Annotated in this window: 106 protein-coding genes and 1 pseudogene (2 of these 107 cut by a window edge); 57 read left to right on the top strand and 50 right to left on the bottom strand. The window is 68.7% G+C overall.

Features of this window, described 5'->3' with window-relative positions:
* A protein-coding gene (locus ED92_RS37430; protein ID WP_037346863.1) for a substrate-binding domain-containing protein crosses the window boundary here: on the top strand, positions 1–1,091 show its 3' portion. Its footprint begins 445 nt before the window's first position; 1,091 of the gene's 1,536 nt are visible here — the last part of the coding sequence; its start codon lies beyond the left edge, outside the window; the stop codon is at positions 1,089–1,091.
* Positions 1,092–1,350: 259 nt separating this feature from the next.
* On the opposite strand, the gene ED92_RS37425 is transcribed toward ED92_RS37430, so the two are convergent.
* Positions 1,351–2,604 (bottom strand): HNH endonuclease signature motif containing protein, encoded by a 1,254-nt coding sequence (locus ED92_RS37425; protein WP_037347037.1) that lies wholly within the window; start codon positions 2,602–2,604, stop codon positions 1,351–1,353.
* Positions 2,605–2,866: 262 nt separating this feature from the next.
* Between ED92_RS37425 and ED92_RS41500 the strand changes: the two genes are divergently transcribed.
* A complete protein-coding gene (locus ED92_RS41500) occupies positions 2,867–3,361 on the top strand; it encodes a hypothetical protein (protein WP_052121109.1) in 495 nt (164 codons plus the stop codon).
* A 14-nt stretch (positions 3,362–3,375) separates the two neighbouring features.
* Here ED92_RS41500 and ED92_RS37415 read toward each other — a convergent pair whose 3' ends face one another.
* Complete coding sequence (locus ED92_RS37415) at positions 3,376–4,287, bottom strand: NADP-dependent oxidoreductase (RefSeq protein ID WP_037346861.1); 912 nt, start codon at positions 4,285–4,287, stop codon at positions 3,376–3,378.
* A gap of 99 nt (positions 4,288–4,386) precedes the next feature.
* Here ED92_RS37415 and ED92_RS37410 point away from each other — a divergent pair, with 99 nt between their 5' ends.
* On the top strand, positions 4,387–4,848 hold the full coding sequence (locus ED92_RS37410) for a GNAT family N-acetyltransferase (protein WP_037346859.1): 462 nt from the start codon (positions 4,387–4,389) through the stop codon (positions 4,846–4,848).
* Here ED92_RS37410 and ED92_RS37405 read toward each other — a convergent pair.
* Entirely contained in the window at positions 4,826–5,779 is a 954-nt protein-coding gene (locus ED92_RS37405) for a YafY family protein (RefSeq protein WP_037346857.1), read from the bottom strand. The two genes, ED92_RS37410 and ED92_RS37405, sit on opposite strands and share 23 nt — an antisense overlap.
* A 62-nt stretch (positions 5,780–5,841) precedes the next feature.
* Between ED92_RS37405 and ED92_RS37400 the strand changes: the two genes are divergently transcribed.
* The 3 genes from ED92_RS37400 to ED92_RS37390 all read left to right on the top strand — a co-directional run bounded on the left by ED92_RS37400 (position 5,842) and on the right by ED92_RS37390 (position 8,434).
* Complete coding sequence (locus tag ED92_RS37400; RefSeq protein ID WP_037346855.1) at positions 5,842–6,978, top strand: epoxide hydrolase family protein; 1,137 nt, start codon at positions 5,842–5,844, stop codon at positions 6,976–6,978.
* A 3-nt stretch (positions 6,979–6,981) separates the two neighbouring features.
* Positions 6,982–8,061 (top strand): winged helix DNA-binding domain-containing protein, encoded by a 1,080-nt coding sequence (locus ED92_RS37395; protein WP_037346854.1) that lies wholly within the window; start codon positions 6,982–6,984, stop codon positions 8,059–8,061.
* A 97-nt stretch (positions 8,062–8,158) separates the two neighbouring features.
* A complete protein-coding gene (locus tag ED92_RS37390; protein ID WP_235213474.1) occupies positions 8,159–8,434 on the top strand; it encodes a hypothetical protein in 276 nt (91 codons plus the stop codon).
* A 17-nt stretch (positions 8,435–8,451) separates the two neighbouring features.
* Here the strand turns inward: ED92_RS37390 and ED92_RS37385 are convergent, their stop codons facing one another.
* Positions 8,452–9,222 (bottom strand): hypothetical protein, encoded by a 771-nt coding sequence (locus tag ED92_RS37385; protein ID WP_037346852.1) that lies wholly within the window; start codon positions 9,220–9,222, stop codon positions 8,452–8,454.
* Positions 9,223–9,320: 98 nt separating this feature from the next.
* On the opposite strand from ED92_RS37385, the gene ED92_RS37380 reads away from it, so the two are divergent.
* From ED92_RS37380 to ED92_RS42195, 3 genes are all read left to right on the top strand, one after another.
* Positions 9,321–9,692, top strand: coding sequence for a PH domain-containing protein (locus ED92_RS37380; protein WP_037346850.1), 372 nt, complete (start codon positions 9,321–9,323; stop codon positions 9,690–9,692).
* 932 nt (positions 9,693–10,624) lie between these two features.
* Complete coding sequence (locus ED92_RS42615; RefSeq protein ID WP_152611105.1) at positions 10,625–11,044, top strand: hypothetical protein; 420 nt, start codon at positions 10,625–10,627, stop codon at positions 11,042–11,044.
* Between the two features lie 269 nt (positions 11,045–11,313).
* Positions 11,314–12,039, top strand: coding sequence for a Kiwa anti-phage protein KwaB-like domain-containing protein (locus ED92_RS42195; RefSeq protein WP_161791133.1), 726 nt, complete (start codon positions 11,314–11,316; stop codon positions 12,037–12,039).
* A 14-nt stretch (positions 12,040–12,053) separates the two neighbouring features.
* On the opposite strand, the gene ED92_RS37370 is transcribed toward ED92_RS42195, so the two are convergent.
* From ED92_RS37370 to pip, 5 genes and pseudogenes are all read right to left on the bottom strand, one after another.
* Entirely contained in the window at positions 12,054–12,524 is a 471-nt protein-coding gene (locus tag ED92_RS37370; protein ID WP_037346847.1) for an NUDIX hydrolase, read from the bottom strand.
* 10 nt (positions 12,525–12,534) lie between these two features.
* Positions 12,535–13,114, bottom strand: a pseudogene (locus ED92_RS37365) (XRE family transcriptional regulator); the annotation flags it as partial.
* Between the two features lie 42 nt (positions 13,115–13,156).
* Positions 13,157–14,542, bottom strand: a complete 1,386-nt coding sequence (lpdA, locus tag ED92_RS37360) for a dihydrolipoyl dehydrogenase (protein WP_037346846.1) — start codon at positions 14,540–14,542, stop codon at positions 13,157–13,159.
* A gap of 47 nt (positions 14,543–14,589) precedes the next feature.
* Positions 14,590–15,360: a 1-acyl-sn-glycerol-3-phosphate acyltransferase gene (locus ED92_RS37355; RefSeq protein WP_037346845.1), complete on the bottom strand. Its 771-nt coding sequence runs from the start codon at positions 15,358–15,360 to the stop codon at positions 14,590–14,592.
* A 63-nt stretch (positions 15,361–15,423) separates the two neighbouring features.
* On the bottom strand, positions 15,424–16,833 hold the full coding sequence (pip, locus tag ED92_RS37350) for a prolyl aminopeptidase (RefSeq protein ID WP_037346843.1): 1,410 nt from the start codon (positions 16,831–16,833) through the stop codon (positions 15,424–15,426).
* Positions 16,834–16,871: 38 nt separating this feature from the next.
* On the opposite strand from pip, the gene ED92_RS37345 reads away from it, so the two are divergent.
* From ED92_RS37345 to ED92_RS37330, 4 genes are all read left to right on the top strand, one after another.
* Positions 16,872–17,912, top strand: a complete 1,041-nt coding sequence (locus ED92_RS37345; RefSeq protein WP_037346841.1) for a LacI family DNA-binding transcriptional regulator — start codon at positions 16,872–16,874, stop codon at positions 17,910–17,912.
* A gap of 79 nt (positions 17,913–17,991) precedes the next feature.
* Complete coding sequence (locus ED92_RS37340) at positions 17,992–19,143, top strand: dihydrodipicolinate synthase family protein (protein ID WP_037346839.1); 1,152 nt, start codon at positions 17,992–17,994, stop codon at positions 19,141–19,143.
* Complete coding sequence (locus tag ED92_RS37335) at positions 19,143–19,949, top strand: sugar phosphate isomerase/epimerase (protein WP_037346836.1); 807 nt, start codon at positions 19,143–19,145, stop codon at positions 19,947–19,949. Before ED92_RS37340 ends, ED92_RS37335 begins: the two co-directional genes overlap by 1 nt.
* A gap of 222 nt (positions 19,950–20,171) precedes the next feature.
* Complete coding sequence (locus tag ED92_RS37330) at positions 20,172–20,876, top strand: response regulator transcription factor (protein ID WP_037346833.1); 705 nt, start codon at positions 20,172–20,174, stop codon at positions 20,874–20,876.
* On the opposite strand, the gene ED92_RS37325 is transcribed toward ED92_RS37330, so the two are convergent.
* Genes ED92_RS37325 through ED92_RS37315 form a run of 3 tightly spaced genes read right to left on the bottom strand, consistent with a single transcriptional unit; the run spans position 20,870 to position 23,144 of the window.
* Positions 20,870–21,985, bottom strand: coding sequence for an FtsX-like permease family protein (locus ED92_RS37325; RefSeq protein WP_037346830.1), 1,116 nt, complete (start codon positions 21,983–21,985; stop codon positions 20,870–20,872). The two genes, ED92_RS37330 and ED92_RS37325, sit on opposite strands and share 7 nt — an antisense overlap.
* Complete coding sequence (locus ED92_RS37320; protein WP_037346827.1) at positions 21,982–22,641, bottom strand: ATP-binding cassette domain-containing protein; 660 nt, start codon at positions 22,639–22,641, stop codon at positions 21,982–21,984. The genes ED92_RS37325 and ED92_RS37320 overlap by 4 nt, the downstream gene beginning before the upstream one ends.
* Positions 22,638–23,144 (bottom strand): lipoprotein ABC transporter ATP-binding protein, encoded by a 507-nt coding sequence (locus ED92_RS37315; protein WP_037346824.1) that lies wholly within the window; start codon positions 23,142–23,144, stop codon positions 22,638–22,640. Before ED92_RS37315 ends, ED92_RS37320 begins: the two co-directional genes overlap by 4 nt.
* Positions 23,145–23,221: 77 nt before the next feature.
* Between ED92_RS37315 and ED92_RS37310 the strand changes: the two genes are divergently transcribed.
* Together ED92_RS37310 and ED92_RS37305 are read left to right on the top strand one after the other, a co-directional pair.
* Positions 23,222–24,586 carry a HAMP domain-containing sensor histidine kinase gene (locus ED92_RS37310; protein ID WP_037346821.1) on the top strand — a complete coding sequence of 455 codons (1,365 nt, stop codon included), beginning with the start codon at positions 23,222–23,224 and terminating at the stop codon, positions 24,584–24,586.
* Positions 24,587–24,787: 201 nt separating this feature from the next.
* Positions 24,788–25,408 (top strand): TetR/AcrR family transcriptional regulator, encoded by a 621-nt coding sequence (locus ED92_RS37305; RefSeq protein WP_037346818.1) that lies wholly within the window; start codon positions 24,788–24,790, stop codon positions 25,406–25,408.
* A 102-nt stretch (positions 25,409–25,510) separates the two neighbouring features.
* Here ED92_RS37305 and ED92_RS37300 read toward each other — a convergent pair whose 3' ends face one another.
* Entirely contained in the window at positions 25,511–26,248 is a 738-nt protein-coding gene (locus tag ED92_RS37300; protein ID WP_037346815.1) for a TetR/AcrR family transcriptional regulator, read from the bottom strand.
* A 61-nt stretch (positions 26,249–26,309) separates the two neighbouring features.
* Between ED92_RS37300 and ED92_RS37295 the strand changes: the two genes are divergently transcribed.
* Positions 26,310–27,179, top strand: coding sequence for an alpha/beta fold hydrolase (locus ED92_RS37295; protein ID WP_037347031.1), 870 nt, complete (start codon positions 26,310–26,312; stop codon positions 27,177–27,179).
* Positions 27,180–27,272: 93 nt separating this feature from the next.
* Positions 27,273–27,746 carry a hypothetical protein gene (locus ED92_RS41495; RefSeq protein ID WP_052121105.1) on the top strand — a complete coding sequence of 158 codons (474 nt, stop codon included), beginning with the start codon at positions 27,273–27,275 and terminating at the stop codon, positions 27,744–27,746.
* On the opposite strand, the gene ED92_RS37285 is transcribed toward ED92_RS41495, so the two are convergent.
* Positions 27,695–29,170, bottom strand: a complete 1,476-nt coding sequence (locus ED92_RS37285; RefSeq protein ID WP_037346812.1) for a carotenoid oxygenase family protein — start codon at positions 29,168–29,170, stop codon at positions 27,695–27,697. The genes ED92_RS41495 and ED92_RS37285 overlap by 52 nt on opposite strands.
* Before the next feature lie 130 nt (positions 29,171–29,300).
* On the opposite strand from ED92_RS37285, the gene ED92_RS37280 reads away from it, so the two are divergent.
* Positions 29,301–30,266: a helix-turn-helix domain-containing protein gene (locus ED92_RS37280; protein WP_037346810.1), complete on the top strand. Its 966-nt coding sequence runs from the start codon at positions 29,301–29,303 to the stop codon at positions 30,264–30,266.
* Between the two features lie 74 nt (positions 30,267–30,340).
* Complete coding sequence (locus ED92_RS37275) at positions 30,341–30,529, top strand: DUF5302 domain-containing protein (RefSeq protein WP_005162443.1); 189 nt, start codon at positions 30,341–30,343, stop codon at positions 30,527–30,529.
* Positions 30,530–30,612: 83 nt separating this feature from the next.
* On the opposite strand, the gene ED92_RS37270 is transcribed toward ED92_RS37275, so the two are convergent.
* The 4 genes from ED92_RS37270 to ED92_RS37255 form a co-directional block, all read right to left on the bottom strand.
* Positions 30,613–31,683, bottom strand: a complete 1,071-nt coding sequence (locus ED92_RS37270) for a Glu/Leu/Phe/Val dehydrogenase (RefSeq protein WP_037346807.1) — start codon at positions 31,681–31,683, stop codon at positions 30,613–30,615.
* A 159-nt stretch (positions 31,684–31,842) separates the two neighbouring features.
* Positions 31,843–33,036, bottom strand: coding sequence for a kynureninase (locus tag ED92_RS37265; RefSeq protein ID WP_037346804.1), 1,194 nt, complete (start codon positions 33,034–33,036; stop codon positions 31,843–31,845).
* Positions 33,033–33,818, bottom strand: a complete 786-nt coding sequence (locus ED92_RS37260) for a tryptophan 2,3-dioxygenase (protein WP_037346802.1) — start codon at positions 33,816–33,818, stop codon at positions 33,033–33,035. Before ED92_RS37260 ends, ED92_RS37265 begins: the two co-directional genes overlap by 4 nt.
* A 169-nt stretch (positions 33,819–33,987) precedes the next feature.
* Positions 33,988–34,809, bottom strand: a complete 822-nt coding sequence (locus ED92_RS37255; protein ID WP_037346800.1) for a PaaX family transcriptional regulator C-terminal domain-containing protein — start codon at positions 34,807–34,809, stop codon at positions 33,988–33,990.
* Positions 34,810–34,857: 48 nt separating this feature from the next.
* On the opposite strand from ED92_RS37255, the gene ED92_RS37250 reads away from it, so the two are divergent.
* The 4 genes from ED92_RS37250 to ED92_RS37235 are packed head-to-tail and all read left to right on the top strand — an operon-like array spanning position 34,858 to position 38,595.
* On the top strand, positions 34,858–35,583 hold the full coding sequence (locus ED92_RS37250; protein ID WP_037346798.1) for a creatininase family protein: 726 nt from the start codon (positions 34,858–34,860) through the stop codon (positions 35,581–35,583).
* On the top strand, positions 35,580–37,082 hold the full coding sequence (locus tag ED92_RS37245) for a benzoate-CoA ligase family protein (RefSeq protein WP_037346795.1): 1,503 nt from the start codon (positions 35,580–35,582) through the stop codon (positions 37,080–37,082). Before ED92_RS37250 ends, ED92_RS37245 begins: the two co-directional genes overlap by 4 nt.
* Positions 37,079–37,771, top strand: coding sequence for an SDR family NAD(P)-dependent oxidoreductase (locus ED92_RS37240; protein ID WP_037346793.1), 693 nt, complete (start codon positions 37,079–37,081; stop codon positions 37,769–37,771). Before ED92_RS37245 ends, ED92_RS37240 begins: the two co-directional genes overlap by 4 nt.
* Entirely contained in the window at positions 37,768–38,595 is an 828-nt protein-coding gene (locus ED92_RS37235) for an enoyl-CoA hydratase family protein (protein ID WP_037346791.1), read from the top strand. Before ED92_RS37240 ends, ED92_RS37235 begins: the two co-directional genes overlap by 4 nt.
* 514 nt (positions 38,596–39,109) lie before the next feature.
* On the opposite strand, the gene ED92_RS37230 is transcribed toward ED92_RS37235, so the two are convergent.
* Both ED92_RS37230 and ED92_RS37225 read right to left on the bottom strand, forming a co-directional pair.
* On the bottom strand, positions 39,110–40,363 hold the full coding sequence (locus ED92_RS37230; RefSeq protein ID WP_037347025.1) for an HNH endonuclease signature motif containing protein: 1,254 nt from the start codon (positions 40,361–40,363) through the stop codon (positions 39,110–39,112).
* Positions 40,364–40,518: 155 nt separating this feature from the next.
* Positions 40,519–41,478, bottom strand: a complete 960-nt coding sequence (locus ED92_RS37225; protein WP_037346789.1) for a YafY family protein — start codon at positions 41,476–41,478, stop codon at positions 40,519–40,521.
* A 62-nt stretch (positions 41,479–41,540) separates the two neighbouring features.
* Here ED92_RS37225 and ED92_RS37220 point away from each other — a divergent pair, with 62 nt between their 5' ends.
* Positions 41,541–42,011 carry a VOC family protein gene (locus ED92_RS37220; RefSeq protein ID WP_037346786.1) on the top strand — a complete coding sequence of 157 codons (471 nt, stop codon included), beginning with the start codon at positions 41,541–41,543 and terminating at the stop codon, positions 42,009–42,011.
* On the opposite strand, the gene ED92_RS37215 is transcribed toward ED92_RS37220, so the two are convergent.
* From ED92_RS37215 to ED92_RS37195, 5 genes are all read right to left on the bottom strand, one after another.
* Positions 42,003–42,920, bottom strand: a complete 918-nt coding sequence (locus ED92_RS37215) for an SMP-30/gluconolactonase/LRE family protein (RefSeq protein ID WP_037346783.1) — start codon at positions 42,918–42,920, stop codon at positions 42,003–42,005. The two genes, ED92_RS37220 and ED92_RS37215, sit on opposite strands and share 9 nt — an antisense overlap.
* 12 nt (positions 42,921–42,932) lie before the next feature.
* A complete protein-coding gene (locus ED92_RS37210) occupies positions 42,933–43,589 on the bottom strand; it encodes a histidine phosphatase family protein (protein ID WP_037346781.1) in 657 nt (218 codons plus the stop codon).
* Positions 43,590–44,651: a phosphotransferase family protein gene (locus tag ED92_RS37205; protein ID WP_037346778.1), complete on the bottom strand. Its 1,062-nt coding sequence runs from the start codon at positions 44,649–44,651 to the stop codon at positions 43,590–43,592. It lies immediately after the preceding gene.
* A complete protein-coding gene (locus ED92_RS37200; RefSeq protein WP_037346776.1) occupies positions 44,648–45,400 on the bottom strand; it encodes an SDR family oxidoreductase in 753 nt (250 codons plus the stop codon). The genes ED92_RS37205 and ED92_RS37200 overlap by 4 nt, the downstream gene beginning before the upstream one ends.
* A 101-nt stretch (positions 45,401–45,501) precedes the next feature.
* Positions 45,502–46,752, bottom strand: a complete 1,251-nt coding sequence (locus ED92_RS37195; RefSeq protein ID WP_037346775.1) for a S8 family peptidase — start codon at positions 46,750–46,752, stop codon at positions 45,502–45,504.
* A gap of 261 nt (positions 46,753–47,013) precedes the next feature.
* Between ED92_RS37195 and ED92_RS37190 the strand changes: the two genes are divergently transcribed.
* Entirely contained in the window at positions 47,014–47,964 is a 951-nt protein-coding gene (locus ED92_RS37190; protein ID WP_152611104.1) for a hypothetical protein, read from the top strand.
* On the opposite strand, the gene ED92_RS37185 is transcribed toward ED92_RS37190, so the two are convergent.
* A complete protein-coding gene (locus ED92_RS37185) occupies positions 47,961–49,595 on the bottom strand; it encodes an acyl-CoA synthetase (RefSeq protein ID WP_037346774.1) in 1,635 nt (544 codons plus the stop codon). The two genes, ED92_RS37190 and ED92_RS37185, sit on opposite strands and share 4 nt — an antisense overlap.
* A gap of 150 nt (positions 49,596–49,745) precedes the next feature.
* On the opposite strand from ED92_RS37185, the gene ED92_RS37180 reads away from it, so the two are divergent.
* A complete protein-coding gene (locus ED92_RS37180) occupies positions 49,746–51,452 on the top strand; it encodes a bifunctional 3'-5' exonuclease/DNA polymerase (RefSeq protein WP_037346772.1) in 1,707 nt (568 codons plus the stop codon).
* Positions 51,453–51,492: 40 nt separating this feature from the next.
* Here ED92_RS37180 and hrpA read toward each other — a convergent pair whose 3' ends face one another.
* From hrpA to ED92_RS37155, 5 genes are all read right to left on the bottom strand, one after another.
* A complete protein-coding gene (gene hrpA / locus ED92_RS37175) occupies positions 51,493–55,377 on the bottom strand; it encodes an ATP-dependent RNA helicase HrpA (RefSeq protein ID WP_037346771.1) in 3,885 nt (1,294 codons plus the stop codon).
* Between the two features lie 125 nt (positions 55,378–55,502).
* Positions 55,503–56,666: a lactate 2-monooxygenase gene (locus ED92_RS37170; RefSeq protein WP_037346769.1), complete on the bottom strand. Its 1,164-nt coding sequence runs from the start codon at positions 56,664–56,666 to the stop codon at positions 55,503–55,505.
* 13 nt (positions 56,667–56,679) lie between these two features.
* Positions 56,680–57,888 (bottom strand): cation:proton antiporter, encoded by a 1,209-nt coding sequence (locus tag ED92_RS37165; RefSeq protein WP_037346768.1) that lies wholly within the window; start codon positions 57,886–57,888, stop codon positions 56,680–56,682.
* Positions 57,889–57,930: 42 nt separating this feature from the next.
* Positions 57,931–58,242, bottom strand: a complete 312-nt coding sequence (locus tag ED92_RS37160) for a hypothetical protein (protein ID WP_037346766.1) — start codon at positions 58,240–58,242, stop codon at positions 57,931–57,933.
* A gap of 62 nt (positions 58,243–58,304) precedes the next feature.
* Complete coding sequence (locus ED92_RS37155) at positions 58,305–59,771, bottom strand: APC family permease (protein WP_037346764.1); 1,467 nt, start codon at positions 59,769–59,771, stop codon at positions 58,305–58,307.
* A gap of 189 nt (positions 59,772–59,960) precedes the next feature.
* On the opposite strand from ED92_RS37155, the gene ED92_RS37150 reads away from it, so the two are divergent.
* Positions 59,961–60,602 (top strand): GPP34 family phosphoprotein, encoded by a 642-nt coding sequence (locus ED92_RS37150; RefSeq protein WP_037346761.1) that lies wholly within the window; start codon positions 59,961–59,963, stop codon positions 60,600–60,602.
* 120 nt (positions 60,603–60,722) lie between these two features.
* The gene (locus ED92_RS37145) at positions 60,723–61,574 is read left to right on the top strand and encodes a chitosanase (RefSeq protein ID WP_037346759.1); all 852 of its coding nucleotides are present in this window, start codon (positions 60,723–60,725) and stop codon (positions 61,572–61,574) included.
* An 85-nt stretch (positions 61,575–61,659) separates the two neighbouring features.
* Here ED92_RS37145 and ED92_RS37140 read toward each other — a convergent pair whose 3' ends face one another.
* The 3 genes from ED92_RS37140 to ED92_RS37130 are packed head-to-tail and all read right to left on the bottom strand — an operon-like array spanning position 61,660 to position 63,833.
* Positions 61,660–62,652, bottom strand: a complete 993-nt coding sequence (locus tag ED92_RS37140) for a PHP domain-containing protein (RefSeq protein ID WP_037346756.1) — start codon at positions 62,650–62,652, stop codon at positions 61,660–61,662.
* A gap of 18 nt (positions 62,653–62,670) precedes the next feature.
* Positions 62,671–63,174, bottom strand: coding sequence for a metallophosphoesterase (locus tag ED92_RS37135; protein ID WP_037346753.1), 504 nt, complete (start codon positions 63,172–63,174; stop codon positions 62,671–62,673).
* Positions 63,174–63,833, bottom strand: a complete 660-nt coding sequence (locus ED92_RS37130) for a GntR family transcriptional regulator (RefSeq protein WP_037346750.1) — start codon at positions 63,831–63,833, stop codon at positions 63,174–63,176. Before ED92_RS37130 ends, ED92_RS37135 begins: the two co-directional genes overlap by 1 nt.
* A 35-nt stretch (positions 63,834–63,868) precedes the next feature.
* On the opposite strand from ED92_RS37130, the gene araD reads away from it, so the two are divergent.
* The 4 genes from araD (at position 63,869) to ED92_RS37110 (ending at position 70,190) form a co-directional block, all read left to right on the top strand.
* Complete coding sequence (araD, locus tag ED92_RS37125; protein WP_037346748.1) at positions 63,869–65,587, top strand: L-arabinonate dehydratase; 1,719 nt, start codon at positions 63,869–63,871, stop codon at positions 65,585–65,587.
* Between the two features lie 149 nt (positions 65,588–65,736).
* Positions 65,737–67,539, top strand: coding sequence for a VanW family protein (locus ED92_RS37120; protein WP_037347020.1), 1,803 nt, complete (start codon positions 65,737–65,739; stop codon positions 67,537–67,539).
* Positions 67,540–67,623: 84 nt separating this feature from the next.
* Complete coding sequence (locus ED92_RS37115) at positions 67,624–68,835, top strand: MFS transporter (protein WP_037346745.1); 1,212 nt, start codon at positions 67,624–67,626, stop codon at positions 68,833–68,835.
* Between the two features lie 140 nt (positions 68,836–68,975).
* Positions 68,976–70,190 carry a GGDEF domain-containing protein gene (locus ED92_RS37110; RefSeq protein WP_235213473.1) on the top strand — a complete coding sequence of 405 codons (1,215 nt, stop codon included), beginning with the start codon at positions 68,976–68,978 and terminating at the stop codon, positions 70,188–70,190.
* Between the two features lie 69 nt (positions 70,191–70,259).
* Here the strand turns inward: ED92_RS37110 and ED92_RS37105 are convergent, their stop codons facing one another.
* Positions 70,260–71,612, bottom strand: coding sequence for a TrpB-like pyridoxal phosphate-dependent enzyme (locus tag ED92_RS37105; protein WP_037346739.1), 1,353 nt, complete (start codon positions 71,610–71,612; stop codon positions 70,260–70,262).
* A gap of 76 nt (positions 71,613–71,688) precedes the next feature.
* Here ED92_RS37105 and ED92_RS37100 point away from each other — a divergent pair, with 76 nt between their 5' ends.
* From ED92_RS37100 to ED92_RS42835, 3 genes are all read left to right on the top strand, one after another.
* Complete coding sequence (locus tag ED92_RS37100) at positions 71,689–72,573, top strand: arginase family protein (RefSeq protein WP_037346736.1); 885 nt, start codon at positions 71,689–71,691, stop codon at positions 72,571–72,573.
* On the top strand, positions 72,570–73,259 hold the full coding sequence (locus ED92_RS37095) for a dienelactone hydrolase family protein (RefSeq protein ID WP_037346733.1): 690 nt from the start codon (positions 72,570–72,572) through the stop codon (positions 73,257–73,259). Before ED92_RS37100 ends, ED92_RS37095 begins: the two co-directional genes overlap by 4 nt.
* A 527-nt stretch (positions 73,260–73,786) precedes the next feature.
* Positions 73,787–73,927, top strand: coding sequence for a hypothetical protein (locus ED92_RS42835; protein ID WP_161791132.1), 141 nt, complete (start codon positions 73,787–73,789; stop codon positions 73,925–73,927).
* A 51-nt stretch (positions 73,928–73,978) separates the two neighbouring features.
* On the opposite strand, the gene ED92_RS37090 is transcribed toward ED92_RS42835, so the two are convergent.
* The 4 genes from ED92_RS37090 to ED92_RS37075 all read right to left on the bottom strand — a co-directional run bounded on the left by ED92_RS37090 (position 73,979) and on the right by ED92_RS37075 (position 78,182).
* Positions 73,979–74,671, bottom strand: coding sequence for a lasso peptide biosynthesis B2 protein (locus ED92_RS37090; RefSeq protein ID WP_052121103.1), 693 nt, complete (start codon positions 74,669–74,671; stop codon positions 73,979–73,981).
* Complete coding sequence (locus ED92_RS37085; protein ID WP_037346731.1) at positions 74,668–76,494, bottom strand: albusnodin/ikarugamycin family macrolactam cyclase; 1,827 nt, start codon at positions 76,492–76,494, stop codon at positions 74,668–74,670. The genes ED92_RS37090 and ED92_RS37085 overlap by 4 nt, the downstream gene beginning before the upstream one ends.
* A 6-nt stretch (positions 76,495–76,500) precedes the next feature.
* Positions 76,501–76,686 carry a lasso RiPP family leader peptide-containing protein gene (locus ED92_RS42610; protein WP_199755083.1) on the bottom strand — a complete coding sequence of 62 codons (186 nt, stop codon included), beginning with the start codon at positions 76,684–76,686 and terminating at the stop codon, positions 76,501–76,503.
* Positions 76,687–76,964: 278 nt separating this feature from the next.
* Positions 76,965–78,182 carry an ROK family transcriptional regulator gene (locus ED92_RS37075; protein ID WP_052121101.1) on the bottom strand — a complete coding sequence of 406 codons (1,218 nt, stop codon included), beginning with the start codon at positions 78,180–78,182 and terminating at the stop codon, positions 76,965–76,967.
* 372 nt (positions 78,183–78,554) lie between these two features.
* Here ED92_RS37075 and ED92_RS37070 point away from each other — a divergent pair, with 372 nt between their 5' ends.
* Entirely contained in the window at positions 78,555–79,349 is a 795-nt protein-coding gene (locus tag ED92_RS37070) for a PIG-L family deacetylase (protein ID WP_037346726.1), read from the top strand.
* A 3-nt stretch (positions 79,350–79,352) separates the two neighbouring features.
* Positions 79,353–79,817, top strand: a complete 465-nt coding sequence (locus tag ED92_RS37065) for a YfbM family protein (protein WP_037346723.1) — start codon at positions 79,353–79,355, stop codon at positions 79,815–79,817.
* Positions 79,818–79,906: 89 nt separating this feature from the next.
* On the opposite strand, the gene ED92_RS37060 is transcribed toward ED92_RS37065, so the two are convergent.
* Positions 79,907–80,314, bottom strand: a complete 408-nt coding sequence (locus ED92_RS37060) for a RidA family protein (protein ID WP_207897536.1) — start codon at positions 80,312–80,314, stop codon at positions 79,907–79,909.
* 48 nt (positions 80,315–80,362) lie between these two features.
* Between ED92_RS37060 and mtnA the strand changes: the two genes are divergently transcribed.
* Positions 80,363–81,328 (top strand): S-methyl-5-thioribose-1-phosphate isomerase, encoded by a 966-nt coding sequence (mtnA, locus tag ED92_RS37055; RefSeq protein ID WP_037346720.1) that lies wholly within the window; start codon positions 80,363–80,365, stop codon positions 81,326–81,328.
* On the opposite strand, the gene ED92_RS37050 is transcribed toward mtnA, so the two are convergent.
* The 3 genes from ED92_RS37050 to ED92_RS37040 all read right to left on the bottom strand — a co-directional run bounded on the left by ED92_RS37050 (position 81,325) and on the right by ED92_RS37040 (position 84,024).
* Positions 81,325–82,530 carry a GNAT family N-acetyltransferase gene (locus ED92_RS37050; protein ID WP_235213472.1) on the bottom strand — a complete coding sequence of 402 codons (1,206 nt, stop codon included), beginning with the start codon at positions 82,528–82,530 and terminating at the stop codon, positions 81,325–81,327. The two genes, mtnA and ED92_RS37050, sit on opposite strands and share 4 nt — an antisense overlap.
* Positions 82,531–82,615: 85 nt before the next feature.
* Entirely contained in the window at positions 82,616–82,831 is a 216-nt protein-coding gene (locus ED92_RS37045) for a ferredoxin (RefSeq protein WP_081976019.1), read from the bottom strand.
* 2 nt (positions 82,832–82,833) lie between these two features.
* A complete protein-coding gene (locus ED92_RS37040; RefSeq protein ID WP_037346714.1) occupies positions 82,834–84,024 on the bottom strand; it encodes a cytochrome P450 in 1,191 nt (396 codons plus the stop codon).
* A gap of 112 nt (positions 84,025–84,136) precedes the next feature.
* Between ED92_RS37040 and ED92_RS37035 the strand changes: the two genes are divergently transcribed.
* Complete coding sequence (locus ED92_RS37035) at positions 84,137–84,703, top strand: TetR/AcrR family transcriptional regulator (RefSeq protein WP_037346711.1); 567 nt, start codon at positions 84,137–84,139, stop codon at positions 84,701–84,703.
* A 40-nt stretch (positions 84,704–84,743) separates the two neighbouring features.
* A complete protein-coding gene (locus tag ED92_RS37030) occupies positions 84,744–85,646 on the top strand; it encodes a phosphotransferase (RefSeq protein WP_037346709.1) in 903 nt (300 codons plus the stop codon).
* On the opposite strand, the gene ED92_RS37025 is transcribed toward ED92_RS37030, so the two are convergent.
* Positions 85,627–86,829, bottom strand: coding sequence for a cytochrome P450 (locus ED92_RS37025; RefSeq protein WP_037346706.1), 1,203 nt, complete (start codon positions 86,827–86,829; stop codon positions 85,627–85,629). The genes ED92_RS37030 and ED92_RS37025 overlap by 20 nt on opposite strands.
* A gap of 45 nt (positions 86,830–86,874) precedes the next feature.
* Entirely contained in the window at positions 86,875–87,426 is a 552-nt protein-coding gene (locus tag ED92_RS37020) for a TetR/AcrR family transcriptional regulator (RefSeq protein ID WP_037346703.1), read from the bottom strand.
* A 52-nt stretch (positions 87,427–87,478) separates the two neighbouring features.
* Between ED92_RS37020 and ED92_RS37015 the strand changes: the two genes are divergently transcribed.
* Complete coding sequence (locus ED92_RS37015; RefSeq protein ID WP_037346701.1) at positions 87,479–88,024, top strand: hypothetical protein; 546 nt, start codon at positions 87,479–87,481, stop codon at positions 88,022–88,024.
* A 166-nt stretch (positions 88,025–88,190) separates the two neighbouring features.
* Here ED92_RS37015 and ED92_RS37010 read toward each other — a convergent pair whose 3' ends face one another.
* Positions 88,191–90,965: an FAD-binding and (Fe-S)-binding domain-containing protein gene (locus tag ED92_RS37010; protein WP_235213471.1), complete on the bottom strand. Its 2,775-nt coding sequence runs from the start codon at positions 90,963–90,965 to the stop codon at positions 88,191–88,193.
* Positions 90,966–91,051: 86 nt separating this feature from the next.
* Here ED92_RS37010 and ED92_RS37005 point away from each other — a divergent pair, with 86 nt between their 5' ends.
* The 7 genes from ED92_RS37005 to ED92_RS36975 all read left to right on the top strand — a co-directional run bounded on the left by ED92_RS37005 (position 91,052) and on the right by ED92_RS36975 (position 97,875).
* Positions 91,052–92,230 (top strand): GAF domain-containing protein, encoded by a 1,179-nt coding sequence (locus tag ED92_RS37005; protein ID WP_037346698.1) that lies wholly within the window; start codon positions 91,052–91,054, stop codon positions 92,228–92,230.
* Complete coding sequence (locus ED92_RS37000; protein WP_037346695.1) at positions 92,215–92,841, top strand: response regulator transcription factor; 627 nt, start codon at positions 92,215–92,217, stop codon at positions 92,839–92,841. The genes ED92_RS37005 and ED92_RS37000 overlap by 16 nt, the downstream gene beginning before the upstream one ends.
* A gap of 179 nt (positions 92,842–93,020) precedes the next feature.
* The gene (locus tag ED92_RS36995) at positions 93,021–93,827 is read left to right on the top strand and encodes an ABC transporter ATP-binding protein (RefSeq protein WP_037347010.1); all 807 of its coding nucleotides are present in this window, start codon (positions 93,021–93,023) and stop codon (positions 93,825–93,827) included.
* A complete protein-coding gene (locus tag ED92_RS36990; protein ID WP_037347008.1) occupies positions 93,827–94,603 on the top strand; it encodes an ABC transporter ATP-binding protein in 777 nt (258 codons plus the stop codon). The genes ED92_RS36995 and ED92_RS36990 overlap by 1 nt, the downstream gene beginning before the upstream one ends.
* Positions 94,600–95,478: a branched-chain amino acid ABC transporter permease gene (locus tag ED92_RS36985; protein WP_037346692.1), complete on the top strand. Its 879-nt coding sequence runs from the start codon at positions 94,600–94,602 to the stop codon at positions 95,476–95,478. The genes ED92_RS36990 and ED92_RS36985 overlap by 4 nt, the downstream gene beginning before the upstream one ends.
* Entirely contained in the window at positions 95,471–96,628 is a 1,158-nt protein-coding gene (locus ED92_RS36980) for a branched-chain amino acid ABC transporter permease (protein WP_081976018.1), read from the top strand. Before ED92_RS36985 ends, ED92_RS36980 begins: the two co-directional genes overlap by 8 nt.
* The gene (locus ED92_RS36975; protein ID WP_037346690.1) at positions 96,625–97,875 is read left to right on the top strand and encodes an ABC transporter substrate-binding protein; all 1,251 of its coding nucleotides are present in this window, start codon (positions 96,625–96,627) and stop codon (positions 97,873–97,875) included. The genes ED92_RS36980 and ED92_RS36975 overlap by 4 nt, the downstream gene beginning before the upstream one ends.
* Here ED92_RS36975 and ED92_RS36970 read toward each other — a convergent pair.
* Entirely contained in the window at positions 97,817–98,875 is a 1,059-nt protein-coding gene (locus ED92_RS36970) for a Glu/Leu/Phe/Val dehydrogenase dimerization domain-containing protein (RefSeq protein WP_037346687.1), read from the bottom strand. The genes ED92_RS36975 and ED92_RS36970 overlap by 59 nt on opposite strands.
* 112 nt (positions 98,876–98,987) lie before the next feature.
* On the opposite strand from ED92_RS36970, the gene ED92_RS36965 reads away from it, so the two are divergent.
* The 3 genes from ED92_RS36965 (at position 98,988) to ED92_RS36955 (ending at position 100,489) form a co-directional block, all read left to right on the top strand.
* Complete coding sequence (locus tag ED92_RS36965) at positions 98,988–99,467, top strand: Lrp/AsnC family transcriptional regulator (RefSeq protein ID WP_016332097.1); 480 nt, start codon at positions 98,988–98,990, stop codon at positions 99,465–99,467.
* Positions 99,468–99,599: 132 nt separating this feature from the next.
* Entirely contained in the window at positions 99,600–99,869 is a 270-nt protein-coding gene (locus ED92_RS36960) for a hypothetical protein (protein ID WP_037346685.1), read from the top strand.
* Between the two features lie 41 nt (positions 99,870–99,910).
* Positions 99,911–100,489: a GNAT family N-acetyltransferase gene (locus tag ED92_RS36955; protein ID WP_037346683.1), complete on the top strand. Its 579-nt coding sequence runs from the start codon at positions 99,911–99,913 to the stop codon at positions 100,487–100,489.
* Here the strand turns inward: ED92_RS36955 and ED92_RS36950 are convergent.
* Positions 100,486–101,121 carry a YigZ family protein gene (locus tag ED92_RS36950; protein ID WP_037346681.1) on the bottom strand — a complete coding sequence of 212 codons (636 nt, stop codon included), beginning with the start codon at positions 101,119–101,121 and terminating at the stop codon, positions 100,486–100,488. The genes ED92_RS36955 and ED92_RS36950 overlap by 4 nt on opposite strands.
* A 551-nt stretch (positions 101,122–101,672) precedes the next feature.
* Here ED92_RS36950 and gltB point away from each other — a divergent pair.
* The 4 genes from gltB (at position 101,673) to ED92_RS36930 (ending at position 110,300) form a co-directional block, all read left to right on the top strand.
* Positions 101,673–106,211, top strand: a complete 4,539-nt coding sequence (gltB, locus tag ED92_RS36945; RefSeq protein WP_037346680.1) for a glutamate synthase large subunit — start codon at positions 101,673–101,675, stop codon at positions 106,209–106,211.
* Complete coding sequence (locus ED92_RS36940; protein WP_037346678.1) at positions 106,204–107,655, top strand: glutamate synthase subunit beta; 1,452 nt, start codon at positions 106,204–106,206, stop codon at positions 107,653–107,655. The genes gltB and ED92_RS36940 overlap by 8 nt, the downstream gene beginning before the upstream one ends.
* 318 nt (positions 107,656–107,973) lie before the next feature.
* On the top strand, positions 107,974–109,386 hold the full coding sequence (locus ED92_RS36935) for a Dyp-type peroxidase (protein ID WP_037346677.1): 1,413 nt from the start codon (positions 107,974–107,976) through the stop codon (positions 109,384–109,386).
* A gap of 128 nt (positions 109,387–109,514) precedes the next feature.
* A complete protein-coding gene (locus tag ED92_RS36930; protein WP_037346676.1) occupies positions 109,515–110,300 on the top strand; it encodes a DeoR/GlpR family DNA-binding transcription regulator in 786 nt (261 codons plus the stop codon).
* Here the strand turns inward: ED92_RS36930 and ED92_RS36925 are convergent.
* On the bottom strand, positions 110,290–111,183 hold the full coding sequence (locus ED92_RS36925) for an ROK family protein (RefSeq protein WP_081976017.1): 894 nt from the start codon (positions 111,181–111,183) through the stop codon (positions 110,290–110,292). The two genes, ED92_RS36930 and ED92_RS36925, sit on opposite strands and share 11 nt — an antisense overlap.
* A 202-nt stretch (positions 111,184–111,385) precedes the next feature.
* Between ED92_RS36925 and ED92_RS36920 the strand changes: the two genes are divergently transcribed.
* Positions 111,386–111,592, top strand: a complete 207-nt coding sequence (locus ED92_RS36920) for a CbtB-domain containing protein (RefSeq protein ID WP_034312940.1) — start codon at positions 111,386–111,388, stop codon at positions 111,590–111,592.
* A gap of 15 nt (positions 111,593–111,607) precedes the next feature.
* On the top strand, positions 111,608–112,372 hold the full coding sequence (locus ED92_RS36915) for a CbtA family protein (RefSeq protein ID WP_037346672.1): 765 nt from the start codon (positions 111,608–111,610) through the stop codon (positions 112,370–112,372).
* A 62-nt stretch (positions 112,373–112,434) separates the two neighbouring features.
* Here the strand turns inward: ED92_RS36915 and ED92_RS36910 are convergent, their stop codons facing one another.
* Positions 112,435–113,141, bottom strand: the end of a protein-coding gene (locus tag ED92_RS36910) for a cobyric acid synthase (protein WP_037346670.1). The gene runs 754 nt beyond the window's last position; only the last 707 of its 1,461 coding nucleotides appear in the window; its start codon lies off the right edge, out of view; the stop codon is at positions 112,435–112,437.

Genomic DNA, 113,141 nt, shown 5'->3' with positions numbered 1-113,141 from the left:
CCGCCATCACCGCGACCAACGGCGGGAAGTCCTTGCCCGATCAGCCCATCACCCTGGTCGGCCGGACCGGGCAATCGGGGACGACGGCGCTGTTCTACGACTTCATCGCGCACGCGGCACCCGATGCCTACAACCGGTTCGTCTCCCGCAACGTCGGGAACGGGATGGGGAACCTGCCCGCGGGCGTCCGCCCCATCCAGCTTCCCGGGCAGGGCCCGGACGCCGAGTGGTACCGGCTGCTCGCGGATTCCGACCAGATCGCGACGGCCATGGACAACGCGACCATCCCCTTCTCCATCGGCTACGACGAATTCGCCTACGCCCAGCGGTATCAGGTACCCGCGGCCTGGGTGCAGAACGGCGCGGGCCAGTACACGCAGCCCTACGCGGAGAACATCGCGGCCGCGTTGAAACACGCGGAACTGCGGCCGGACCTGAGCCAGAAACTGGACAAGGTCTACTCGAACACCGATCCGAAGTCGTATCCGATCTCGGCGTACTCGTACGTGATGATGCCGTGCACCAACGGCCGTGACACCTGCCGCGGCGGCTACGGCGACCAGGGCAAGACCGACACGATCACCGCCTTCCTCGAACACGTCGCCTGCGACGGCCAGATCAACATGGCCCGGATCGGCTACTCGCCGCTGCCGCCCAACCTGTCGCAGGAGATCATGAACTCCAACGCGCGGCTCACCGGGCAACCGGCGAAACAGCTGAACGCGGGCAACTGCGGCAACCCGACCTTCCACGGCAGCCTCGGCACCGGCGCGGCCAGCCCGCCCGATCCGCTGGTGACCGCCGGGATCATCGCCCCGGACGGCAAACCCAAAGCCGCCACCTCGGGCCCCAAGCCCTCCGCCGGTCCCGGCGCTGGTCCGGCCGTCGGCGACAAGACCGCGACCGCGACGGCGAACGCCGACGAGGAGTCGGCGGGCGGCGGCTCGAAGAACTGGCGGGAAGCCGCCCCGGCGTCCTACGACGAGGGCGGGTTCGGGGGCTTCGGCGGCTGGGCGGCGCTGGTGCTCTTCGTGGCGATCGTGACTCCTTTGGTGGTGCGCGGGGTGGTGAGGAAGGTGCGAGGGGCGTGAGTGGCCAGTCCCGGCCGCGCCGGGAATGCCGAGGGGCCCGTCGCCTGGGTGGCTGGCGGGCTCCTCGGGGTTCAAACGTGGTGCCGGGTTGGGCCTGAGGGGGTCAGGGTTTCGGGTGCCGGTGTTTCGGTCGTGACCGGTCCGGTCGCGATGGACTGTGTGGATTTTGGGACGTCAGATGTCCCAAAATCCACACAGTCACCGTCTGCGGGCATGACGAAGGGCCCGTCGCCTGGGTGACTGGCGGGCTCCTCGGCGTTCAAACGTGGTGCAGGGTGTTGCGCCTAGGTTTTCGAAGCGGGTCCCTGTATTGGGGTGGGATGAACTCCGGTAACCCGTCGGCCGCCATGCGGACTTCCCAGTCACCGTGGTGAATCAGCCGATGATGGAAGCTACACAGGAGAACTAGGTTCCGGAGGTCGGTGGGTCCTCCGTCTGCCCAGTGCTCAATATGATGAGCGTGGCAATTCTTCGGTTTCCGATGACACCCGGGGAAGGCACAACCACCGTCGCGGATGTTGAGTGCGCGTCGTTGACCGGGCGTGACGAATCTTCGGAGCCGCCCCATATCCAAGGGTTCACCCGAGGCGCTCATCACGACCGGCACCATCAGGCAATCGCAAGCCGCTAGCCGGGCTTCCCGAGCGGTCATCGTTCCCACGAAGTCGAGACAGGCGGTCCCGAGGCCGGATTTGAGTTCCTCGAGTCCGATGGTCACGTGGACGAGGGTCCGGTAACCGCTGGTACCCGGCTGATCAGGGCAGGCGATCGCCAGATCGAGCAACTCGGCCCAGGCGTCTCCCAGGCGTTCGCATTTCATCCGCAGATCCGCTTGGCCGAACTCGTCCACCAGCCGCGGCTGCGCATACGCCTCCAACGCCGCGGCGGTCCGGGCACCGGTCTCGTCATCGAGCAGACCGGTCAGCTTCCAGAACCCGTCCTTCCGACGCTCCAGAGTGACCTCGCGGCGTGGTTCTTTGGGTTCGGGGTCCTTGGGTTCGTTGCCGTCGGGGTTGAGCCAGCCCTGCAGTTTCGCTTCAGCCTTGGCGAGTTGGCGGGGACCGGCGTTCGGAGCAAGGTCAGCGAGGATCTTCTCCGCGCTCTCCCGATCCTCGGCAGAAGTATCGGCAGGGAGCCGTTTCAAGATCTCCAGGATCTGATCAATCCGCTCATCCCCGACCAGTCCCTGAGCGGCGACCGCGGCAGTCGCGGGAGCAACGGGCGGAACCTCGGTTCCGTCCAAGGCGCGGGTGGGGTTCAGGGCGAGCGCCCGCTTCACCACCGCGCCCGCCTCACCCCGCGACAGCCCCGCAATCTCCGCGAACCAACTGGCCGTACTCCCATGCCCATACAAGTCTTTAACGCCACGAGACTCGATCTCCGCCAGAAACCGCCCCAAACACGCGGTCGCCACCCGGATCATCTGCAACGACTGCAGCACACCATGAGCAAGCTCCAGCTTGCCAGCGCGCCACAACTCCTGCGGCAACTCGGGAAGAAAGGTCTCGGACACAACTCCATAATACCCCAACAAACCGAACATATGTTCGTAATTTTAAGCAACAATCAAAGAGCGCATTTACCACTGAAGGGTGATATCGGCAGAACGTGTCGTAACACCGCGCGCGGAACGAGCGAGTACGTCCGGCAAGTACCACCAGAAGCGGGAGAGCGCCATGTACATCCCACCCGAACCGGCGACACGTCCGGGCAAACCTCGACGATGGCCTTGGATACTCGCCGCCGCAATCGTCGTCGCAGCGCTCTCAGCGACTTTGACCTTCGTACTGCTCGGCAACGAACGCAATGGGAAGGCGGGCGCGTCGAAGTCGACCGCGTCACCTTGCCGGGACCAGGCGCTCAAGCCGCCCTGTCAAGGCATCAACGGCTGGGTCCTGGCCGACGGTTCCTACGAGAGCACCACACGCGCGATCCCTCCCGCCTACGTGGCACCGACGACGACCAGTGCTCCGCCGCTCACTCCGGCGGATTTCACCCACGACCTGAAAACCTATTCCAAACAATGCTTCGGCTCCGCCGGCTGCAACGTGGTCGTCGAACCCGCCTTGACCTACAAAGGGTCCGCGGAAACCCTGTTGAGCCACGGAATGTGCTCGATGACCTATGACATCACGGGCGACGAATCGGGCACGGTCACCGATACCCTCAGTTTCGTCGGAACGAGCGTGACCGCGCACCGATCCGTACTTTCGACGCCGTCCTCGAAGACCAAGGTCTCCGTCAAGATCGTCAGCGTTTCCTGCACCTGACCCGGGTCAGCCCTCTAAGGGAAGGTCAGCACGATCTTCCCGCGTCCGTGCCCCGTCTCGATCTCCCGATGCGCCGCCGCGGCCTCGGTGAACGGATACGTCCGCCGCACGAGGAAGCGCAGTTCCCCCTTGGCGTACAACGACGCCAGCATCCCCAGCCGCTCGGCCGACCGCGTGCCGGTGACCACCCGCGCCCCCGCCTCGGGCGCACGCCCGTGCTCGACCAGCGTGAGCACGCGGTCCGGATTCCCGATCAGCTCCAGCGACAGATCGAAGGCCTCCCCGCCCGCGCCGTCCAGCGCCGCGTCGATCCCGGCGGGAGCGAGCGCCCGCACCCGGTCGGCGAGTCCGTCGCCGTAGACCACCGGTTCGGCGCCGAGCGAACGGACGTAATCCTGGTTCGCCTCACTCGCCGTCCCGATCACCTTCGCCCCGCGCAGCACGGCGAGCTGGACGGCGGCCGTGCCCACCGCGCCCGCGGCCCCGTGGATCAGCAGCGTCTCACCACGGGCGACACGCAGAGCGTCCAACGCGAGGTACGCCGTCTGCGTCCCGGCGGTGAACCCGCCCGCGACCTCCCACGGCATCTCCGCCGGCTTCGGCGTGACGTTCTCGGCGGGCACCACGATGTACTCGGCGTACGCCTGCACCGCGGTGAACCCGAGCACCTCGGCCCCCGCGACGAGGCCGGTAACCCCGGAACCGACCTCGTCGACGATCCCGGCGAACTCGTTCCCCGGGACACGCGGCCAACGCAGCTCGAACCCCGCGGGTTCCCAGCCCGCCCGCACGGCCGCGTCGTACGGCTGCACCCCCGCCGCCTTCACCCGCACCCGGACCTCCCCCGCTCCGGCGTGCGGCTCCTCCAGCTCCAGCACCCGGAGCACCTCCGGGCCACCGGCTTCCGTGAACGCGGCCGCTTTCATCTCGTTCCTCCAGTCGTTCCCCAGCTGTCGGAACCCAGCCTGATACCTCCAGATAGCTGGAGGTCAAGAACTGTCGGTGTGACGTTCTAAGCTGCGCTCGTGACGAGCTACCGCATCTCCAGGGCAAGCGCTTCCGACGCAGGCAGGCTGACGGCGCTGATGCACGAATCGACCGCCTACCAAGGGGAATACGCCTCGATCCTCGACGGCTACCAGGTCACCGAGGACTACCTCGCCACCCATCCCGCGTACGTCGCCCACGCGCAGCGGGACGTGGTCGGTTTCTACAGCCTGATCGAGTACCCGGCCGAGCTCGACCTGCTGTTCGTCGCCGATTCGGCACAGGGCACGGGCATCGGCGCGTGGCTGGTCGAGCATATGCTCGGGCAGGCGGCCGAGCTCGGCATGACCGAGGTCCGCGTCGTCTCCCATCCGCCCGCCGCCGGGTTCTACGAGCGGATGGGTGCCCGCCGCGTCGGCGTCGTACCACCCAACCCGCCGAAGATCGCCTGGGAGCGCCCGGAGCTGGTCTTCGACGTCAAGCATCCACCGCGCGGCTGAACCGTCCGATCAGTTTGCGCAGGTGGCCGGCGAATTCCGGCGAGTCGACGACCTCGAAGTCGGTGTCGAGCAGGCCCAGGTAGAGCGCCAGATACTCCAGCGTGTCCGCACCGGCTTTGAGCAGGCAGGTCCGCTCGTCGACGGCTTCGACGACGACGGCGGGCGGCACCTTCGCCGCGGCTTCGGCGGCCGGGGCGTGCAGCCGGATCGTCGCGTGGTGCCGCCACAACGCCGCGCCGACACCACGCTGGAGGTAGGCGACCACGCCGCCTTCGGGTGGTTCGCGTTCCTCGAAACGGCGTCCGTTCGGCGTACGCGGCCGCACCCGGTCGGCGCGGAACGTGCGCCACTCCTGCTTTTCGACGTCCCAGCCGACGAGGTACCACCGGCGGCTCATATGCACGACGCGGTGCGGCTCAACCTGCCTTCGGGTCTCGGATCCGTTGTGTCCTACGTAATCGAAGCGCAGGGTCTCGCGGTCGCGGCAGGCCGCGGCGATGGCGGAGAGCACTTCGGCGTCGACCGTGGGTCCACCGCCCTGCACCGCGAGGGTCGCGGAATTCAACGCCGCGACACGGTGCCGTAGCCGCGACGGCAGCACCTGCTCCAGTTTCGCCAGCGCGCGCACCGACGTCTCCTCGATGCCCGCGATCGTCCCGCCCGCGGCGGTGCGCAGGCCCATCGCCACCGCGACCGCCTCCTCGTCGTCGAGGAGCAGGGGCGGCATGGCCGCGCCGGCGCCGAGGCTGTACCCACCGGAGACGCCGGGTGTCGCGTCGACCGGATAGCCCAGCCCGCGAAGGCGCTCGACGTCGTTCCGGATCGTCCTGGTCGTGACGTCGAGCCGCTCGGCCAGTTCCGGGCCCGTCCAAGTGCGCCTGGCCTGCAGCAACGACAGGAGCCGCAGCAGTCTCGCCGAAGTTTCCGCCATGAATCCCACCTTGTCCGCAATCGCGGAACGAAACTTTCCGCAATCGTTCCTAATCTAGCCCCATGACTGAGATCAAGCCCTTCCGCATCGCCATCGACCAGGCCGAACTCGACGACCTCAAGGACCGCCTGAGCCGCACCCGCTGGCCCCGCGAGGTCACCGGCGACTGGAGCCGAGGTGTTCCGGTCGCCTACCTCAAGGGGCTGGCCGAGTACTGGGCCGACGGCTTCGACTGGCGTGCCCAGGAAGCGGAACTGAACGAGTTCCCGCAGTTCACCACCGAGATCGACGGCCAGACCATCCACTTCCTGCACATCCGGTCGACCGCACCGGACGCGCTGCCGGTGGTCCTCACGCACGGCTGGCCGAGCTCGCCGTTCGAATTCCGGCGGGTCGTCGAGGAGCTCAGCGGCGAATTCCACCTGGTCATTCCGTCGCTGCCCGGTTACGGGTTCTCGAGCCCGGTGAACGGCCCCGGCTGGGGCAACCTGTTCCGCGTCGCACAGGCGTGGATCACGCTGATGGACCGCCTCGGCTACGAACGTTTCGGCGTCCACGGCACCGACGCGGGTGCCGGGGTCGCGGGCATCCTGTCGATGATCGCCGCGCACCGGGTGGTCGGCGTGCACCTCACCGGGACCAGCGCGGGCATGCCGTTCGGCCCGGCCATCGACCTCGACGGCCTCGACGAGAAGGACCGCGAGCGCGGTGAACGCTTCAACCGGTTCCAGTCCGATGGCCTCGGCTACCTGCACCTTCAGGCGACCCGGCCGCAGACGCTGGCCTATTCGCTGAACGACTCACCGACCGGCCAGCTCGCGTGGATCGTGGAGAAGTTCGCCGAATGGACCGATCCGGCGAAGGAACTGCCGGACGACGCCGTCGATCGCGACCACCTGCTGACCGCGGTGAGCCTGTACTGGTTCACCGGTGCCGGCGCTTCCTCCGCGCACGCGGTGTACGAAGGCATGGAGGTCTACCGGCAGATGGCCCAAGGCGGATGGGACGACGGCGGCGAGGCGCCCGCCGGCCCGCCGCGCGGGATCGCCGTCTTCGCCGGGGACACCACGATCCGGAGTCTCCAGGACGGTCCGGTGGCACACTGGTCCGAGTACGACACCGGCGGCCACTTCCCGGCGATGGAGGTCCCCGGTCTGTTCGCCGAAGACCTCCGTTCCTTCCTGCGAAAGTGCGTCTGACGAATGGATCAGCTCAGCCCACGGGCCCTCAACCGCGCGACTCTGGCCAGGCAGCTCCTGCTGGATCGCGCCGATCTGCCCGCCATGACCGCGATCGAGCGGCTGGCAGGCCTCCAGGCGCAGGCCCCCGACTCGTCCTATGTCGGACTGTGGTCACGGCTTCGGGATTTCCGGGTGGACGAGCTGGCGAAACCGCTGGCAGCCCGCGAAGCCGTCCGGATGACCTTGATGCGCGGCACGGTGCACCTGGTGACGGCCGCCGATGGTCTCGCGCTGTGGCCCACCCTCAAACCGGTGGTCGAGCGCGGTTTCCTCGGCCACTACTCGCGGGAGGTCGCCGGGCTGGACCTCGCCGCGATCGCCGAAGCGGGGCGGGCCCTGGTCGCCGAACGGCCACGCACCCGCGCCGAGATCCGGGCCGCGCTGGCGCCCCGATGGCCCGACGCGGATCAGCCGACGCTCGGCTACGCGGTCAACAGCCTGCTCCCCCTCGCGCATGTGACCCCGCGTGGCCTGTGGGGACAGACCGGACCGGCCGCGTTCGCCCTGCTCGAAGACTGGGTCGGCGAACCGATCAGGGACGGGATCTCCCTCGACGACCTGGTGCTGCGCTATCTCGGGGCGTTCGGCCCGGCGACCGTCCGCGACGCGCAGGTCTGGTCGGGGCTCACTCGGCTGAAGGAGGTCTTCGAGCGGCTGCGGCCGCGGCTGATCACCTTCACCGACGTCGAGGGAAAGGAACTGTTCGACCTTCCCGACGCCCCGCGCCCCGACCCGGAAACCCCGGCGCCGCCCCGGTTCCTTCCCGAATACGACAACGTCCTGCTCTCCCACGCCGACCGCGTCCGGGTGATCCCTGACGGCCGCCGCGTGCCGTTGCCACCAGGGAACGGCGGCCGCCGGGGCACACTCCTCGTCGACGGTGAATTCCTGGCCATTTGGGCGATCAAAGGGGCGACCCTCACGATCGAATCGCGGGAACCCCTGCCAGATCAGGATTCGATCGCCGAAGAGGGCGCGCGGCTGCTGGAATTCGTAGTGCCGGATTCCGAGCACGACATCCGTTTCGGTATCGGCGGATAACGGTCCGGCCTTTTGCCGTAACGATGGGCACCGTTCGGGCGAAGCATGGGCGCAAAGAGCCTGAAGGGAGCGGGCCATGAGCAGGAACTACGGTTTCATGACGGTGCTGGCGGGCCTCAGCGCGCTCGCGGTGATCGCGGTCGCGGCGGTGTGGCGGTATCCGAACACTTCGGACGTGACGGCGGTGATCACCGCGGCGGGAACGGTGATCGGCACGGTGGTGGGCGCCTTCTTCGGTGTGAACGCGGCCTCTGCGGGACGCGTGAAGGCCGAAGAAAGCCGAGATCAGGCGACCGCCGCGCTGGTCAAGGTGGCCACCCAAGCGGATGAAGGCAGCGACGTCGCGAAGACGGCGATGGAGGGCGTGCGCTGACCGTCCTCTATGGACGGTCAGTCGAGCGCTTCGAGCAGGGCGAGGTCCGGCGGGACGAGCGTCGTGGACAGCACCAGTTCTCGCAACAGGTTGTCGTTCAACGCGTTCCCGACCGGCTCGCCGACCTCTTCGCGCCGCAGCCCGAAAACGCCGCCGGCGGACAACCGCCCCCGGACGTCGATGACGACGTGCTCGACCCGGCGGGCGGTCCACGTCTCGTCCGGCCGGAGTTCGGAGAGCACCTCGGCCGTCTGCTGGCGGGACAACGGCTGCGGATTGAGGTCGTGCAGCAGGTAGCGCTGCCCGAAGACGACCAGGACCAGGCGCTCTTCCGCGCTGAGGCGCCAGCGGCGGGGCGGCACGGTGACGTCGTCGTGGCGGGTGACGGGATGCCCGCCCTCGGGACCCGCGACGTACAACTCGAGCAGGTGCTCCCGCCTGCCCGAACCGCGGACGAACAGCGGCGTGTACCCGTCCGACAGGGGAATCGGCTCCTCACCGCGGGAAAGCCAACGGGAATTCGGCAGGCGGATGGGCAACTGGCCGGTGTTGCTGACCCACCACTGCCCGTCGGAGAAGTTCAGCAGCCCGTGCTTGCGGCTGACCTGCAGGTCGTTCTCGCCCACACAGACGTCGACCTGCGGCCGATTACGCCCGAAAGAGATCTCGCCGCCCTCGCCGGGATCGACGGACACGCCACCCGCGAGCGTGAGCGCGAAGACCGCGCCGGGCACCGACCGGGGCACGCCGAGCGCCAGGCTCTCGTGCGTCGTCGTGAGCCGCTTCATCGTCCCTCCTCCTGATCCCCGGCATTATGCGAGATCCCGCCGGGGACGGGTCCCGGTGTCGCGTTCGTCCGTGTGTTTTCGTCCGTATGTTGGAGTACATGATTGACTTCTCCAAGGACACCGTCTTCAAGCTCACCCCGTGCAAGCCGAAGGACATCGCGCCGACGGTGCAGCCGATCATCATCCCCGGCGAGGAGATCATCTCGTCGTTCAAGGCGATGCGCGACTTCGTGGTGTTCACGAACAAGCGGCTGATCGCGGTGAACGTCCAAGGCATGACGGGCCGGAAGAAGGACTTCACCTCGCTGCCCTACAACAGGATCCAGGCCTTCTCGATCGAAACCGCGGGCACCTTCGACCTCGACGCGGAACTGGACCTCTGGTTCAGCGGGCTGGGGAACGTGCGCCTCGAGTTCCGAGGCTCCGACATCCGGGCGATCGGCCAACTGATCGCCACCCACACGCTCTAGCCCGCTTTGCGACTGGCCGCCTGGCGACTACGGGCATTACGCGTGATCAGACGGACGACACGCGTGACTACAGGGACGACACACGTGCTCGGACGGACGACTCGCGCCCGGTCTCGCACGTGTCGTCCATCCAGTCACGCGTGTCGTCCCGCCAAGCACGCGAAACCGCCGACTCGGTACCGGTGGTCGTGAGTGTTTCGGGTCGTTAGAACGACCCGAAACACTCACGAGGGCTTACATGTTGATCTTTTGATGCCGGGGTTTCGCTGACCTCGGCATGCTCGCTGTTTCTGACCGCTGACCTGCGCGGATAGGGCTGGACACTTCTCGCGTGTTCTCACCCCTGCCCGACGTCTGACGGCCTGGAGACGGCCTGGCCACTCCTCCCCCATCTCCCCGATACGAAGCCATCCACGCGGCCGTCGCGTCGGGTCAAGGCACGCTTTCCCGCCTTGACGCGGCGTGACGGCCGTTGTGACGATCTGGCATCGGGGCGATGGCTCCGCGTAACAGCCGTTGGTCCGTCTGCGACATCGGTGGCACGAATGTCTCAGTGAGGAGGCCGACGTGCTTTTGGCGTACCTGCGCGCCGCTGGCGGCGGCTGCACCTGTCCACGGCTTCAGCGGGCGCACCGCCCGGCCGGTGGGCGGAGCGGAGCGGCAGCCCGCCGTGTCGGGCAAGGTGCGCCCGCAGGCGAGACGCGGACGCAAGGTGACCAGCGCGCCGCCGACGGCGGCGCGCCTTGATCCCATAGAGCCAAGTTCGGCAAGCCAGAAGTTAAGCACCCCGCTGCCACAGGACGAACACAAATCGTCTCTTAAGGAGGGAAGACCGGATGCTTACACGACGCGCTCGCGCGATCCTATTTGCGTCAAGCTTCTCACCTCTGCTTATCGTCTTCGCTCTCTTAGAGTCATGGGGACGAGGGCCGATGACCATCGTCTGCTACAGCCTGGCCGGAATTTCCATAGCACTTCTTGCGCTACTTTCCTCGCAGACAAGAAAGGTTGACCGAGTCACAATATCCACAAAAGTTGCCCGACGCAAAGACGTCGAAATGCTGACATATATAGCAACGTTCCTGGTTCCATTTCTTACCGTCGCGGCAGACTCCTGGAGAAAACAGGTAGCCCTCGGCATATTCGTAGCCCTAATAGCACTTTTTTACACACAAGGAGAGATGTACTTCTGGAATCCCATCCTGGGAATATTCGGATACAGAACAATTGAAATTGAACTTGTCACCGAAGAAGTTGTAACCCTTATCACGAAAAGTAGATACATCAAGCCTGGAGCTACGGTTAAGGCTGTTCCGCTCGCTAGTCAAGTTTATTGGGAGATTGCCCCATGAAGTCAACCGAAGTAACCGCAGATGAAACTCTCGGAACCCTACTAGAACTTGCCCAGCACATGACTTCTCGCGGCGCATTTGTCGTCACCCAGGCAAGCTCAGACTCGCCGCCAGACCTTCTGCGACTCTCCGTCACTACAAACTTGCGACAAGAATTCTTGAACTCTGACATTCAGAATGTCCACACGTTCGCAAATCGAACGTTAATCGAGTACATGTCGTCACGAAGCTTGCCAGACGGACACTTAATGTGGACCAGGGTAAGCGAAGTGAACCTGTTGTCCGAACTTGCTACAGAGGAAGAATCTAGCCGCGTTATTCCCTCGTATGGCGAGACGGCAATCGCGTCCCACAACCTAAAAATGACGGTTACCGCTAACGCGATCGACATCCCAGGAGACAAGACCGAAATCGTCACATGCTATCGGATAACGCGGAACACAGCACGTCTCGCTAAAGCCAAGTGGGTCGCGGCAATTTTTCGATCTGGCGGATTCGACAAACTCGATGATGAAGTTATCTTGTTCAATCAGTCAGTCGACGCGATCGCATTTCAAGGTTATGTATTTTTCACCGCGAAGGGCGTATTTGAACGAGCCTTTGGGTTTGTTGAGGACCTCAAACGGCACGCTACGCAGGTTTTCGACTCTCTTATTGGAATCCTTCGCATCGAAGGCATGGACGATTTTCGAAGAGCAGCCACGAGTGACATCAACATGATGGCAAAGATGGCTTCCATTTGGAGAAAGGTCGAGAGCAACCCCGAGTATGCCGAAGCAGTAAGTATGCAAAACCTTTTAAAGTTCATTGACGTCAATGAACACGTAGAGGTGGAGACGGTCGGGAGGGGACGAAAGCGATCTCTCGTGTTCAAGCCTTCACCGAAGACCCGATACAAGATTCTCAAGCTGCTCGACGACGACTTCCTGACTTCAGGGTTGACGGACATGGACTACCTCGTCGACTCAAAGGGCGCCCCCTTACGAAAGGGCTAGGCTCATTTTATAAGTCACGTATAGAAGGGCAAATTCGTTCCAGCGAGCGCGTGACTTACCCGCAACGAGATCGAGGGGTGAACTTTTAGACTCTTTAACTCGTCCCGTTCAACCCAGTGCACCTCCTTGCTTTCAGCGCTCGTCTCCAGTTCGCCACCTAGCGACTGCGCCCGAAAGCAGATCGAGAACTCTTGGCGGACTTCTCCGTCGTCATAGGCGATGACGTGGTTCGGGTTCGAGTAGAGCCCGATCACCCCGGTCACCTCGCACTCAATCCCGGTCTCCTCGCGAACCTCCCGCACGGCAGCCTGTGCCAAGGTCTCACCGAGTTCGAGCTGCCCACCGGGGATCGAGTACAGGTCGTTGTCGGTGCGCCGGATCATGAGGATTCGGCCTTCGTCGTCCTGGATGAACGCGGACACCGCGACCGCGATGCTGTTCGCCTTCGGGGCGTTCGGGTCGTTGTAGTAGTCGACGCGTGCCATGTGTGGCCTCCTAGAAGGTGGCGGGTTTGGCGAGGTTCCAGACGGCTTCGAAGCTTTCCGAGTAGGTCTCGAAGAGGTCCCCGGCGGATAGCCGGCGGAGGTGCAGGGATGGGGCATGGGCTCCCTGGAAGCCGTAGACGTGCGTGTTGATGATCATTTCGTCGTCGAAGCGGAAGATCGAGTTGTAGAGCGTGGTGTTGTGGAAGCGCATCTCCACCCCGTCTACCCCGATCAGCGGCCGGTAGAACGCCAGCGCGTTGCGGATGCGCGCCGCAAGCGTCCCGTCGCCTAGCTGCTCCTCGTCGCCGTGCAGAGCGACACTCTCCCCTTCGGGATCTCCGAAAATCAGCCGAATCTTGGCCCCGGCCTGGGCTTTTGCTGTCAGGTCCTTGATGAACCGCGGGCGCTCCACCAGGAACAGCGCGGCGTGGACCAGCACCTCAATGGTGCCCGACGCTCTTGATCAGCCGGTCCCACAGCTCGACGGGGATGGCGTTGCGGTGCGGGAACACGCGCACGACCTCGGCGGCGGCCGTCTCGGCCTTGCGCTCCGGGGCCACCGAGTCCGGCCAGAGGTAGGTCTCTGACACCTGCCCTGACCCGCGAACACGCAGGTCAGGGCAGGTTCACGCTTACATGTTGATCATGTGCCCCGCGAGGCCGTGCACGGCTTCCTTGACCGCTTCCCCCAGGGTCGGGTGAGCGTGCACGTTCCGCGAGATCTCGTGCACCGTGAGGTCCCACTGCTGCGCCAAAGTCAGCTCCGGCAGCAGTTCGGTCACCTCCGGGCCGATCAGGTGCGCGCCCAAAAGCTCGCCATGCGTAGCGTCGCTCAGGATCTTCACGAAGCCGACGGCCTCGCCGAGGCCGTGTGCCTTTCCGTTGGCGGTGAAGGGGAACTTCGCCACCTGGACGTCGAAGCCCTTTTCGCGGGCCTGTTCTTCGGTCCAGCCGAAGCTGGCGATCTGCGGCTGGCAGTAGGTCGCGCGCGGGATCATGACGAAGTCGAGTTCCATGGTCTCGGCGCCCGCGATGGTTTCGGCGGCGACGACGCCCATGGATTCGGACGCGTGCGCGAGCATCAGTTTCGCGGTGACGTCGCCGATCGCGAAGATGTGCGGGACGTTGGTGCGGCCGCGCGAGTCGATGGCGATGGCGCCGCGGTCGGTCAGTTCCACGCCGGTCTTGTCCAGGCCGTATCCCTCGACGCGCGGCTGGAAACCGATGGCCTGCAACACCTTGTCCGCTTCCAGGACACGCTGCTCGCCGTTCTTCGACACGGTCACGCGCACGTTGGAGCCGGTGTCGTCGATGGACTCGACCTTCGTCGAGGTCAGCACCTCGATGCCGAGCTTCCGGTAGCGGCGCGCGAGTTCCGCGGAGACCTCGGCGTCCTCGAGCGGGACCATCCGGTCGAGGTATTCGACGATGGTCACCTTCACGCCGTAGTTGTGCAGCACGTAGGCGAATTCGACGCCGATCGCGCCCGCGCCGGCGATGACGATGCTCTCCGGCAGCTCGTTTTCCATGATCTGCTGTTCGTAGGTGACCACGCGGTCGCTGCGCGTGGTGCCCGGCAGCAGGCGCGCGGTCGCGCCGGTGGCGATCACGCAGTTGTCGAAGGTGATCCGCTCGCCGTTGACCTCGATGGTGTTGGCGTCGAGGAAGGTGCCGTGCCCGTCGTATTCGGTGATCTTGTTCTTCTTCATCAGGAAGTGCACGCCCTTGACGCGACCGTCCGCGACCTTGCGGCTGCGGTCGAAGGCGGCTTGGTAGTCGAAGCTGACCTTCCCCTCGACCTGGATCCCGAAGGACTTCGCCTCTTTGGTCACGATGTGCGCGAGTTCGGCGTTGCGCAGCAGTGCCTTCGACGGGATGCAGCCGACGTTGAGGCAGACACCGCCCCAGTACTTCTCCTCCACGACCGCCGCGCTCAGCCCCAGCTGCGACGCCCGGATCGCCGCCACGTAACCGCCGACTCCGGCCCCCAGGACAACGACGTCATAGTGTGCACTCATACCTCGAAACCTACCCCTCACCGGGACGGTCCGAAGGGTGAGACTGCCTACTCGGGACGCGAGCCGCGGATCTCGATCAGCAGCTCGGTCACCGCGGTCATGATCCGCTTGGTCGCCTCCTCCAGCACCTCACGGGACGGCGAAGGCGTCATGAGGTCCGAGAGGTCCACCGGCGGACCGGCGACCAGGTTCACCGTCTTGCGCGGGAAGGCGCGCGGGAGCACGGCGTCCGAAGGCAGCAGGTGGTGCGTGCCCCAGTTCGCCAGCGGGATCACCGGGACACCGGTCTCCAGCGCGATCCGCGCGATGCCGGTCTTGCCGCGCATCGGCCACCCGTCCGGGTGATCCGTGAAGGTGGCTTCCGGGAAGATGACGACGCATTCACCCTCACGGACGGCGCTGACGGCGTCGCGGTACGCGTCCGACGCCGTGGCGGCCCCGCGATAGACCGGGATGTGCTTGCCGGAACGCATCACCGAGCCGATGACGGGCGCGTCCCACAGGCTCGCCTTCGCCAGGTAGCGCGGCACGCGCCCATGAGCCAGGCAGTACGCCGTCACCGTCGTCGGGTCGGCGAACGAGAGGTGGTTCGACGCCACCAGGAAGCCGCCCGACGACGGCAGGTGCTCACCGCCGCGTACCCGGAACCGGGTGAACAGCACGAGGAACGGCCACACGACGTTGATCGCGAAGGCGAACCAGGCGCCCCGGCCGGCGCGGGCGAAGCGCCGGCCGAAGGCGATCATCTGGCGGAACGTCAGCAAGTCCCCCGAAGCGGGGCTCAGCGCGGTCCAGCGTTCACGGGGTCTCAGCACCATGGACGTAATTCGTAGCCGAACCCGCTCCGGTTCGGCTACGACCACGCGCGAACGCGGCGCGGATCACACGCGCTCGAGCACCACCACGGGGATCTCGCGGTCGGTCTTCTTCGCGTATTCGTTGTAATCCGGCCACACGGCGGCGAGCTTCTCCCACAGCTTCGCGCGCTCCTCGCCTTCGAGGGTCCGGGCGCGCGCGGTGAACTTGTCCGCCTTGACCTGGGCCTTGACCTCGGGGTTGGCCTGCAGGTTCTTGTACCAGCCCGGGTCCTCCGGCGCGCCGCCCTTGGAGGCCACGATCACCGGGTTGCCCTGGTCGTCGAACTGGTAGATCAGCGCGAACTTGCGGTCCTCGCCGGTCTTCCGGCCCTTGGTGGTGAGGATGAGGCAAGGTGCGCCCTTCTCCCAGTCGTGGCCCACCTCGCCGTCGGTCTCTTCGTAGCGACGGACGTGCTCGTCACCGAAAAGCATGTCTGCGTTCCTCTCGTCCTGGCGTGTACCGGCGCCCCGCCAGTCTGACGCGAATCGGTCGGTCGCGCTGATCAACTCGTGCAGGGTGCCGGGTTCGTCGAACGCGTGACCCGAGTCGCCGACCATCACCAGTTCGGCGGAAGGCAGCACCTGGCTGAGCTCCCACGCGGTGATGGCCGGGGTGACCACGTCGTAGCGTCCCTGGACCAGAACGCACGGGATGTCCCGTAGCTTCCCGGCGTCGCGGAGCAGCTGATCTTCGGCCAGCCAGCCGCCGTGCCGGAAGTAGTGGTTCTCGATCCTCGCGATCGCGAGGGCGAACGCGGGATCGCTGAACGCGTCGATCACCTCGTCCTGGGGACGCAGTTTGACCGTCTCCCCCTCCCACCGGCTCCACGCGATCGCGGCGGGGCCGTGCACGGCGGGATCCGGGTGGCTCAGCAGTTCGTGATAGACCTCGATCAGGTTCTCCTGGCGGCGCGAATACGGCACCGGGGCCAGGAACCGCGACCACGCCTCGGGGAAGAGGAACGCCGCTCCCCCGCCGTAGAGCCATTGCAGTTCCTTCACCCGCAGGGTGGCCACCCCGCGGAGGACGAGTTCCGTGACGCGCTCCGGGTGGGTTTCCGCGTAGGTCAGCCCGAGCACACTCCCCCACGAACCGCCGAAGACCATCCAGTGTTCGATGTCCAGATGCTCGCGCAAGCGCTCGATGTCGGCGACCAGATGCCACGTCGTGTTGACCGAAAGGTCCGCCTCCGGGGTGGCGCAGTTCGGCGTGCTGCGCCCGCAGCCGCGCTGATCGAAAAGGACGATGCGGTACCGGTCCGGATCGAACAGTCTGCGATGTCTCGGACTCGAACCGCCCCCGGGGCCGCCGTGCAGGAAAATCACCGGCTTGCCCTCGGGATCGCCGCATTCCTCCCAATAGATCTCGTTGCCGTCACCGACGGGCAACATCCCTTGGACGTAAGGTTCGATTTCCGGATAAAGGCCGAGCATGTCCGCCACTATGCCCCAAACGCCAGCTTGGAGGATCGATGAAGGCCCGCCCCCACGTGACGCTGGAAGATGTGGCGCGCACCGCGGACGTGTCGCTCGCGACCGCGTCCCGCGTACTCAACGGCACCGCCACCGTCCGGGGGGATCTCCGCGAACGCGTGATCGCCGCGGCGGCCGAGCTCTCCTATACCCCCAATGCTCACGCTCAGGCGTTGGCCGGTGGCTCACAGCCGACCGTCGGAGTGATCTGCCACGACGTCGGCGACCCGTATTTCGCCGCGATCGCCGGCGGGATCATGCGCGCGGCGAGTGAAAACGATCTTCTGGTGATGCTCGCGAGCACGTTCCGCGATCCGGCCAAGGAGGTCGCGTACGTTTCGACGCTGCGTGCCCAGCGCGCGTCGGCCATTCTGCTGATCGGTTCCGCGTTCGAGGACAAGGCGTGGGAAAAGGCGATGGCCGCCGAACTCGAGCCGTACCGGCGCGGCGGTGGGCACGTCGCCGCGGTCAGCAGGCACCGCGGACTCAAAGTGGACACCGTCCAGCCCGACAACCGGGGCGGCGGCGCCGAACTGGCGAAGGCCCTGCTGGACTTCGGACACCGGCGTTTCGCCGTGCTCGCCGGGCCGAAGAGCCTGACCACCGTCGTCGACCGCCTCGACGGATTCGCCGCGGAACTGCTGGAGCACGGCGTCGAACTGGCCGAAGACGACGTCTTCGAGGCGGCGTTCACCCGCGACGGCGGCTACGAGGCGATGGAGAAGGTCCTCGCCCGGCCGCGCAAGCAGTGGCCGACGTGCGTGTTCGCGGTGACCGACGTGATGGCGATCGGCGCGATGTCGGCCTTGCGCGACGCCGGGGTCTCCGTGCCCGGCGAGATGTCGATCGCCGGTTTCGACGACATCCCGGTAGTGCGCGATCTCACGCCCGCGCTGACCACGGTCGCGCTGCCGCTGGAGAAGCTGGGCGAACGGGCCATGGACCTGGCGTTCAAGGCCTCCCCCGGCACCCGGCCGCGCGTGGTGAAGATGTCCGGCGAGGTCGTCCTGCGCCGCAGCACCGCCGCTCCCGCCCGCTGAAACCCTTGTGTGTGGCCCGAGGGGTGACTTAACGTGGTCCGAGAAAGCGCTTTCTCACACCCCGCGCCACGGAGACCCGATGACCTTGATCGCCCTTCCCACCGCCGACGGCGGACTGGTGGAGTGGACGCCGCGAGGGGCGGAAACGCCCGCGAAACCGGCGACGCCGCCGACCTCCCGCATCGCCTACGCCGCCGCGCACGTGGTCGCCGACCCGTTCGCCCCCGCCGACCCCGAAGAAGGCGCGGTGCTGGACTGGGACACCACGCTCGCCTTCCGCGAGCACCTGTGGTCCTGCGGTCTCGGCGTCGCCGAAGCCATGGACACCGCGCAGCGCGGGATGGGCCTGGACTGGGCCACCACCAAGGACCTGATCCGCCGCACCGGGGCGCTCGCCGCCGGACGGCCGTGGGTGGCGGGTGTCGGCACCGATCAGCTCCCCGCCGGTGAAGCGACCGCCGAGTCCATTGTGGACGCCTGGCGCGAGCAGCTGGACCTGGTCGGCGAGGCGGGTGCGATCCCGGTCGTGATGGCCAGCCGCGCGCTCGCCGCGTCGGCTTCCGGGCCCGCGGATTACCATGCCGCGTACGGAAAACTGCTCTCCGGCGCGGACCGCCCGGTCCTGCTGCACTGGCTGGGCGAGCAGTTCGACCCGGCGCTGGCGGGCTACTGGGGCCACGGCGACGTCCGCGAGGCGGCCGAGGAACTGGGCAGGCTCTGCGCCGAGCACGCCGGCGTGATCGCCGGGGTCAAGGTTTCCGTACTCGACGCGTCGATCGAGACCGAATTCCGCCGCGCGCTGCCCGAAGGCGTCAAGTGCTACACCGGCGACGACTTCAACTATCCGGAGCTCATCGCCGGGGACGACCAGGGCCACAGCGAAGCACTTCTGGGCATCTTCGACGCCGTGGCGCAGGTCGCGGGCGCCGCGCTCGCCCGCCTCGACGAGGGTGACAAGGCCGGTTTCCACGGCCTGCTCGACCCGACGGTCGCCCTGAGCCGGGCCATCTTCCGTGCTCCCACCAGGAACTACAAGACAGGCGTCGTCTTCCTCGCCTACCTCAACGGGCACCAGGACCACTTCCGCATGGTCGCCGGCCGCGAGTCGGCCCGCTCCATCACGCATCTGGCCGAACTGCTGCGCCTGGCCGACGCCGCGGGCGCGCTGACCGATCCGGACCTCGCCGTCGCACGGATGCGGCCGCTGCTGGCCGCGGCGGGGGTGGCCTGATGGACCGGTTGAGCCTGAACCAGATCACCACCAAGGCGTGGTCGCTGCCGGAGGCCGTCGCGGGCTGCGCCGAGGCGGGCGTCCGCTGGATCGGCCTGTGGCGGGACAAGGTCGCCGAGACCGGCGTCGAAGAAGCCGCCCGGTTACTCAAGGAGTACGACGTCGGCGTGTCGTCGTTGTGCCGTGGCGGTTTCTTCACCGGGGTCACCCCCGAAGGCTCCCCTGTGGACGGTGTCGCGCAGACCAGGGAGGCGATCGACGAAGCCGCCGCGCTGGGGGCGGACGTCCTCGTCCTGGTCGTCGGCGGGGTGAACGGCAGCCTGAAGTCGTCGCGGCAGCGGGTGGCGGACGCGGTCGGCGAGCTGGCGCCGTACGCCGGTGAGCGCGGGGTCCGCCTCGGCCTGGAACCGTTGCACCCCATGCAGTGCGCCGAGCGTTCGGTCCTGTCCACTGTGGACGAGGCGCTGGCGATCGCGCTGGAGCATCCGGCCGATCAGGTCGGCGTGATCGTCGACGAATTCCACGTGTGGTGGGATCCTCGGATCGAGGAGTCGATCGCCGCGGCGGCGGGCCGGATCGCCGGATTCCACGTCTGCGACCAGAAGGTGCCCCTGACCGACACTCTGCTCGGCCGGGCGCTGCCCGGCGACGGCCCGATCGACCACCGGCAGCTGAAAGCGTGTGTCGAGGCCGCCGGGTACACCGGGCCGATCGAGGTCGAGGTGTTCGACGCCGACCTTTGGCGCCGCCCCGGTGACGAGGTGCTCGCGGAGACCGTCAAGGCCTACCGCGACCACGTTTCCTGACCGTACGGACGGAGCGCGTCGGTCGGTTGCCATGACACTCAGCGAGAACACAGAGCGTGTACGCCCGTGTCGGTGACGTGTTCGCCTGGCTGTGCCTCGCGGCCGTCGCGCTCTGTCCTTTATGGACATATCGAAGGAAACGTTAGCTCCCCGTTACGGAACGGGTGGTGTTCCTAACGTCCAAGCCGAAAAGAACAGTGTTCAACGGTTAAGCTGCCCCGCATGCCGAAACTGCTGGTGGTGGAAGACGACGACGCGATCGGCGGCGTCCTCGAATCGACCCTCCGTCTGCACGGCTACGAGGTTTCCTGGCAGCGTGACGGCCGCACCGCGCTCGCGGCCGCGGCGGACGGCGACATCGACTTCGTCCTGCTCGACCTCGGCCTGCCGGATCTGGACGGGGTCGAGGTCTGCCGCCGGCTGCGGGCGGAGCTGCCCGGCGCCGTCCTGGTCATCCTGACCGCGCGGCAGGAGGAGATGGACGTCGTCGTGGGCCTGGAGGCCGGCGCCGACGACTACCTCACCAAACCCATCCGGCTCGGCGAACTGCTCGCCAGGGTGCGGGCGCATCTGCGGCGCGGGACGGCGCCGCCGGAGAGCAGGCCCGCGATCGCCATCGGCTATCTGCGGGTGGACACCGCCGGCCGCCGGGTCAGCGTCGGCGGCAAGGAGATCGCGTTGCGGGCCAAGGAGTTCGACCTGCTCGCCCGGCTGGCCGAGCAGCCGGGTGTCGCGGTCAGCCGTGACACCCTGATGTCCGAGGTGTGGGACGCGCACTGGTACGGCTCCACGAAGACGCTCGACGTCCACATCGCGGCGCTGCGCCGGAAGCTGACCGAATCGGCGCCCACGCCCGAGCAGGCGCCCAGGATCTCGACCCTGCGCGGCCACGGTTACCGCCTGGAACAACCCTTCGAGAATCAGTAATCGCGCAGGTCGGAGACCTCGTCGCGAGCCGCGAGCTGCGCGATCCTTGCCGACGCCGCCACACACGACCCGATCACCACCAGCGCCAGCAGCCCGAAGTAGCCGTGCGGCGAAGGCACCCTTTCCACCTTCGAGACGAAGACGAACAGCACGCCCAGCAGATGCCCGGCGATCAGGCCGCCGCCGCCGACCACCAGCGCGTCACCCGCGATGAACGCCGCCACCTGCCGCCGTTTCCCGCCGAGTGTGCTCACGATCAGCAGATCGCGGCGACGTTCGTTGAGCGCCGCCCCGAACGACGGCCCGGCCGCGGCGGCCGCGAGGATCAAGGAAGCGATCAGATCCACCTCGGCCTCGCCGCAGCCGTCCTTGGTGAGGGCGGTCGCCATGGCGAACGCCACCGCCAGCGCGACCAGCACCAGAGACCGCGCCAGGAGCGCGCTCCGCCACGAAATGGACAGCGCGATCACGCCGGCGAGTCCCGAGACGAGCGGCCGGAGTATCCCGCCGATCGCCCGTTTTCCCTTCCGCAGCCCCAGCTCCACCAGCCGCCACAGCAGCATCGTGCCGCCCGCCCAGCCGAACAGCGGCCAGACGAAGGCGAGCGCGAGCAGGATGACGTCGAGGCCGTAGGGCGACCACCAGGGCGGCCCGCCGTCGGCCGGGACGAAGTACCACTCGCGCAGCACCGGGGGCAGGATGGCGAGTGCCGCCACGAGCACTCCGGCGAGCAGCAAGAGAACGATTTCCCGGGCGACCGCTACGCCCGTACCGGTCGCGAAGCCACAAGCCAGGGACACGACGCTCCCGACCACACCGCCCGCCAGCCCGGCCGCCGCGGCCTCTGCCGCGGCCAGCCCGACCACCTGCCCGCCGGTGGCGCCGCGGGCACGCAGCAGATCCTGATCCGCCCGCAGCACCCTCGCCGAGGGGGTGGACAGCAGCACCACCAGCACCATCGCGGGGATCCAGCGCGGCGCCGGGGCCCAGGTCCAGTCGTGCACCGCGAGCAGCGTGGTCACGATCGCGACCCCGGCCGCGGGCACGCCGAGCCTGGCGGGGCGCACGCGCGCGATCCCGCCGACCCACAACGCCATCGCGGCGATCACCGGTCCAGCACCAGCTTCCCGTCGACCATGACCCATTGTTCCCCGAACAGCCCGGCCGGGGCGGCTTCGGCCGTCGCCACCAGCAATCCGGCGGCCAGCTGGTCCGCGGCCCGCACGAGTCTGCCGAGCAGCCGCTCGCCCTCGCGCTGGTCGAGCCAGCCCGCCGGGTCGTCGGCGAGGATCAGTTTCGGCGCGGGCGCGAGCGCCCTGGCCAGGATGGCGAGCCGGATCTGCTCGCCGGTCAGCTCGCGGGGCGCCTTCTTGGCGAAGCCGCCGAGGCCCACGAGCTCCAGCGCCCCGTCGACGGCGTCACGGACCGCCGTACCGGTCCGCCCGGCGAGTACGAGCGGCAGGGCGACGTTGAGCCGGACGTCGAGGTCGCGCAGCAGCCCGCCGTCCTGCAGCACCAGCCCGATCAGGTCGGGTCCCGGCGGCGACGGCTCGAAGGCGGGCCAGTCGATGGTGCCCGCGGTCGGTTTCTTCATCCCGGCGAGCAGATGCAGCAGCGTGGTCTTCCCCGCGCCCGCCCTGCCGGTCACCACCGCGCGGGTCTCCGCGCCGATCACGCAGGTGACGCCGTGCACGGCGACCACGGCGGTCAGGCCGGAACCGTAGGTGTGTGCCAGCTCGTCGGCGCGGACGAGTGGCGCCGTCACGCCACTCTCACGATCCGCTGCGCGGCCGCCGCGATCTCGGGGTCACGGGTCGCCACGACGACGGCCGTCCCGCGGGCCGCGACGGCGCACAGCAGATCCATGAGTTCGAGCGCGGCGAGCCCGTCGAGTTCTCCGGCGGGTTCGTCGGCGAGGAGCACGTCAGGCGCTCCGGCGAGCGCGACGGCGACCCCGGCCCGCGCGCCTTCCAGCGCCGAAAGCGTGTCCGGGTAGTCGTCGCCCCGTCCGGCCAGCCCGACGAGGTCGAGCAGGTCGCCCGCGGTGCGCCGCCCGGCGAGCCGCCCCGCCAGCACGACGTTCCGCTCGACGGTGAGGTGGTCGAAGAGGTTCCCGCGCCGGAGCAGCACGCCGACACCGGGGGCGCCGAGGAGGGGCTCGCCACTTCCGGCGGGCAGCACGGCCACACACTCGCCCGGGACGGCGAACCGGACGAGGGGGACGGATCCGGGCCCCGGGCCTGCCATGACGGCGGCACGTCGGCGCATGGCCCCAAGGTAAGGCGAAGGGGGTCAACATCGCCTTGATCTCAGGTCAACGGACGGCAAAATATCGCGTCGGGTGGGTGATCCTCTCGCACTTCGGCCACACTCTGAGCGTGCGCCGCCGGATCGTCACCCTCACCGTGCTGGCCGCGGTGCTGGCGATCACCCTGTTCGGGGCGCCGCTGGCCATCGCGGTCGCCAAGTTCCACGAGGGCAACTCGACCCACGACCTCGAACGGGTCGCCGACACCGTCGTCCTCGGCGTGGCCGGCGACCTGGCCAATGGCCGCGTCCCGGAACTGAGACCGGTCAAAGAGGAGGAGGGGCGGATCCGCGGGATCAGGGTCGCGGTCTACACCCCGACCGGCAGGCTCCTGGCAGGCAACGGCCCGAACAGCGAAGACCGCTTCGTCCGCGAAGCGCACTACACCGACATGGCGACCGGCACCCGCGACGACGAGATCGTCCTGGCGGTCCCGGTGCTCAGCGGACCGTCGCTGGTCGGGGTGGTCCGCGCCGCCCATCCCCGGTCGGAACTGGACGCCAAGATCCGCCTGACCTGGCTGAAGATGATCGCGCTCGCCGGGATCGCGATCGGCGCGAGCTGGCTGATCGGGCGCCGGATCGCCACCCGGCTGGCGCGGCCGCTGGAGGATCTGGCCGCCACCGCCGAACGGCTCGGCGAGGGCGACTTCACCGTCCGCACCCGCCGGACCGGGGTCCACGAGATCGATCAGGTCGCCGAGGCGCTCGACGTCACGTCCGAGCGGATCGGCGAGACGCTGGACCGCGAGCGGACCTTCTCCTCCGACGCCTCCCACCAGCTGCGAACACCGCTGACCGGGCTTCGGCTCCAGTTGGAGGCGGCGCTGGAAAGCCCCGACCGCGACCCCTACGCGACGATCCGCGACGGCATCGCCTCGGCCGACCGGCTCGAACGCACCATCGACGACCTGCTGGCGCTGGCCAAACAGACAAGGGCCCCGCGCGCGCTGCTCGACCTGGGCAAACTTTTCGAAGAGATCCGCCAGACCTGGCACGGCCTGCTCGCCGCACGCGGCCGCGCGCTGCGGATCAGCGGCCGGGACGCCCTGCCGGCGCGGGCGGCGGACGCGGCCGTGCGGCAGGTGCTCGCCGTACTGCTGGACAACGCGGCGACCCACGGACGCGGCACGGTGTCCGTCCTCGCGCGCGACGCCGGCGACGCGCTGGCCATCGACGTGAGCGACGAGGGCGCCATCGAGGACGGGCACGATCCGTTCGCGACCGTCGACCGGACCGAGGACCACGAAGGCAACGGGATCGGGCTGCGGCTGGCGCGGAGCCTGGCCGAGGCGGAAGGCGGGCGGCTGCGGCTGACCAGCCCGGCGCCGACGACGTTCACGCTGCTGCTGCCCGCCGAACGCCCCTCGCCGAAAGAAGAAGGCCCGGGCCTGGCGAGCTAGGGGGGGTTACTCGCCAGGCCGGGCCGGTAGGAGGCAAACGCGCCCCGACAGCGCGCACGGCATGCCACCTGACTGAAGACGGTAAAGACCAGCGGGCCAACAGACGGTACACGCCGGATTAACTGACACTTTGCTTTTGAATGTCACAGGAATCGAGCAGTTGCCCGGCCGGGCTGAATCGATCGTGGGAAGATTGACCGCATGACCACCGAGCCGGCGCCGAGATGGCGGAGACTGGAACCGGACGAGCGCAAGGAGCAGATCTTCGCCTGCGCGGCCCGCCTTTTCTCCGACCGCCCGTACTCGGAAGTGTCCACTTCGGACATCGCCGCCGAGGCCGGGGTCGCCAGGGGTCTGATCAACCACTACTTCGGCACGAAACGCGAGCTCTACCTGGAGATCATCCGGCGGGCGCTGACCGTGCCGCGGCTCGCCGTCGAGATCCTGCCGGAGGGCCCGCTCGAACTGCGCGCCGACGTCGCCATCGACTGGTTCCTGGACATGGTCACCAGCCAGGAGAAGATGTGGCTGGCCGCGATCGCGCCCGAGGGCATCGGCCGGGACCTCGAGGTCGAACGGATCCTCGAAGAAGCCGATCGCGAATCGGCCGACCGGGTGCTCGAAGCCGTCGGCCTCTCCCGCGAAAGCGAACACGGGCCGGAGCTGAACGCGCTCGTCCGCGCGTTCGGCGGGATGGTCAAGGCGGCGGGCCGCGAATGGCTCGTGCGCGGTTCACTCGATCGCGCGCAGGTGCACACCTTGCTGAGCAAATCGCTGGTCACGCTGGTCGGTGAGGTCTTCCCGGAGATCCAGCGAGGCTGAGAGCAGGGAGAAGCCCCCGGCACCTCGAGGGGGAGGTTGGTGCCAGGGGCTTCGGGACCGGTGACGAGCACCGGTATTCCTCCACACTACGCCGATTCCCTGTCACGGCTCTGTCAAACGTCTGATTGCGTTCAGCTGGGTGAGCCGGAGTTCGAGACCGTCGAGACAACGCTGCACGGCGTAATGGTAAAGCCGCTCGTAGTAACCGGCCGCGAGGTCGGGATCCGCGACCAGCTCGGCGATCGACTCGCCCAGCGCCGCCATTCCGGGCAGGTCCTCGCGCGTGCGGTACGCCGCGTAGCCCTCGCATCGGTCGAGCTGGAGCGCCATCGCGCTCTCCCGGTCGTCCTCCATCGCGACGAACTGGCAGGCGGTGGCGAGCAGCAGGTTGTAGGCGAACGGCGCCTCGCCGCCGAAACCGGCCGCGAGCAGACGGCCGATGCCGGTGTTCATGGTCGGCACGGCGGCGGCGACCGACGGCCCGAACAGGGCGAGGCGGCGCGCCGAACCGGGATACCGGCGCAGCACGGTCCGCACGGTCGGCAGGAACTCGTCGAACCAGTCCCGCCACGGCAGGGTCTCGTCGGGCAGCGTCAGTTCGCCGACCACCCGGTCCAGCACCGCGACGACGACGGTGTCCCGGTCGCCGACGTGGTGGTAGACCACCGCTGGGTAGGCGTCGACGGCGGCCGCGAGCTGCCGCAACGTCCAGTTCTCCAGGCCCGATTCGGCCGACAGCTCCAGCGCGGCGTCGACGATCCGGTCCCTGGTGACGGCCGGCCGTCCGGAAGCCGCGCGGGACCTCGGCCGGGAACCCGCGTCTTCGGAGAAAGTCGGCATGCGGGCTACCGTATCCGCATTCGGCTGGTCGGACGGCGGGGGCTTCCGGCAGGATCAGGCCATGCCCCGCGCGCGTGTGAACGGTCTCGAACTCGAGTACGACACCTTCGGCTCCCCCACGGATCCGCCGCTGGTCCTGGTGATGGGACTCGGCGCCCAGATGGTGACGTGGGAGGAGGGCTTCTGCGCACTGCTCGCCGAGGGCGGGTTCCACGTCGTCCGCTTCGACAACCGCGACATCGGCCTTTCGTCCTATCTGGACGATCTCCCCGCGCCGGATCTGGCGGCACTCGCCGCGGGCGACCTGACCTCCGCGCCGTACCTGCTGTCCGATCTCGCCGCCGACATCACCGGCCTGTTCGACGCGCTCGGCTTCGCCCGCGCGCACGTCGTCGGGGCGTCGATGGGCGGCATGATCGTGCAGCAGCTCGCGATCGACTCGCCCGAGCGGCTGCTCAGCCTCACGTCGATCATGTCGACCACCGGGGATCCCTCGGTCGGGCATCCGGAACCCGCCGCGCTCGCCGGGCTGACGCGGCCGCCCGCCGCCACCCGGGAGCAGGCGATCGAAGACGGCATCGCGTGGTTCAAACTCGTGGGTTCGCCCGGTCACCCGTCCGACGAAGAGTTCCTGCGCATGAAGGCCACCCGCAACTACGACCGCGCGAATCACCCCGAAGGCGCACTGCGGCAGGCCGCCGCCGTCGTCGCTTCGGGTGACCGCACGGCGAAGCTGCGCGACGTCCACGTCCCCACGCTCGTCATCCACGGCGAGAGCGATCCGCTGATCAACGTCAGCGGCGGGAAGGCGACCGCGGAAGCGATCCCGGACGCGGAACTGCTGCTGTTCCCCGGAATGGGCCACGAACTGCCGCGGCAGCTGTGGCCCGCGATCGCCGACGCGATCATCGCGCACGCGCGCGAAGCCTGACCGGGGTCAGGATTCCGTCAAGGTTCCCGGCGGAGCCGTAGGGAAGGCGTTCACGCCCGCGGCACGGCCGGTGACGCGGAGTTGACTGGGCGGATGAGGAAACCCGAGTGTTTCGGCTTCCCGTTCGGTTGTGCCGCCGTCGTCGTCGCGGCGTCGGTGGCCGGACTCCTCGGTTCGGCGCGACATCACGTCTTTTCCTTGCTGGCCTTGGGTTTCGTCGTCCTCGTCACCGGTGTCGCGACGCGTTTGACCGCGACCGCCGGGACGGCGGTGATCGCCTGGGGTGTCCATTCGGGATTCACCGTCGGGACACTGGGCGCGCTCCAGTTCACGACCGAGACGGGCGTCGCCGCCCTCGTGTTCACCGCCGCGACCGCGGTCGGCGCGCTCGCCCGGCGTTTCGTCCACGATGCCGGGTCCGAGTCGCCCCACCCCCTGGAAGGGGCGACTCGGACGCGGCTTTCCGGCCCTGACACACCTGCCCATCCCCCTCCGGCGGGCGAGTGCGACGGGGATCATCGATCACGGGAAGGTTCCAGCTGGTCCGCTCGTACCCAGGTCGCGTGAAAACCGAGCGGGACCCGCTGGGGCAACAGGACCCTGGCCACGGGTCCGGCAGCGAGATCGGCGGCGTCGAAGACGTCCAGCTCCGAGCGCCCCTCACGCTCGTCCTGGACGAAGGTCACCAGATAGCCGTCGGCGGAATCGGCGGCCGCGCCGTCGCGGGGTGCGAACGGTGCCTCACTGCCCCACCGGCCCGGACCGAACCGGTGTTCGGTCTTGGCGCCGGCAAGATTGTCGTAGCACACCAGGCCGTCGAATTTGAGCGTCGACTCCGGCGAGATGTGCACCGCGTAGGAGAAGCGATTCCGGCCGCCGACCACCCTCGAGTCGACGGACGGAAATTCGGTGTTGTCGTCGTCGAGCTGGTTCTCCAGGCACTGCCCGGTCCGGAGGTTGAACCGGTAGCGGTGCAGCGAAGCGTCCAGCCGCAGGTACGACAGCATCTTGGCGAGCGGGGTGCGGGCGTCCGCGCGCGGTTGCGGGCGCTGGACGCGGCAGACGTCGAGGACGATTTCTTCGCCCTGCTCCCAGGAATTGACGACGTGGTAGATGTAGCACGGGCTGGCTTCGAACCAGCGGATCTGGCTACCGTTACCGTAGCGAGGGAGCACCCCGAACCGGCTCGGCAACGACCGGTCGAACACCAGCCGGTGACGGCCGTTGCGCGCCGCCTCCATGTCCTGGACCAGCGGTAGATCCATCAGGACGGCGTAGTTCTCGGTGATCGCCATGTCGTGCGGCAGGCGCGGGCCGGGGAGTTCGATGTCGGTCGTGCTCGCGACCTTGCCGTCCGCGCTGATCACGCCGTAGCGCAGGTACGGCGGGCGCGGCCCGTAGTCGAACCAGAACATCTCGCCGGTGCGCTCGTCGACCTTCGGATGGGCCATCATGTCGCCGACCAGCGTGCCGAGGAAGTCCTCGGCACCCAGTGTCTCCAGCGAAAGCGGATCGACCGCGTACGGCGTGCCGCACATGTACCAGGTCGAGAGCACCTTGCCGCGATGGAAGATCAGGTCGGTATTGGCGCTGTCCTTGACGTTCAGGCCGTGCGTGTTGCCGAACGGGTTGCCCTTGGGCGATTCCATGACGCCCTTCCAGAGCGCCTTGCCCGCTTCGGATTCGGCCTCGAACGCCTTGGTGCGGACCCAGCGGTTGCGGTAGCGGGCCTTGCCGTTCTCCAGATGGACCGCGTGGATCATGCCGTCGCCGTCGAACCAGTGGTAGCGCCCCTCCGGCTCGAACCGGGGATTCGGCCCGTTGCGCAGGTACACGCCGTTGAGGTCCGCGGGGATCTCGCCGACGACCTCGAGATCGCTCGCGTCGATCTCGTCGCCGACCGGGGCGTAGACGCCCATCAGGTACGGGTTGACCTCGGGTTCCCCGGTGGCGGCTGCCACCAGGACCGGCTGCTCGGAGGTGCTCGTCATCGGTACTCCCCGGCTGGTTCGCGTTGACCGATGGCTGAGACACTATGATTTCTGTAGTCAGGTGTCAAGAGGCTTCTGTTGCTGTAGTCAGTAGTACGCTGACAGCGACACCACCCTCGGAAGGAACCACGTGACAGAGGCGACGGCGCCCCGCGTCCGGCCGGCGGGCGATCCGCTGCGCCGGGCGCTCGAACTGCTCGGCGATCAGTGGACCTTGCTGATCCTGCAGAGCCTTTTCCTGCGTTTCCGCCGTTACGAGGAACTGCGGCTGCGGCTCGGCATCTCCCCCACCGCGTTGTCCGGGCGGCTGCGCGACATGGTCGACGCGGGCGTGCTCGTCCGCACGCCGTACCGGGACGCGCGCCGCACCCGGCACGAGTACCGGCTGACCGAACGCGGTCTCGATCTGTGGCCGCTGCTGATCTCGATCTGGGCGTGGGAACGGGAATGGGTCGAGGGACGGCGCGCGGTATTGCCGACGCTGATCCATCTCGACTGCGAACTGGCCACGTCGGCGCCGCTTGGCTGCGCCTCGTGCGAACGCCGGGTCGACGCCCGCGACGTCCGCGCGCGGCGGCTCGACGAGACCGGCGTCGTCGAAGCGACGGCGTCGAAACGCTTCCGCCGCAAGGACGCCGAGTCACTCGCGGGCGATCCGCTGATGTTCTTCCCGGACACGATGGAACTCCTCGGCGACCGGTGGTCGACCGGGGTTGTGGTGAGCGCGCTGCTCGGGGCACGGCATTTCTCGGAGTTCGAACGCGAACTGGGCATCGGGCCGAGCGTGCTGTCGGGGCGGCTGTCGAGACTCGTGGACGTCGGCGTGCTGCGGACCGGGATCGCGAAGACCCGCACCGACGCGCACGACTACCGGCTGACGGCGAAAGGCCTCGCGTTCTTCCCCGCGCTGGCCTTCATCGCCGAATGGTCGCGGGGTTTCGAGGTCCCCGGCCAGGAGCCGGACATCACGCTGGAGCACGTGGACTGCGGCAACCGGCTGAAGCCGATCCTGCTGTGCGATCACTGCTGGCACCCGCTGCTGCGGGACCGGGTCCGGTTCGGCGGTCCGGTCCAGCTGCCGGCGCCGTCCAGGTGACGTAAATCGACTCGCCAAGCCGGTCGGTTCCTGACAGGCTGGCGTGGTCACACGTCGTCACCTCGGAGGTAAGAATGACTGAACCCGCACCGTCCCCGGCGGATGGCGAAGAGGACGACACGAAGCGCAAGTTCCGCGAGGCCCTGGAGCGCAAGCAGGCTCAGGCCCGCTCAGGCTCGGCGCACGAGAACGGCGGCGGGAAGAACCTGCACGCGCACGGTCCGGCGGCGAACAAGCGCACCTTCCGTCGCAAGAGCGGCTGAGTCCCCGGCACAGCCCAGTGCCATGAAAGGTCCTTTCCTTGCAAATTTTGCAAGGAAAGGACCTTTCATAGCGTTCAGGGGAGTTACACCGTCAGGATCGACCGCAGCCCGCCGACCTCGGCCATCCGCCGTTCGGCCAGCCGGTCCGCCGCCGTCGCCGGCGGCACTCCGTCGGCCTTCGCCAGCGCGAAGACCGCCTTGGTGGTGTCGAAGATGGCCGTCGTCTTGCGCTTGGCGCGCGCGAAGTCGAAGCCGTGCCGCTCGTCGTCGACCTGGATCACGCCACCGGCGTTGACCAGGTAGTCCGGCGCGAAGAGGATGCCGCGGTCGTCGAGCTGCTTGCCGACGCCCGGATGCGCGAGCTGGTTGTTGGCCGCGCCGCAGACGATCTTGGAGCGGAGCAGGCCGACGGTCTCGTCGGTGAGCACCCCGCCCAGCGCGCACGGCGCGAAGACATCGAGTTCGGTGCGGATCAGCGCGTCGAGGTCTTCAACGACCTCGACCCCGGGGTACGCCGCGCGGGTGCGCTCGATCGCCGCGGGCGAGACGTCGGTGATGACCACCTGCGCGCCCGCCTCGATCAGATGCCCGACCAGGATGTGCCCGACCTTGCCGACACCGGCGACGCCGACCTTGCGGCCCGCGAGGTCCGGGACGCCCCAGACGGTGTCCGCGGAGGCGCGCATGCCCTGGTAGGTGCCGAAAGCGGTGAGCACCGAGGAGTCGCCGGCGCCGCCGTTCTCCGGCGAGCGGCCCGTGACGAACTCCGATTCGCGGGCGACGACGTCCATGTCCTGCACGTAGGTGCCCACGTCGCAGGCGGTGATGTAGCGGCCGCCCAACGTCTGGACGAACCGGCCGAAGGCGCGAAGCAGCGCTTCGGTCTTGTGCTTCTGGGGGTCGCCGATGATGACGGCCTTGCCGCCGCCGAGGTCGAGCCCGGCGAGCGCGTTCTTGTACGCCATCCCCTTCGACAGCGCGAGGACGTCCGCGAGCGCGGCGTCTTCGGATTCGTAGGGGTAGAACCGGGTCCCGCCGAGCGACGGCCCGAGCGCCGTCGAGTAGATCCCGATGATGGCCTTCAGGCCGGTGGCCTGGTCTTGACAGAAGACGACCTGTTCATGGCCGGTACCTTGGCCGAACACTTCGGTCACTGTGGTGACTCCTTGTCCTGGAGTGCACGCTGCTTGTGGCTCACGTGCGAAGTTCCTGCAACAAGGCACAGTCCCCGACGAAGGTCGTCCGGCGGCGACGGTGCCACATCGCAAACCTAGATCGCCCCGGTCCGTTCGCCAAGCCGGGGCCGAGGTCTCTCAGCCGTTGACGACCTCTTGAAGGACACGGAGCGCGGAATCGAGCTGCCGGTCGGACAGATACGGCGCCGGTCCGAACCGCAGATACGCGCCGCGGCTGTCGGTCCGGACGCCGCGTTCGGCGAGGGCGGCCTGCAGTGCTCCGGCGTCGGCGCATTTCAGCGACAGGAAGCCGCCGACGCGGTCGAGCGGCGTCTCCCGGTCACGGGTGACGACGTCCTCGGGCAGCCCGAGCTTGTCGAAGCCCTCGGCGAGGAAGCCCACCTGGTGCCGCGAAACCTCCCGCAGGAACTCGGGCGTGAGCCCGTGCTCGGCGAAGAACCGGAACACGCGAGCGCCCCGGTAGTGGCTCGTCGGGTCGTAGGTCGCTCCGGCGAACCTGTCCGATCCGGCGGCGTAGGCGATCTGGCCGGGCCGGCGCTCGTCCGCGAGCGCGCCGAACTCGGCGTACCAGCCGGTGACGACCGGCCGCAGTTCCTGCGCGTGCGCGGGCATCCGCAGGAAACAGTTGCCCTCGCCGAGCTGGAGGTACTTGTAACCGCCGCCGAGCACCCAGGCGTTGGTGAGCCCGAGGTCGTGCAGCGAGAACGGGACGACGCCGAGCGCGTGGTAGGCGTCGACGACGAGGTTCACCGACTTCGAAAGGCAGACGTCGGCGAGATGCGCGAGACCCGGCACGAGCCGGGAAGTCTCGAACAGCACGGCCGAGACGAGCACGGCGGCGGTGTCTTCGGTGACCTCGGCCGCGACTCGTTCGGCCAGCGTGGCGACCGGCGCCGCGGGCACGCGGACCACCTCGACGCCCTCCTCCGCCAGCCTGCCCAGCTGACGGCGCAGGGTGTGGAACTCGCCGTCGGTGGTGACCAGGCGCGGACGGCGGGGCAGGTCCATCGCCGAGAGGAACCGGATCACCAGATCGTGGGTACTGGCGCCGAGCGCGATGGCGCCGTGCGGGTCACCGAGCAGCGCCCGGAACCCGGCACGCATCTCGTCGGCCTTCGCGAAGGCACGCTCCCACTTCGTGTCGACCTCTTCGGCCGCGTCGGCGAAGGCCTCCAGAAGACCTTCCCGCGCGACGTCGGGCCACGCCTGATGCGAATGCCCGGTCAACAGGATCCGGTCCGCCACACCGAACGCCTGGTAGTGCTCCGCGAGCGCGTTGGGATCGCGGCGGAGTTCGTCGAGGTTCGTCAAAGCCTGCTCCGCACCGCCCAGAGATCCGGGAACATCGGGGAGAAAAGCGTCGTACGCAGATAGTGCGCGCCCGACGAACCCCCCGTCCCGGTCTTGTCTCCGATGGTGCGCTCGACCATCTTCACGTGCCGATACCGCCACTCCTGCATCCCTTCGTCCAGATCGACCAGGTGCTCCGCCACGACGGACGGCCCTGTGTCGTCGCGGTAGACCCGCAACAGAACCTCTTGGAGCGCCGGAGAGGGTTCGAGTGGCTTGGTGACATCGCGCCCGGTCGGGACGTCGTACCCCTTCACCGCGAGGTAGGTGACGAAGGAGTCGAAGAGCGACGGCCGTGACATCGCGTCCGCGATCTGGGCGCGCTGTTCACCGCCTTCGGGGTAATGCGCGAACACCCGCTCGTCCCGGCGGCCGAGGACGGCCTCCAGGACACGGAACTGAGCCGACTGGAACCCGCTCGACGCGTCGAGTCGCGCACGGAAACTGGTGAACTGGCTCGGAGTCATCGTCTCGAGCACATCGATCTGCGCGACCACCACCTTGAAGATAGTCAGGATTCGCCGCAAAGTGCGGACGGCGTGAGCGGTGTTACCCGCTTCGAGTTGCTCCTGCAGGTAAAGCGCCTCGTGGAGAACTTGTTTGAACCAAAGTTCATACACTTGGTGGATCACGATGAAGAGCAATTCGTCGTGCTCGTCGGACCGCGGATGCTGTGCGTCCAGCAATTCGTCCAGCGAAAGGTAGGACGTGTAACTCAATGCGGCTTGAGTGTCGTCGTTCATTTTTCTGTCACTCCATCGATATCGCGCCGACCGTGATCGCGCTGCCAGGGCGCGCCCTTCCCGATCAACGCACGTTGCCCGCGACGGCGCCCTGCCATCGCGATCACGGGGCCTGCCGGCCGAAAACGGCGCGACCCCGAAAAGATCAAGAGCCCCTCCCGGTCACCTGTCACTTTTCAGTCACCTCGTCGAAATGGCGTTGCGCCGCCGGGGCCAGCGCCTGATAGAGATCGTGGAACAACTCGACCGCGGCCGCCCGGCTCGGCGGAGCGGGCACCAGCCCGACCGGGAGCTCCGGATCGAGCGAGGGGAACGCGCGGAACGTGTGCGTCAGCCAGGTTCGGACCTGGAACGCCTCGGCGTCAGGCAGGTCGCCTGAATATCCGCCGAAATCTCGGACGAACGCGTCGTAACGCGCGGCGAGGCCGTCGAGGTTCCACGCCCGCGCGGCGAACCGCCGGACGTCGAGCCCGGCCGACGGTTTCCCGAGCATCAGCCCGGCGTGGTCGGCGACGTCCAGTTCGGCCAGCAGGGCGAGCACCTCGGCCTCGCGGTCGTGCGGCGCGATCCAGGTGCCGTCCTGGACCGGGCCGAATCCGAGGAAACGCAGCCGTCGCACCAAGCGTTCCCTCGCCTGGCGGCGGCTTTCCGGGATGCTCTGCCACAGCACGGTCCACTGCCCGACCTCGCGCTCGCGCCTGCCGAGGGAGAAGATCCGGCGGTCGCCGTCCTCGAGCAGCGCGATCGTGCGGCGGGTCAGCGAGTAGTGGACGAGCCTGCCGGCCTTGTGTCTCGCGAGCAGGTCACGGCGGGCGAGCCGCGCCAGCGCGATCCGCGCGGCGCCGTCGGAGAAGCCGAGCCCGGCGAGCACGCCGACCAGGCCGCCGGACCAGACACGACGGCTCTCGCGCGGCGACACGTAGGTACCGAGCAGCGTCATCACCAGCTCCTGGGGACCTGGGTCGCCGTGGGGCGGGGCCGATTCGGGCATGAGCGCAACTCTATACACCTCAGGCCGCTGCGGTGTAGCTTGATTCGAGTGACGTACTTCGCGGAGTTGAGCTCGCGTCAGGTGGCCGCGCTCGCGTCCGACGCGCGCGTTCCCGTGCTGTTGCTCCCGGTGGGCGCGGTCGAGCCGCACGGACCGCACGCGCCGCTGGGCACCGATCCCCTGATCTCGCGCGGGATGTGCGAACGCGCCGCCGCACGGCTGGCGGGCGATCCCGGTTTGCGTGTGCTGATCCTGCCCGAGGTGCCGTACGGGGTGACGCGGTTCGCCGCCGGGTTCGCGGGCGGCGTCTCGATCGGCGAGGAGACCCTGTACGCGCTGCTGACCGAGATCTGCGGCGCGCTCACCGAGCAGGGGCTCACCCGGATCCTGCTGGTCAACAACCATTTCGAACCGGCGCATCTGGCCGTGCTGCGGCGGGTGGCGGAGGCGGCGGGCGTCGGCTTCGTCGACCTCGTCCGCCGCCGGTACGCCGCGCGGCTCACCGACGAGTTCCGCTCGGGCGAATGCCATGCCGGGCAGTACGAGACGTCGCTGGTGCTCGCCGACCGGCCGGATCTCGTCGACGCCGCCGTCCAGCGCGGACTGCCCGCGGTCCACGTCGACCTGGCACGCGGCGGGGTCACGGACTTCGCCTCGGCCGGGATGACCGAGGCCTACTGCGGCACCCCCGCCCAGGCGACCGCCGAGGAAGGCGAGAAGACCTTCTCGGTGCTCACCGACATCCTGGTCGAAGCGATCCGGGAGCTCGTATGACCTTCAATCTGGCGACCCATTTCGTCGACCGTCTCCCCGGGCATCGGACGGCGTTGCTGTGCGGCGACGAGGAAGTCACGTACGCGCAGCTCGGCGCCCTGGTGAACCGGGCCGGGAACGTGCTGCGCGAACTGGGTGTCCGAAGTGGACAGCGGGTTCTGCTGGCGCTGAACGACAGCGTCGAGTTCGTGGCCGTCTGGTACGCGGCGCAGAAGATCGGCGCGGTCACCGCCGAGGTCTATTCCTTCCTGCAGCCCAAGGATTACGCGTACTACCTCGGCTACACCGAGGCCGTCGTCGTCATCGCGGACGCCTCGACACTGCCCGCGCTGCGCGAAGCCGGGGCACGGAACCTGCTGGTCGTCGGCGATGTGGAGGTGCTGCCCGGCGAGCACTCGTTCTCCACGCTGATCGCGTCGGCATCGGACGAACTCGAAGCCGCGCCGACCACGCTGGACGACGTCGCGATCTGGAAGTTCACCACCGGCAGCACCGGTGCGCCCAAGGCGTGTGTGCATCCGGCGCGCAGCGCGCTGGAAAGCTTCGACCGGTACGCGCTCGGCGTGCTCGGAATCCGCGAGGACGACCGTGTGCTGGCCGTGCCGAAGCTGTTCTTCGGCTACGCGCGCGATCTGACCGCGTTGTTCCCGTTCGGCGTGGGCGCGTCCGGGATCGTGTTCCCGCAACGCAGCACCGCCGACCTGCTGTTCTCGCTGATCGAGCGCTACCGGCCGACGATCCTGGTCAACGTGCCGACCATGATGAGCGCGATGATCGCCCACCCATCGGCGTCCTCTGTGGACATGAGTTCGCTGCGGCTCGCGACGTCGGCGGGTGAGGCTTTGCCCTCGGAGCTGCATCGCAAGTGGGACAACCTGTTCGGTGTCCCGGTGATCGACGGGATCGGCTCGTCGGAGGCGTACCACATCTATCTGTCCAATGTGCCCGGCGCGCAGCGGGTCGGCAGCCTCGGCCGCGAGGTCCCCGGCTACACCGCCCGCGTACTGGACGAGAGCGGCGATCCGTTGCCGGACGGGGAGATCGGCACCCTGGAGGTGACCGGCCCGACCATCGCGCGCGAGTACTACGGCGACGCCGAGAAGACCGCGCGGACGTTCCACGGCGACACCCTGCGCACCGGCGATCTGTTCAGCCGCGACACCGACGGGTACTTCCACCACCACGGCCGCGCCGACGACCTGCTGAAGGTGTCCGGCGTGTTCGTCGCGCCGAGCGAGATCGAAGACTGTCTCATCGGTCATCCCGCCGTCGTGGACTGCGCGGTGCTGGGCGTGACCGTCGACGGCCTCGTCGTCCCGCGGGCGTGCGTCGTCCTGGCGGAGGGCGCTTCGGCCACGGCCGAAGAACTCAAGGATCACGCGCGGACCCATCTGGCGAAGCACAAGTACCCGCGCGAGGTGGTGTTCGTGACCGAACTCCCCCGCACCGCCAACGGAAAACTCGATCGGCGCGCGTTGCGCCGGGTGGAGGCAGAGTGAGCAGGATCGTCGTCGTCACCGGCGGGACCCGCGGGATCGGCGCGGCCATCGCCGCCCGGTTCCGGGCCGCCGGCGACAAGGTGCACGCCCCCGGCCGGGCCGACTGCGACGTCACCGACGAAGACGCCGTCGCGCGGTACTTCGACGGTCTCGGGCCGGTGGACGTACTGGTGAACAACGCCGGGATCTCGGCGAGCGCCCCGCTGGCGAAGACCTCGCTGGAGCAGTGGCGGACCCAGTTCGAAGTCAACGCGACCGGCGCTTTCCTGTGCACACGGGCGGTCCTGCCCGGTATGCGGTCGCGCGACACCGGCCGGATCGTCACCGTCGCCTCGACGGCGTCGCATATCGGCTACCGCTACACGGCCGGGTACACCGCGTCGAAGCACGCCGCCGTCGGCCTGATGCGGGCGACCGCCGCGGAACTGGCGGGCACCGGCGTCACCGCGAACGCCGTCTGCCCGGCCTTCGTGCGCACCGACATGACGGCCGCCTCCGTCGCCCGGATCCAGGAACGGACCGGCCGCGACGAAGCCGACGCGGAAGCCGCCCTCGCCGCCGCGTCGCCACTCGGCCGCCTGCTCGAACCCGACGAGGTCGCCCATGCGGTGACCTTCTTCGCGGCGCCCGAAGCGGCCGCGATCAACGGACAGACACTCGTCCTCGATGGAGGTGGGATCCAGTCATGAGCCCGTTCCGCGCCACGCCGCCGATCACGACGGACTGGGAGCACTTCGAGTTCACCGTGGACGACGGCGTCGCCACGGTCACCTTGAACCGCCCCGACAAACTGAACGCGCTCACCTTCGACAGCTACGCCGACCTGCGCGACCTGCTGGCCGAACTGCCGCATCGCGGTGACGTCCGGGTGCTGGTCATCACCGGGCAGGGGCGCGGTTTCTGCTCCGGCGGCGACGTCGAAGAGATCATCGGCGAACTGCAGAAGATGGAGTCCGCGGAACTGCTGGAGTTCACGCGGATGACCGGCGCGGTGGTGAAGGCGCTGCGCGAGTGCCCCATCCCGGTGATCGCCGCGGTGAACGGTGTCGCCGCGGGCGCGGGCTCGGTGATCGCGCTGGCGAGCGACTTCCGGCTGCTGGCGTCTTCGGCGAAGTTCGCCTTCCTGTTCACGAAGGTCGGACTGGCCGGTGCGGACATGGGCTCGGCGTACCTGCTGCCGCGGCTGGTCGGGCTCGGCCGGGCGACGGAACTGCTGATGCTGGGCGACAAGATCGACGCCACCCGGGCCGAGACCATCGGGCTGGCTTCGAAGGTGGTGCCCGACTCAGACTTGGCTTCGGAGGCTTCCGCGTTGGCACGGCGTCTTGCCGATGGGCCGGCTTTGGCTTACAGCACGACGAAGGTGCTGTTGACGCGTGAGCTGGATATGGACCTGGGGAGTTCCATCGAACTGGAGGCGATCACGCAGGCTTTGCTGATGACGGCGAAGGATCACGGGGAGTTCTATGCGGCCTGGACGGCTGGGCGTTCGCCACAGTGGACTGGTCGGTGAGGTCTTTTCGGTGACCGTTGTGGGCTCCGGTCTTTCAGTCGTGACTGGTCCGGTGGTGATGGACTGTGTGGATTTTGGGACGTTGGATGTCCCGAAATCCACACAGTCACGCGTGGCGGGTCCAGTCATGCTCATCAGCTTGTGATGCGCTCTTGAATCGTCGGCTAAGGACTGGGCAGCGGATCGGGTCCGGTGGCGGCTTCCACGGGTGGGGCGGGCGAGCAGGTCCTCAGGGATTTCGGGTGCCGGTGTTTCGGTCGTGACCGGTCTGGCGACGATGGACTGTGTGGATTTTGGCGCGTTGGATGACCTGGAATCCACACAGTCGTGCGTGATCGGGCCGGTCGTGGTGGTCGTCCGTTAGGGAATGCTTCCGTCGTCGAGTGGCGGGTCCTGAGGATTCTCGGTCGGGCGAGCGATGGACTGTGTGGATCTTGGAAAGTCACATGTCCCAAAACCCGCACGGGCATGCCGAGGGGCCCGTCGCCTGGGTGACTGGCGGGCTCCTCGGCGTTCAAACGTGATGCAGGGTGTTGCGCCTAGGTTGTCGGAGCGGGTCCCTGTATTGAGGTGGGATGAACTCCGGTAACCCATCGGCCGCCATCCGTACTTCCCAATCACCGTGATGAATCAGCCGATGATGGAAACCACAGAGCAGTACGAGGTTCCGGAGGTCGGTGGGTCCGCCGTCTGCCCAGTGGTGAATGTGGTGGGCGTGGCAGTTCTTGGGTTTTCGGTGGCAGCCTGGGAAGGCACAACCACCGTCTCGGATGTTGAGTGCGCGTCGTTGGCCTGGGGTGACGAATCTTCGGAGGCGTCCCATATCCAAGGGTTCACCTGGGGCACCCATGACCACCGGCACCATCAGGCAATCGCAAGCGGCCAGCCGGGCTTCCCGCGCGGTCATCGTCCCCACGAAGTCGAGGCAGGCGGTCCCGAGACCGGATTTGAGTTCCTCGAGTCCGACAGTCACGTGGACGAGGGTCCGATAGCCACTCGTGCCGGGCTGGTCGGGGCAGGCGACCGCCAGATCCAGGAGTTCGGCCCAGGCGTCTCCCAGGCGCTCGCACTTCATCCGCAGATCCGCTTGGCCGAACTCGTCCACCGGCCGCGGCTGGGCGTGTGCCTCCAACGCCGCTGCCGTGCGGGCCCCGGTCTCATCGTCCAGGAGGCCGGTGAGTTTCCAGAAGCCGTCCTTACGCCGCTCTAGGGTGATTTCGCGGCGCGGCTCTTTCGGCTCAGGGTCCTTGGGTTCGTTACCGTCGGGGTTGAGCCAGCCCTGCAGTTTCGCCTCAGCGCCGGCGAGCTGGCGGGGCCCGGCGTTCGGAGCAAGCTCGGCCAGGATCTTCTCCGCACTCGCCCGATCCTCAGCAGAAGTATCGGCAGGGAGCCGTTTCAAGATCTCCAAGATCTGATCAATCCGCTCATCCCCGACCAATCCCTGAGCGGCGACTGCGGCGGTGGCGGGAGCGACAGGCGGAACCTCGGTGCCGTCCAAGGCGCGGGTGGGGTTCAGGGCGAGCGCCCGCTTCACCACCGCGCCCGCTTCGCCGCGTGATAGTCCCGCCAGATCCGCGAACCAGCTCGCCGTACTCCCATGCCCATACAAGTCTTTGACACCACGAGACTCGATCTCCGCCAGAAACCGCCCCAAACACGCGGTCGCCACCCGGATCACCTGCAACGACTGCAGCACACCATGGGCAAGCTTCAACTTGCCAGCGCGCCACAACTCCTGCGGCAACTCGGGAAGGAAGGTCTCGGACACCCCTCCATAATACCCGAATAAATCGAACACGTGTTCGTAATTTTAAGCAACAAGCCAACTCATATAGACATCACTGAAGGGTGAAACAGTCGCCAACGCCGAATCACCCTGAGCGACCCGCATTTAGTCGACTAAATGCGAAGAGCCCCACGCAATTAGTCGGCTGAATGCGGAGAAAGAGAACCGGCAGCAGAAAGCAACCGATCGGCAAGGACCCGGCACCGCTCCCCCAACTCCACCGGTTCGATCACCTCGAAAGCATGCCCCAGCACCACCACATGCATCAGCAGGAAATCGAGATCCCCGGCCCCGCTCAGCACCTCGCATCGCGAACGCCCCCGTTCCCGCACCACGGCGGCCGACGCCGGGATCTGCGAACGCACGACCGGAGCGGGCGCGTGCACCAAAAACCGTGCCTGGTGCCGATAGACCCGGCTGGCGATGTTCTCCTGGACGTAAGCCGCCGCGTCGGGTGCCGCGCGCGGGCGGAAACGCCACGACCGCGCGGAAACCTCGGTCATCCGGTCGACACGGAAGGTGCGCCAGTCGTCGCGGTCGAGATCGTAGGCCAACAGATACCAGCGCCGCCCCGAGGCCACCAGCCGATACGGCTCGACCCGCCGCACCGTAGAACCCGAAGACGGATACTCGAAGGCCGCTTCGACCTCATCGCGGCAAGCGCGGGCCAGGGTCATGAGCACATCGGGGTCGATCGGCGCGCGGCTTCCGTCGAAGGCGACCACGGAGCCGGACAACGCGCTCACCTCGCGCCGCAGTCTGGTCGGCAGCACCCGGTCGAGTTTCGTCAGCGCCCGCAAGGCGGCTTCCCCGCTGCCCGCGCCGGCGAGCAGCGAGACCGCGGTGGCGATCGCCTCCTCGTCGTCCAGCAGCAACGGCGGCATGTCGTGCCCTGGCCCGAGCTGGTAGCCCCCGCCGACACCGTTGCTCGCCTGCACCGGATAACCGAGCGCGCGCAGCCGCTCGACGTCCCGCCGGATCGTGCGCGGCGTGACACCGAGCCGCTCCCCCAGTTCCGGGCCGGTCCACACGGCACGCTGCTGCAACAGCCCGAGCAGGGTGAGCACCCGTTCGGTCGTCCCGCGCTCGTCCTCCATGTCACCCACTCTGCCAGAGATAGCGGACCGATCCTGTCCGCTAGGCGTGTCAGACTTCTCCCATGAACCGCAAGAGCCGCGAATTCCAGGTCAGCTTCGACGCCCGCGACCCGAAAGCCCTGTCCACCTTCTGGCGCGACGCCCTGGGCTACGTCCACCCCGGCCCTCCCGGGGTCGAGGTGCCGGAGGGCACCGACCCGCTGGACGCGTGGGACGAGTTCCTCGAGCGCGTCGGCATGCCCGTGGAGCAGCGCAACAGCCGCTCGGCCCTCGAAGACCCGGCGGGCGAAGGACCCCGGATCTTCTTCCAGCAGGTCCCGGAGGACAAGATCGCGAAGAACCGCGTCCACCTCGACATCCGCGCCGCTCCCGGCCTGCAGGGAGACGAGCGCATGGCGGCGCTCGAAGCCGAATGCGACCGTCTCGTCGCCCTGGGTGCGACGCGAGTGAAGCGTTTCGAGCCCGAGCAGCCGTTGAGCCTCGGCTTCATCGTGATGAACGACCCCGAGGGCAACGAGTTCTGCCTAGACTGACGTCACCGCGATCGCGTTGTCCTCCAGGGATCCGAAGTAGAGGGTCCCGGCCCGCTCGCGGACGCCGACGAGCACGTGGAACCCGTCGATCTCCCCGCGCAGTTCGTGGACGAGCTTCCCGTCCGGGGTCACGCCCCGCACCCCGCATTCCCGCGCGGGTGCGGGCTGCAGGGCCGTCGGCAGCGCCCGGACACCGGCCCGCAGCGGCGCGGGGAGCTTCTGCACCAAGGAAAGCGCGGGCACCTTCGGGCTCGCCACGGTGATCCAGATCAGCCCGTCGCTGCCGGTCGAGATGTTGTCGGGATAACCCCACAGATCGTCGACGAGGTAGTCCCGCGTGCCCGCCTTGTCGCCCGTCAGCCATACGCGCGCGACCCGGTAGGCGCCGGTCTCGGCGACGGCCACATAGGACTCGTCGGGTGGCAGCGCGACACCGTTGGCGAACTGGAAACCGTCCGCGAGCTGCTCGATCTTCCCGTCCGGCGTGCGCCGCAGGAGCCGTCCGCCGCCGGTCTGCTCGATCAGGTCGTCGCGCCAATTCTCGATGCCGAAGCGGCGCGAGGAGTCGGTGAAGTACACCGTGCCGTCGGAGGCGACGGCGGCGTTGTTGCAGAACACGAAATCGAGCCCCACCGCCGAAGTCGCCAGCGTGGTGACCGGGCCGCCCGCGAGGGGCATGGTGAGCAGACCGGCCTTGGCGTCGCAGATCAAGAGGTCTTCGCCGTAGAACTCCAGGCCCAGCGGACGGCCGCCGGTGTCGCCGAGGACGTCGATCCGCCTGCCGTCCGGCGTGACACGCAGGATCCGCCCGTCGTCGACGCCGGTGTAGATCCTCCCCTGGTCGTCGACCACGACGTCCTCGGGACCGTGCCCGTTGACCGGGATGACCGTGACCTCGCCGAACGCCATCGCGTATGTCTCCTAGCGGTAGGTGAGCAGTTCCGCGGCTTCCGCCTCGAAATGCGGATGTTCGTTGAACGACAACAGGGTCACCCCGCCGCGGCCGGACACCAGTTTGGTGATGCCCGCGTTCACGGTGACCCGGTTCAGTTTCAGCAACCCCGCCTCCGGCGTGCCCATGAGCGCGCCGCAGACCGTCGCGATCACCCCACCGGAGCTGAAGACGACGGCGTGCTCGCCCTTGCCCAGCGACGCCACGACATCGGCCAGCGCGCCCTTGACCCGCTCCAGGAACCGTGGCCAGGTCTCGGCGCACGGACTCGAATCCCCCGCCGACACCCACGCGTTCAGGGCACCGTCCAAAGCGGCCTGATACGCCCGCGAGTCGGTCTGCTGGACACCGGCGGCGTGATACTTCGCGATGTCGACGTGGTCGTACTCGTTCCAGCGCTCGTCCTCGACGACGGCGATGCCGGAGCCGAGCACCTTCAACGCCGTCGCGGCCGTGTCTCGTTGGCGGGCAAGGGAACCCGCCCGCGCCTGGGTGAACTCGACACCTCGGCGGAGCAGTTCCTCACCGACCACAGTGGACTGTTCGAACCCGCGAGGCGAGAGCTGGTCGTAGTTCTCCGCGCCGAACGACGCCTGTCCGTGCCGGACCAGATAGATCGCGCCCATCTACGCGGTTCCTCCTCCGATGATCCGGCGGCAGCGGCCGTCGAGGTAGCCGACGAACTGCCAGAGGTCCTTCAACGCCGGATTGGTCGTCTGTCCCGCGTGGTAGCGGTAGTAGATCTGCTGGATCACCACCGCGAGCCGGAACAGGCCGTACACCTCGTAAAACGTCCAGTCGCCGATGTCGAGACCGGACCGTTCCGCGTACCGTCGCACGAATTCCTCGCGCGTGTACATCCCCGGCAGGTGCGTCGGCTGACGACGGCTGAGCTTCATCACGTCGTCATCGTCGTCCTGCACCCAGTACGCCAGGGTGCTGCCCAGTTCCATCAGCGGATCGCCGAGGGTGGCCATCTCCCAGTCGAGCACGCCGACGATGCCGAGATCGTCGTCGAGCACCAGGTTGTCGAGCCGGTAGTCGTTGTGGATCAGGCAGATCTTGACCTCGGCCGGCTGGTTCTCCTTCAGCCACGCCATCACCTCGGCGCAGTCCGGGACGTTGTCCGTGCGGGCCTTGAGGAACCGCTCCGACCAGCCTCGCACCTGGCGCTCGACGTAACCGGCGCCCTTGCCGAGGTCGGCCAGCCCGGCGGCCTCGACGTCGACGGCGTGCAGCTCGACCAGCCGGTCGACGACCTTGCCGCACAGTTCGCGCGCGCTCTCGGGCGGCAGATCGAACCCGGCGGGCAGATCTCCGCGCAGGATCAGGCCTTCGAGCCGCTCCATCACGTAGAAGTCGCCGCCGAGCACGCTTTCGTCGTCGCAGAAGGCGAGAACCTCGGGCACGTAAGGGAAGACCGGGCGCAACGCCTGCTGGACCCGGAACTCGCGGCGCATGTCGTGCGCGGAGGCGGCCTTGTGCCCCAGCGGCGGACGCCGCAGGATCAGCTCGCGATCCGGATAGGTCAGCAGATACGTGAGGTTCGAGGCGCCGCCGGGGAACTGGCGGACCCCGGGCGGCGCGTCGCCGAGCCCGGGCACCCGCGCGGCCAGCCAGGCGTGCACGGCGGCCGGGTCGAACGAGTCCTCTCCGCGTACCTCGACGGTCTTGTCCGCGACGGTCATCCGAACTTCTTCAGCAAGGGAGCCGGGACGAACGGGAAGAGCTTGGAGAGCACGCTCCATGGCCACGTCGGCACGAACGCCTTCGCCGTCTCGGATTCGATCGCCTTCACGAGCGCCTGCGCGCCCGGCTCCGCCCTGACGGCACCCGGAAGCTTCGAGATGTCTTCGTTCATCTCCGATTCGATGAACCCGGGGTGCAGCGTGGTGACCTTGATCGGGGTCTTCAGCAGCTCGATCCGGGTCCCCTCCGCGAACGCCGAGATACCCGCCTTCGAGGCGGCGTACGCGGTGGCGTTGCCCGGCACGCCGCGAAGCGCGAGGAAGGAGGACACGACCACGAGATGGCCTTCCTTCTGTTTCCGGAAGATGCCGACGGCGGCTTCGATCTGGGCGGCCGCGGCGAGGAAGTTCGTCTGCAGGGTCTCGCGGTTCGCGTCGAAGCGGCCGGTGCCGATCCGCTGTCCCTTGCCGAGCCCCGCGTTCACGATCACGCGATCGAGCGAGCCGAGCTCCTCGCGGAACTCCTCGAAGACGGCGAAGACCTGGTCGTGGTCGTTCACGTCGAGCTTCCGGGTGACCACGGTGATGCCGGGGTACGCCTTCTTGAGCTCCGCGGCGAGGGTTTCGAGCCGGTCGACACGGCGGGCGGCCAGCGCCAGGTTGCGGCCTCTCGCGGCGTACTGCCTGGCCATTCCTTCGCCGAGTCCGGAGCTCGCCCCGGTGATCAGGATGTTCTTCCGCAGGACCATGGGCAGGAGCTTACCCGTTGGTAACAAGTCTGGGAGCCCCTTGGACAGGGGGCTGCCCCCGGCGCCTGGAGTTCGCCGGGGGCAGCCTGTCCGCAAGGGTCTTACTTGACCTGGAGCAGCTTGTTCGCCGTTCCACCGGTCGGGTTGCTGATCTTGCCGTCCGCGGCGGCGGCGACCAGACCTTCGGCGACCTGGGCCGGGGTGGCGTCAGGGTGCGCCGAGAGGTACAGCGCGGCGGCACCGGCGACGTGCGGCGCGGCCATCGAGGTACCGCTGATGGTGTTGGTGGCGTCGTCACCGGTGCCCCACGTGGAGGTGATGTCGACACCCGGCGCGTACAGGTCGACGACCGAACCGTAGTTCGAGAAGCTGGCCTGCTTGTCGGTCTTGTCGCTGGCGGCCACGGTGATGGCCTCCTTGACCCGGGCCGGGGAGGTGGTGCCGGCGTCGGAGGACTCGTTGCCCGCCGCGAGCGCGAAGGTCACGCCCTTGTCGATGGCACCCTTGACCGCCGCGTCCAGGGCGTCGTCCGCGCCGCCGCCCAGGCTCATGTTGGCGACCGACGGGCCCTTGGCGTTCGCCGCGACCCAGTCGACACCGGCGACGACACCCTCGGTGGTGCCGCTGCCGTTGGCGTCCAGCACGCGGACGCCGACGATCTTCACGCCCTTGGCCAGACCGTGGTCCGTGCCGCCGATGGTGCCGGCGACGTGCGTGCCGTGGCCGTGCTCGTCGTTGGGGGTGTCGTCGTTGTCGACGAAGTCCTTGCCACCGGTGGCGCGGTCACCGAAGTCCTTGTGCGAGCCGCGGACACCGGTGTCGATGACATAGGCGGTGACGTTGTCGGCCTTCACCGGGTAGGTGTACTTGTTGTCGAGCGGAAGGTCCGCCTGGTCGACCCGGTCCAGGCCCCACGACGGCGGGTTGTCCTGGGTCTCGCTGATCTTGAACGTCTTGTTCTGGACGACGTAGGCGACCTGCGGGTCGGCGGCGAGACGCTTCGCGGCGGCCTCGTCGGCCTTGATCGAGAAGCCGTTCAGCGCCGAGCCGAAGGTGCGGGACAGCGTGGTGCCGTACTGACCGGTGAGGCCCTGCGCCTTGGCGGCCACGTTCGCGGTGATCTCGCTCGCCGCGGCGACGCCCTGGCCGACCGCGGTGGGCTTGAGGACGACGATGTAGCTGCCGCCGACCGCGTTGGCCGCACCCGCGCCGCGGATCTCGCCCTGCTGGTCGGCGTTGGCCGCACCCGCACCGAACGTGGCGACCGCCGCGGTCACACCGGCGAGGGCGACTCCCGCCACGAGGCCGCTACGGGTCTTTCGGGACTTCAGGTTCTTCCGGGACTTGCTCACTGGTTCCCTTCCTGCCGCGCCGTGCGGATCACCCGGGAGGATGATCGTTGTTGAGAGCCATGCAAGCCGGTGCGCAGGTGGCCGGGCAATGATTCACAGTTACCAGTACTAGGCCATCCGGAGTAACGGCGCTCGTCCGGAAAGTCGTTTTCTCCTGGCAGAAGGCGCCCCTGAAGCGTTACCTCAGACTGTTAAAGTTATTCGTGTTGTTATCAACCGGGCGGTGTCAGGGAACGGCAGACGGGGGCGGTCGGGCAGCATATGGTGGCGGGGAGCGCGGCGGACCGAGTGACCACGGACGATGATGATCAACCGCGTACCGCGTTCGCCACCGCGTTGCGATCGGCCATCGCCACGAGCGGCCTGAGTCTCGACCGTATCCAAGCCCGGCTGCTCGCGCGCGGCGCGTCGGTGAGCGTGACCGCGCTGAGTTACTGGCAATCGGGCAAACGTCAGCCGGAACGGCAGAGTTCGCTGTCCGCCGTCCGGGTGCTCGAAGAGGTGCTGGCGATCCCCGCCGGATCGCTGCTCAGTCTGCTCCCGCCGCCGCGGCCGCGCGGGGCGTCGTCACGCCGCAGCCGGGCCACCACCGAACAGCCGCTGACCTTCCCGCTCGAAGCGCTCCAGGCGTTGCTGGAGAAGGTCGGCGCACCCAACGCGCTCGAACAACACCATCAGCTGAAACTCGTCGGCCTGCACGACCTGTGCGAGATCGCCGAGGACGGCGGGCAACGCGCGGTGACCGCGCGGGCGGTGTTCCAGGCGGGCGCGGACGGGCAGGACCGCTGGCTGCTGGTGTACGCCCAGGGCGACCCGGAAGCGGGGCCGCCGGTGCTGAACACGCTGCGCAACTGCCACGTCGGACGCGCCGAGGTCGACGACGAGCACGGGCTCACCGTGGCCGAACTGCTCTTCGACCGGCCCATCGATCGCGGCGAGACTCACCTGATCGAGTACTCACTGACCAACCCCGGGCCGCCGTACCCGGAATGCCGGAACACGCATTACCGCGAGTTCCGGCGTCCCGTGCGCGAATACCTGCTGGAGGTCCGGTTCGACCCGGAGTCCAGCCCGGCGAAATGCTGGCAGTATTCGCGCCAGGGCACGTCGCCGCTGGACCGGAAGGAACTCAAACCGGACCAGGGCAACGGTGTCCACGCCGTCGCGCTGGACTTCGGGCCCGGCGTCTTCGGCATCGACTGGGAGTACTAGTGGAGCTTGTTGCGCAGCACCTTCCCGGTCGCGTTGCGCGGTAGCTCGTCGAGGAACTCCACGTCACGCGGCACCTTGTACCGGGCGAGGTTCGCCTTGACGTACTCGCGCACGCCGTCGACGTCCAGCTCCGACTTCTCGGCCCGCACCACGAACGCCTTCAGCCGCTGCCCGAACTCGGGATCCTCGACGCCGACGACCGCGGCCTCGATCACGTCCTCACGTTCGACCAGGAGGTTCTCCACCTCGATCGGGAAGACGTTCTCGCCGCCGGACACGATCATCTCGTCGTCGCGGCCGTCGATGAACAGCAGGCCGTCCTCGTCGAAGTGGCCGACGTCGCCGCTGGAGAGCAGCCCGTCGATGATCTCCTTGTTGCGCCCGTCGGTGTAGCCCTGGAAGCTCAGCCCGCTGCCGACGAACACCCGGCCGGTGACATGCGGCTCGGTGATCTTGCCGCCCTTTTCGTCGTACAGCGCCACCTTGCAGCCCACCGGCGCGCGGCCGACGGTGCCCGGCGCCTTGCGCCAGTCCTCGGGCGTCGCGACCGTCGCGACCGCGACCTCGGTGGAGCCGTAGAGGTTGTGCACGACGTCGCCGAACGCGGCGGTCGCGCGGTTCCCGAGATCCGGGGACAGCGCGGAGCCGGCGACGAAGATGATCCGCAGGCTCGAGGTGTCGTACTTGGCGCGGATCTCCTCGGGCAGGTCGACGATGCGCTGCAGCATCGTCGGCACGAGGACCAGCGTGGTGCAGCGGTTCTCCGCGACGCCGCGCAACGTCTCCTCCGGCACGAACTTGCGCCGCATGACGACCTTCGAACCGAGCGCGAAGGACAGGATGAACTGCGACAACCCGGTGCCGTGGAACAGCGGCGCGCCCATGTAGGTCGCCTCGCCGGTGCGCAGCGGGATGCGGTCGAGGAACTGCGCCGAGGCGAGCGCGGAGGTGTGCGGCCGCGGCGCGCCCTTCGGCGTCCCGGTGGTGCCGCTGGTCAGCAGGATGAACCCGCCGGGTTTGGCCGGCGCGGGCCACGGACGGTCGTCGGTGCTGGCGACCAGTTCGGCGACGACCGGGATGCCGGCCGGGCGCGCGGTGTCCGAATCGACCCAGGCGAGGTAGTGCTCGACGTCGCCCTCGACGGCGTCCAGCAGCTCGGTGAACTCCTGGTCGTACACGAGCGCCGTGACGCCTTCACGTTTCGCGACGTCCGCGAGCTGGGGTTTGGCGAACCCGGTGTTCATCAGCAGCAGCTTGGCGCCGAGTTTGCCCGAGGCGAGCATCGTCAGCACGAGACCGCGGTGGTCGCGGCACAGCGCGGCGATCACCGAACCCGGGCCGAGACCACGTTCGGACCACGCCCTGGCCAGCGCGTTCGACTGGGTGTCGAGCTGTTTGAAGGTCAGCGGCCCCAGCTCGTCGATGATGCCGGTCGCGGTCGGGTCGCGGCGGGCGGCGATCATGTTCGCCCCGGCGAACGGGCCCCACTTCCGCACCATGACCAGCGAACGCAGGCCCTCGTCCACCCGCGGGATCGGGAGCAGGCCCGCTTGGCGCATCACGTCGATGCTGCGCACGGTCTCGGTCACCTTGCCCGCCACCAGGGTGGCGAGGCCGGTGGGGTTTCTCATCCGGGCACCTCCGTTGCTGCTGCGGCGAGACACCATGCCACCGATGGTTCGCGTACCGGCGGTATGGGGTTGCTACTCGACAGTAGCCGACCGATAGCGCAGGCGCACTAGCCGTCTGGTGACAGAAATGTCGGAGGGAACCACCACAATGTGAGTGTGCAGGCGATCGCAGGTCAAGAGGAGGATGGCGACTTCGCGATCGCACTTTCCGGGCAGCCGCCGCGGCGCGGACTGAAGCTCGCGGAGTTCGTCGCCGAAGTACGCGAGCTGGAGGCGGAGCACTCACCCCGTTGGGTGTTCCCGTCGGTCGAAGGGACGTATCCCGCGTTGATCAAGGCGGGCGTCCGGGTGCGGCGCTGTCACGACCTGACGCTGATCGAGGGCTTGCTCCTGGCCCACGAGGGGCGGCCGCAGGAGTCGCGAAGCCTGCGCGCGGCGCTGGCCAGGGCGAATGGGCAGGAGGCACCCGCCGACGAGCCGCCGCTCTGGGCCGAGGACGACCAGCCGACGCTGTTCGAGACGCGCGGCCCTCGGCTGCCCGCCGGTGTCACGGTGATCGACGCGGCGCGCCGGGTGCTGGCCGAGCAGGAGAAACGGGTCGCGCTGACCGATCATCCGGAGCGGCTCCGGTTGCTCTTCGCGGCGGAGTCGGCGAGTGCGCTGGCGGCCGCGGAGATGTCGGCCGACGGGCTGCCGTGGCGGGCCGACCTGCATTTGGCGTTGCTGGCCGACCAGCTCGGGCCCCGCGTCCCGGCCGGGCAGCGACCGAAACGGCTGGTCGAGCTGGCGGCGAAGATCAGCGACGCGTTCGGCGGGCGCCCGGTCAACCCGGACGCCCCGGCCAGCGTCGTCCGCGCGCTCGGCCGGGAGGGCATCGAGGTCTCGTCGGCGAGGAAGTACCTGCTGCGCGACATCGACCATCCCGCCGTCCCGCCGCTGCTGGAGTACAAGGAGCTCGCGCGGCTGCATTCGGCCAACGGCTGGACCTGGCTCGACGAGTGGGTACGCGACGGACGGTTCCGCCCGCATTACGTCGTCGGCGGGGTCGTCTCCGGCCGCTGGGCGAGCCGGGGCGGGGGTGCGCTGCAGATCCCGAAGGTCCTGCGAACCTGTGTCCGGGCCGATCCGGGCTGGAAGCTGGTGGTCGCCGACGCCGCGCAGCTGGAGCCGCGGGTGCTGACGGCGTTGTCCGGAGACCGCAAGCTCGCCGACGTCGCCGCGGCCACGGATCTGTACGCGAGCCTCGCCGAGGCGATGTTCTCCGGCGTGCGCCGGGTGCCCGTGCCCGTGTGGGACGACAGGGACGACCGGGACCGCGCGAAGATCGCGATGCTGTCGGCGATGTACGGCGGCACGTCCGGTGAGGCCGGGCCGCTGCTGGCGTTGCTGCGCACCAGGTTCCCGGACGCGGTGTCCTATGTGGAGCGTGCCGCGCAGGCCGGGGAGCGCGGGGAGCGCGTCCGCTCGCGGCTGGGCCGGACGTCGCCCGCGCCGTCGGAGGCGTGGCGCGCGCTGACCGGCGGGGTCGCGGCGGACGAGGCCGGCGAGCTGAAGGCGCGTCAGGCGGCGCGCAACTGGGGCCGGTTCACCCGCAACTTCGTCGTGCAGGCGAGTGCGGCGGACATGACCGCGGTCCTGCTGGCGACCCTGCGCGGCAGGCTGCCCGCCCCCGCGCACCTGGTGTTCTTCCAGCACGACGAGGTCCTGGTGCACACCCCCGCCGAGTTCGCCGACGAGGTCTCGCAGTCCATTGTGGACAGCATGGCCGAGGCGGCGCGGCTGCTCTTCGGTGCCGCCTGCCCGGTCCGGTTCCCGCTGCACATCGCCGCCGTGGACACCTACGCCGACGCCAAGTGACTCGCATTTAGTCCTCTGAATGCGGCTCGCATTCAGAGGACTAAATGCGGGCGGCGTCGTCCAGGGCCTTGATGACGCGCTTCAGCGAGACGGGGTGGGCGGTACCCAGGGTCTGGGCGAAGAAGCTCACCCGCAGTTCCTCGATCATCCACCGGATCTCCCGCAGCGCGGGCGACGAGGTGCCCGGCGGAAGCGCGTCGAGGGCGGCCTGGTACTCGTTGCGCAGCCAGGCGATGTCGCCGGTGCGCTGGATGTCCCGGGTCGGCTCGGTCGGGAGCTTCTCCAGCCGCCGCTCGATCCCCCGCAGATACCGGACGACGTGCTTGAGCCTGTCCTGCCCCGTTTCGGTGACGAAACCCTTGTGCACCAAGCCGTCCAGCTGCGCGCGGATGTCGGCGAGCGAGTCCTTCGGGCCGCGTGTGTCGGCCAGCCGGGTTTCGACGTCGTTGGCCGCGCGCAGGATCTTCTCGACGTTGGTCAGCACGTCGAGCACCCCGGCGTTCAGGCCCGCACGCACCTTTTCCAGCAGGACGGCGAATCCGGCCTCGTCCCAGCGCGGTCCGCCGTTGTCGGCCACGAGCTTGTCGACCGCGCAATCCACACAGTCTTCGAGCAGCGCCGCCACCGAGCCGTGCGGATTCCGGTTCAGCACGAGTTTCGACGAGTTGCCGAGGCTGCGGGTGATGAACTTCATCGGCGACGGGATGTTCAGCCGCAGCATCCGCCGCGTGCCCGCCCACATCGACTGTTCCTGCTGGCCCGGCGTGTCCAGCAGCCGCACCGCCACGGAACCGCCTTCGTCGACCAGCGCCGGATACGCCTTGACGTCGTGCCCGCGCTGCTTGCTCGCGAACACCTTAGGCAGTTCGCCGAACGCGGGCGTCGTCAGCCCCTCGCGCTCGATGCTGTCGGCGGCCTTGGAGATCGTCGCGCGCACCTGGCCGCTCAGGTCTCGTTTGAGCGCCTCGATGTCCTTGCCTTCGGACACCTTCTTGCCACGCACGTCGACGACGCGGAACGTCATCTTCAGATGCTCGGGAACCGTCGACAGCTGCCAGGCGTCATCCGGGATCACCACCCCGCGCAACGCTTCCAGCTCGTCGGCGACGACGTGCAACAGCGGCCCGTCGGCCGGGCCGACCCGTGACAACACCAGTTTCGCGTGGTCGGGGGCCGGCACGAAATTGCGCCGGATCGCCTTGGGCAGCGACTTGATCAGCTGCGTCACCAGTTCTTCGCGCAGGCCGGGAACCTGCCAGTCGAAACCGTCCGGGGTCACCTGGTTCAGCACCGGCAGCGGGATGTGCACGGTGACGCCGTCCGCGTCGGCACCCGGCTCGAACTGGTACGTGAGCTTGAACGTCTGCGTGCCCTGCGTCCAGAAGTCGGGGTAGTCGGCCTCGCGCACGCCGCCCGCGGTCTCGTTGATGAGCATCGTCTTCTCGAAGCTCAGCAGGTCGGGCTCGGTGTGCCGCGTCTTCTTCCACCAGCTGTCGAAATGCCGCGCGGAGACGACGTCGGCCGGGACGCGCTGGTCGTAGAACTCGAACAACGTCTCGTCGTCGACCAGGATGTCGCGACGGCGGGCCCGGTTCTCCAGGTCTTCGACCTCGTCGAGCAACGCGCGGTTCTCGCGGAAGAAGTGGTGGCGGGTCTCCCAGTCGCCCTCGACCAGCGCGTGCCGGATGAACAGCTCGCGGCTCACCTCGGGATCGATGCGCCCGTAGTTCACCCGGCGGTCGGCGACGAGCGGGACGCCGTACAGCGTCACCTTCTCCGTCGCCATCACCGCGCCCTGCTTGCGTTCCCAGTGCGGCTCGGAGTAGTTCCGCTTCACGACGTGCCCGGCGAGCGGCTCGACCCATTCGGGCTCGATCCGCGCGTTGACCCGGCCCCACAGGCGCGAGGTCTCGACGAGTTCGGCCGACATGACGAACCGCGGCTGCTTCTTGAACAACGCCGAACCCGGGAACACCGAGAACCGCGCCCCGCGTGCGCCGAGGTAGTCGCCCTTGGCCGGATCCTTGAGGCCGACATGCGACAGCAGCCCGGCGATCAGCGACGTGTGCACACGTTGCGGATCGGCCGGGCCGGAGGTGTTGAGCGTGATGCCGAGCGGTTTGGCCAGCTGACGCAGCTGGCTGAAGATGTCCTGCCATTCGCGGATGCGCAGGTAGTTCAGGTACTCGTTGCGGCACATCCGGCGGAACTGGTTGGTGGACAACGCCTTCTGCTGCTCGCTGACGTACTCCCACAGGTTGAGGTACGCCAGGAAGTCCGACGTCTTGTCCGCGAACCGCGCGTGCTGCTCGTCCGCCGCCTGCTGCTTCTCCGCCGGTCGCTCCCGCGGGTCCTGAATGGACAGTGCGGAGGCGATGATCATCACTTCGCGGACGCAGCCGTTGCGCGAGGCCTCCAGCACCATCCGCGCCATCCGCGGGTCCACCGGGAGCTGCGCGAGCTTGCGGCCGGTCTCGGTGAGCTTCTTGCCGTCCGACATCTCGAACGCGCCGAGTTCCTGCAGCAGCTGGACGCCGTCGGTCACCTGACGGCGATCCGGCGGCTCCACGAACGGGAACGCCGCGATGTCGCCGAGCCCGAGCGAGGTCATCTGCAGGATGACCGACGCGAGGTTGGTCCGCAGGATCTCCGGATCGGTGAACTCGGGCCGTGCGTCGAAGTCGTCTTCGGAGTACAAGCGGATGCAGATACCGTCGGACGTCCGGCCGCAGCGGCCCTTGCGCTGGTTCGCCGAAGCCTGCGAGACCGGCTCGATCGGCAGCCGCTGCACCTTGGTGCGATGGCTGTAGCGCGAGATCCGCGCGGTGCCGGGGTCGATGACGTACTTGATGCCGGGCACGGTCAGCGAGGTCTCGGCGACGTTCGTCGCGAGTACGACACGGCGCCCGGTGTGGCGCTGGAACACCCGATGCTGGTCCGACGACGAAAGCCGCGCGTACAGCGGCAGGATCTCGGTGTTCCTCAGGTCCTGTTTGGACAGCGCGTCCGCCGCGTCGCGGATCTCCCGCTCGCCGGAGAGAAACACCAGGATGTCCCCTGGTCCCTCGTGCTGGAGCTCGTCGACGGCGTCGCAGATGGCCTGTGTCTGGTCCCGGTCCTGATCGGCGTCCGGATCGTCCGGGTCGATGATCGGCCGGTAGCGGACCTCGACCGGATACGTCCGGCCGGAGACCTCCACGATCGGCGCGTCGTCGAAGTGTTTGGAGAACCGTTCCGGGTCGATCGTCGCCGAGGTGATGATCACCTTGAGGTCGGGGCGCCGGGGCAGGAGCTGCTTGACGTAGCCGAGGATGAAGTCGATGTTGAGGCTGCGCTCGTGCGCCTCGTCGATGATCAGCGTGTCGTACTGCCGCAGCATCCGGTCGGTCTGGATCTCGGCGAGCAGGATGCCGTCGGTCATCAGCTTGACCAGCGTGTCCTGGCCGGACTGGTCGGTGAACCGGACCTTGTAGCCGACGGTCTCGCCGAGTTCGGTGTTCAGCTCGGAGGCGATGCGATCGGCGACCGTGCGCGCGGCCAGCCGCCGCGGCTGCGTGTGCCCGATCTGGCCGCGGATGCCGCGGCCGAGTTCGAGACAGATCTTGGGCAGCTGGGTCGTCTTGCCCGACCCGGTCTCCCCGGCGACGATCACCACCTGGTGGTCGCGGATGGCCTCGGCGATCTCGTCCTTCCGCTGGCTGACGGGCAGCTCTTCGGGGAAGGAGATCTTCGGGACGCTGTCCCGCCTGCGCGTGATGCGGAGTTCGGCGGCCTCGATGTCGGCCTCGATCTGCGCGGCGATCGACTCCGCGTTGCGCGCTTTGCGGGCACCGTCGAGCCGGCGCCGGAGGCGGTGCTCGTCGCGCGACATCAATTCGGGCAGGCGAGCGCGCAGGGCGCCGAGCGGGGAAGGTTGAGCAGCCATGACCGGCACCAGGATAGCCGTGCGTGACGATCCGGGCTTCCGAATATCCCGCACGTCACCACCACCCCACGCATTTCGTCCTCTGGATGCGGTAGTCGGCAGCGCGAACTACCGCATCCAGAGGACTAAACGCGGGTGAGGGAGGCCGGAGTGAGGTCGGCGAGCCGCCGGTGTCCGGACAGGCCCATGGTCAGGTCGAGGTCGGCGAGCAGGCTCCGCAGCACGTGCCGGACGCCGTCCTCCCCCGCGTGCGCCAGGCCGTACACCCACGGCCGCCCGACCAGCACGGCCTTGGCCCCGAGCGCGAGCGCCTTGGCGATGTCGGCGCCGGTACGGATCCCGGAGTCGAACAGGATCTCCAGCCGGTCGCCGACCGCGGCCACGATCTCCGGGAGCGCGTCGAGCGACGCGATCGCGCCGTCGACCTGGCGGCCGCCGTGGTTGGACACGACGATCCCGTCCATCCCGGCGTCCACGGCACGGCGGGCGTCGTCGGGATGCTGGATGCCCTTGAGCACGATCGGCCCGTCCCAGTGCTCGCGCAGGAACGGCAGCCGGTCCCAGGTGCTGTCGGTACCCGTGATCATCGAGATCCAGCGCAGGATCGCGGTCGGCGCGTCCTCTTCCGGCGTCTTCTCCAGCAGGCCGCGGAACACCGGATCGCTCAGCGGGACACCGAGCCCCTCGCCCTTGATGAACGGCAGGTACGCGTGGTCAAGGTCGTTCGGGCGCCACGCGAGGGTCCAGGTGTCGAGGGTGACGACGAGCGTGGTGAACCCGGCGGCCTTCGCCCGGGCCAGGATGCTCGCGCAGACGTCGTTGTCGGTCGGCCAGTACAGCTGGAACCAGCGCGGCCCCTCACCACTGGCCTCGGCGACGTCCTCGATGCTCGTGGACGACGCCGTCGACATGACGTACGGCAGGCCGACCGACGCCGCGGCCCGCGCGGCCGCCGGCTCGGCGCCCTCGTGGACGATCGACTGGACGCCGACCGGCGCCAGCAGCACCGGCGCCGGAACGGGCGTGCCCAGCACGGTCGTGGACAGATCGCGTTCGGTGGCGCCGGTGAGCATCCGCGGCACCAGGCGCCAGCGGTCGAAGGCCTCGCGGTTGGCCCGGGCGGTGGCACCGGAACCGGCCGAACCGGCGACGTAGAAGAACGGTCCAGGCTCCAGGATCTCCCGTGCCGACTCCTCCAGTTTCGTGGCGTCGGTGGAGCACGGCGGGAAGGTGCCGCCGAGTCCCTGCAGGTAGATCTCGTTCTGGTAGCCGCCGAACCGCTCCGTCACCCAGGCCTCCTCGTCACGTCGCCCTGGCCGGCTCGTCGCGGCGGGTCGAGCCTCGGACAATACTCGCCGGTAGCAACCAGGTGAGCTTCTCGGAGCGGATGACCGCGACTGGACCGATCACGGCCAGCAGTAGGACATAGCCCGCGACGAACGGCGCGACCCTCGAGTCGAGCCCGGCCGCGGTCGCCATCGCCGCGAGCACCAGTGAGAACTCGCCCCTGGTGAGCACAGTCAGCCCGATGTTCACCCCCGCCTGGCGATCGAACCCGTTCACCCGCGCGGCCAGCGCGCCCGCGCCCAGGTTCAGCACGATCGTCAGCGCCACCGCGATCAGCACCGGCACGACCACCGAGCCGACCGCGTCCGGGTCGATGCTGAGCCCGAAGATGAAGAAGAACAGCGCGCCGAACGCGTCCCGCAGCGGGAGCACCAGCTTGTGGATCCGCGGCGCGACCTTCGAGCCGCCGAGCATCATGCCGACCATGAACGCGCCGATGGCGTCGGACACCCCGACCTCCTCGGCGACGGCGGCACCCATGACCGCGACCCCGACGAAGCAGACGGTCAGCAATTCGTCGTCGGCCGAGCCGAACAGCTTCGACACCACCCGGCCACCCCAGCGGGCGAGCGCGGCCATCACGATCAGGAACGCGAAGGCCTTGCCGAAATCGGCGAGCGCCGAGCCGAAGCTCCCGGCGCCGGACAGCACCGGCTGCAGCAAGGCCAGGTAGAGGGCGAGGAAGATGTCCTCGATCACGATGATGCCCATGATCAGCCGGGATTCGGGGTTGTCCATCCGGCGGGATTCGAGCAGGAGTTTGGTGACGATCGCCGACGACGAGATCCCGATGGCACCGGCGATGACCAGTGCCTCCCTGGTCCCCCAGCCGAGCAGGAAGCCGAAGGCGAGCCCGCCGCCGATGTTCAGGATCAGGTAGATCAGCCCGGACCAGACGAGTTTGCGCCCGCCCTTGGCCAGATCGTCGAGGGAGAACTCGAGGCCGAGGTAGAACAGGAGGAAGACGAGGCCGAGCCCGGCGAGCACACCGAGCTCCTTCGGATCGTCCACAAGGGACAGTCCGGGGGTGTTGGGGCCGAAGACGAAACCGGCCAGCATGAACAGGGGGATCGTGGGCAGCCCGATACGGGCGCCGGCTCTGGCGATGACACCGGCGGCGAGGAACGCCCCGCCGACGGCCAGCAGGGCATGACCGGAACTCATGGAGACCTCCGATGGATGGCTGATACGGGCAGAAGACGCCGGTCAGCGCGGAGGTGCCCGTGCGGGCGCCTGGGGCACCGCACGGGTGATGACGACGGGTTCGTCCTGCTCAGGGACGTGGCCGGCGTCGGGGAGGTCGACGGTCTCCGCTTCGGCGGGAGCGTCGGCGAGGGGAACGGCCTGCCCGCCGTGGAAGGCGGGCAGCGGATGGGTCGCGAAAACGGCGACGGGATCTTCCTTCGCGGCCCGGCCGTGCCCGTGGGGAACGGTCGGCGTGACGAAGGCGAAGACGAGCAAGATCAGCAGGAAGAAGACGGAACGGTGCCGTGCGGCGGGGGCACGGGTCGTCGTCATCTGCCGACCACTTTACCATTCCTTTATAGACATATCGACGGGGGTCCGTCGCGCATGTCCATTTAGGACAGTTTGACGGCGGCGAGCTCCTCGTCCTCGAGCGGGCCGCCGATGGCGGCGTAGGTCTCGGGATCCCTCGTCCGCAACACTTCCGCGCGCAGGAAGCCCGCCAGCGCGGCGACGAGCACGAGACCGGGCAGCCCCCAGCGCAACACGAACGTCCCGGCCGGGCCGAGCAGCAGATCGAAGTTGAGCAGGATCAGCGCCAGGACGGCCGACAGCGCGAGGATCGCCAGCGACGGCGCGATCCAGCGGCGCCAGGCGTTTTCGGCGTGACGGCGCCGTTTGAAAAAGCCGATCACCGAAAGCGAGACGGCGATCATGATCACCACGACCCCGGTCGACGCCGTCGTGCCGAGCCAGGTGAACAGTTCGGTCACCGGGTCGCGGCCCGCGATCGCGAAGAGCGACACGACCACCAGCGCGAGCGCGGTCTGCGTGAGCGAACCGGCCACCGGCGCGCCGGTGCGTTTGCTGGTCTTGGCCAGCGAACGCGGCAACAGCCCTTCCCTGCCCAGCGCGAAGAAGTACCGCGCGACGGCGTTGTGGAAGCTCAACAGCGCCGCGCACTGGCCGGTGACGAACAGCGTGTACGCGACGTCGGAGAACGTGCCGCCGAGATGTTCGCCCGCCAGGTTGAACAGCAGATCCGGACCCTGGGCGGCCGCGGTCGTCACGATGACGTCCGGCCCGGCGCCCACGGCCAGCGCGAGCGACGAGACGACGTAGAGCACCGCGGTGAGCGCGATCGCGGCGAACGTCGCCCGGCCGACCGTGCGGCTGGGTTCCCGGGTCTCCTCGCCGTAGGTCGCCGCGCCCTCGAAGCCGATGAACGCGGCCGCGGAGAACGCGAACACCGCGCCCACCCCGGTGGTGAACAGGCTCGACGGTTCCAGCGGGACCAGGGAAACGCTGCCACCGGCCGGATTCGCGAACAACGCGATGTCGACGATCGCGACGACGGCCACCTCGAGGCACAGCGCCACCCCGAGCACCTTGGCGTTGAGATCGACCCGCAGGACGCCGAGCGCGCCGACGAGAAGCACCATCACCAGCGCGCACAACCACCACGGCGGCGGGGATCCGGTGAGCGTGCCCAGCCAGGTCGACACCGACCAGCCGAACAGGCCGTAGATGCTGATCTGGATGGCGTTGTAGGAGATCAGCGTGACGAACGCGATCCCGGCGCCGGTGGATTTGCCGACCCCGTTGGCGACGTACGGGTAGAAGGCGCCCGCGTTGGTGATGTAGCGGCTCATCGCCGCGTACCCGACCGCGAACAGGCCCAGGATCGGGGCGAGCAGAAGGAACGACAACGGCACCCCGACACTGCCGGTGACCGCGTAGTTCGTCGGGACCCCGCCCGCGATGGCGAAGAGCGGACCCGCCGCGGCCACCACGAAGAACACGATCTGGGCGGCTCCGAGCCGCCGATGACCGAGACCGCGCCGCGGTCTTTGCGTACCCATGGAGCCGTCCCCCGGACGTCGGTTTGGCGGTGTGGAGGTTCTTGATCTTGCGAAGCCATCCCACCCTAGGGCCGGGCACCACGGCGAGGTACGTCCGTTCAGGCTAAAAACGGACCTCGGGTCGCAGCGGTACCCGCACTACCGCTACTTTGGCCGTCCCGCACCACAACGCCGGAGGGCGTGCCATTCATGCGTCGGCTGACCTTGGTCGATTCCCTGTTCTTTCTCGCCCACGACGAGTTCACCGGAAAACCCGCGCTGCGCCGCACGGGACTCGGCATCGGAATGGCCGGTTCCGCGCTCTGCGATCTCCTCCTCGCCGAGCGGATCACCGTGGAACGCAAGCGAATCCGCCCGCTGTCACGACGCGGCCTCGCCCATCCCCCGCTCGACGGGGTGTTCTCGGAAATCCTCCGCGAACGCGAACGGCACACCGTCCGGGAATGGGTCACCCATCTCCGGCACGACCTCGGGGAAACGGTCGCGGACAATCTGCTCGCCGCCGGGGTGATCGACCACGAGACCGACCGGATGCTCATCCGGAAGAATCACCGGTACCCACCGCGGGATCTGCTGATGTCGACGGCGGCGCGCAGCAAGGTGCGGTCGGCCGTCCTTGGCACCGAACAGCCGGATCCGCATTCGGTCTGCCTGGCCCTGCTGGCCTGGACCATCGGGCTCGACGACTTCTGCGAACCGGAACTCGACCGCGCGGGCCTGCGCGCCTGGGCCGAGTCCACCCATCGGGAACTTCCGAAGGCGCTGGCCGAACTGATCTCGGGGGTCGACGCGGTATGCGCCGCCGTCGTCTACACCGGCGACCGCCGGTAACCGAAAATCTTCGACCGGCTCTCCCCCTTGCCGGAAACTGTCACCCGTGGTTATCGTGTGCCCACGCCGCAGCAACACCTTGACAGAAATGACAATTCTCTGTGGAAAGGGACACCTTTCATGAGTGACACCCTGCGGCCCGCGATGCGTCGTGCTCTCGGCGCGGTCTCCGTTCTCGCCCTCGCCGTTTCCGGCCCTGTCGCGCTCTCCTCGCTCGCGTCCGCGACGCCCGTCCCGGCGTCGGCGGCGATCTTCGCCTCCGGTGGCGACCTCGCCTCGCCGGAGAAGAAGGAGATCGCGATGCAGATCGTCTCCAGCGCGGAAAACTCTTCCCTGGACTGGAAAGCGCAGTACTCCTACATCGAGGACATCAACGACGGGCGCGGGTACACGGCCGGCATCATCGGGTTCTGCTCCGGCACCGGGGACATGCTGGAACTGGTCGAGCGCTACACGAACTCGGTCCCGGACAACCCGCTCGCGGAATACCTCCCGGCGCTGCGCAAGGTCGACGGCACCGATTCGCACGAAGGGCTGGGCACCGGTTTCGAAAACGCGTGGCGGGAGGCCGCCGGTCGCGAGGACTTCAAGGCGGCGCAGAACAGCGAACGCGACCGCGTCTATTTCGATCCGGCGGTGAATCAGGCGAAATCGGACGGCCTGGGCGCACTGGGACAATTCATCTACTACGACGCCATCGTGATGCACGGCCCGGGCACCAGCCAGGACAGCTTCGGCGGTATCCGCTCGGCCGCTCTCCAGCAGGCCAAGCCGCCCGCCCAGGGTGGTGACGAGACGGCGTACCTCAAGGCGTTCCTCGACGCGCGGCGCGTGGTCATGAAGCAGGAAGAGGCGCACGCGGACACGTCGCGGATCGACACCGCCCAGCTGCTGTGGCTCAACGACGGCAACCTCGATCTGCACACCCCGCTGAAGTGGGCGGTCTACGGGGACCCGTACGAGATCGGCTAGCGCGCCGGACCGCATGTCATGAAAGGGCCGTTCAGGACATCTTTCGTCCTGAACGGCCCTTTCATGACACACGCGAGGGGGTGAGCTAGCCCGCGAGCAGGTCCTCGGCGGTCCGCGTGTTGATCACCCGGTCCGGCTCGATCCCCAGTTCGTTGGCCCGTTCGCAGCCGAAGACCAGCCAGTCCAGCTGACCGGGGGCGTGCGCGTCGCTGTCGATCGCGAAATCGCAGCCGAGGTCGACGGCCAGGTTCAGCAGCCGCGTGGGCGGATCCCGGCGCTCGGGCCGCGAGTTGATCTCGACGGCGACCCCGTTGTCCCGGCAGGCGGTGAACACCGCTTCCGCGTCGAACTCCGACTCGGGCCGCTTCCCGCGGCCACCCATCACCAGCCGTCCGGTGCAGTGCCCCAGCACGCGAACCCGCGGATGCTGTACCGCGGCGATCATCCGCGGCGTCATCTCCTTCGCGGGCATCCGCAGTTTCGAGTGGACACTCGCGACGACGAAGTCCAGCCGCTCCAGCAGTTCCTCCTCCTGATCGAGCGTGCCGTCCAGGTGGATGTCGACCTCGATGCCGTGCAGGATCCGGAACGGCGCCATCGTCTCGTTCAGTTCCGCGACGACGTCCATCTGGCGGCGCAGCCGCTCGGGCGAGAGGCCGTTCGCGACGGTCAGCCGCGGCGAATGGTCGGTCAGCACCATCCATTCGTGGCCGAGCGCGCGGGCGGCCTCGGCCATCTCCTCGATCGGGCTCCCGCCGTCGGACCAGTCCGAATGGGTGTGGCAGTCGCCGCGCAGCGCCGCCCGCATCGCGCCGCCGTCGGGCAGCTTCGGCTCGCCGATCTTCTCGAAGTACGCGGGACGGCGCCCGGCGAGGACGTCTTCGACGACGGCCGCGGTCGCCTTGCCGATATTCGGCAACGCGGTCAACGTGCCCGCCGCGGCGCGTTTGCGCAGGTCGTCCGGCTCGACCTTGGCGATCACCGAGGCCGCCTGCCGGAACGCCCGCACCCGGTAGGTCGGCTCGCCCGCGCGTTCCAGCCGGAACGCGATCTCCCTCAACGCCTGCGCCGGTTCCATGTCTACCTGTCTACCCCGTCAGCGGCGAAGAGGCAGCTCATGCAGCGTGACATCGCGCAATTCGCCGTCGCGGACCTCGGCGGTCTGATAGGTGCAGAACGGTTGGCGCCGCCGGTCGGTCGGCGAGCCGGGGTTCAGCAGCCGCATCCCGCTCGGGGTGACGGTGTCCCAAGGAATGTGGCTGTGCCCGAACACGAGGACGTCGGTGTCCGGGAAGAGTTCGTCGCAGCGCCGTTCACGGCCCTGTTTGGCGCCGGTTTCGTGGACGACCACCAGCCGGACGCCGTCGAGGTCCGCCCGCGCGATCTCGGGGAGCCGCGCCCGCAGGTCCGCGCCGTCGTTGTTGCCGTAGACGCCGATGAGCCGCTCGCTCCGGGCTTCGAGTTCGTCCAGCAGGGCGACCTCGACCCAATCGCCGGCGTGGACGACGACGTCCGCCGCGTCGACCTCACGCCAGACCTGATCCGGCAGCGCCTTCGCGCGCAGCGGCAGATGGGTGTCGGCGATGAGCAGCAGCCGCATCAAGCGTCTCCGATGGTTTCGAGGGTCCGCTCCAGGAAATCGCCGATGTGGGTGCGCAGCAACCCGGCCGCGCCCTCGGCGTCGCCCTTCTTCGCCGCCGCCAGCACCGCCTTGTGTTCGTTCCATTCCTTGCGCCAGCTGGGATTCGCCTCCCAGCCGACCACGCTGATCAACGCGGCGCGGTCCCTGAGGTCGTCCAGTATCGACACCATCAGCGGGTTGCCGCAGCCGCTGTACAGCGCACGGTGGAACCGGCGGTTGAGCAGGCTGAGCGCGGCGTGATCCTTGTCCGAGAGCGCCGCCGACGCCTCTTTCAACGCTTCCGCGGCGTCTTCGAGCAGGTCCGGGGAACGACGTTCGACCGACCGGCGCACGGCCTCGGGCTCCAGCACCATGCGGACGTCGTACACGGATTTCGCCAGCTCCGCGTCCACCACGCACACCGAAGCGCCCTTGTACGGGCTGAACGTGACGAGTCCCGTGTTCGACAGCACCTTGAGCGCTTCCCGGACGGGCGTCTTCGAGACGCCGAGCCGGGCCGCGAGCTCGGCTTCGACCAGCGGCTGGCCGGGCTTCAACTCCCGGGTGAGGATGCCGCGGCGGATCTCGTCGAGCACCACTTCGGTCCGTGAGGCGGGCAGGCTGAAGGTCGAAGACATGGGCCGATCATATATGAGATGCCATACTCGCGGTCATGAGGAACCCTGAGGAACTCCGCAGCCACCGCTGGTTCGGCGGCGACGGACTGCGCGGCTTCAGCCATCGGGCCCGGAGCAGGCAACTCGGCTACAACCCGGAGGAGCACCTCGGGAAGCCCGTCATCGCGATCCTCAACACCTGGAGCGACATCAACCCCTGCCACATGCATCTGCGCGAGCGGGCGGAACAGGTCAAACGCGGGGTGTGGCAGGCGGGCGGATTCCCGCTGGAGTTCCCGGTCGCGACGCTGTCCGAGACGTTCCAGAAGCCGACGCCGATGCTCTACCGCAACCTGCTTTCCCTGGAGACCGAAGAGATCCTGCGGTCCTATCCGATCGACGGCGCGGTGCTCATGGGCGGCTGCGACAAGACGACCCCCGCGTTGGTGATGGGCGCGACGAGCGCGGGACTGCCCGCGATCTTCGTGCCGGCCGGGCCGATGCTGCGCGGGCACTGGCGGAACGAGGTGCTCGGCAGCGGCACCGACATGTGGAAGTACTGGGACGACAAGCGGGCCGGGCTGATCGGCGACGAGGAACTGTCCGAATTGGAGCGTGGACTGGCCCGTTCTCCCGGAACCTGTATGACGATGGGGACCGCGTCCACGATGATGTCGGTCGCCGAAGTGCTCGGCCTGACCTTGCCCGGCGCGGCGTCGATCCCCGCCGTCGATTCGGCGCACCACCGGATGGCCGCGGCGAGCGGCGCGCGGGCCGTCGAGATGGTGCGGGAGGACCTCACCATCACGAAGATCCTCGACGAGCGCGCGTACGCCGACGCGATCACCACCGTGCTGGCGCTCGGCGGCTCCACCAACGCCGTCATCCACCTGATCGCGATGGCCGGGCGCGGGCGGATCCCGTTGTCCGTCGACGATTTCGACACGATCGCCCGCCGGGTGCCGGTGCTGGCGAACATCCGTCCCGGCGGCGACTGGCTGATGGAGGACTTCTACTACGCCGGCGGGCTTCCCGGTCTGCTCTCCCGGCTGACCGACCTGCTGCACACCAATCGCGTCACGGTCACCGGCCGGACCCTCGGCGAGAACCTGGCTTCGGCGCGGGTGCACGACGACGACGTCATCCGCACGCGTGACAACCCCGTCGCCACCGAAGGAGGAGTCGCGGTGCTGCGCGGGAATCTCGCGCCGTCGGGCGCGGTGATCAAGCACATCGCCGCCGAACCGCGGCTGCTCGTCCACACTGGACCCGCCGTGGTCTTCGACGACTACCGGGATTTGAAGAAGCGCATCAACGACCCCGCGCTCGGCATCACCGAGGATTCGGTGCTGGTGCTGCGCGGATCGGGCCCGCTCGGCGGCCCCGGCATGCCCGAGTACGGGATGCTTCCGTTGCCGGATCACCTGCTGGCCAAGGGGGTCCGCGACATGGTGCGCGTTTCCGACGCCCGGATGAGCGGCACCAGCTACGGCGCCTGCGTGCTGCACGTCGCACCGGAGTCCCATGTGGGCGGTCCGCTCGCGCTCGTCCGCGACGGCGACCCGATCACCTTGGACGTCCCTTCGCGACGGCTGAGCCTCGACGTCGATGATGCGGAATTGCAACGCCGGCGGGAGGCCTGGAAACCGCCCGCACCGCGCTACGAACGTGGTTACGGCGCGTTGTACTCCGAACACATCACGCAAGCTGATGAAGGCTGTGACTTCGATTTTCTCGCACGGGTGGGCGAAAACCCGGAACCTGACGCCCAGTGACCACCCGACGGAGTGACCCGCTCACCCAACCGGGCGAGTTGCAGGCCCACAAAACGCGCCCCGTATCTTGAACCTACGTCCGGAACGTGTGGAAGCCCGGATGTTCGATCACGAAGCCCGGCACTCGCCGGACCGTGGAGGGTGGAGAGTTGCCGCAGGAACCGCGCTGGCCCGAGTCCCACGCTGAGCAGACGGACATTCTCCCGGTCGTCACGCCCGGGTTCGCGGAGTCTGCCACGCCGCAGGAGCCCACGCCACCGAAACGCCGTCGCAGCTATCGCAAGGCCGCCTTCATCGGCGGCGGCGTGTTCGGCCTCCTGGTCGTCGCGTACGCCCTCGACGTGCTGGTCTCCCAGGGCAGCGTCCCCCGCGGCGTCACCGTCGCCGGGGTCGACGTCGGCGGGATGGACCGCACCGCGGCCGAGAAGGAGCTCCGGGGCGGCATCGAACCGCGGCTGACCCGGCCGGTGAAGATCGTCGCGGGCGACGCCGAGGAGTCGCTGGCGCCGAACAACGCCGGCCTGCGCCTCGACTGGCCCGCCACCCTGGACCAGGCGGGCGACCAGCCGCTGAACCCGTTCACGCGGATCGCGTCGTTCTTCTCGACGACCGAGGTCGGCGTCGTCACCCAGACCGACGACGCCAAGCTCACCGCCGCCCTGGAGAACCTGCGCGACAAGGTCGACCGCGACCCCGTCGAGGGCACCGTGCGCTTCGAGGAGGCCAAGCCGGTCGCCGTCGAGCCGAAGACCGGGCAGAAGCTCGACCTCGAAGCCGCCAAGAAGACCATCCTGGAGCGCTGGGCCGGCGGCGAGCAGCTGAACCTCGCGGTCACCCAGACCCCGGTCAAGGTCTCGCCTGAGGCCGTCCACGCCGCCCTCGAGCAGATCGCGAAGCCCGCCGTTTCGGCGCCGATGGTCATCAAGGGCGAGGGCAAGGACGCCGTCGTCAAACCCGAGGACATCGCGGGCGCGCTGACCTTCGAGCCCGTCGACGGCGGCGTGCTGAACCCGAAGGTGGACAACAACAAGATCATCGAGGCCGCGGGTCCGCAGCTGAAGTCCACCGAGAAGGAGGGCAAGGACGCGCAGATCGTCTTCGAAGGCGGCAAGCCGACCGTCCAGCCGTCCGAGGACGCCAACGTCGTCGACTGGGAGCCGAGCCTCAAGCCGGTGCTCGACGTGCTCAAGCGCGCCGCGCCGCGCGAGCTGCCGGTGACCTACAAGAAGACCCCGGCCAAGGTGACCACCGAGCAGGCGAACCAGCTCGGCATCAAGGAGGTCGTCAGCGAGTTCAAGACCGGCGGCTTCGCGCCGGACTCGGGGACGAACATCCGGGTCGTGGCGCAGAAGGTCAACGGCGCCATCGTGAAGCCGAACGAGACGTTCAGCCTCAACGGGTTCACCGGGCCGCGCGGTGCGGCGCAGGGCTACGTCGAGGCCGGTGTCATCAAGGACGGCGCACCCGGCCGCGAGGTCGGCGGCGGGATCTCGCAGTTCGCGACCACGCTGTACAACGCCTCGTACTTCGCCGGCATGAAGGACACCGAGCACAAGGAACACAGCTACTACATCAGCCGCTACCCGGCCGCCCGCGAGGCGACCGTGTTCCAGAACCACAACGGCGGCAGCGTGATCGACCTGAAGTTCACCAACGACGGGGACACCGGCGTCGCGATCCAGACCATCTGGACGCCGTCGGACATCACGATCCGGCTGTGGGGCACCAAGAAGTACACCGTCGAGTCGATCCCGGGCGGCCGCACCAACCCGTCCGACCCGCCGACGAAACCCGGCCCCGCCGAGAACTGCAAGCCCAGCAACGGCGCGCCCGGTTTCACCACGTCGGACACGCGGGTCATCAAGGATGCCGCGACCGGCCGCGAGATCCGGCGCCACACCCGGAACGTGCACTACAACCCGCAGCCGAAGATCACCTGCGGCACGGAGTAGCCTTCACGCGCTTTGAGGGTTCACCACCCGCGCCCGGAGCGGTACGCTGAGTGACTCACTCGACCGGGCGGGGGTGGTCACCTCGTGGAAGCCAAGGCGACCTTCCGGCAGATCCTCGCGGTCGGTGAGCTGCGCGCGATCTGGTTCGCGGAACTCCAGTCCATCCTCGGCGACCAGGTGGCCAGGGTCGCCCTGTCGGTGCTGGTGTTCCAGCGCACCGGCTCGGCGACGTGGCCCGCGCTGACGTACGCGCTCACCTATCTCCCCGATCTGATCGGCGGGCCGTTGCTCGGCGGTCTGGCCGACCGGTACCCGCGCCGCGCGGTGATGGTCTGCTCCGACGTCGTCCGCGCGCTGCTGGTCGCGGTGCTCGCCGTGCCCGGCATCCCGTTGCCCGTGCTCGCCGCCGTACTGGTGGTGGTGCAGCTGGCCAACGCGCCGTTCACCGCCGCGCAGGCCGCGGTCCTCCCGTCGGTGCTCAGCGGGGATTCCTACGTGCTCGGCCAGTCCCTGCTGAAGATCACCAACCAGATCGGTCAGCTGGCCGGATTCGCGCTGGGCGGCGCGGCGATCGCCGCGATCGGGCCGGGCCGGGGGCTGGCGCTGGACGCGGTGACGTTCGCCGTCTCGGCGGTCGTCCTGCGGCTGGGTGTGCGGGCGCGGCCCGCGACGGGCGCCGAAGGTCCCGCGACGTCGACCCTGCGGCGGCTTTCGGCGGGCGCCCGGACGATCTGGCGTGACCGACGGTTGCGCGCGCTGGTCGGCCTGGCGTGGCTGGCGGGTTTCGTGATCGTGCCGGAAGGGCTCGCCGTGCCGTACGCCGCGGAGATCGGCGGCGGGGCGGTGACCGCGGGGCTGCTGCTCGCGGCGCATCCCGCGGGGATCGTGCTCGGGGTGTTCGCGCTGGGCCGCCTCGTGCGGCCCGAGATCCGGTTGCGCCTGGTCGGCGCGCTGGCGCTCGGCGCGATCGTGCCGCTCGCGGCGTTCTGGTTCCGGCCGTCGCTCCCCTACGCCGCCGGACTGCTCGTGCTGTCCGGGATGTGCGCGGCCTACCAGGTCACCGCGAGCACCACGTTCATGCGGCTGGTACCCGACACCGAACGAGGCCAGGCCTTCGGCCTCGCCGGGTCGGGACTCATCGCCGTGCAGGGAATCGGGCTGATCGCCGGCGGCCTGCTCGTCGGCGTGCTCGGTTCACCGGCGACGACGGTCTCGGTCATCGCACTCGCCGGTCTCGTAGTGGCTGTTCCGGCCACCCGGGCTTGGCGCCACGTGGCCCCACCGCACCCCCTTTAGACCGGAACCCGATACTCACCAGTTCTGCCCGCGCATAGGGCTCACCCCCTCCGCTTCCCCGTTCCGGTCACGCGTGGTGCACCCACGCCTACCCATACAGCGTAGTGACACCTAGTATCCAACCGATTACGTTCGTCTCCGTGGCGCTAACGAATTGGGCGCTGTGGCGGCTACCCAACCGTGGTTTGATCGGCTTCGTCCTCCTGGTGGACGTCGCGGCGATCGCCGGATCCGCCTGGTCTTTTCTCCGCGTCCCCTTCACCGAGGGCGACGCGCTCCCCTTCGCGATCCTGATCCTCAGCTCGGTGCTGTACACGGAATTGTCGCGTCCGGTGGAGCGGGTGCGGGAACGGTTCGCCGGTACGCCGCACATCTCGCTCGACAGCGTGTGGACCTTCGCCGCCGTGCTGCTGGTGCATCCGGCGCTCGCCGCGCTGGTCATCGCCGTGTCGTTCTTCTACCGCTGGTTCCGCGGTCAGCCGAACCCGTTGTTCCGCCGGGTGTTCTCCACCTCGGCGACCGTGCTCTCGGGGTTCGCGGCGGCCGCTTACCTGTCCCGGTACGCGGTGCCGTTCGACGTGCTCCCCCGCGACGCCTCGTCGTTCGGTTCGGTTGTCGCTGCGGGCGGGGTGTTCCTGCTGGTCAACACCGTGCTGATGACGGTCGCGGTGTACTACGGCACGCCGCACGAACGCCTGCGGGACGCGCTGGCGAAGCCGTTCGAGTACGCGCTCGAAGCGGCGACGATCGCGCTCGGCGTCATCGTCGCGTGGGCGCTGCGGGACTGGCCGGTGGTGCTGCTGCTGGTCGTCGGGATCACGCTGGTGCTGCATCGCGGTGTCCTGCTGCGGCAGCTGAAACGTCAGGCGCGCAGCGACGCCAAGACCGGGCTGCTCAACGCGAAGGCGTGGCGCGAGGCCGCGACCGACGAACTCGACCGCGCGCGGCGCGCGGGACGGCACACCAGCCTGCTGATGGTCGACGTCGACCGGTTCAAACTGATCAACGACCGGCACGGGCATCTGGTCGGCGACCGGTATCTGGCGGCGATCGCGGAAACGCTGCGTACCGAGGTGCGCGGCACGGATCTGGTCGGGCGCTTCGGCGGCGAGGAGTTCGTCGTCCTGCTGCCGGGCACCCCCGCCGTGCACGCCCACGCGATCGCGGAACGGATCCGGTCGAGCGTGGCTTCGCGCGCCGATGACCTGCCCGAGCACGTCACCGTGTCGATCGGGCTCGCCGACCGGCCGGGCGTCGCCGATCTGGACACGGTGATCGCCGTCGCGGACCGGGCGCTCTACGAGGCCAAGAACACCGGGCGGAACCGGACTTCGGGCTACCAGGTGACCGGCTGACCCCCGCGTTTCGTCCTCTGGATGCGGTACTTGCGTGCGCAAGGACCGCATCCAGAGGACTAAACGCGCTCAGGGGAGGCCGGCGAGGGACTTCTCGAGGGCCTCGTCGGGCAGCGCGTGATCGGAGATGTTCCCCGCCAGGTACGCGCCGTACGCCGGGAGGTCGAGGTGCGCGTGCCCGCACAGCGCGGTCAGTATCACCTTCTCCTCCCCGGTTTCCTTGCACCGCAACGCTTCCTGGATACACGCGGCGAGCGCGTGCGTCGGCTCGGGCGCGGGGATGATGCCCTCTGTACGGGCGAACCGCACGCCCGCGGCGAAGCAGTCCTCCTGCCCGATGGCGATCGCGTCGATCAGCCCGAGTTCGTAGATATGCGAGATCAGCGGGGACATCCCGTGATAGCGCAGGCCACCGGCGTGGATGGGGTCGGGGATGAAGTCGTGACCGAGCGTGTGCATCTTCAGCAACGGTGTCAGCCCCGCGGTGTCCCCGAAGTCGTACGCGTACTTCCCGCGGGTGAGCGTCGGGCAGGCGGCCGGTTCGACCGCGCGGATGACCGGGTCCATCCGGCCCGCGAGTTTCTCGCGCAGGAACGGGAAGGCGAGTCCGCCGAAGTTGGATCCGCCGCCGGTGCAGCCGACGAGGACGTCCGGGGTGTCCCCGGCCAGCTCGAACTGCTTGAGCGCCTCTTCGCCGATGATCGTCTGGTGCAGCAGCACATGGTTGAGCACGCTGCCCAGCGCGTAGCGGGTGTTCTCCGCCTGCGCCGCTTGCTCGACCGCCTCGCTGATCGCGATGCCGAGGCTGCCGGTCGAGTCCGGGTCGGCGGCCAGGATCGCGCGGCCGGATTCGGTCAGCTCGGACGGGCTCGGGTGCACCTTCGCGCCGAAGGTCTCCATCATCAGCTTGCGATACGGCTTCTGGTCGTAGGAAGCGCGGACCTGCCACACCTCGCACTCGAGCCCGAAGGTGGCGGAGGCGAACGCGAGCGCGCTCCCCCACTGCCCGGCGCCGGTCTCGGTGGTCAGCCTGGTGACGCCCTCCGCCGCGTTGTAGAACGCCTGCGGCACGGCGGTGTTGGGCTTGTGCGAGCCGACCGGGCTGACACCCTCGTACTTGTAGTAGATGCGGGCGGGCGTGCCGAGCGCCTTCTCCAGCCGCCTCGCCCGGAACAACGGCGACGGACGCCAGAGCCGGTAGACGTCGAGGACCTCTTCCGGGATGTCGATGTACCGCTCGGTGCTGACCTCCTGGGCGATGAGCGCCTGCGGGAACAGCGGCGCGAGATCGTCCGGGCCGACCGGCTCGCGGGTGCCGGGATGCAAGGGCGGTGGCGGCGGCTCCGGCAGATCCGGGACGACGTTGTACCACCTGGTCGGCATATCCGCTTCGTCGAGGATGTATTTGGTCCGCTCCGCCATTGAGCCTCCTCCGTCCGTCCCATCAACCTAAAGGGACGGACGGCGCGGCACCAGACATCGCTACTACGGTGTGACCATGGGGAATCTCGTACTGCTCGACGCACCATCCAATCTCGGGCTGCGCCCGCCCGCCGAAGGCGTGGTCCCCGGCTGTTACAAGGCGCCGGGCGCGCTGCGTGACCACGGCCTGCTCACCCGGTTGGGGGCGGCCGACGGCGGCGTCGTCACCCCGCCGCGCTATCTGCCCGCCTGGTCACCCGATGGCGGTGTGCGGAACGCGGCCGGGATCGCGGCCTACACCGAGGCCCTCGCCGCACGTCTCGCGAAGATCCGCGCGGACGGCGGCTTCCCGGTGGTCCTCGGCGGCGACTGCTCGATCGCGCTCGCCGCGATGCTGACGCTGCGTCGCGAAGGCCGCTACGGCATCGTCTACTTCGACGGGCACGACGACTTCCGGCATCTCGGCAATTCCGAGTACGTCGCCAACGTGGGTGGCGAGGCTCTCGCCGTCGTCACCGGCCGCGGCCAACCGGAACTGGCCGATGTGGACGGTCTGAAGCCCTATGTCCGCGACGAGGACGTCCTCGTGCTCGGCGTGCGCGCGGAGGAGTCCGCCGAGGCACGGGACGCCGGGCTCCGGATCGTGACCAGCCAGGAGATCATGGCGTCCGGCACCGACGGCGCGCTCGCCGCCGCCCGGGAGATTTTCGCGCCACTGGACGGTTTCTGGATCCACGTCGACATCGACACCCTCGACCCGGAATTCGTGTCCGCCGTGGACAGTCCCGACCCCGGCGGGCTCAGCCCGGACAAGCTCGTCGAACTGCTCCGGGGGCTGCTCTCGATCCCCGGCGCCGCCGGGCTGGAGCTGACCATCTTCGATCCCGACCTCGACCCCGACGGCACGCAGGCCGCCCTCGTGGCGGACTGCCTCGTGCGCGCACTGGAAGGACCCCGATGACCAAGGTGACCGTCGCCGACGGCTCGTTCGACGCACCGCTCTGGCTGCCCGAATCCGGCTCCGGCCCGGGTCTGGTGCTGATCCAGGAGATCTTCGGTCTCGACGACTACCTCAAGTCGGTCGCCGCCGACCTGGCCGCCCTCGGCTACGTCGTCGCGGTGCCCGAGCTGTTCTGGCGGATCTCCCCCGGCTGGTCGGCCACGCACGACGAAGCCGGTGTCTCGGCGTCGATGGCCGTCGCCGGCCAGTTGGACCCGGCGAGCGCCGTCACCGACGTCCTCGCGACCCTGGCGACCCTGCGCGCGCTGCCCGAAACCGGCGGCCGCGCGGGCGTCTTCGGCTTCTGCCTCGGCGGCTCGATGGCCTACGCGGCCGCCGCCGAAGGCGACCCGGACGTCGCGGTCTCGTACTACGGCTCCCGCGTTCCCGAGCAACTTCCCTTGCTGGACAAGATCACTTGCCCGATCCAGTTCCAGTTCGGCGGCGCGGATCCCTACATCCCCGCGGAGGGAGTGAGTCGCCTCGCCGACGCCGTCGCCTCCCACGACGGCGCGGAGATCCACATCCACGAGGGCGCGGGGCACGCGTTCCACAACCACGTGGCGCCGATGTTCCATCAGCCGGAGCCGGCCGCGGCTGCCTGGGCGCTGACGTTGGAGTTCTTGGGTCGGACCTACCCGGCGTGAACCTAGCCCGAACGGGTGATTTGCCCGGACCGTTACCGCGGTCCGGCTCGATCGCGCTCCGGGTTCCGGCAACCGGAACCCGGCTTCGGGATTATCTTCCCCGCGCCTGAGCGGCTCGGACGACGTTCAAATCGTCGGGTGGGCCGCCGCCCGGCGGGGCTGGGGTTCGCCAGGTGTGGATTCCGGGACCGGGGCGGACACGGCCACGGCCCGCCGATCGCCACGACCGGCGAGCCTCGGCCGGAATCGAGCGAAGACGGCGCACCGGCCGTCGAAACCCGCCCTCTCCTTCAATTCAGGCCGGGCACGCGTTCTTTTCGATGATCGGCCTTCTTTTCGAAAACGGTCATGGGCACATTTGACGGGAATCGGCACTCAAGCCGAAAACCGTTTCGTGCGGAACGTGCGATCAATGCAGGGAAAGCAAGGGAACCCCGACCCCGTAAAGCGTGTAAGACTCGAAGTCATCCCCGCTCCGGCACGGCAGAGATGGGCGGGGCGGGTGATTATTCGGGTGAGGTGAAGGAATGAAGTTCCGTTTCACACTGGAAGGTCGTTGCGCCACACCGTCCTTCCGCACGGTCCGCTGGTTGATCATCATCATCGTGGTGATCTTTCTCGTACCGTCTTACGAGTGGGGTGAGTTGATCACGTCGCCGCTCCACTGAGCGGTGACGCGGAAAGGCGATCGCGGTCCGGCGCGGTCGCCTTTTCCGCGTTCACCGGCTCAGCACCCGGCGATATTCGGAGAACCCGGGTTCCTCCGATGGAAGAACCGGTACGCCGCAAGCCTCCACCCAGGCGTGGAATCGATAAGGATCTTCGGCGACCCCCATGACCCAGCGGAGCCTCCGGCGTGACAAGGCCGCCGTGAGCACCGCGGCCAGTGACTGCTCCAGACAAGCGGTCCGGCACGGGTACCGCTCCGCGACCGTCGCCACCATCGCCACCATCGCCACCGCTTCTTCCGTCGTCGCCTCGGAGACGTCGCGGGCACGCAGAACGGACGCGACCCACAGGGTCCAGCGGAACGGCAGGCTCAACATGATCACCGCGACGGCCACCGCCACACCGGCGCGGAGCCGATAACGGCGGGTCCCGCGGCGGGCGACGATCGGCGGACCGGCGGCGCCCGTCTCCGTGATCACCGGAGGTTCGAAAACGACCATGTCCCGGTCGGCGAGCGTCTTGAGCAGTTCGCCCGCGTCCCGGCGGACGCGGTGTTCGTCCACCGCCGGATAGCGATCACCGATGGCGCGGACCGCGGTTTCGAGCCCGCCGGTACGGAGTTCACGGCACAGCAGGGTGGCGGTGGCGTTGAGCGCGTACCAGCGGCCATTGCGCAGGTTCAGCACCACACCCCCCTCGTGGGCCGCGCCTTCGAGATGGACCACCTTCGAAGCCCCGGTCATACCTCACCCCTCTCCAGCCCTCGTAGCCACAAGTCCGCCGCGAGCAACCGGTTGAGCGCGGGAAACGGCGCCTGAAGGCCCGCTTCGGCACGCGAGAAGACCGTTTTCACCTTGGCCGGCTCGATCACGCCGAGGTCCGCGAGTCTCGTGCGGGCCACCCGGGCACTCAGTTCCGCGGAGGCCAGCCGTATCCCCTTGTAGTCCTCGCCGGTGTAGTTCCCCTTGGTATTCCGGGAAAAGACCACGTCAGGAACGAGACCGGAGAGGGCACGGCGAAGCAGGGGTTTGGTGGTCGTCGGATCGGCACGGCGATGGGCGGGCAGGGAAAGACAGGCCCGGATGACGTCGTTGTCCAAGAACGGCGCCTGTGGCCACACCCCCCACGATCGCGCACGTTCGTCCAGCTGACGCTGGACCGCTCCGGAGGCCCGGACCTCCGCCACCGCCATGCGGTCGCCGACGCCCGCTCCGTCCGGAGGCGCGAGTTCACCCGCACCCGCCCGCGCCAGTTCGGCCAGTCCCAGCCGCATGGACGGGGACAGCCAAGTGGTCTCGGTGCCGGGAGCCGGCCACCACGCGATCGCGTCGAGCCACTCGATGTCGCGTTCCGATGGCCTCTCGAAGCGTTTCGCCAGCAGGCGCAGCGCCCGGCCGAGCGAGGTCATCGAAAGCTCCGCGGATCGCGCCAGCACCCGCGCGGGCGCGACCCGGCGCTGTTTGGCCAGCTGACGGCATTCACGCCCCAGCCGCCGCAACGCCCCTTCCTTCGCGAGGTCTCCCAGATACCCGGGCGCCGCCACGAGCAGGGCGTCCGCGCCTTCGCCGCCGAGGTGCACCCCGCCGCCCTCGGCCGCGACATGCCTCAACCGCAGCCTCGTCCGGATCTGGGTGACCGCGCCGGGATCGGGGAGATCGGTGGCGGTGGCCGTGTCGAGTCCTTGGTAGGAAAGGGAAGAAGGGGTGCCGGTGACCACCGTGGAACGCAGTCGCCGATCGAACCGCAGATAGCGCTCCGCGTGGGCCAGATCGTCCGCCGGCGCGTCCGGATGGTGGTAGGTGAACACCGGCAGCGGTTCGTCCCGGTACCGGGCGGCGAGGAAGGCTATCGACGTCGAATCGAAACCACCGCTGAAGTCGGCGGTCAACGGCTGGGCGGCGCGCGCGCCGACGGCGTTTTCGAGGGCGACTCGCAACGCCAGCGCGGCGTCCGCGGGCGACCGGTCCCGGTCCGGCGCGAGTGTTTCGTAGGTCCATGTCCTGCACCGGCCGTCACGTCCGGCTCGGATGGCCTGGCCACCGACCAGCCGGCTTAGCCCCCGATAGACGGAGCGGTTTCCGGTCGGGAGGGGAACGCCCGGGCAGAACATCTCGGCGGCCAGCGCGGTCACGTCCGGTTCCATCGGCAGCCCGGCGGCTCGCGCGGTGACTCGCGCCCTCGTACCGAGCACGGTCCGTTCCGGTGTCGTGTGGAAGTAGAGCGGGTACTGCCCCGCCAGATCGGCGAACGCGGTCACGTCGCCGGGCCGGATCACCACCGCCAGGTAGCTGCCCGGCCACCGGGTGACCTCGACAAGCCGGTCATTCTCGAGCGCACGCCTGAAATCCCGGCGGATCTCCGCATCGGTCGCGAAACACTGGCCGACCAGCGCCAGTTTCCCTCCCGGGCAGGTCACGGCGCGCAATTCGCGGGGCCGCCATCGCCCGAACGACGCCCACGAGGGCTCTTCCGGCCACACCGGTTCCGCGGGTACGCGGAGGAGTCCGGCGGTCGCCGGCGCGGGTCCGGGGACGGCACCCAGCAGGCCCGGCACGTCGGCGTTCACTGTGCATCACCAGTAATACTGTGAATTGGAGTCGGCACTGCCGCTGGAGGAGCTGCCCAGGGTCAGCTCCCGCACGTGCCCGAGGTCGAAGAGCAAAGGCGGCTCGTAGCCCGCCTCATCCGTGGGTGGCTCCGTCATCGCGTCGGCGGCGTCGCGCGCGGGCGACGGACGTGGCACGGCAAGCAGTTTCATGATCAGCACCTTCGAGTCCGGCTGTCTCCTGGTCGACAGGAGAAGAAGCATCCCCCGACTTGTCGAATCGCCAGGGAAGGCAGGATCGTAACGGGAGTCGATTGTCTGCCTTGGTCGGCCCCACGGGAAGTCCGGTGCGAAAGACCAGCGTGACAGAGCGGTCCGGAAGAAGTGCGCTCGCGGCCCCGCAAGAATCACACGTCTGAGTGAGTCGTCTTAATCGACATACTTCCCGGACAGAATTCAACCGTGCCGCCGGGAGCGAACCTTCCCTTTGTTCAATTCGAAACGACGCCACCCGAGGCGCCGTCACCGGGATGGTCCTGCTGCCGGGCGCGCAGCCCCAGAATGAGCGCGCCGTGCGCCTCGGCGAGCGCGTTCAGCCCGCTGGTCCGCAACTCGAACCGGGTGCCGTCCGTGACCGTCCCGGCGAGGGCGAAGCGCTCCAGTTCCTGACGGCAAGGATCGATGACGATTTCCTGCGCGCCGGCGAGCTCCCCACCGAGCACCACCAGGCGGGGATTGACCAGATTGCACAGCTGGGCCAGCGCGAACCCCAGCGTCCGACCGGCGTCGTTGAGGATCCGGCGGCACGCCGCGTCGCCCTGCTGCGCCAAGCCGATCAGCAGGCCGAGGCTGTCGGGCGGCCGGTAGTCCCGCCGCCCGGCGCGGCGCACCTGCCCGGTCAGGGCTTCGGCGCCGACGAGGGTGTCGAGGCAGCCGCGGCCACCGCACAGGCAGACCTGACCGTCGCGCTCGATGGTCAGGTGGCCGATTTCGCCCGCCATCCCCCGCTCGCCGCGCAACAGCTTGTCGCCGATCATGATCCCCGCGCCCACCCCCGTGGACGCTTTGATGTACACCACCGTTTCCAACGGTTTGTCCAGGCCGTAGGTCTGCTCTGCCATCGCGCCGAGGTTGGCGTCGTTGTCCACGGCCACCCGGACGCCGAGCAGTTTGCCCAGACTGGCGGCGGGGTCGTCGACGTCGGACCACGGCGGCAGGACCGGAGTGGTGAACCGGCCGCTGCGGGGGTCGATCATCCTGGGCACGGCCAGGCCCGCGGAGACGACGTCCTCCAGCTCTTGCCCGGTCGAGCGCACGGCGGCGCGGATCATGCTCTCCAATTGGGGAAGCAGCCGGGGAAATCCGTGATTGGCCCCCTCGATCTCGATCTGCGGGTCGACCGAGTCGAACGCCCGGTCCACCGGCCGGGCGATGACCGCCACCCGCCGGAACCCGAGATCTATGCCCAGCGCGACCCCTCTGGTCTCGGGCAGGCGTACGACTCCGCCCTTGCGGCCGGTTTCGACCTCCACCGTTCCCTCCGCGGCCAGATCGGCGACGGCGGTGGACACCGACGCCCCGGAAACCCCGAGCCGCTGCGCGAGACGCGACTGCTGATCCGCCTTGATCATGATTTCGATGATCAATTTCCGGCGGTTCTGCTCCTTCGTGCCACTCGTCGGACCGAGCAGTTCCCGCGCCTCAAGCATCGAACCCCTCGTCCCCGTCGCGCGACCCGAAAAGTTAAGCCGAAGCAATGCACGCTAACAGAGAGGACTTCAAGTTTAAGGAGACCGCTCTTAACGATTCGGGCCAGTTCACCGAAATCCCTTGTTGACGAAGCGCCGAATAGGGATGATCGAGCCGGAAAAGTCCCGACTTCAGTCGCAGGCGCGCGAAAGTCTGTCGAGTTCCAACACAACCCGAATGGCCCAGCCCGCTTATTCGACAACGGATTCAATTCCGTCCGCCTCCCTGTCGACCCCGCTCGTGCCTCCCCGGCGCGGGGCCCGCCGCCCACCTGCCCGGCAGGCTCGGCCGACCGGCGGAATATGTCGGTGCCTCCCGGTAGTTTCCCCACCATGGCCACATTGGTGAGTTTTCACGCCCACCCCGACGACGAGTGCATCGTCGCGGGAGGCGTCATGCGCAAGGCCTTCGAGGAAGGTCACCGTGTCGTGCTCGTCGTCGCGACCAGGGGGGAGGTCGGCGAGGTGCCGGACGGGTTCCTCGACGACGGAGAGGAGTTGTGGCAGCGCCGCGTGCAGGAGACGCACGCATCCGCCGAGGTCCTGGGGGCCAAACGCGTGGAGTTCCTGGGGTACACCGATTCCGGCATGATGGGCGAGCCGCGCAACGACGTGCCCGGCACGTTCTGGCAGGCCGACGTCGAAGAGGCCGCGCAGCGGCTGGCCGCCATCCTGCGCGAGGAGCAGGCCGACGTCCTGACCGTCTACGACGACAACGGCGGCTACGGGCACCCGGACCACATCCAGGTGCACCGCGTCGGGATGCGCGCGGCCGAGCTGGCGGGCACGCCGCGGGTCTACGAGGCGACCAGCAACAGCGACGAGATGCGCCGCGGCATGGAGGAGGCGGTGCGGACCGGGCAGATGAAGGCCGAGGACCTTCCCGATTTCGAGGACGGTTCCGAGTTCGGCAAACCGGAGGCGATCCTGACGGCGAGGGTCGACGTCACCGCGTACCTGCCTGCCAAGCGGGCCGCGATGCGCGCGCACGCCAGCCAGATCAGCGAGGACTCGTTCTTCCTGGCGATGCCCGACGAGGCTTTCGCGCAGGCGTTCGGCGTCGAGTGGTTCATCCGGGCCGGGCAGGGGCCGGGCATCACGGAGACCGACATCATGGCCGGTCTCTGACCGATGGGCATGTGCGGTGCGTATCTGCGGGTCACGCCGGAGGAGTTGCGCGAGCTGATCGAGGAACCCGAGCGGTACTGGACCTATGCCGAAAAGGCCGACGGGACCGAGCGGGCGATGGACATCGACAAGGCGTGGAACGCGCTGTGGTTCCTGGCCAAACGCGCCGGGTTCGAGGTCGAGTTCGTACTGGGCGGGACCTTGCTGGGGGAAGCCGACAGCGACGGGCCACCGCGGTACTTCACTGCGGACCAGGTGCGGACGATCTCGGCGGAGATGGCGCGGACCGGGTTCGACCGGCTCTCGGAAGGCGTCGAGCTCTCGGAACTGGAGGCCGAGGGTATCTACCCGTCGATCTGGGACGAGCCGGACGCGCTCGATTACGTGCGCGGGCACTACGACGAGCTGGTGACCTTCTTCGCCGAAGCCGCGAAGGCCGGGGATCCGGTCGTCACGATCATCACCTGACAAAGCCTGCCGCAGTCCGTGAAGGCCTCCTTGAGGGACCCAGAGTCCCTCAAGGAGGCCTTCACGGAACTTTGCGGCTCGACGCGAGGTCAGGCGGTGGCGGCGGTGACGTCGAGTTCGACGAGCTGCCCCGGGTAGCCGAGCTGCGCGACGCCGAGCAGGGTGCTCGCGGTGGTGAAGGCCTCCCCGATCTCCGACTCGACGAAGCGGTCCCACACGGCCGAGAGGACGTCCGCGTCCGGCGTCACCACGTAGATCACCGTGCGCACGACGTCCGCCGGGGTCGCCTTGGCGAAGGCGAGCGCGGCGGCGGTGTTCGCGACGACCTGGTCGACCTGGGCGAGCACGTCGCCTTCGACGACCTTGCCGTCTTCGGCGAGCGGGCATTGGCCGGCGAGGTGGACGTCCCTCCGGCCCTCGACGATGGTCACGTGGTGGTAGGTGGGCGTCGGGTGCAGACCGGGCGGATGGTGGCGTTCAATGGTCACGAGCCGCATCCTCACCGAGGCGGCCGCGACGGGACAACCGGATTTCACGGGGGAGCCATGCGCAGGACGATCGACTGGACCGGTGACGCGGTCACGATCATCGACCAGACCGTCCTGCCCGCCGAGTATCGCGTGCTCGAACTGCGCACGGTCGGCGAACTCGTCGCCGCCATCCAGCGGCTCGCGGTGCGCGGGGCGCCGGCGCTCGGCGCTGCGGGGGCGCTCGGCGTCGTGCTGGCCACCCGCGCGCAGGGCGACGTCGAGGCAGAGGCGCGCCGTGTCGCCCAGGCCCGGCCGACGGCGGTCAACCTGAGCTGGGGCGTTTCCCGCGCCCTCGCGAAGCTCCCGGAGGGCCCGGAAGCCGTTCTCGCCGAAGCCCTGGCGATCCTCGACGAGGACGAGCGGATCAACCACGAAGCCTCCCGCCTGGCGGCCGACGTGGTGATCGAGCACTGCGGAAGGCGGCCGTTGCGGCTGCTGAGCCACTGCAACGCCGGCCATCTCGCGACGGTCGCCTGGGGCAGCGCGCTCGGCGTCGTCTGGCATCTGCAGGCCCGCGGCCTGGTCGAGTCCGTACTCGTCGACGAGACCCGGCCGCTGCTGCAGGGTGCCCGCCTGACCGCTTGGGAACTGGCCGAAGCCGGTGTCCCGTACCGGATCCAGCCCGACGGCGCGGCCGCCGCGGCGATGAGCCGGGGCCTGGTCGACTGCGTCCTCGTCGGCGCCGACCGGATCGCCGCCAACGGCGACGTCGCCAACAAGATCGGCACCTACGGTCTGGCGATCGCGGCGAAGCACCACGGCATCCCGTTCGTGGTCGTCGCTCCGTCGTCCACTGTGGACACCGCGATGCCGGACGGCACCGGGATCGTGATCGAGGAACGCGATCCCGGCGAGATCCTGGCCTTCGGCGGCACGAAGGTCGCACCCGAAGGCGCGGAAGTGTTCAACCCGGCCTTCGACGTGACGCCGCACGAGCTGGTCACCGCGGTGGTGACCGAGCACGGAATCCTGAAACCCTAGAAGGATTCCAGACAGGACGGCTCGCGGTCGGTGGCGAACGCCGCCGTCGCCCGCGAAACCGCGCCGGCGGTCCGCTCCTTGATCCGGCCCGCCGCGGCCAGGGTGCTGGGCCTGGTTCCGCCGAGGAAGACGGCGCCGAGGTCGGTGACGTCCAGTTCGAGATCCGGCGTGTCCTCCACGCGCGTCACTTCCGCGTGGCCGTCGGCGTCGGTGACGAGCCGCCAGTTCCCGGCGTTCCACGGACAGAAAGCGTCGCGTACGCCGAACACGAGGTCCACCGGGGCGTTGTAGCGCCGGGTGATCAGGCCGCGATCGACGTCGACGATGCGCAGCCACAGCGAATCGCCGCCGGTCCGGGTCATGGCGCGGGGATCGGCGAGCAGGTGGATGAGCGGTTCGTCGAGGGCGGCCGACACCTCCACTGTGAAGACGAGGTCGTAGTCGAGCAGGAAGCGGTACAGCGTCGCGTACGCCTCCGGCGTGGTCGCGACCAGCTCCTGCACGCTCAGGATTCCTCGCGGGCCGTCGTCGTTCCAGTCGTTCTTCAGCCGGTAGATCACGTAGCCGTCGGGCAGGACGGCGAACCTCATCGCGGTCGCGCCGTTCCTCCGCCGCTCCGGGTCGTCGAGGTTGAACTCCCACGTCGCCCCTGGCCGGTCCAGCGCGCCGACCCGTTGGGGCGCTTCCTTTTCGTAGATCGCCTTGATCAGCGGGATCGCCTGCTCGCGGCCGATTTCGCGCACCCGCTCGGTTTCGAGTTCGACACCGGGCCGGAACGCGGATTTCGCGCGGATCTTCGCGCGGTAGAACTGTGCCGCGAGCCCGTAGCCGAAGCGGGGATAGATGACGGCCTCGGACGCCCACAACGCGGCGATCGGTTCGCCGCCGTCCTCGTGCAGGCCGTGCAGCTGAGCCCGCATGACCCGGGTGAGCGCGCCCCGCCGCCGATGCCCCGGCGCGACGCCGACCGAAGTGATCGCCGCGAACGGCGTCGGCCCCGCACCGGGAACGGTGATCTTCCGGGTGAGGATCTCCCCCATCCCGATCAGCTCGTCGCCTTCGAAGACGCCGTGTGAACGCTCGGGTTCGAACACCAGCCCTTCGCGGTATTGGAACCCTTCCGAAGGATCGGCGAGGAAGGCACGCGCCAGCATGTCCGAGAGTGCGGGCAGGTCGTCGGTGGTCAGGGTGCGGAGGGTCAAGCCGTCATCGCTCACCCTGTTCGTACTACGCCCCTTCAACGACGACCGCCACGCCTTTTTCGAAGCAAGCACAGAAGGGCGGCGTTCAGGGCCTCGGCCCGATCACCTCACCCTTTTCCGTCACCTCGATGGCCATCGCGGGGCAGGAATCCGCCGCGTCGAGCACCGTCTCGTCCGGATCCACCTCCCGCTTGACCACTGTCGCCACGGCGCCTTCGAGTTCGAAGACCTCCGGCATCAGCGCCGCGCACATCCCCGAGCCGATGCACGTGTTGCCATCGACCTCGACTTTCCAGCTCATGCTCACCATCCGATCGGCATGGAGCGGGGGCCCCGCACCAGCATCTGGGTCTTCCACACGATATCGCCGTCGAGGTGCAGCCCGGGGAGATCGCGCAGCAACGCCTTCAGGGCCTCCTGCAGTTCGAGCCTGGCCAGCGGAGCGCCGAGGCAGTGGTGCACGCCGTGCCCGAAACCGAGATGGGGATTGGCTTCCCTGCCGAATTCGAGGGTTTCCGCCGACGTGAACTGGAGCCCGTCCCGGTTGGCGGCGCCGATCGCGACCATCACCGGCTCGCCCTCCTTCACCAGCACGTCACCCACTTGGATGTCTTCGGTGGCGTAGCGGGCGAACCCGGCTCCGGCACCCAGCGGGACGAACCGCAGCAGTTCCTCCACCGCGGCCGGGATCAGCTCCAGGTCCGCACGCAGGCGGGCGAGCTGCTCCGGCTGTTCGAGCAGGGCGTAGACGAAGTTGGGGATCTGGCTGGCGGTGGTCTCGTGCCCGGCGATCAGGATGCCGATGCACATGTCGACCAGTTCCAGCTCGCTCAGCCGGTCGCGGACGTCGCGCGCCTCGATCAGCGCGGTCATCAGATCGTCCTGCGGCTCGGCGCGGTGCTGCTCGACGAGCACGTGCATGTACGCCCGCAGCTCGTCCTGGTTGGCCATCATCTCTTCGGTGGTCAGCGGGCTGGTGGACAGCGCGGCGTCGCTCCACACGCGGAACTTCGGCCGGTCCTCGACCGGCACTCCGAGCAGTTCGCAGATCACCGCGACCGGGATCGGCAGCGCGTAGTCCTCGACCAGGTCCGCGGGCTGTCCCTTGGCCTTCATGTCCTCGATCAGCCCGGCCGCCAGCTCGGCGACACGCGGGCGCAGCAGTTCGACGCGGCGCATGGTGAACGCCTTCGCGACCAGCGTGCGCAACCGGGTGTGATCCGGCGGGTCCATGCTCAGGATCCCGCCGGGGCGCCTGCCGGGTGCCATCCGCGGCTCGTCCTTCTCCGCCGCCATCGCCCGGGAGAACCGCCGGTCGCCCAGCACGAATCGCGCGTCGGCGTACCGGGTGGCGAGCCAGGCGGGCTCACCGTGCGGAAGCCGGACGCGGAGCATGCCCTTGGTGGCGCGTGCCGCCGCGTACGCCTCGTTGAGTTCGAGGCCGGCGTCCTCGTTGAAGGGATAGGCGACGAATTCGGTGTCTGTGGTGGTCATTTGTCCGGAAACCCCCCGGCTCGGCGGTTTGTAAGCAACTGCTTACAACGCTAACCATGATCACGCTGAGCGTCAATGCGCCTACCGTGCGACGCCCGGCTAGCCTTTGCCGATGACGGAAGAACCGCAGGTCCGCAAGCGCGACGCGGCCGCGACCAGGGCGGCCCTGCTCGACGCGGCGGCGGCTCTCTTCGCCGAGCGCGGCTTCGACCGGACGACCGTGCGCGACATCGCGAAACTCGCCGGAGTCAACCAGGCCCTGTTGTTCCGCTACTTCGGATCGAAGGACGCCCTGTTCGAGGAGGTCCTGGCGCGCGGCGGACGCGAGCAGATCGCCACCACCCCACCGGACGAACTGCTCGGGACGGCGTTGCGCAGCATGCTGGAATCCGACACCGGCCGCGACCGCACCCTCGACGCGTACCTGCGCTCGACCGGGCACGACAGCGCCGCGGCCGCGGTCCGGCGGCAGCTCGGCGAGGAGTACGCGAAGGTGCTCGCCACGTTGAGCGACGCCGACGACGCCGAACTGCGGGCCGACCTCGTCCTCGCCTGGCTGCTCGGGATCGGCCTGGTCCGCGACATCACCGGCAAGGAACCGCTGGCCAGCGCGGATCCCGACGACGTCTGCCGTCTGGTGCTCGGCGCGGCGAGGACCCTGCTGGAACGCAGCGGGTAATTGCGTCGCCGTCCCCGACGCGCTGTTCTACGGTCGGGCCGTGATCACGTTCCCGCCCGCCGGCACCGAAGCCGAGTTCGACGCGCTGACCAGGCAAGACCTGCTCCCCGCCGTGAGGTCGCTCGGCTTCGGCGAAGCCGTCCCGTTCACCGAGGGCTCCCTGCCGGTCTACGCGGTCGGCGATGATCTGGTCCTCAAACTGTTCCCGCCGGTGCATCTCGGCGAACTCCCCACCGAGCGGACGATGCTCGAAGTCCTGCACGGGAAGTTGCCGATCCCGACCCCGGCCGTGCACGAAGCCGGAGAGCGGGACGGCTGGGGTTACGTGCTCATGGAACGCCTGCGCGGCGAAACACTCAAGGACGCCTGGCCGAAACTGTCCACAGAGGACAAACACCGGCTCGCGCCCGAACTCGGCGAGGCGCTGGCCGCCCTGCATTCGCTGCGCGATCCCCGGCTCGACGTCCTCGGCCCGCCGGACTGGACCACGTTCGTCGCCGAACAGCGCGCGAAGGTCGTCGAGCATCACCGGAGGACCGGGCTCGACGAAAGCTGGATCGCGCAGATCCCGGCGTTCCTCGATTCCGTCGAGCTGGGCAGCCCACTGGCCGTCCCACTGCACACCGAATTCATGCGTGACCACCTCATGGTCACCCACGACGGCGGCCGTCCGAGGCTGACCGGGCTCTTCGATTTCGAACCGGCCATGCGGGGCGCGGCCGAGTACGACTTCGTCGCCGTGGGCCTGTTCGTTTCCGGCGGGGACAAGGATTTCCTGCGGCGGCTGCTCACCGGATACGGCGCCGAGCCGGACGAAGACTTCTCCCGGCGTTGCCTGGCGTACGCGCTTTTGCACGTCTACAGCAACTTCACCTGGTACCTCAGTGTTCTCCCCGCACCGGAAGATCCGACGCTGGAAAGCCTCAGCCGCGCTTGGTGGTAGCCCAGGTCACGGGCACCGCCTCCGGGCCGCGGATCGAAAGCGGCGGACGCCAGGTGATGGCCGAGGCGGGAACCGCGAGATCCAGTCCCGGGAGCCCGTCGAGCAGGGTCCGGAACGCGATCTCCCCTTCGAGGCGGGCCAGTGCCGCGCCGAGGCAGAAGTGGAGGCCGTGCCCGAAGCCGAGTTGCGGCGCGTTCCGCCGCCGGATGTCGAACCGGGACGCGCCGGGAAAGGCGGCTTCGTCACGGTTCGCCGCGCCGGTGTGCGCCAGCACGGCCTCGCCGCGCCGGACCGGGCCGGCGCTCAGCTCGACGTCTTCCAGCGCGACCCGGAGCAGCGACGCGTCGGCCGGTCCGTCGAACCGCATGATCTCCTCGACGGCCCCCTCCGTCAGGCTCGGATCGGAGCGCAGCGCGGCGAGCTGATCCGGATGTCCTGTCAGCAGCACGATCCCGGTCGCGATCAGGCTGACCGTGGTCTCGTGCCCGGCGAGCAGGAGCTGGGTGGCGAGATCGATCAGCTCGGCCTCGGTGAGCCGGTCGCCGTCCTCGTCGCGAGCGTGTACGAGGACGCTCAGCAGGTCCTCCCCCGGCGTCTCCCGTTTGACGGCGACGAGCGCCGCCATGTCGTCCGCCCCGTCACGCCGGGCCTGCGCCACTTCCGCGGGGCTGTACGCCATCGGCGTGACGATCACGCGCGACCATTGCCGGAACCGTTCCCTGCCTTCGTAAGGGACGCCGAGGATCTCGCACATGACCGCGGTGGGCAGCGGGAAGGCGAACATCTCCACGAGATCCACCGGCGGACCGTGCTCGGCCATCGCCCGCAGGAGCGTGTCGGCGATCTGCTGGATCCGCGGCCGGAGCCCGGCGATCCGGCGGACGGTGAAGGCCTGCGCCGTGAGCTTCCGCAGGCGCGTGTGATCCGGCGGATCCATGTTGAGGATGCTGTGCTCGCCGGTGGAGAAGTCACCGGGTTCGATGAGGCACGGCGCGCCCGGCGCGAGCAGGTTCCGGGAGAACCGCGTGTCCGAGAAGATCAGGCGGACGTCTTCGTACCGGGTCACCAGCCAGCCTTCGCAGCCGCTGGGGAAGACGACCCGGGACATCGGCGGGTATTCGGCGTAGATCGCGCCCATCGGGGTCGCGGGGTCGTCCTTCGCCGCGGGATAGGTGGCTGTCATGGAGCATGATGATGAGCGGCGCGGCGCGCGGCCGGAAGGCCCTTCTCACCGGGTGATAATCCCGCGCAGGAACTCCAGATAGGCCGGACGTTCCTTGGCGGAAAGCAGTGCGCCGCCGCTCGCCCGCTGCGCCTGGATCAACCCGACGAACGCCGTGTACGCCAGCAAAGCGCGATGGCGGGCCTCGGTTTCCGGGCAGTCCATCTCGCGGAAACACCGGACGATGAACTCGACGCGCCGCGCGGTGACGTCGGCGAGCAGCGGGCCGATCACGGGGTCGCCCGCGTGGGCGAGCAGGGCCAGCTCGGCCCGCTCGTCCTTCGCGCCGAAGACGAGCTCGAAGAGTTCACGCAGCCTTCGGGCCGGATCCGCGATCCCGTCCAGCAACGTGATGAGCGCCTCGGTGTGCTGCTCGGCCCACCGGCGCACGGCGGCCTCGACCAGCGCGTCCCGATTCGCGAAATGCCAGTAGAAACTGCCTTTCGTCGTCCCGAGTTTCGCCGCGATGGGCTCGACGGCGATCGCGCCGACGCCGCCTTCGCACAACGCTTCGAGCGCCGCGTCCGCCCAATCCTCCCGCGCGAGCTTCCGTTTCACGCGGCATACGCTACCGTATGGAAAAACATACGGCACCGTACGGGAGGCGGACATGCCCTTCGGATCACCCGCGAACTGGGGCGCGACCACGGAAGAACGCCGCCGCGCGCAGCCGGCGGACACCCTGCTCGACGGCCCGGTCGCGCGGTTCGACCGCGCGGTCACCGTGCGGGCGCCCGCCGCGCTCGCCTACCGCTGGCTCTGTCAGATCTCGGTCGCGCCCTACAGTTACGACCTGCTCGACAACCGGGGACACCGCAGCCCCGGCACCCTCACCCCCGGCGCCGACGAACTCGCTCCCGGCGACACGCTGATCGTGTTCGAACTGACCGAGGTCGACCGCGGGCACAGCCTCACCGGGCGGACCTTCGCCCAGTCCGAAAAGCTGTTCGGCCCGGTGGCCGCCACGTATTCGGTCGAGCCGATCGACGAGACGTCCTGCCGCATGCTGTGCCGCATCGTCGTGACGTCCGCGGGGTTCGGCGGGCGCCTCAAGGAGTTCTTGCTCGGCTGGGGTGACCTGATCATGATGCGGAAACAGTTGCTGACGTTGAAGAAGTACGCTGAGCGGGATGCGCGGCTCGGTCACGTCTTGTAAGTTCGGTCGGCCGCCGAAGGACGTCGCGAAAGTGGCTTTCGCGACATGCTCCCTTGGGTCCCTGGGTCGGCTGCCGTTTCCGGCTCCGCCGACGTTGCGAAAGCCACTTTCGCGACGTTGAAGGTTGCGAAAGTGGCTTTCGCAACACGCCGAACGCGACGCGCGGCTAGGGCAGCGCGCGCCTTAACAACTCCGCCAGATGCAAAGCCCGCCGCCCGTCGAGCTGCTCGATCTGTGTCCGGCAGCTGAAGCCGTCCGCGACCACTTCGGTGCCCTCGGCCGCGGCGCGGATCGCGGGCAGCATGCGGTCTTCGGCGCAGGCGACGGAAACGTCGTAGTGCCCGCGCTCGAAACCGAAGTTGCCCGCCAATCCACAGCAGCCGGAATCCATTGTGGAATTGTGGATACCCGCGGCGCGCATGGCGGCCTCGTCGGCGTCGAAGCCGAGCACGGCGTGCTGGTGGCAGTGCACCTGACTGAGCGCCTCGACGTCCAGCGAGCGGAATTCGAGCGGCGAATCCTCGACGAGTTCGGCGAAGGTCCTGGTCCGTTCGGCGAGCAGTTCCGCCACCGGGTCGCCGGGGAGCAGCGCCGGGAGGTCACCGCGGAAGAGCGCCGTGCAGCTCGGCTCCAGCCCGGCCACCAGATACCCCGCCCGCAGGTACGGTTCGAGCACGGAAAGCGTGCGGCGCAACACGTTCTTCGCGACATCGAGCTGTCCGGTCGACACCCAGGTGAGACCGCAGCAGACGCCGCGATCGGGCAGGACGACGTCGTAGCCCGCGGCGGTGAGCACCTCCGTCGCGGCGTCGAGGACGTCCGGCGTGAGGTAGTTGTTGAAGGAGTCGGGCCACAGCACCACGGGCCGGGCACCGGTCGCCCAGCGTTTGAGATCCGTCCGCCGCCGGGTGAACGGCGCCGCCGCGAAGGTCGGCAGATCCCGTTCCGTCGCGATCCCGCCGAACTTCTTCAGCAGTCCGGAGAACCGGCGCGACAGCGTGTTCGCCAGCCGGGGCGCGAGTGACGCCGCACGCAGCCACACCGGCAGCCAGCCCATCGAATAATGCGACGCCGGGCGGATCCGTCCTTTGTGGTGCTGGTGCAGGAATTCCGCCTTGTACGTCGCCATGTCGACGTCGACCGGACAATCGGACAGGCAGCCCTTGCACGACAGGCAGAGATCCAGCGCCTCGGCGACCTCCTCGGAGCGCCAGCCGTCGGTGATCAGTTCGCCGTTCACCATCTCGGCGAGCAGATGCGCGCGACCCCGCGTCGAATGCTTCTCCTCGCGTGTGGCGCGGTAACTAGGGCACATGACGCCCGCACCGGTGGTGTTGCGGCATTTCCCGACACCGACGCAGCGCCGCATCGCCTGCCCGAAACTCCCCCGGTCCTCCGGGTACGCGAGCGCGGTGACGTCTTCGAGCTCCAGCGGTGCGCGACGGACGCGGAGATCGGCGTCGACCGGCCGGGGATTCACCAGGATGCCGGGGTTCATCATGCCCGCCGGATCGAAGATCCCCTTGAACCGCGCGAAAAGCGCGAGCATCTCGGGACTGTACATCCGGGACAGCAGTTCCGAACGCGCCTGGCCGTCGCCGTGCTCCCCCGACAGCGAGCCGCCGTGCGCGGCGACCAGGTCCGCCGCCTCTTCGAGGAACGACCGGAATCCGGCGATCCCTCGCGGTGAAAGCAGATCGAAGTCCAGCCGCAGGTGCAGGCAGCCCTCGCCGTAGTGGCCGTAGACGACGCTCTTGCGCCCGTGCTCGCGCATGAGCTGCTTGAACTCCCGAAGGTAGGCGCCCAACCGCTCGGGCGGCACGGCCGCGTCCTCCCAGCCGGGCCAGGCTTCCTCACCCCCGGCGAGCCGGGTCGCGAGACCGGCGCCCTCCTCCCGGATCCGCCACAGCCGCTTCTGCGCGGCCGCGTCGTCCAGCAGCGTGGATCCGGTCAGCGCGCCACGGAGCCCGTCGATCAGCCCGCGTGCCTGGCCCTGGTCGGCCATTTCGACGAACAGCCAGGCGCCACCGGGCGGCAGACCGTCGGCGCGACCGGGCTCCAGCAGCGCGACCAGATCCGCGTCGACGCCTTCGACGGTCAGCGGCGACCACGGCAGGATCGCCGGGACGGCGTCGGCCGCGGCGATGTCGGATTCGAAGCCGAGTACCGCGAGCACCTTGCGTTCCGGCACTTCGGCGAGCGAGACCAGCGCCTCCAGCACGGTGACGCAGGTGCCCTCGCTGCCGACCAGTGCCTTGGCGACGTCGAAACCGTTCTCCGGCAACAGGTGTTCCAGCCCGTATCCGGAGACCCGCCTGCTGAAGGAGGACAGTTCGGTGCGCAGCAACGCCAGGTTGTCCCGGACCAGCGCGCGCAGTTCGGAGAAGACCCGTCCTTCGGTGCCGGGCTTGGCCGCACGAGCGTCCACTTCGGACGGTGAGGTCGGCCCGACGGTCAACCGCGTGCCGTCGTGGAGCAGCACGTCCAGCTCCCGGACGACGTCGACCGTGCGCCCCCAGGCCACCGAATGCGAACCGCAGGCGTTGTTGCCGATCATCCCGCCGATCGTGCAGCGCGAATGCGTCGACGGGTCGGGGCCGAACCGGAGCCCGTGCGGCGCGGCGAGCCGCTGGAGGTCGTCGAGGACGGTGCCCGGGGCGACCCTCGCCGTGCGCGCCGCCGGGTCGAGGTCGAGGACCCCGCCGAGATGACGCGAAGTGTCGATCACGACGCCCGGCCCGCACGAGTTGCCCGCGACGCTGGTGCCGCCGCCGCGCGCGATCACCGGCAGCCCGGCCCGGCGGCAGGCGGCGACGGCCTCGATCACCTCGTCGACGCTCCGCGGCAGCACCACGCCCTTCGGCACGTGCCGGTAGTTGGAGGCATCGGTCGTGTACAGCGCCAGTGTCGCGGCGTCGGCCAGGATCTCCACGGGGTCCATTCAAGACAACCGCGGCCGGAACCGCATCGGTGAACCTCTCCGGACGGGTGTGTCGGAAACCACGTCCGATATGCGATCGTGAGCGCGTGACGGCGAGACGGCACGCCGCTGAAGAGCTCGCCGCCGAGCACAGCGCGGTGCTCGGCGGGCTTCTTCGCGAGCGCGAAGAGCTGCTCGCGACCCTCGACCGGGTCGCGGCCCTCAACGGCACCGCGCGGCTGATCCGCGAGTCGATCGGCACGCATTCCGGCTTCGTCGCCGAGCTGGCCGGACCCGAACAGGCGGTGATCCGCTGGATGTCGGGCACCCGCACCGACGCCCTGCAGGATCTCGCCGTGCCGATCGGCCAGGGCATCGGCGGGCGGGTGCTCGCGCTGGGCAGGCCCGTGCGGGTCAACGACTACGTCAGCTCGCCGAGTATCACCCACCAGTTCGACGCGCAGGTCCGCGGCGAGGGGCTCGCCGCGATGATCGCCGTCCCGATCGTCAGCGGGACCGAGACCGTCGCCATCGCGTACGCCGCCATGCGCGAGCGCCGGGACTTCGGCGACGACGCGGTCCAGTCCCTCGAGGACATCGCCACCGAGGCGGGCCGGGCGCTGAAACTGGCATCGGTCGCCGAGGCCGACCGCGAGACCGCGCTGTCCGCCGAGCGGCTCCGGATGCAGAGCGCGCTGCACGATTCGGTCGGCGCGCTGCTGTTCTCCATCGGCGTCCAGGTACGGAACCTGCACGAAGACATCAGCGACAACCCGGCGCTCGAATCGCGGCTGCGGCGGCTGGAGGGCGACGTGTCGGCCGCGTCGAGGGCGCTGCGCGAGTCGCTGCTCGCGCTGTCGGAGTCGAGCCCGGAACGCGCGCTGCCGGTGGAGCTGGCCGAGCACTGCCGTTCGTTCCAGGCGCGCTGCGGTGTCCCGGCGCGTTTCGTGCAGCTCGCCCCGGTGCCGCGGCTGGACGCCGAACGCACCGGCGTCCTGGTCGCGGCCGTCCGGGAGGGCCTGCTCAACGTGGAGAAACACGCCGAAGCGCTGTCCGTCGTGGTGAGTCTCCTGCCCAGTGAGGAAGGTGTGCAGGTGGTCGTCGCCGACGACGGCACCGGACGCCGCGCCGAAGACACCGACGAGCCCGGACCCGGCACCGGGATGGGGCTGCGCGCGCTGGCCGAACGCGCCGCGCGGGTCGGCGGCCGGGTCAGCCTGGTCCGCGACGACGACGACGGTTGCACGCTGCGCGCCTGGGTGCCGGAACCGTGCCGTCGCCGGTGACGGTCCTCGTCGTGGACGACCATCCGGTGGTCCGCGACGGGGTGAGCCTGCTGCTGCGCTACGACCCGGCGATGACCGTGGTCGGCTCGGCCGAGACCGGCCGGTCCGCGATCCGGCGGGCGGGTGAGCTGAAACCGGCGTTGATCCTGCTGGACCTGCGGCTGCCGGACATGCTCGCGCCCGAGGTCATCGCCGAACTCCGGCGCGTGCACCCGGCCGGGCGGATCGTGGTGTTCACCGCGCACGGCGACCATCAGGGCGTGCGGGCCGCGCTGGACTCCGGGGCGCACGGCTGCCTGCTCAAGGACGTCGCCGGGACGGATCTGGTGGCGGCGTTGCGGCAGGTGCTCAAGGGCGAGCGCGTCGTCGATCCGCGGATCTTCCCCGACGACGGCCAGCGGTCCGACGCGCTGGCCCGCAGCGGCCTGACGCGGCGCGAGTACGAGGTCCTGCGGCTCGCCGCGCAGGGCCAGACGAATCCGGAGATCGCGGAATCGACCGGGCTGGCGCGGAACACCGTCAAGACCTATCTGCAGTCCGCGCTGCACAAACTCGGCGCCCGGAACCGCGTCGAGGCCATCGGCAAGGCCTCCGAAGCCGGCCTCCTCTGACGCGTTTCGTCCTCTGAATGCGGTAGTTGCACGCGCAAGGACCGCATTCAGAGGACGAATTGCGTCGTGTCCGTTTTGTGTCCGGGTGGGTCTCCAGGTGGGGGTAACGCGGCGGAGGGTGCCCACGCAGGATGACCGCCACCGATCGTGACTCGCGTCACACGAACGGAGGAGGCGGCTTGCTCAGTGTTCGTGATCTCCAGGTGCGGTACGGCCGGTCGGTGGCCGCGCTGCACGGGGTCGACCTCGACGTTTCACCTGATGGCGTGCTGGCCGTCCTCGGCAGCAACGGCGCCGGGAAGTCGACGCTGCTGCGCACCGTTTCCGGCACGCTGCGGATGCACCGCGGCTCGGTTTCCGCCGGCGAGGTGCGCTACGACGGCAAACCACTGACCAAACTGGACCCCGCCCGCATCGTCGGTCTCGGCGTGGTCGGCGTCCCCGAAGGCCGCCAGGTCTTCGCGCGGATGACGGTCGAGGAGAACCTGCGCGCCGGCGGGATCGGCGCCCGCTCCCCCGAGCAGCGCGCCGCCGCCCGCAAACGCGTCGACGAGCTCTTCCCGGTCCTGTCCGAACGCGCCAAACAGCGCGCCGGCCTGCTTTCCGGCGGCGAGCAGCAGATGCTCGCGATCGGCCGTGCGCTGATGTCCGGCCCGCGGCTCCTGCTGCTCGACGAACCTTCGCTCGGTCTCGCGCCGAAGATCGTCGAGCGGATCGGCGACATCATCCGCGAGATCCACGAACAGGGCACCGCCGTGGTCCTGGTCGAGCAGAACGCCGTGATGGCGTTGCGCGTCGCCGACCACGCGATCGTCCTCGAAGTCGGCCGGGTCGCGCTGGCCGGGACGACGGCCGAGCTCGCCGCGAGCGAGGAGGTCCAGCGCCTTTACCTGGGCGGTCACGCCGAATCGCAGGCCACCGCCGAAGCCGAAGCCGCCGACGCCCGCAAGCACCTCGCGGGCCGGAGCCTGTCGAGGTGGGCCTGATGACGCCGCCCGAATTGCACGTCGAGAACGTGACCCTGCGCTTCGGCGGGATCCGGGCGCTGGACGACGTCTCGCTCACCGTCGGCTCCGGTTCGCTGCACGCGCTCATCGGCCCGAACGGCGCCGGGAAGTCCAGCTGTTTCAACGTGATCAGCGGCCTCTACCGGGCGAACACGGGCAGCGTCCGGCTCGGCGACACCGTCCTTTCCGGACTCGCGCCGCATCGGCTCGCCCGGCTCGGGGTCGGCCGGTCGTTCCAGAACGCCGCCCTCTCCCCCGGCTCGACCGTGCTCGACAACGTCATGCTCGGCCGTCACGCGCTGACCAAGGGCGGTTTCCTCGCCTGCGGCCTCCGTCTGCCGTGGACGGTCCGGGCCGAGCGCCGCCATGCCGAACGGGTCCGGGAGATCTGCGACTTCCTCGGCATCGGCGCGCTGGTGGACCTCCCGGTCGGCGCGCTGCCCTACGGCGCGGTGAAACGCGTCGACCTCGCCCGCGCGCTCGCCGTCGAACCGGTCCTGTTGCTGCTCGACGAACCCGCGGCGGGCATGAACGCGACCGAGACCGCCGAGCTGGCCGGGACGATCCGCGACGTCCGCGACGAACTCGGCATCTCGATCCTGCTGGTGGAACACGACATGGGGCTGGTGATGGGCATCGCCGACCGGGTCACCGTCCTGGACTTCGGCAAGCGCATCGCCGACGGCACACCGGCCGAGGTCCAGTCGGATCCGGACGTGATCAGGGCATATCTCGGCACGGAGGCCACGGCGTGAACACATTCCTGCAACTCGTGGTGAACGGACTCGGCAAGGGCGCGGTGTTCGCGTTGCTGGCGCTGGGTTTCGTGATCATCTTCAAGGCCACCGAGGTGGTCAACTTCGCGCACGGCTCGCTCGTGCTCTTCGGCGGCTACCTGGTCGTCGTGACCCGCGAAACGCTCGGCTGGGTGGGTGCCTCGCTGGCCGGCATCGTCTCGGCGGGTCTGCTCGCCCTCCTGCTGGAACGGTTCCTGCTGTCCCGCTCCAGGCACGCGGACGCGAACAGCCTGGCGTTGCTGACCATCGGCGTCGACGTGATCATCACCGAGGAGATCGTGCGGCGGCTCGGCGTCACGTTGCCGTTCCTCGGCGACGCCTGGGACGCGAAACCGTTCCAGCTCGGCGGGATCACGCTGTTCCGCACGCATCTGGTGGCGCTGCTCGTCGCCGCCGTGCTGATCACCGCGTTCACGCTGGCGTTCAAGTACTCGAACTGGGGCGTCGCGATGCGGGCACAGGCCGAGAACCGCGAGGCCGCCGCGCTGATGGGCATCCGCAGTTCCCGGGTGACCGCGACCGCCTGGGTGGTCGCGGGCGTCCTCGCCGGGGTCGCGGTGCTCTTCATCGCCACGCAGGACTTCTCCGGCGCGGGGCTGTCCCGCGGCACGCACTCCATCGCGCTCGCCGCGTTCCCCGCGGCCATCCTCGGCGGGCTGGACTCGACGGCGGGCGCGGTGGTGGGCGGCCTCGTCGTCGGGCTGGTCGAGGCGCTTTCCGCGCAGTACGTGTCGTTCGACTTCTCCAAGAGCGCGGTCTTCCTGGTCATGCTCGTGGTCCTGGTGGTGCGGCCGTCGGGGTTGTTCGGGACGAGGGAGAGCACCCGTGTCTGACACCGCCGTGAAAACCCCCGCCGCCGCCCCGACGGCACCGCCCCCGAAACGCGATCGGGGACGCCTGCTCAAGGCATTGGCCTGGGTCGCGCTGCTGGTGGTCCTGCTCGCGATCCCGTTGTACCTCGACGCCGCCTGGCTGAAGGCCGGGCAGTACATGATGATCGGCGGGGTCGGCGCGATCGGGCTGACACTGCTGGTCGGGCAGGCCGGGCAGTTGTCGCTGGCGCACGCGTTCTTCCTGCTGGCGGGCGCGACCGGGTACACCGTCCTTTCCGGACCGTCCGACGACGAGCGCGTGATCGGGCTCGGGCTCGATCCCGGGCTGTCGCTGATCGGCGCGGTGGTCGTCGCCGCGCTGCTGGGGCTGGCGTTCGCGCCGGTCTCCGGACGATTGCGCGGGATCTATCTCGGTGTCGCGTCGCTTTCGCTGGTGTTCCTCGGGCTCTACTTCGGACAGTCGGCCGAGACGCTGACCGGTGGGACGTCGACCGGGCGCACCCCGGAACCGTTCTCGCTGTTCGGCTTCCCGTTCACCAACGGCGGCCCCGAGATCGAGCTGATGGGCGTGCCGATCCGGCAGGCGGAACGGCTCTGGTACCTGTTCCTGCTGCTGACCGTGCTCGCGTTCGTCGTCGCCAAGGCGGCGGTGCGCAGCCGGGTCGGCCGGTCGTGGCGGGCGGTGCGCGACAACGAGGCCGCCGCGTCCGTGATGGGCGTCAGCGTCACGCGGGCCAAGGCGGGCGCGTTCGCGGTCTCCTCGGCGTACGCGGGGCTCGCGGGCGCGATGACCGTGCTGTGGTTCGACATCCTCAAACCCGACGAGAGCGAATTCGGCACGTACGGCATCAACATCTCCATCGCCTTCCTGGCCATGGTGATCATCGGGGGACTCGGCTCGGTGCCCGGCGCGCTGGTGGGCGCGCTGATCGTCAACGGGCTGCCGCAGGTGCTTTCGCTGTATTCCGCCGATCTCGGCTGGTTCTCCGGAACCGGGGACGGCGCCTTGACCCCGATCCTGGTCAGTTCGTTCGTCTACGGCGCCGCGATCATCCTCGTGGTGCTCTTCGAACCGGGCGGACTCGCCGCGATCGGACGACGGATCACACCCGCCAAGAAACCTCATCTCCCGGAGGAGCAAGACAAATGAAGCGCATCTATCCGGCCGTCGCGCTGGCGGCGGTCCTCGCCCTTTCGGCGTGCAGCACGAAAGCGGGCGACTCGGGGTCCTCGGGGGCGGACGGTTCGGGCGTCAAGACCGACAAAGGGGCGACGGCCTCGGAGATCACCCTCGGCGTGATGACCGACAAGACCGGGGTGTTCAAGAACCTCGGGCTCGGTATCACGCAGGGGAACGAGTTGTGGGCCAAGGACTTCAACGCCGCGGGCGGGGTGTGCGGCCGTCAGGTCAAACTCGAGACCGTCGACCACGGCTACAAGGCGGACACGGCGAAGACGCTGTATCCGCAGATCGAGCCGAAGGTCCTCGGCTTCGTGCAGCTGCTCGGCTCGCCGGTGGTGGCCGCGCTGAAGCAGAACATCGCCTCGGACAAGACCGTCGCCGCGCCCGCGTCGTGGTCTTCGGAACTGCTCGACAACCAGTACGTGATGATCGTCGGGACGACGTACGACCTGGAGATCATCGACGGGCTGTCGTACTTCCAGGAAAAGGGCCTGGTGAAGGACGGCGACACGATCGGGCACGTCTACATCGACGGCGAGTACGGCAAGAACGGCCTGCGCGGCTCGCAGTTCTACGCCAAGAAGCACAATCTGACGGTGAAGGAGGTCAAGATCACCTCCACGGACAACGACCTCACCAACATCATCACCGGGCTCAAAGGCGACGGGGTGAAGTCCATCGTTCTCACCACCACTCCGGCACAGACCGGTTCCGCCCTCGCGGCGAACAAGGCGCTCGGACTGAACGTGCCGGTGCTCGGGAACAACCCGACCTTCGACCCCGTGCTGCTGAAGAGCCCCGCGGCGAACGCGCTGGACAAACTGACGATCGTCGCCAGCAGTGTCCCGTTCTCCGCCGACATCCCCAAGGCCAAGGAAGTCGCCACGAAGTACAAGGCGGCGTACAAGGAGACCCCGAACGGCGGGATCCCCTATGGCTACGCGGTCGGCGAGGTGTGGGGCGCGGTGCTCAAGAAGGCCTGCGAGAACAAGGACCTCACCCGTGACGGCGTCGCGGCGGCGCTGAAGCAGACGACGTCGGCGAGCACGGAGGATCTCGTGGCGGCGCTGGACTTCTCGAAGCCGGGCACCCCGGCGACACGTCAGGTGTACGCGGCGACACCGGACGCGTCGGCCGAGGGCGGCGTCCGCTACGTCAAGCCGCTGTTCGAGGCTCCCGAGGCGAAGGAGTACGTGGCCCCGCACCAGAAGTGAGTCTCGCTTCGGCGAGCGCGTCCGCTTCGGCCAACGGCGTGGTGCCGTTGGCCGAAGCGGCGTCGAGGATCCCTTGCGTGGTCTTCTCCAGTGCCTCGACGCGGGTGAGCGCCTCGGCGTGCGTGAGGTTCTCCTTCTCCCGGCCGAGGGTGTAGACGACTCCCCCGGCGCTCGCGACGAAATCCGGGATCCACAGGACTCCCCGGGCGGCGAGGTCGCCGGCCACTGTGTCGTCGGTGAGCTGGTTGTTGGCCGGGCCGACGACGAGCGGCGCGGCGACCTCGGTTCCGGGGCCGAAGACCCCGCCAACGGCCGCGGGGATCAGGACGTCGGCTTCGACGCCGAGCACCTTCTCCGGCTGGACCAGGGTCAGGCCTTGTCCGCGGGCCGCGGCGAGGCGTCGTTCGTCCACATCGGACACGACGACCTCGGCGCCCTGCTCGACCAGGTTCGCGGCGAGGTGGGCACCGACCGAGCCGTAGCCGCTGACGACCACCTTGCGGCCGTTCATCCCGTCGTCGCCGAAGACCGCCCGCGCCCCCGCTCGCAGCGCGGCGAGCACGCCGACGGCGGTCGGCCCGCTCGAAGAACCGGTGCCGCCGTGCTCCTCGGGCAGGCAGAAGACGTGCGGGGTCCGCTCGCGCAGCACGAGCATGTCGTCCGGGCCGGTTCCGACGTCGGGTCCGGCGAGATACGCACCGTCGAGTGACGCGATGAGGTCCGCGTGGTCGAGCAGGATCTCGCGCCGCTGTTCGACGGACGGCACGCCGTCGAGCGCGACGACACTCTTCCCACCGCCGAAGTCCAGCCCCGCGACCGCGCATTTGCGGGTCATCGCCGCGGACAACCGCAGGACGTCGTCGATCGCGTCGTGGACGCGCGGATAGACCTTGAACCGGCAGCCCCCGACGGCCGGGCCGAGCGTGCTGGAATGCACGGCCACCATCGTTGTCACCCCGGACCGGCGCCCCCGCCGGACGACCAGCTCCTGTACGGACATCTGACTCCCCTTCTTCGCATTTAGTCGACTGAATGCGCCGAAGTTAGGGTGATGCGCAGGGTTACGGAGTCCTTGCCGAACGATATTCGGCAAGGCTGGTGAAGGAGTGGGCGTGGACGAACTTGATTCGGCGATCATCCGGGAACTCCAGGCGGATGCGCGGCAGTCGAACCGCGACATCGCCCGCAAGGTCGGCGTCGCACCGTCGACCTGCCTGGAACGGACGCGGCTGCTGCGGGAGCGCGGCGTCATCCGCGGGTACCACGCGGACATCGACCTGCGCAGCCTCAACCGCGGCGTGCAGGCGATGGTCTCGGCGCAGGTGCGGCCGCTGAGCCGGGAGGTGATCGATTCCTTCCAGCGCTCGGTCGCGGAATTGCCGGAGGTCCTCTCCGTTTTCGTCACCGCCGGCAGCGACGATTTCCTGATCCACGTCGCCGCCCAGGACGTCGATCAGCTCCACGCATTCCTGGTGGATCGTTTGGCGAAGCGCAAAGAGATCATCGGCTTCCGGAGTTCGATCATTTTCCGGCATCTGCGCAAGACCGAGCTGGAACCCCTTCCGCGCCGAATACCGGGTGACACCCCCTAGGTCCTCACCCCGGAATACCCGACACACCACCCCTAAGTACGCCCGAAATCCGAGACTTCGCATCGTAGGAGACGGAAACTGTCGGGGGTATGGGTTTCACTGTTCACAGCGGAAACGGAAAGGAGGCGCGCCATGGACGTTCGGACAGGCCTGAACCATCGTGAGCGGGCCACCCTGAGAGCCGTGGCCGAGGGCCACGCCGAAATCAGCTGCAGCTGCGAGCCGGACCTGTTCGTCGACGGTCTCGCCTGCTGCGACCAGCACACCGCGCATCGTCTCGCCCACCTCGGCCTGGTGATGCCCGCGCGGGGCGGCCGCTGGGGCGAGCGGGTTCCCGCCCTGCTCACCGAGGCCGGAGCGGTGGCGCTGGAAGGCGCGTTCCCGCCGCTGGCCGCCGCTTAAAAACGTTTGCGGGTGCGCGCGGGGAGCGCCACGATCTCGTGATGCGTGTCTTTCTGGAGACCGAGCGGCTCGTGCTGCGGCAGTTCACCGGTGCCGACGTCGACGACCTGTTCGCGCTCTACGACGATCCCGAAGTCATGCGGTACCTCAATGGGGGCGAACCCGCCGACCGGGCGGAGATCGAAAAGCTGGACCTTCCCGCCTTTCTCGGTTACTACGAGCGTTTCCCCGGTTACGGGTTCTGGGCGGCGATCGAGAAAGCGAGCGGGGATTTCCTGGGGTGGTTCCATTTCCGCCCGCTGCGGGGACACCACACGGACGATCCCGAGCTGGGGTACCGGCTGAACCGGTCGGCCTGGGGCAAGGGATACGCGACCGAAGGTTCGCTCGCGCTCCTGGAGAAGGGGTTCACCGAATTGGGCGCCCGGCGGATCTGGGCGGCGACCATGGCGGTGAACCTGGGGTCCCGGCGGGTCATGGAAAAGATCGGGATGCGGTACGTCCGGACCTACCACCAGCACTTCGACCACCCGATCCCCGGCACGGAGGAGGGCGAGGTCGAGTACGCCATCACCCTGGACGAGTGGCGGTCGGCGCCCGAACCGCATTCAGAGGACTAAACGCGGCCGGTGGGCAGCCAGGTTTCGCCGATCTCCTCGGCCAGGGCCTCCCCGCCGGTGAGGTCGGCGAGCCAGGCGTGGAACGTCTCACCCTGGTCCGGCGCGAGCCCGACGTCGAAATGCGCGACGTCCTCGAAGCGCGTCGCGTGCAGTAGGTACGGAGACGAGCGGATGTCGTTCTCCAGGCGGCCGGCCCGGTCGTAGTCGACGACGACCTCCACCAGCCGCAGCCGCCGGTACTCCCGCACCCCGATGACGTCGACGGCCTCCGAAACGGCCTGCCCGTACGCCCGGATCAAGCCACCGGCGCCGAGCAGCACCCCGCCGAAGTACCGGGTCACCACGGCGACCGTGTCGGTCAGCTCGCGGCGGCGGAGCACCTCGAGCATCGGGGTGCCCGCCGTGCCCGCGGGCTCGCCGTCGTCACTCGAACGTTGAGTCCTGCCGTCGGCGCCCAGCACGAACGCGTGACAGTGGTGCCGGGCCGCCGGATCGGCCTTCTTCCTGGCGGCGATCACTTCACGGGCGGCCTCCTCCGAGGCGACCGGCGCGAGCGCGCAGAGGAAGCGCGACCGCCGGATTTCGATCTCGTGGACCCCGGTACCCGCCACGGTGAGATAACGATCCGCCATCGGCCAAGCCTCTCAAACCGGGCAGGTCGCTCTGCCGTTCGGGCGATTCGCCGGTCACCCGAGGTCACCACCGCAGGAGCGAAACCCACTCTTCCGCGCGACCCAGGTCACACTTTCGGACGAGCCGGGCAGCGATAATCGCAGGTCAACGCGCTGATGCCCCACTCAGTGGACACGTCATTCCAGCCCGTGGGCAGATGATGTTTGAAGTCAACGCCCGCGTGGCATTTCCCACCCCGACCAAGCGACGTATGTCGATAACAGCGATTTCACACTATCGTCATAAGACCGGCGAACCCGGGAGTAACACGTGTACCCGCCAGCCACCCACCACAGCGGCCAGGCGGCACCCACGTGCACAGCAGTACCGATATGCGCATCGGCCGCCCAGTGCAGTGCGGCTCTACGAGGCCTGCCCCCGTTTCCGCGGGCGGGATCGTTCCCTCTCGACTGACCATCGCGGTCCCGGACCACTCCGTTAACTGGTTCACGTCCGAACCACCCGAACGGAGTGTTACCGGTCGCGCCGACGCCTTGGGAGGCGGCCAGCCGTGACCCACCATGCCAGCTACAAGGGCAGCAAGGCCCCCGAAGGCCTGTACGACCCGGAGTTCGAACACGACGCCTGTGGTGTCGCGTTCGTCGCCGATCTCTCCGGTAAACGCGATCACGGCATCGTCGCCAAAGCGCTGATCGCGCTGCGGAACCTGGAACATCGCGGGGCCCGCGGCGCCGACCCGGAGACCGGCGACGGCGCCGGGATCCTCATCCAGGTCCCCGACGAGTTCTATCGCGAGGTCGTCGACTTCGACCTTCCCTCGGCCGGCGCCTACGCCGTCGGCACCGCTTTCCTTCCGCAGGACGAAAAGGCCCGCGGCCGGGCGATGACGACCATCGAGCGCGTCGCCGCCGAAGAGGGCATGCGCGTGCTCGGCTGGCGTGACCTTCCCGTCGACACGGATCACGTCGGCACCGGCGCGGCCGAGACCATGCCGCATTTCAGCCAGTTGTTCCTCGCCGGGAACGACGCGCTGGAGCGCCTGGCGCTGGAGCGCGCCGCCTTCGTCGTGCGCAAACGCGCCGAGCACGAGCTCGTCGAGGACGACGTCTACTTCCCCAGCCTGTCCTCGCGCACGATCGTCTACAAAGGAATGCTCACCGAGCCGCAGGTCGAGAAGTTCTTCGCCGACCTCACCGACGAGCGCGTCACCAGCGCCATCGGCCTGGTGCACTCCCGCTTCTCCACCAACACCTTCCCGTCGTGGCCGCTGGCGCACCCGTACCGGTACGTCGCCCACAACGGCGAGATCAACACGTTGCGCGGCAACCGGAACTGGATGGACGCGCGTGAGGCGCTCCTCGAATCCGACCTGATCCCCGGTGACCTCAAGCGGATCTACCCGATCATCACCCGTGGCGCGAGCGACTCGGCGTCCTTCGACGAGGTGCTGGAGCTGCTCCACCTCGGCGGCCGTTCGCTGCCCCACGCGGTGCTGATGATGATCCCGGAGGCCTGGGAGAACCATCAGGAGATGGACCCCGCGCGCCGTGCGTTCTACGAGTTCCACTCGACGCTGATGGAGCCGTGGGACGGCCCCGCGCTGGTCTCCTTCACCGACGGCACTCAGATCGGCGCGGTCCTCGACCGCAACGGCCTGCGCCCCGCCCGGTACTGGGTCACCGAAGACGGCCTCGTCGTCCTCGCCAGCGAGGTCGGCGTGCTGGAGCTGGACCAGTCCACCATCGTCCGGAAAGGACGGTTGGAGCCGGGCCGCATGTTCCTCGTGGACACGGCCGCCGGCCGGATCGTCGAGGACGAGGAGATCAAGAACGAGCTCGCCACCGAGCACCCGTACGACGAATGGGTCGAGGACGGCCTGCTCCCGCTCGACGGGCTTCCCGCGCGGGAGCGCGAGATCCCGCCGCACGCCGCGCTCGTGCGCCGTCAGCAGGCGTTCGGCTACACCGAGGAGGAGCTCGACGTCCTGCTCGAGCCGATGGCCCGCACCGGCGCGGAGCCGATCGGCTCGATGGGCAACGACTCCCCCATCGCCTCGCTGTCCAGCCGCCCGCGGCTGCTCTTCGACTACTTCATCCAGCTCTTCGCCCAGGTGACCAACCCGCCGCTGGACGCGATCCGCGAGGAACTGGTCACCTCGCTGGGCACCCAGCTGGGCGCGGAGCCGAACCTGCTGCAGGCAGACGCCAAGTCGTGCCGCCGGATCGTGCTGCCGTTCCCGGTGCTGGACAACGACGAGTTCGCGAAGCTGGTGCACGTCAACGACGACGGCGACCTGCCGGAGTTCCAGGCGGTCACCGTGCAGGGCACCTACGACGTCCACGGCGGCGGCGAGGCGCTCGTGCGGCGGCTCGACGAGATCCGCGCCGAGGTGTCGGCGGCCATCGCCGAGGGCGCGCGGCTGATCGTGCTGTCCGACCGCGGGATCGACGAGGACCACGCGGCCATCCCGTCGCTGCTGCTCACCGGTGCGGTGCACCACCACCTGGTGCGCGAGAAGACCCGCACGCAGGTCGGCCTCATCGTCGAGGCGGGCGACGCGCGCGAGGTGCACCACATCGCGCTGCTGATCGGCTACGGCGTCGCGGCGGTGAACCCGTACCTGGCGATGGCGACCGTCGAGGAGATGGCCGAGCAGGGCCTGATCGCCGGTGCCACCGCCAAGCAGGCGACCGCGAACCTGATCAAGGCGCTGGGCAAGGGCGTCCGCAAGACGATGTCGAAGATGGGTGTGTCCACAGTGGCCTCCTACACCGGCGCGCAGATCTTCGAAGCGGTCGGGCTCGGCGAAGAGGTCATCCAGAACTGCTTCACCGGCACCACTTCCCGGCTCGGCGGCGTCGGCTTCGACACGCTCGCCCTGGAGGTCGCCGAACGGCACCGCCGCGCGTTCCCGCGCGACGGGTTCCGCGCGAACCACCGCGAGCTGGAGACCGGCGCGGACTACCAGTGGCGCCGCGAGGGCGAGCCGCATCTGTTCAACCCGCAGACGGTGTTCAAGCTGCAGCACTCCACCCGTGCCGGGAAGTACGAGGTCTTCAAGGAGTACACGAAGGCCGTCGACGACCAGGCGCAGAAGCTGTACACGCTGCGCGGGCTGTTCGACTTCAAGGTCGGCCAGCGGCCGGCGGTGCCGATCGACGAGGTCGAACCGATCTCCGAGATCGTCAAGCGGTTCGCCACCGGCGCGATCTCCTACGGGTCGATCTCGGCGGAGATGCACGAAACCCTGGCCATCGCGATGAACCGGCTCGGCGGCAAGTCGAACACCGGTGAGGGCGGCGAGGATCCGGAACGGCTCTACGACCCCGAGCGCCGCAGCGCGGTCAAGCAGGTCGCGAGCGGCCGGTTCGGCGTCACGAGCGAGTACCTGGTCAACGCCGACGACATCCAGATCAAGATGGCGCAGGGCGCGAAGCCCGGTGAGGGCGGCCAGCTGCCCGGCGCGAAGGTGTACCCGTGGATCGCGAAGACGCGGCACTCCACGCCGGGGGTCGGGCTCATCTCCCCGCCGCCGCACCACGACATCTACTCGATCGAGGATCTGGCGCAGCTGATCCACGACCTCAAGAACGCCAACCCGGCCGCGCGCATCCACGTGAAGCTCGTGTCCGAGGTCGGCGTCGGCACGGTCGCGGCCGGGGTTTCCAAGGCGCACGCGGACGTCGTGCTGATCTCCGGCCACGACGGCGGCACGGGCGCTTCGCCGCTGTCGTCGATCAAGCACGCGGGCGGCCCGTGGGAACTCGGGCTCGCCGAGACGCAGCAGACGTTGCTGGCCAACCGGTTGCGCGACCGGATCGTCGTGCAGACCGACGGCCAGCTCAAGACCGGCCGCGACGTCGTCATCGCCGCGCTGCTCGGGGCCGAGGAGTTCGGTTTCGCGACGGCGCCGCTGGTGGTGTCCGGCTGCATCATGATGCGGGTGTGTCACCTCGACACCTGCCCGGTCGGCGTCGCCACGCAGAACCCGAAGCTGCGCGAGAAGTTCAGCGGCAAGGCCGAGTACGTGGTGAACTTCTTCGAGTTCATCGCCCAGGAGGTCCGGGAGTACCTGGCGGAGCTGGGTTTCCGGTCCATCGCCGAGGCCGTCGGCCATGCGGAGATGCTCGACAAGCGCAAGGCGATCGACCACTGGAAGGCCGCCGGTCTCGACCTGACGCCGATCTTCCACGTGCCCGACATGGCCCCGGCCGGACTGCGCCACCAGCAGACCGTCCAGGACCACGGGCTGGAGAAGGCGCTCGACAACACGCTGATCCAGCTGGCCGAGGGCGCGCTGTCGTCCGGGGACAAGGTGCGGCTGGAACTGCCGGTGCGCAACGTGAACCGGACCGTCGGCACCATGCTCGGCCACGAGCTCACCAAGCGGTGGGGCGGCGAAGGCCTGCCGGACAACACGATCGACGTGACCTTCACCGGTACCGCCGGTCAGTCGTTCGGCGCGTTCGTGCCCAAGGGCATCACGCTGCGGCTCTACGGCGACGGCAACGACTACGTCGGCAAGGGCCTGTCCGGCGGACGGCTCATCGTGCGGCCGCCGAAGGTGGCGCGGTACAACGCCGAAGAGCACATCATCGCGGGCAACGTGATCGGCTACGGCGCGACCAGCGGCGAGATCTTCATCCGCGGCAAGGTCGGCGAGCGGTTCTGCGTGCGCAACTCGGGTGCGCTGGCCGTCGTCGAAGGCGTCGGCGACCACGGCTGCGAATACATGACCGGTGGCCGGGTCGTCGTGCTCGGCGGTGTCGGCCGCAACTTCGCGGCCGGGATGTCGGGCGGCACCGCCTACGTGCTGGACCTGCCCGCGCACCGGATCAACCCGGAGATGGTCGACATCGACCCGCTGGATTCGTCCGATGTGGACTTCCTGCGCGAGGCGCTCGAAAAGCATTACGACGAAACGGAGTCCGCCGTCGCGCGTGCGCTGCTCGCCGACTGGGACGCCGCCGTCGACCGGTTCGGCAAGGTCATGCCGAAGGACTACAAGCGCGTGCTCGCGGCGCAGGCGAAGGCCGAGCGTGACGGGCGTGACGTGAACGAGGCGATCATGGAGGCCGCACATGGCTGACCCCAAGGGCTTTCTGACCACCACTCGCGAGACGCCCAAAAGCCGTCCCGTCGACCTGCGCCTGATGGACTGGCGCGAGGTGTACGAGGACTTCGCGACGTCGAAGCTGCAGAAGCAGGCCGGACGCTGCATGGACTGCGGTATCCCGTTCTGTCACCAGGGCTGCCCGCTCGGGAACCTCATCCCCGAGTGGAACACGCTGACCTGGCGCGACGATTGGCGCGACGCGGCCGAGCGGCTGCACGCGACCAACAATTTCCCGGAGTTCACCGGGACCCTCTGCCCGGCGCCGTGCGAGACGGCGTGTGTGCTCGGGATCAACGACGATCCCGTCACCATCAAGCGGGTCGAGATCTCGATCATCGACCGGGCCTTCGAAGAAGGCTGGGTCACGCCGCAGAAGCCGGTGGCGCTCACCGGCAAGAAGGTGGCCGTGGTCGGATCCGGCCCGTCGGGACTCGCCGCGGCGCAGCAGCTCACGCGCGCGGGCCACAGTGTCGTGGTCTTCGAGCGAGCCGACAAGATCGGCGGGCTGCTGCGCTACGGCATCCCCGAATTCAAGATGGAGAAGCACCGGCTCGACCGCCGTCTGGACCAGATGCGCGCCGAGGGCACGGAATTCCGGACCTCGGTGAACGTCGGCGTCGACCTCACCGTCGAGGAGCTGAAGTCGTCCTACGACGCCGTGGTCCTCGCCGGCGGCGCGACCGCGTGGCGGGATCTGCCGATCCCCGGCCGCGAGCACGCCGGTATCCACCAGGCGATGGAGTTCCTGCCGCACGCCAACCGCGTCGCCGCCGGGGAACTGGACGTCTCGCCGATCAGCGCCGAAGGCCTCGACGTCGTGGTCATCGGCGGCGGTGACACCGGCGCGGACTGCGTCGGGACCTCGCACCGCCAAGGCGCGAAATCGGTGACGCAGCTGGAGATCATGCCGAAGCCGCCGCTTTCGCGGTCCGACGCGCACCCGTGGCCGACGTACCCGATGATCTACCGCGTCTCGTCCGCGCACGAGGAGGGCGGCGAGCGGCTGTACTCGGTCAACACCCAGGAGTTCGTCGCGGACGCCGACGGCCGGGTGCGGGCGCTGAAGCTGGTCGAGGTGCGCAACGAGGGCGGCAAGTTCGTCCCGGTGCCCGGCACGGAACGCGAACTGCCCGCGCAGCTGGTGCTGCTGGCGATGGGCTTCGTCGGCCCGGAGCGGGAAGGCCTGCTGGAGTCGCTCGACGTCGAGCTGGACCAGCGCGGCAACGTCGCCCGCGACAAGGCGTTCAAGACCAGTGTCGACAACGTGTTCGTGGCGGGCGACATGGGCCGCGGCCAGTCGCTCATCGTGTGGGCGATCGCCGAAGGCCGGTCCGCCGCGGCTGGGGTGGACGCGTTCCTCACCGGCCGGGACGTGCTGCCCGCGCCGATCGCTCCGACCGACCGGCCGCTCACCTAGGCCGTTTTGCGCGTGAAGGCCCCCTTCCCTCGGCTCAGCGGAGGGAAGGGGGCCTTCACGCGTGTTGCCCCCGTCGCGTTTAGTCCTCTGGATGCGGTAGTTGCGCGGGCAACCACCGCAAGCAGAGGACTAAACGCGGGGCGTAATCGGCGCATTGGTTCTTTCGAGTGAAAGAACCGCCGGAAGAGTGTACTTGCGGGTGATGACAGCAAGGTTTCGGTATCGGTTGTATCAAGGGGGTAAATCCCGTGCGGCGGCGGGGACCGGCAAGACCTGCCGGGGCCGCCGGACGGGATCCCAAGGAGGGGGTTCCTTGATATGTCCGTCGATCTGACCGTGCCCTTGGAATGGAAGACCGCCACCGGCGATGCCGCGAAAATGCTCGAAGAACTACAGCCGAACATCCTGAAAGCGCACGCCAGAGACCATTTTTCCGCACTTTTCCTCCGTTTTTCGGAGGCCCCGAGCGCGATGAAGTTCCTCGCGTCGCTCGTCCCGCTGATGAAGTCCGCGAAGACCCACCTGACCGAGGTCGAGCGCTTCAAAACCGAAGGGGTGAAGGGGACGCCCTACGTCGGCACCGGGCTGACCTCGGCAGGCTACCGGTTCCTGAAAATCGAGGCGCCACAAGACGAATCCTTCCGTCTGGGCATGCGCACGCAGGAGACCCGGGAGAAGCTGAACGACCCGCCTCGCTCCACCTTTGACAGCGGATACCACGACGAGATCCACGCCGTCGTCGTCATCGGCGACGGCGCCGACGCCCCGATGACCGCGCGCCGGAACGCGGTTCTCGCACTGATTCCGTCGACCGTTTCCGTCGTCGCCGAGGAAACCGGATTCGGCAGGGTGAACGCCAACGGTGAGGGTATCGAGCATTTCGGCTACGTCGACGGCCGAAGCCAGCCGCTCTTCCTGGTCGAGGACATCCACGCGGAAAAGACGGGAACGGACGGGATCAGCGTCTGGGATCCGAGCGCCCCGCTGAACCAGGTGCTCGTTCCGGATCACGCGGCTCCCGATCCCGAAGTGCATTTCGGCAGCTACTTCGTTTTCCGCAAATTGGAACAGAACGTGCGGCGGTTCAAGCAGTCGGAAGAGGCACTGGCGGATCAATTGGGGCTCGTCGGCGAAGACCGGGAACGGGCGGGCGCGATGATCGTCGGCCGGTTCGAGGACGGCACGCCGGTCACCGCGCAACGGGAAGAGGGCGCGGAAAGCCCGGTACCGAACAACTTCGACTACGGAAGCGACATCGCCGGCGCCAAATGCCCGTTCCAGGCGCATATCCGGAAGACGAATCCGCGCGGCAGCGGCGGCGCGGAACAACCGCCGCAGGAACGTCTGCACCTGATGGCACGGCGGGGCGTGCCGTACGGCGAACGAGCCGACGATCCGAACGCCGACCTGCCGCCGTCCGCGCGGCCCAGCGGCGGGGTCGGCCTGCTGTTCATGGCGTTCAATTCGGTGCTGGGGAACCAGTTCGAGTTCACGCAGGCGACCTGGTCGAACAACCCCGGGTTCCCGATCCCCCCGGTCGGGGTCAAACCGCCGGGCCTCGATCCGGTCATCGGCCAGGGCCCGCGCCCGGAATCCGTCTACACCGCGGAATGGGCGGGCACGCGCACGGTGACCGCGGATCCCATCCCGCAGGCGGTGACACTGAAGGGTGGTGACTACTTCTTCATGCCGTCACTCGCCTTCCTGCGCGGGCTCGGCGGGAAGAACTGATCCGGCGGGCGCCGGTCACGCTGGGGGTGGCCGGCGCCCGCTTTCTCCCTTCTCTCGGTCCGTATCGCGACGCGTAGTACTTTGTCCGGTGCGGTAAGCGACATCGGGCTTCGGGGAGGGAGCTGGTGATGAATCGGCATGAACGGCTGACGGCCTTATTGGACATGGTGGGAGAGCGGGAAAAAGTCGACGTCGAGGTTTCGGCGGGCGAACTCGGTGTCTCCCCCGCGACCATTCGCCGGGACCTCGATCATCTGGCGGGCCGCAATCTCGTGGTCCGCACCCGCGGCGGCGCCGTCGCGAGCAACGTCGCCTACGACCTTCCGTTGCGGCACAAGGCCGCGCGCAACGCGCCGGAACAGCAACGGATTTCCGCCGCCGCGGCCAGGATGGTCGATCCGGGCATGGTGGTCGGCCTCAACGGCGGCACCACGAGCACCGAGGTCGGCCGCGCGCTCGCGACCCGGCCGGATATGGGCGAGCCGAGCGGCGGGCCGTCGCTCACCGTGGTGACGAACGCGCTCAACATCGCCCACGAACTCGCCGTGCGGCCCAATATCAAGATCGTGGTGACCGGCGGCGTCGCGCGGCAGCAGTCGTTCGACCTGTCCGGGCCGCTGTCCCAGCTGTTCCTCGACCAGATCTCACTGGATCTGGTGTTCCTCGGCGTGGACGCCTTCGACCCGGTGCACGGCGCGCAGGCGCACCACGAGGGCGACGCGAGCACGAACCGGCTGATGGCGGCCCGCGCCCGGCAGGTCGTCGTCCTCGCCGACAGCGGGAAGCTCGGCGGTCACGCCTTCGCGAAGATCTGCGCGACCGCCGACGTCGACGTGCTCGTCACCGACGGCCGCGCCGATCCCGAGCGGGTGCACGCCTTCGAGGAGGAAGGCGTGCGCGTGGTCAAGGCTTGAGCAGGTCCAGCCCCAGCAGCGCCGCGCCGAGCCTGCCCGCCTCGTCGCCGAGCCGCGCGATCCGCAGTTCCGGCATCCGCTGGAACTGCAGGTTCGCCGCCAGCCAGGCCCGCACCGGCTCGAGGACGTAATCGCCCGCGGTGAACAGACCGCCGCCGAGGACCACGACTTCGGGCGCGAGCAGGGTCACCAGGGTCTTGATGCCGTGGCCGAGCCCCTCGAGCGCGTCGTTGACCACGGAGATCGCGGCCTCGTCACCGTGGCGGGCGGCGTCGACCACCTGCTCGGCGCCTTCGGCAGGCCGCCCGGTGTGCTCGCTGTAGCGGCGGGCGATGGCCGACGCGGAGGAGATCGCTTCGAGGCATCCCGTCGCGCCGCAACCGCACGGCAGCCGGTGACCGACGTCGATATGCCCGATTTCGCCGCCTTGCCCACCCGCGGCGTACAGCTTCCCGTCGAGCTGGAGCGCGGCCGCGATCCCGGTGCCGACCGGGATGAACGCGGCGTCGGTGCAGCCCTCGCCCGCGCCGACGCGGAACTCCGCGAGCCCGCCGGCGCGGACGTCGTGCCCGAACGCGAACGGCAGGCCGAGCCTGCTGTCGAGCATCTCGCCGAACGGGACGTTCCGGAAATCGAGGTTCGCCGAGAACCGGGCCACCCGCTCGACCTCGTCGACGATGCCGGGGATGACCACGCCGACGGCGTCCGGCGTACCGGTCCCAGCCTGCTTGCCCAGCGTTTCCACGATCCGCGCGACCTGATCGGCGAGCGCTTCGCCGTCCGCCCCGCGCGCCGTCGGCTCGCGCAGGCTGGCGAGGTCTTTCAGGTCCGCGTCGTAGAGGGCCGCCTTGATGGACGTGCCGCCGACATCGAGTGCCGCCACCGCAGGTGTCATACCCACGATTGTCACATTGACCGGAGGCTTCACCGCGACCTACGCTCGGTCGGCCAGACGACGGCACCCGGAACGCGGTGAGAATCCGCGCGGTCGCGCCACTGTGACCCCGAGCGATCGGGGAAGCCAGACCCGGAGCCGTCGTGACACCCCTGAAGAGGCCGCGCTAGCCCGAGGAGGTCCCACCGCCATGTCCGAAGCGGTAGCCGCAGTACCCGTCCCCGTCCGGATCCCCGTCCGCGAGATCCTGCCCTGGGCGGTGCTCGTCATCCTCCTTTCGTTGATCACGCTGTACTTCGTCAGCGCCGAGCAGGGCGCGGTGTCGGTGTTCGCGAATTCGTACGTCCACGAGTTCGTCCACGACGGCCGGCACCTGCTGGCCTTCCCCTGTCACTAGGGCGGCAAGCGCTCCATGATGAGGACCTTGCTGGTCCGCGGCATGCTCGCGGGCCTGGTCGCCGGTGTCCTGGCGACCCTTTTCGCGTACTTCTTCGGTGAGCCTTCGGTCGACACCGCCATCGGTCTCGAGGGCACCGCCGCGCATTCGCACAGCGCGCCCGGTGCCCACGAACACGCCCCGGCCGACGCCGAAGCGGCGGAGGAAGAGCTCGTCACCCGCGGTGTGCAGAGCACCGTCGGGCTGCTGACCGGCGTCGGCCTGTACGGCGTCGCCGTCGGTGGGCTGTTCTCGCTCGCGTTCGCCTTCACCTACGGCCGCCTCGGCACGCTGCGACCGCGGGTGACCGCGGCCCTGCTCGCCGGCGGCGGCTTCGTGGTCGTGTTCCTGGTGCCGTTCTTGAAGTACCCGGGGAACCCGCCCGCGGTGGGTCAGGCGGGCACGATCGGGAGCCGGACTTCGCTGTACTTCGGTTTCGTCGCGCTTTCGCTGCTGGTCGGCATCCTCGCCGCGGCGTTCGGGCGGAAGCTGGCCGACAAGCTCGGCGCCTGGCGCGGCGGTCTGCTCGCCGCGGGCGGGTACGTCGTGCTGATCTCGGTGGCGGCGGCGCTGCTGCCGTCGATCGACGAGGTCCCCGACGGGTTCCCCGGTTCCACGCTGTGGTCCTTCCGGCTGGCGTCGGTCGGCACCCAGGTGGTGCTCTGGACCGCGCTCGGCCTGGCCTTCGGCGCGTTGGCCGAGAAGGCTTTGGGGCGTAAGGACACCGTGCGGGCAAGCTAGCATTTCGTCCTCTGAATGCGGTAGTTGCGTGTGCAAGGACCGCATTCAGAGGACGAAATGCGTCAGGGGACGCCGGGCGGCACGAAAGGCAGAGAGCCGTCGGCACCGTTCTCGATCAGGCGCAGCAGAGCCTCGGTGTCGACGTGCTCTTCGACGGCGTCCGCGAGCCTGTCGAGCATGCTCTCCCGCAGTGCGCCGAACCCCGGTGCCCCGGCGGCCGGTGACCAGTCCGCCACCTCGCCCAGCCAGGCGCGCCGGAAGCCGTCGTTCTCGAACGCGCCGTGCCACATCGTGCCCCACACCGCGCCCTGCCGGTAGCCGTCCAAAAAGGACTCGGCGGGGCCGGTGGCGGTCACGGTGCCGTGGTGGATCTCGTACGCCTCCACGGATCGACCGCGCCACGCACCCGTCAGCCTGGCCAGCACCTTGTCGGCGCTGAACGAGACCCGCGTCGGCAGCAGACCGAGACCGGGGACCGTTCCCGCCCCGGATTCGACGTCGTCCTCGATCTCGGCGGCCAGCATCTGATAGCCGCCGCAGATCCCCAGCACCGGACGCCCCGCCTCGGCCCGCGCGCGCACGGCGTCGGCCAGGCCACGCGCCCGCAGCCACGCCAGATCGTCCACGGTCGCGCGGGAACCCGGCAGGATCACCACGTCGGCGGACCGGACCGTGTCCGGATCGGCGGTCAGTGCGACCGAGACGCCGGGCTCGGCGGCGAGCGCGTCGACGTCGGTCGCGTTGGAGGCCCGCGGGAAACGCACCACGG

The organism is Amycolatopsis sp. MJM2582, from assembly GCF_000754115.1.
GTDB lineage: Bacteria > Actinomycetota > Actinomycetes > Mycobacteriales > Pseudonocardiaceae > Amycolatopsis > Amycolatopsis japonica.
This window is presented reverse-complemented; position numbering and strand designations above follow the sequence as displayed.

Bases quoted from the DNA above. Each gene is read 5' to 3' on its own strand.
- ED92_RS37415 (WP_037346861.1), bottom strand. From the start codon at position 4,287: ATGAAAGCGGCCGCGTTCACGGAAGCCGGTGGCCCGGAGGTGCTCCGG.
- ED92_RS37405 (WP_037346857.1), bottom strand. From the start codon at position 5,779: ATGGCGGAAACTTCGGCGAGACTGCTGCGGCTCCTGTCGTTGCTGCAG.
- ED92_RS37400 (WP_037346855.1), top strand. From the start codon at position 5,842: ATGACTGAGATCAAGCCCTTCCGCATCGCCATCGACCAGGCCGAACTC.
- ED92_RS37395 (WP_037346854.1), top strand. From the start codon at position 6,982: ATGGATCAGCTCAGCCCACGGGCCCTCAACCGCGCGACTCTGGCCAGG.
- ED92_RS37390 (WP_235213474.1), top strand. From the start codon at position 8,159: ATGACGGTGCTGGCGGGCCTCAGCGCGCTCGCGGTGATCGCGGTCGCG.
- ED92_RS37385 (WP_037346852.1), bottom strand. From the start codon at position 9,222: ATGAAGCGGCTCACGACGACGCACGAGAGCCTGGCGCTCGGCGTGCCC.
- ED92_RS37380 (WP_037346850.1), top strand. From the start codon at position 9,321: ATGATTGACTTCTCCAAGGACACCGTCTTCAAGCTCACCCCGTGCAAG.
- ED92_RS42615 (WP_152611105.1), top strand. From the start codon at position 10,625: ATGACCATCGTCTGCTACAGCCTGGCCGGAATTTCCATAGCACTTCTT.
- ED92_RS37370 (WP_037346847.1), bottom strand. From the start codon at position 12,524: ATGGCACGCGTCGACTACTACAACGACCCGAACGCCCCGAAGGCGAAC.
- lpdA (WP_037346846.1), bottom strand. From the start codon at position 14,542: ATGAGTGCACACTATGACGTCGTTGTCCTGGGGGCCGGAGTCGGCGGT.
- ED92_RS37355 (WP_037346845.1), bottom strand. From the start codon at position 15,360: ATGGTGCTGAGACCCCGTGAACGCTGGACCGCGCTGAGCCCCGCTTCG.
- pip (WP_037346843.1), bottom strand. From the start codon at position 16,833: ATGCTCGGCCTTTATCCGGAAATCGAACCTTACGTCCAAGGGATGTTG.
- ED92_RS37345 (WP_037346841.1), top strand. From the start codon at position 16,872: ATGAAGGCCCGCCCCCACGTGACGCTGGAAGATGTGGCGCGCACCGCG.
- ED92_RS37340 (WP_037346839.1), top strand. From the start codon at position 17,992: ATGACCTTGATCGCCCTTCCCACCGCCGACGGCGGACTGGTGGAGTGG.
- ED92_RS37335 (WP_037346836.1), top strand. From the start codon at position 19,143: ATGGACCGGTTGAGCCTGAACCAGATCACCACCAAGGCGTGGTCGCTG.
- ED92_RS37330 (WP_037346833.1), top strand. From the start codon at position 20,172: ATGCCGAAACTGCTGGTGGTGGAAGACGACGACGCGATCGGCGGCGTC.
- ED92_RS37315 (WP_037346824.1), bottom strand. From the start codon at position 23,144: ATGCGCCGACGTGCCGCCGTCATGGCAGGCCCGGGGCCCGGATCCGTC.
- ED92_RS37305 (WP_037346818.1), top strand. From the start codon at position 24,788: ATGACCACCGAGCCGGCGCCGAGATGGCGGAGACTGGAACCGGACGAG.
- ED92_RS37300 (WP_037346815.1), bottom strand. From the start codon at position 26,248: ATGCCGACTTTCTCCGAAGACGCGGGTTCCCGGCCGAGGTCCCGCGCG.
- ED92_RS37295 (WP_037347031.1), top strand. From the start codon at position 26,310: ATGCCCCGCGCGCGTGTGAACGGTCTCGAACTCGAGTACGACACCTTC.
- ED92_RS41495 (WP_052121105.1), top strand. From the start codon at position 27,273: ATGAGGAAACCCGAGTGTTTCGGCTTCCCGTTCGGTTGTGCCGCCGTC.
- ED92_RS37285 (WP_037346812.1), bottom strand. From the start codon at position 29,170: ATGACGAGCACCTCCGAGCAGCCGGTCCTGGTGGCAGCCGCCACCGGG.
- ED92_RS37275 (WP_005162443.1), top strand. From the start codon at position 30,341: ATGACTGAACCCGCACCGTCCCCGGCGGATGGCGAAGAGGACGACACG.
- ED92_RS37260 (WP_037346802.1), bottom strand. From the start codon at position 33,818: ATGAACGACGACACTCAAGCCGCATTGAGTTACACGTCCTACCTTTCG.
- ED92_RS37255 (WP_037346800.1), bottom strand. From the start codon at position 34,809: ATGCCCGAATCGGCCCCGCCCCACGGCGACCCAGGTCCCCAGGAGCTG.
- ED92_RS37245 (WP_037346795.1), top strand. From the start codon at position 35,580: ATGACCTTCAATCTGGCGACCCATTTCGTCGACCGTCTCCCCGGGCAT.
- ED92_RS37235 (WP_037346791.1), top strand. From the start codon at position 37,768: ATGAGCCCGTTCCGCGCCACGCCGCCGATCACGACGGACTGGGAGCAC.
- ED92_RS37225 (WP_037346789.1), bottom strand. From the start codon at position 41,478: ATGGAGGACGAGCGCGGGACGACCGAACGGGTGCTCACCCTGCTCGGG.
- ED92_RS37220 (WP_037346786.1), top strand. From the start codon at position 41,541: ATGAACCGCAAGAGCCGCGAATTCCAGGTCAGCTTCGACGCCCGCGAC.
- ED92_RS37215 (WP_037346783.1), bottom strand. From the start codon at position 42,920: ATGGCGTTCGGCGAGGTCACGGTCATCCCGGTCAACGGGCACGGTCCC.
- ED92_RS37210 (WP_037346781.1), bottom strand. From the start codon at position 43,589: ATGGGCGCGATCTATCTGGTCCGGCACGGACAGGCGTCGTTCGGCGCG.
- ED92_RS37205 (WP_037346778.1), bottom strand. From the start codon at position 44,651: ATGACCGTCGCGGACAAGACCGTCGAGGTACGCGGAGAGGACTCGTTC.
- ED92_RS37200 (WP_037346776.1), bottom strand. From the start codon at position 45,400: ATGGTCCTGCGGAAGAACATCCTGATCACCGGGGCGAGCTCCGGACTC.
- ED92_RS37190 (WP_152611104.1), top strand. From the start codon at position 47,014: ATGGTGGCGGGGAGCGCGGCGGACCGAGTGACCACGGACGATGATGAT.
- ED92_RS37185 (WP_037346774.1), bottom strand. From the start codon at position 49,595: ATGAGAAACCCCACCGGCCTCGCCACCCTGGTGGCGGGCAAGGTGACC.
- hrpA (WP_037346771.1), bottom strand. From the start codon at position 55,377: ATGGCTGCTCAACCTTCCCCGCTCGGCGCCCTGCGCGCTCGCCTGCCC.
- ED92_RS37165 (WP_037346768.1), bottom strand. From the start codon at position 57,888: ATGAGTTCCGGTCATGCCCTGCTGGCCGTCGGCGGGGCGTTCCTCGCC.
- ED92_RS37160 (WP_037346766.1), bottom strand. From the start codon at position 58,242: ATGACGACGACCCGTGCCCCCGCCGCACGGCACCGTTCCGTCTTCTTC.
- ED92_RS37155 (WP_037346764.1), bottom strand. From the start codon at position 59,771: ATGGGTACGCAAAGACCGCGGCGCGGTCTCGGTCATCGGCGGCTCGGA.
- ED92_RS37150 (WP_037346761.1), top strand. From the start codon at position 59,961: ATGCGTCGGCTGACCTTGGTCGATTCCCTGTTCTTTCTCGCCCACGAC.
- ED92_RS37145 (WP_037346759.1), top strand. From the start codon at position 60,723: ATGAGTGACACCCTGCGGCCCGCGATGCGTCGTGCTCTCGGCGCGGTC.
- ED92_RS37140 (WP_037346756.1), bottom strand. From the start codon at position 62,652: ATGGAACCGGCGCAGGCGTTGAGGGAGATCGCGTTCCGGCTGGAACGC.
- ED92_RS37135 (WP_037346753.1), bottom strand. From the start codon at position 63,174: ATGCGGCTGCTGCTCATCGCCGACACCCATCTGCCGCTGCGCGCGAAG.
- ED92_RS37130 (WP_037346750.1), bottom strand. From the start codon at position 63,833: ATGTCTTCGACCTTCAGCCTGCCCGCCTCACGGACCGAAGTGGTGCTC.
- araD (WP_037346748.1), top strand. From the start codon at position 63,869: ATGAGGAACCCTGAGGAACTCCGCAGCCACCGCTGGTTCGGCGGCGAC.
- ED92_RS37105 (WP_037346739.1), bottom strand. From the start codon at position 71,612: ATGGCGGAGCGGACCAAATACATCCTCGACGAAGCGGATATGCCGACC.
- ED92_RS37100 (WP_037346736.1), top strand. From the start codon at position 71,689: ATGGGGAATCTCGTACTGCTCGACGCACCATCCAATCTCGGGCTGCGC.
- ED92_RS37095 (WP_037346733.1), top strand. From the start codon at position 72,570: ATGACCAAGGTGACCGTCGCCGACGGCTCGTTCGACGCACCGCTCTGG.
- ED92_RS42835 (WP_161791132.1), top strand. From the start codon at position 73,787: ATGAAGTTCCGTTTCACACTGGAAGGTCGTTGCGCCACACCGTCCTTC.
- ED92_RS37090 (WP_052121103.1), bottom strand. From the start codon at position 74,671: ATGACCGGGGCTTCGAAGGTGGTCCATCTCGAAGGCGCGGCCCACGAG.
- ED92_RS42610 (WP_199755083.1), bottom strand. From the start codon at position 76,686: ATGAAACTGCTTGCCGTGCCACGTCCGTCGCCCGCGCGCGACGCCGCC.
- ED92_RS37075 (WP_052121101.1), bottom strand. From the start codon at position 78,182: ATGCTTGAGGCGCGGGAACTGCTCGGTCCGACGAGTGGCACGAAGGAG.
- ED92_RS37070 (WP_037346726.1), top strand. From the start codon at position 78,555: ATGGCCACATTGGTGAGTTTTCACGCCCACCCCGACGACGAGTGCATC.
- ED92_RS37065 (WP_037346723.1), top strand. From the start codon at position 79,353: ATGGGCATGTGCGGTGCGTATCTGCGGGTCACGCCGGAGGAGTTGCGC.
- ED92_RS37060 (WP_207897536.1), bottom strand. From the start codon at position 80,314: ATGCGGCTCGTGACCATTGAACGCCACCATCCGCCCGGTCTGCACCCG.
- mtnA (WP_037346720.1), top strand. From the start codon at position 80,363: ATGCGCAGGACGATCGACTGGACCGGTGACGCGGTCACGATCATCGAC.
- ED92_RS37045 (WP_081976019.1), bottom strand. From the start codon at position 82,831: ATGAGCTGGAAAGTCGAGGTCGATGGCAACACGTGCATCGGCTCGGGG.
- ED92_RS37040 (WP_037346714.1), bottom strand. From the start codon at position 84,024: ATGACCACCACAGACACCGAATTCGTCGCCTATCCCTTCAACGAGGAC.
- ED92_RS37035 (WP_037346711.1), top strand. From the start codon at position 84,137: ATGACGGAAGAACCGCAGGTCCGCAAGCGCGACGCGGCCGCGACCAGG.
- ED92_RS37025 (WP_037346706.1), bottom strand. From the start codon at position 86,829: ATGACAGCCACCTATCCCGCGGCGAAGGACGACCCCGCGACCCCGATG.
- ED92_RS37015 (WP_037346701.1), top strand. From the start codon at position 87,479: ATGCCCTTCGGATCACCCGCGAACTGGGGCGCGACCACGGAAGAACGC.
- ED92_RS37010 (WP_235213471.1), bottom strand. From the start codon at position 90,965: ATGGACCCCGTGGAGATCCTGGCCGACGCCGCGACACTGGCGCTGTAC.
- ED92_RS36990 (WP_037347008.1), top strand. From the start codon at position 93,827: ATGACGCCGCCCGAATTGCACGTCGAGAACGTGACCCTGCGCTTCGGC.
- ED92_RS36975 (WP_037346690.1), top strand. From the start codon at position 96,625: ATGAAGCGCATCTATCCGGCCGTCGCGCTGGCGGCGGTCCTCGCCCTT.
- ED92_RS36970 (WP_037346687.1), bottom strand. From the start codon at position 98,875: ATGTCCGTACAGGAGCTGGTCGTCCGGCGGGGGCGCCGGTCCGGGGTG.
- ED92_RS36960 (WP_037346685.1), top strand. From the start codon at position 99,600: ATGGACGTTCGGACAGGCCTGAACCATCGTGAGCGGGCCACCCTGAGA.
- ED92_RS36955 (WP_037346683.1), top strand. From the start codon at position 99,911: ATGCGTGTCTTTCTGGAGACCGAGCGGCTCGTGCTGCGGCAGTTCACC.
- ED92_RS36950 (WP_037346681.1), bottom strand. From the start codon at position 101,121: ATGGCGGATCGTTATCTCACCGTGGCGGGTACCGGGGTCCACGAGATC.
- ED92_RS36940 (WP_037346678.1), top strand. From the start codon at position 106,204: ATGGCTGACCCCAAGGGCTTTCTGACCACCACTCGCGAGACGCCCAAA.
- ED92_RS36935 (WP_037346677.1), top strand. From the start codon at position 107,974: ATGTCCGTCGATCTGACCGTGCCCTTGGAATGGAAGACCGCCACCGGC.
- ED92_RS36930 (WP_037346676.1), top strand. From the start codon at position 109,515: ATGAATCGGCATGAACGGCTGACGGCCTTATTGGACATGGTGGGAGAG.
- ED92_RS36920 (WP_034312940.1), top strand. From the start codon at position 111,386: ATGTCCGAAGCGGTAGCCGCAGTACCCGTCCCCGTCCGGATCCCCGTC.
- ED92_RS36915 (WP_037346672.1), top strand. From the start codon at position 111,608: ATGATGAGGACCTTGCTGGTCCGCGGCATGCTCGCGGGCCTGGTCGCC.